This is a genomic window from Falsibacillus pallidus (assembly GCF_003350505.1).
GTDB lineage: Bacteria > Bacillota > Bacilli > Bacillales > DSM-25281 > Falsibacillus > Falsibacillus pallidus.
The window spans coordinates 1-115,343 of record NZ_QQAY01000006.1 but is presented as its reverse complement, the minus strand read 5'-3'; the positions used below and the strand labels follow the sequence as shown (position 1 = coordinate 115,343).

The window sequence follows — 115,343 nt, the reverse complement described above, 5'->3', positions numbered from 1 at the left end:
TTGATTGAAATAGTTCTTCAATGATTTTGATGCCCATTTTATTTCCCCCATTATCTTTTTTCCTATCATACTGCACTGTTCACTGCCATTCCCAATTATATACTTTAATCGCCCGTTTGATTGTTTTCTAAGCAAAACAGGTCTATAATTGTATGTACAATTATTTAAAAAAGTGGTGATTTCATGCTCGACGGCTATTTTAAAAATTGCTTATATTTTTCCGCGAACCGCTTATCCCGGATCATGACGAAAATGGCAGAAGAATCGTTTGCGCCCATCGGTTTGTCCCCCACGTATGCTTTTTTGATCATGGCGGCACTTGAAGAACCGGGGCTCACTCAAAAGCGGCTCAGTGAAAAGCTGCATATTGCTCCATCCACCTGCACACGGTTTGTCGATAAACTGGAAGTGAAGCTGCTTGTGGAACGGAAACAGGAGGGCAAGATGGTTTATATCCACCCCACCTCGAAAGCGGAAGATCTTCTTCCCGAGATTAAAAAGTGCTGGAAGCAGCTCTATGAACGCTACTGTGACCTCCTCGGCAAAGAGATGGCGGATCAATTGTCAAAAGACCTCCACAATGCTGGAGAAATATTGGAATAGTCCCCTCTGCCTCAATATAGGCAGAGGTTTTTTAAATTAGGCTCTTTTCTTAATGTTTGTAAAGAGCCTGGATACTCCATTTCAGCGCGCAAAACAGCTATTGTCACGTTAAAATCGGCATTAAGATTTTAACAACAATGTTTACGAAACAACCTAAATTTTCTAACTTTTTGAAGGATTCCTTTTCTCTTTGTAGAAATATTCCAATTGGGGATAGAATGGCTTTCTGCGTTGTTCTGATTCAAATGACAGAGGCCAAAAAACCATTTATACAAAGGGGGAAACGGATTGAAATCACTAATCAAATTTTCAAACAGCATCATGCAGAAATATCTGCCTGATCCATTTTTGTTTGTCATCATCCTGACCTTCGTCGTCTTTGGATTGGGTCTCATTTTCACTGACAGCGGCCCGATGGATATGGTCCAATACTGGGGCGGGGGATTCTGGGCGCTGCTGGCTTTTTCCATGCAGATGGTCCTTGTCTTGGTCACAGGCCATGTCCTCGCATCAAGTCCGATCTTTAAAAAGCTGCTGGGAGGATTGGCCGGGACCGCGAAATCACCAGGGGCAGCCATCGTCCTTGTCTCTGTCGTATCGATCATCGCTTCCTGGATCAACTGGGGATTCGGCTTGGTCATCGGTGCTCTTTTTGCGAAAGAATTGGCACGCCGGGTTAAAAATGTCGATTACCGGCTGTTAATTGCAAGCGCTTACGGCGGATTCGTCGTCTGGCATGGGGGCTTTTCCGGATCCATTCCACTCTCCATCGCGACGAAGGGGCATCCATTCGCCGATAAAATCGGAATCATCCCTACGAGCGAAACCATTTTTGCACCATATAACCTGATCATTGTTTTAGCACTTTTCATTATCCTACCCATTTTAAATCGGGCCATGATGCCTTCCAAGGATCAAACCGTAACCGTCGATCCGGAAATCCTTGTAGAGGATGAAGCATTTTCTGCGGCTTCACTGGAAGCTGGTGCTGCCACTCCGGCAGAGCGCATGGAAAACAGTGTGGTCCTGTCCATGCTTGCGGGAATTTTAGGCCTCCTATTCTTAGGCTGGTATCTTTCTAAAAACGGATTTAACTTAAATTTAGATATCGTTAACTTTACATTCTTTTTCTTGGGGATCATTTTCCACGGGACACCGAAGCGCTTCCTGCACGCTGTTTCCACAGCTGTCAAAGGAGCGAGCGGAATCATCATCCAATTCCCGTTCTACGCAGGAATCATGGGCATGATGACTGCATCCGGACTTGCCGTAGTCATGTCCAATGCTTTCGTATCGATCTCGAATGACTTCACCTTCCATTTCTTCGCCTTCCTTAGCGCAGGACTCGTCAACTTCTTTGTCCCATCAGGAGGAGGACAGTGGGCTGTTCAAGGACCGATCATGCTGGATGCTGCAAAAGCAATGGGAGTGTCCATTCCTAAAACGGCAATGGCCGTCGCTTGGGGCGATGCCTGGACGAATATGATCCAGCCATTCTGGGCCCTTCCAGCATTGGCCATAGCCGGTCTGAAAGCAAAGGACATCATGGGATTCTGCTGCATCATTCTTGTCGTCAGCGGCATCGTCATTTCATTGGGACTGCTCTTCCTATAATCATGTATATGGCAGGTTATCTGCCTATACAGCAAAAAAGCTGCCGCAAGGGGCATCCAGCCTCCTGCAGCAGCTTTTTTATATAGCAGGGAAGCCTATTCCAACAGGCTCCTCTTTTTCAATTCCACTTCTAAAAGCTTGATAAAATCCTTCGAAAGATTTTCTTTTTTAGCTTTTAAATACGCATCCATCAACTGTTCGTCGTTCAATAAGCGATAACCATTCATTGCCAAACCTCCTAGTTGCCGGTAACCATTAATCTTATATTTCGATTACTTTCCCTTGATTAAAGATGGGTAAACGCAAATCTTTTTCAACTAAAAAACCTCCCGCAATGGGAGGCCGTAATCATGAAGATTTGCGGTAAAGCTGAAGCTCTTCCGGTTTTGCGATTTCTTTTGCAGCCAAGGCAGCTTCAGGCTTCTTCTTCTTTCTCTTCCCTTTCTTGAAGTAATGCGAATGCCCCGTTGTCGACTGTACATACCCTTCAATCATGAAGGAAACGGCAATCATGGTAAGAGCGAAGCAGACAATCGGCGTGAGGGGCACCCATGGAATCCATTCAAGCAGCTTATACGTGTCCCCGATCAAACCGGACCATTCGTTTGAAATCGTTTGGGGAGGATCTCCAAAATACGGATCATAGCTGACCTTCGTCCCTCCGAGGAACAGCTGCAGCAAGCCTAAATGCGCGAAGACAATCAATGTCTGCATCATTTGCTGGCCGAAAAGGACAAATACTTTTTCCCTTAATGCCGGAAAAACGTGTTTGAAGATCAAACGCATCTTGCCTGCTCCAAGCGTCCTCGATGCCAGAACGAATTCCTGCTCGATGACCCTGCCTGCTTCATTGCTGATCAGCACAGATATGACCGGAACGGTAAGCAGTGCCAGAATGATGACTTCCAAGGCAATCCGTTCAAACATGCTCGTCTGAAAGCCCCCTTGAGGCATCCAAAGGATCGGGTGGAGCAAATAGTATGCAAGGATGGTAAAAGGGATGAAGTGGAACGAATCGATGAAACCATTGACATACCGCTTCCCCTTTTTAAAATACACCCCCATCACCATGCCGATTGGAACTGCAACGAGAATTCTCAATGCCGCAACGGATATAGCCGCCAAGATGGTATACTTCGCACCCATGATGGCTTTGGCAAACATATCATACCCAAGCTTATCCGTGCCCAATGGCGTTTTCCAGCTCGGCGGCTGCGGGGACCCCCCAATGATCTTGCCATCCGCATCATAGATCCAGCGATATTTAGGAACCTGGTTGTCCGTTACCCCCGAGTAGACAAAACTGGCAATCAGGATTCCTGTTATAAATATAAACCCAATGAGAAACCAAGGATTTTTCCATACGCTCTTCATGAAATCGTCCCCCCTCCTGTCACTTTCCGCTGTAAGATCCATTCCACCACCGTGTAAAAAATGAAAATAGGGAAGAAGAATGCAAGGAGCGTAATCGTGAAAATCTTCGGATTAAGTTCTTCCATCAAGAACAGGGTCACCCCGCCCATATTGAATAGGAATTCCAAGATCAATAGATTGGACAGCATGAACCATACTGTCTTTTTGGATTGAAAAAAGACACTGATGACCGCATTAGGAAAAATGTGAAAGACTACGATAAACAATTTTTTCAACCCGATGGAGCGGGCAAGGAGCACGTAGTCTTTATTCAATTCGTCTTCAAAGATGATCATGCTGAGGCGGAAAAGCTGCACCATCGGCAGGATCGACAAGCATATGATCGGCAATAAATAAATCTTCTGTTTATCCAGTGCTGCGATATCCATCAACAGCAGCCCCGTTTTCTCAAAAATAAAGATGACGAGAAGCTGCGTTCCATAGATGATCAACAGATCCGGGATCGATTCAAATATGTAAAAAACCAGTTTAACCGCCCTGCGAAGTTTATGCGGCAGCATGGTAACCAGCATCGTCATCGCCAACGATACGGCCATTGCCAGCAGGAATGCACCAAGCAGAACCGTCAATGAATAAAAGACCGGGTCAAGCATATACGGGAACAACGGCCGTTCTGTATCAACAAACATATACGTAAGTTCATTTAAATGCACAAGTGAATACAAAATATCTTTAAGCGACTGCCAATATAACGATCCATCTATGTGCTTCTGCTGCAGTCCTGCAATGAATGGAGGAAGTGCACCAACTAATATGATTCCCGCGCAAGAAAGCAGGAATTGGATGGCTATATCTAGTACTTTTTTCATCTCTAACCCTCCCAATCTGACAATCTGTTTCCAATTTTACCACCAAACGTAATGAATATGAAATATATTTGAAATATTCTGTTATGAAAAAAATTCTACAAATCCTGCGAAGGTCCCAGTGACTGCTGTGCATCAGGCTCGGTTGGCTGCGGGCGCGGGTGGCCTTTGCTCCCCACTTTTGGCGCTGACCGGCCCACTTTGGCGTTTTATCTCGCAGCTTTTCGGGCTAACCGCCGCACTTCGGGGATTTATCTCAGCACTTTCACCATCAACCGCCCCACTTTCCATTTTTCAGGGCAATAAAATGCTAAATGGGGTTGCCAAACCGAAATAGCGGCGCATCCGGACAAATTAATCTCTCCAACCTTGAAAATTGGCAGCCCCTGCCGTGCAGCACTACTCTCCACAACAAAAAAGCCGCTCGAGTCATTTCGACCCGAGCAGCCTAAGCAAAACTATTGCGAGAGTGGAAGCTGGATGATGACTTCAGTTCCGATTCCCAACTCGCTTTTTATATCGATGCAGCCTTTGTGTTCTTGAATGATCTTATTGCTGATGGTCAATCCGAGGCCCATTCCCTTTTCTTTCAGTGTGAAGAATGGTTCACCGAGATGCTTCAGCCGCTCAGGAGGAATTCCTTCTCCCTGATCTTTGATGGAGATTTTCAATTTCTGCTCGACATGTTCTACTTTCACTGTCACTTCGCCGCCTTTTTGACCCATAGCGTCGAGAGCATTCTTGATGATATTGATCAGCACCTGCACCACTTGGTTTTTATCCCCAAAGATTACAGCATCCTTTTCGTCCGCTTTTATCGTAATGGCAATACCCAAGAGGAGGGCTTCATGCTTCATGATATTGACGACATAATCCAGTGCTTCGTTAAATTTGAACTCCGAGTGAATCCTGCTCTGGGGTTTCGCAAGCACAAGAAGTTCACTGACGATTTGATTGATCCGGTCAATTTCCCTGGACATGATTGTTAAATATTCTTTAGTGACGTTTTCCGTTTCATTGAGTAGTTGAATGAATCCTTTTAAACTAGTAAGCGGATTGCGGATTTCGTGGGCAATGCCTGCGGAAAGCTCCCCGACCACCGAAAGCTTCTCCTTCTTCAGCAGCATGGCTTCCGTCCTCTTCTGCTGGGAGATGTCCCTTCCGAGTGTAATCAGGATTCTTCTTGTCCCATCCTCATGATAGAGAGGTACTTTAATGACATCGAATGTTTTAAACTCGCCGGAGCGGAGATAGAACGATTCTTCTGTCCGTGTCAGGCACTGATTTTCCCAAGCGGCCTCATCCGAATCGATGCAGTAGAGAAGGGCATCTTTGAAAAATGGCGTGTATTCTCCCAACTGTGAATCAGTCTTTCCGTAGTAATCGACGCGCGTCAATTCATATAGCTCAAGTCCGAACTGGTTTACTTTGAGCCATCTTCCTTCGCCATCCTTCACACACATAAAATCAGGCATGGAATCGATCAATGCAGAAAGTCTCTTCTCTTCCCCCTGCACCCCTTGATATTTTACCAGGAGCCTGTACCCATTCACCGCCAAATAAAGGAGGCCCCCGATTAAAATGATGGATAATACAATATAAATAAATGACTCTATTTCATTCCGTTCATGGATGAATCCAAGAAACATCTGGCATACCAAAACAATCATCATGCCAGCGGCAGCTGCTGCCCATCCCTTTTTCGTCAGCAAAGCGGCACCCCTCTTTTCCCCTGCGACTATTGTTTATCTATTTTCTATTATCATATCATTAACAGTAAATCTTCCCCAACCGCAGAATAATAGGTTTAAATGACTTAATTATACATCATTAAGTCTTTTTACCCAAAATAAATATTCAGAATAATCTTTGTACTTACCTTTGGAAAATAGTTGAATACTATGTTATACTCAATTGTAACAAAACGTTCACAAACTTTTCTCTGTTTCGCCATAATTGAAAACCTTTACTAAAAGGAGTGTTAACACATGGATGTATTTATGGTTTATTTATTTGTCGCTACTGCAACTCCATTGTTCCTTTGGGCTGAGCATAAGAAGTGGGCAATCATCCATTCGCCATTTGTCATCGCACTTTGGGCGTCTTTCATTTACTACGTCGCTGTTCCTGACATGGGAACGCTTGGACATATCGTTTTATGGACATTATTTATTGCCAACTTCCTTTATGCACACGTGGCAGCCATCTACTTATACGCTGCGCCGTTCCTTCGCGAACAAAAACTTAAGAGACGCTTCACCCTCATTAAATAAGCATGCTAAGAACATAGAAGCCGGATCCTTCTAACATGAAGGGGCCGGCTTCTTTTTTATTAAAGGCGTTATAAAGTTTTGTTAGTGAGAGTGGGTTCTTTAAACCAAAATTGATGAAGACACGGCTGGACTCCACTTCACTTAATTAATATTAATTGATGGCAACTCTATTTTTTGAGGTTTCATTTTTGTCTTAAGCTTTTGATGGTATAGCTGATACTCTGGATTGCCTTCCCCGAAATGATTATCAACTACATAATATAATTCATTTCGCGCATTCAATATTGGATTACTTACTGCATGATTGGAGTTTGTAAGCTTAACTGAAGTATTCGTCAGAGTGTTAACCTTATATAACTCATATTTATAAACTCCCTGACCAGCTTTTCCTGGCAGTGTGTAAATAATTTCTGGGGTATTGGGGATGGCCGCTAAATCAAAAATTACATTGTCGCCTTTAAATACTTCATTTAATTTTTCTATATTATTAAATGGAATTTCCAAAATACTATGGTCTACTGATATGAGCGCACCTGTCTCACCTGAATTATAGGATAGACCTGTAATCTCTTTATCTTTAAAATGTGTTATCTGCTGTTCGGCATGAGTGGATAGATTGAGTAAATACGCCTCGAAGCTACTTCTTACTTCTCCCGTTATCCCTTTAAGGTCAATATAATGGTTTGCCCTCATATAAAGGATTTGTTTTTCGGCTGCATCCACTTGAATTTTCATGACGATTGCTGGAACTTCTGTAATTTTAGTTGTATCCCCGGAAGACAGGTTTGTTTTATACAATGAGCTTGAAAGTTTATCATTTGAAATGACATCATTGGCTGCAAAATATAAGGTATTCCCGTCCTTGCTGAAAACCATGTCGGCAATATCCCCTTTATATGGGATTTCACTTCGTTTTGTATTGTCCTTAATATCATAAACTAGGATCTTTTTTTTGGTTTGGCCCATAGGTATGTATGCAACATCATTTGAATTACTTACAGCAAAGGATTTTTCAATTAGGGTATATGATTTTTCTGTAGATTCTCCTTTGCTATAGATTTTCGTAATTACTCCCGCTCCCCCTAATATTAGGATGCATATAGAAACTAATATGAACCATGGACTTTTATACATCCAATACCTCCTTTTTCTTTTAGAAAATATTCTTCAAATAAAAATGATCCACTCTAACTTATTAGACTCATAGAGTTTAACTCTGTGACGTTATTTAACTTTGAAAAGTTTCCTGTCATAAACAATTATTAATTTCAGAATTAATTATTTATTCACTTTATAAAATAACATATAATGGAATTTAAGAGTAACTAACAAAGAAGGTAAATTAAGTCGAGAGGAATGGTAAAATGCCATTTATTATAGGTTATGGGATTGCGATACTAGGAGCAATAACGGCTTACCAGCTAACCAAAGGAAAAACGAATAAAAGAAAATTCATTGGTTGGGGAATTACGCTAATGTTTGCTATTTCTCCATTTTTATCTTTTGCAATCGGCTTAACCACTGCAGTTATTGTGATGAATGGTTGGGCAGCAATGATTATGTGGGTTATCTTCCCACCAATCTTCCTACTGGGATTTGTACTTTTATTGGTTGGTATTTTTAAAAAAGAAGAAAAAGTGAAATTTTAAACTGAACGAATGTGGGAGAATAACAATGCAAATGTCCATGAAATCTTTTAAATATTTTTCATTTAAACCGAAAGATCATCTTTATAATTATAAAACCTTGATCCTCTACCACGGATGGGGCGGCAGGGCAGAGGGCTACACGGAATTAGCAGAGGAATTACTCGAAAAAGGCTATAAAGTCATCGTCCCTGAAATCCTCTATCACGATACAAGAGAGCCTTTAGAAAATCATTACGACCAGAAAACCCTCCAAGAATATTTTTGGAAAATCATCTTCCACACCATTGATGAATTTAATGATCTTATTACTGAATTAAATATAAAGAAAGAAGAAATCGTGCTGGTAGGAAGTTCGATGGGTGGGTTCATCGCAAATGGGATTTTTGCGCGTGAATTGGGCCTGTTGGGACTCGCCAATATTAACGGCTCCGGCTCATATTTATTGACAGAACGCATTTTTAGAAGCATGGATGGGAGAGGAAGCATTCCAGCAGAACTAGAGATGACACTAAGGGATTATGATCCTGTGGAAAAAGAGAACTGCCCTTCGCATGTGCTGCTCATTCATGGGGACAGTGATAAGATCATCCCAATAGAAGGACAAAAAGATTATTATGGCTATTTAAAAGAAGACCAAAAAAGAGAGAATGTAGAATTACATATCCATAAAGATATTAATCATCAATTCACAACTGAAATGGTGAGTGAGTTGATCGATTGGCTGAGTAAGATCTGAAACCATAAGAAAAGCACTGCCGAAATTGCCGGCAGTGCTTTTACTTGTTCATTTCAATTAGTTCCCTTCATCCTTCTCATGCTTCATCTGCATTTTATGATCCATATTCTTCATATCTTTATCGTGGCCCATGTAGTCCGCTCCGAAGGACATGACCCAAATGGTGCCGGCGACTACTGCTACTGCAATGAATGCTGCATAGAGCATCGTCCCGGTTTGGAATCTTCCGTTTTCGCTTTCGGTCACGTGCATGAACATGAACAATTGAATGACGGCTTGGAGGATTGCCAGGATGACAATGAACGTTATAATCATCTTCGTTGAAAAGCCGCTGTACAATCCAACCCAAAGGGCTATGAGCGTCAAGACAATCGAGAATACGAAGCCGATCAAGTGCTTCCAAGGGAATCTGCCTTCTGTATGGCTAGCCATGATGCATCACCATCCCTGTCAAGTAAACTCCTGTAAAGATAAAGATCCACACGACATCTAAGAAATGCCAATAAAGGCTTGTAATGAAGATCTTTTTAGCCGTTGCGGGGTTCAACCCGCGTCTGGATGTTTGTATTAACACGAGCGTGACCCAGCCAATACCGAGTGATACGTGGGCCCCATGCGTCCCGACCAGTACGAACAGTGCTGACCAGAATGCACTGGATGAAAGAGTTGCTCCTTCATGGACGTAAGAAATGAACTCTGATATTTCAAATCCGATGAATCCAATGCCTAAAAGAATGGTGATGATCATCCAAATCATCAAGCCCTTCTTATTATTCCTTCTCATTTCATGGACGGCAATCCCGCATGTAAAGCTGGACGTCAGCAATAAGAATGTCTCAATCAAGACGCCTTTCAGTTCGAAAAGCTCCCCGGGTAAAGGGCCGTTTGCTGTTCTGTTCATCAATGCGAAATAAGTCGCAAACAATGTAGAGAACAGGGCAATTTCAGCTCCAAGGAAGACCCAAAAACCCAGGATATTCAACCGGCCAGTCTCTGACTGGTATTCCAGCGGCGTGTTTTGATCATGATTTTGAACCATATCCATTTTGTTCGAGCCTCCTTTACCCTAGTTTTCTTTCTGTTTCTTCTATTTCACTGACTGGAATGTAGTATCCATCGTCATATTCAAATGAACGTAGAACGAGGCAGGCAAGGATTCCGATTAAACCGGCAATGCCCATCCAGTACCATTGGAAGACTAAACCGAATCCTGCTGTAAAGAACAGCACCGACATCACAAATGGACGTCCGGAATTATTCGGCATATGGATCGGTTTGTATTCCTGAATTTTATACTGGTCTTTCTTCGCTTCTTTTTTCATTTCCCAGAAGGCATCTAATGCTGTGACTTCCGGGATGACGGCAAAGTTGTAATGCGGCACCGGTGTGTGTGTAGCCCACTCGAGGCTGCGTCCATCCCAGGCATCTCCTGTTTTTTCCCGTTCTGCATAGCGGAAGCTGTAGTAGATGCTGTAGACCATGACAAGGAATCCGAGACCCATGAGGACTCCTCCGATGGTTGCTACAAGATTTAAGCTGAACCAGCCGTCCCCTGCTCCATACGTAAATACGCGTCTAGGCATGCCATCGAGGCCAAGGAAGAACATCGGGAAGAAGCAGACATTGAAACCGACCACGAACAGCCAGAATGAAATTTTTCCAAGACGCTCGTTAAGCTTGTGTCCGAACATTTTCGGATACCAGAAATAGAATCCTGCGAAACAGGCAAATACAGTTCCGGAAATTAATACATAGTGGAAATGCGCTACAAGGAAATACGTATTGTGATATTGGTAATCAGCTGCTGCCATGGCTAGCATGACCCCGGTCACCCCGCCTATGACGAAGTTCGGGATGAATGCCAGCGACCATAGCATCGGTGTCGTGAGCTTGATCTTTCCCCGATAGAGGGTAAACAGCCAGTTGAATATCTTGACCCCGGTCGGTATGGCGATGGCCATGGTGGTGACCGAGAAGACTGAATTGACTGCAGATCCAGCACCCATCGTGAAGAAATGGTGGACCCAGACGACAAAGCTCAATCCGGCAATGGCGATCATGGAATAAACCATCGCTCTATAGCCGAACAGCGTCTTCCTTGCAAACGTACTGATAATTTCCGAGAAAATACCGAATGCAGGAAGGATGACAATGTATACTTCCGGATGGCCCCAAACCCAGAAAAGGTTTGCCCACAGCATCGGCATACCGCCATCCGCAAGGGTGAAGAAATGTGTACCGAATAAGCGGTCAAATGTCATCAATGCAAGTGCGACGGTCAACACAGGGAATGCGAAGATGATGATGACACATGTGATCAGCGTAGACCAAGTGAACATCGGCATTTTCATTAGCCCCATGCCTTTAGCCCTCATTTTCAAGATGGTAACGGCAAAGTTGATTCCTGTCATCAATGTACCGATACCGGCAATTTGAAGTCCAAGCAGATAGTAGTTCTGTCCCGGACCCGGACTCATTTCGTTCCCGGCAAGCGGCATATAGCTTGTCCATCCAGCTGCCGGGGAACCTCCGATGACGAAGGAAATGTTAAACAGCATCGCTCCAAAGAAAAATGTCCAGAAGCTTAGTGCATTCAAATAAGGATAGGCGACGTCGCGCGCTCCGATCTGCAATGGAACGACAACGTTCATCAGCCCGATTAAAAACGGCATCGCCATGAAGATGATCATGATCGTACCGTGTGTGGTAAAGATTTCATTATAGTGCTGAGATGCAAGGAATTTTGATCCCGGCACTGTCAGCTGTGCCCTCATGAGCAAGGCATCGACACCGCCGCGGAAAAGCATCAGGATTGCGGCGATGATATACATGACGCCAAGGCGTTTATGATCGACGGTTGTGAGCCAGTTTGTCCAAAGCCACTTCCATTTCTTGAAGTAGGTCAATCCTGCCACAATGGCAATCATGGTCATCACAATGGAAACATCGGCTCCATAGATCAATGGGTCGCCTGTGACAAAAAATTCATCCCATTTCATGCTGTCTCCTCCTCCCTAGTGCGCTTTATCTTGTTGTTTTTCCGACTGTTTTCTTATCTTCTCTGCATAGCCTGCATTATGCATCTTGGAATGGTCTACATATTGAAGATGGGTAGATGAAAATGTCATTTCTTTTGCGTGGCCTTGCAGAAGCAAGTGATCATATTCTTTTTTCGTTAATTTAGGTGCTGACTTCTGCTTGTCTTTCACCCATTTATCGTACTCTTCTTGCGTAACGGCTTTTACTTTAAACTTCTGATCAGCAAACCCTTCTCCGTTGAAGTTGGCGTTGCGGCCCTCATAGATGCCGGGCTTGTCTGCCTGCAGATAAAGCTCTGTCTGCATTCCTGCCATGTTATATTCCTGTCCGCCCAATGAAGGAATCCATAAAGCTGACATGGAATCTGCCGAAGTCAATTTAAATAGGATTGGCCGGTCTTCAGGAATGACCAGATAGTTGACGGTCTCAAGGTTCTGCTCAGGATAGCTGAACATCCATTTCCATTCAGCTGAAGTTGCATGGATCACCAATGGCTTCTTATGGGAAGTGGCTTCCGGTGCTTTATCCAATGCATAAATGGTTTTGACTGTTGGAATAGCAAGGGCGATAACAATCAGAATTGGGATGACTGTCCAAATAATTTCCAAAAACGTGTTGCCGTGATGATCTGGCGGTTCATATCCTTCCGGAAGCTTCTTCTCGCGATATCTAACAATGATAATTGAGAAAAGGACGAATACGACGGCCACGATGAACAGCATGAAGCCGATGGACCAATAAATGAGATCTTTCTGCTGCTCAGCAACTGGACCCTTTGGATCCAAAACAGTCAGCTGACACCCGCCAAGGAATGTAGATAATGCAACGATGGCCAATAAACCCATTGGCTTAAGTAGTTTTCTCAATCTTGTCACCTGCCTTTTTGATCTATGATTAAGTATGATGGTTCTTCAATCGTTAACACCCTTTTTACTCGACTATACCCACCATAGGGAAGACCAAACACTATGTGACACACTTCACAAATCAAAGCAGGAATTCTCAATATTTCGCCACATTCTCTTCAATAAACCATCAAATTATTGGAATATACAACCTATACGGGAATTAATTACGCATAAAAAACCGCCGGCATTTTGCACCGGCGGTTCCATTATCTTATCCTAATTTCGTTTTCAATTTGTCCAGCATATCAGCTGTCATTTTCGCTAAATCATATTCAGCCTTGAATCCCCACTCTTCTTTTGCTGCAGAAGGGTCGATGGAGTTCGGCCAGCTGTTGGCGATTGTTTGTCTGATTGGATCCACTTGGTAGTCCATCTCGAACGTTGGGATGTGCTTGCGGATCTCAGCAGCGATTTGTTCCGGCTCAAAGCTCATCGCAGTCACGTTGAATGAGTTGCGGTGCTTCAAATTCGCAGGATCAGCTTCCATCAAGTCGACGATGGCATTAAGGGCATCCGGCATGTACATCATGTCCATGTATGTGCCTTTGTCGATGTAGGAAGTGTATCGGCCATTTTTGATGGCTTCATAATAGATTTCTACTGCATAGTCAGTCGTACCGCCGCCTGGAGGCGCAACATAGGAAATCAATCCAGGGAAGCGCAGACCGCGTGCATCCACACCGAACTTCTGGTAGTAGTAGTCGCAAAGCAATTCGCCTGATACTTTATTGACTCCATACATCGTTGTCGGACGCTGGATCGTATCCTGAGGCGTGTTGTCCTTCGGAGTGGAAGGACCGAAAGCACCGATGGAACTTGGCGTGAAGAACTGGCAGTCCAGTTCCCTTGCTGTTTCAAGCGCATTGACAAGTCCACCCATGTTCAAGTTCCAGGCAAGAAGGGGCTTCGCTTCTGCAGTGGCAGAAAGAAGTGCCGCCAGGTGGATGATGGAATCCACCTCATATTTCTTTGCAAGGTCATGCATTCTTTGAGCATCGGTAACGTCCAAGGTTTCAAACGGACCGCCGGTTACGACTTCGCTGTCCGTTTCACGGATATCCGTTGCTAAAATGTTGTCCGCTCCGTACACGCTGCGCAGCTTCGTGACAAGCTCAGAACCGATTTGACCGAGTGCACCGGTCACAAGTACTTTTTTCATAATCTATTTCCTCCTAGTCGCTAAAACCGTTCAAATAAAATTTAGATGATACCCATTTCTTTTCCGACTTTTTCATAAATGGAAATGGCGTTATCGAGCATTTCCTTTGTATGTGCAGCTGTCGGCATATTTCTCACACGGCCTGTCCCTCTTGGAACGGTAGGGAATACGATGGATTTCGCGTAGACTCCTTCTTCATAAAGGCGTTTACTGAATGTTTGAGTCGCTTTTTCTTCCCCGATGATGACCGGTGTGATTGGCGTCTCGCTGTTACCGATATCAAAGCCGATTGATTTAAGCCCTTGCTTCAGATAGTTTCCGTTTTCCCAAAGCTTATCATGCAATTCAGTGCTTTCCATCAAGATGGTGATTGCTTCAGTGCAGGCTGTCACATCTGCAGGTGTAAGAGCTGTTGAGAACAAGAATGGGCGAGCGGCCACTTTTAGCCAATCGATTAAGTTTTGCTTCCCGGCAACATAGCCTCCGACAACTCCGATCGCTTTTGAAAGAGTTCCCATTTGCATGTCAACACGGTCGGATAAACCGAAATGTTTAACGGTTCCTGCCCCTTTTCCAAGGACGCCGGATCCATGTGCATCATCGACATATGTGATCAAGTCGAACTCTTCTGCAATTTCCACGATTTCAGGAAGCTTTGCAACATCTCCATCCATGGAGAATACGCCGTCCGTGATGACCATGATTTTTTGGTATTGGCCGGACTCTTTTGCTTCTTTCGCTTTTTGGCGAAGGTCATCCATATCAGAGTGGTTGAAACGGATGATTTTCGCTTTTGAAAGACGGCAGCCGTCAATGATCGATGCGTGATTCAATTCATCGGAAAGAATGGCATCATTTTTGTTCATGACTGCAGAAATGGCACCCATGTTGCAGTTGAATCCGGATTGGAATGCAACGGCAGCTTCAGTAGCCTTGAATTCTGCGATTTTTTCTTCCAAGCGGGTGTGAAGTTCGAGTGTTCCGTTGATGGTACGTACCGCACCTGCACCGACGCCCCACTCTTTAACAGCTTCCACCGCTTTTTCTTTCATACGCGGGTTCGTTGCGAGACCCAAGTAATTATTTGAAGATAAGTTTATTAGTTCTTTACCATTGATTTTAATGACAGGACCATTCGGTGTGCCTACAGGATCGATTTCATTGTAAAGGCCTCTTTCTTTCAAATCATTCAGGTTTTCATTTAAAAACTGATCTAATGCTTTACTTGACATAGTGATCCCTCCATGAATTTTTTATATTTTATGAAAACGCTTAAAATACACTTGTCCACCTGCAGCGGACACTATATAGTTTTCAAAGCTTTAACTACAATTAATTTAACATATTTCTCGCGAATTGTTTATACTAAAAAGACAGTTAATGCAGATGATTTAAATATAATACCTCCATTAAAAGCAAGAGGACAATGATGCCGACAAATATAATGGAAAAGTTTCGTGAGTTATTGGCAATTTTTATGTCTTCGTACTTCACCGGCCTTATTCCCGCGAGCGAAAATACAATAACCGCTGAGAATAAAATCGAACAGATATTAACGGAAAGCAGCACCGTTGAACGCAATGTTTCCGGCCACAAAAATACGCTTGCTGACATTCCCATCACGGCTGCAGGAGGCATGAGGGCCACTGCTACCATGACGCCGACAAGCGCACTCGGGAATTTCTTCATGGTCGATAATGCTCCAGCAGCCCCCGCAGCCAGTGCCAATAGGATATCTGAAATCGCTACAGAGGTCCTCGATAGAAACTCACCGCTTTTTAATGGAACCCCAAATAAACGCCCCATTATGATTGAAATGACAGCAGACAACACGATTCCCGCTATCACTGTGAGGACAGAACGCCTAAGCAGTTTAAAGTCCCCTAGGATGGAAGCAAACGCAACACCCACAACGGGTCCAAGCAATGGAGCGATCACCATCCCGCCGATGACGATGGAAGGACTGTTCTTGATCAAACCGATTGTGACGACAATGGCTGCAATCAGTACAAATAGGAAATAGCCTGCATTTAATGTGGCGCTGTCTTCGATGCTGGAATACAATTCCTGCCTGCTTGCCCTTTCTAGATGGGCCTCATGCTTTTCTTCTTTTTCCGCAGTGTATTTTTTGGAGATGTACGCTTCCACCTGGAAGAGCAGGATATCCATGTCTTCCACTTGGGCAGAAGTTCGTTCAAAGTAGTCCAAGATGTCTTCAATGGCTGTAGAATCAACGAGAAGACGAATGAGTATACAATCGGAATCAACCTTCCTTGTCCAAATCTCCAAAGGATTGAATTTCTGTATATTTTCATTTATAGAAGAAAACCGCTCTTCCGGTATATAAGCTTCAATCAATTGAAAACCCACACGCTTCCCCTCACCTCTTCATCTTTTCCCCTACTATTATCTGCTCAATCCACTTTTGATATGAAAATTCTTTAGCAACTATATGAAAAAAGCCCCGGCAGTATATGCTCCAGGGCTGGCTCACCATCTTTAATTTTGCGTCTGCTTCACAGGCTCGAGACTTAAAATCGCATCATGGATCTGGGATTTGATCGTGTCTATCTTGGAGAAATCCATAGCGCTGACGTAGATGCCCTCAAGCTGGTCATGAAGGTTTTTGGCTTTGGCCAGATAAGCTGTCGCTTCCTTCATTTTATTGGCGTAGCGTCCGGCGATATCTTTGAGCGCATCCTCGTAGATCTCATCCGTTCCTGATGTAATGACCCTTGAATACATATCGATGATTTCATCGCCTTCCCTGGCAGGAAAGTATTCGTGGGGAGCCGTACTGTCGAATATCGCAAAATCCAGTTCGCGGACGATGACCATATCCAGGCTATTCGGATCGAATCCGCAGTGGTAGACTTCCACATCGAATCCTCTGTCTTCCGCTACAGCCGCCAATTTTTTCAAAAGCGTGGATTTCCCTGAACCCGGCCTTCCTTTAATGAAGTACCGATAAGAAATGTCCTCCGTCAGATTTTGAATGAAGTCCACTGGTCCTTTTGGCGTCGCAGCCCCTAAGAAGCGATGGCGCACCTCTGCGGCTTTGTTGACGTACATTTTGCCAAAAAGCTCATCAATCAAATCGACGGTGAGTTGATTGGCTTTTTGAAAATCCATGTTTTCGATGTAGATTTTTTCCCATTCATCGTGAATCAATAAGGCGTCATGAAACACACTATAGGCCTTTTGGAAAGATTCTGTTATGCGGGAACTCAATTCAATTATTTCCGTTTTATGAGCAGCGAGTTTAGCGGAATCCCATGCTTCGCCTAAATTCACATATTCCTCAATGGCACCCGGGGCTTTCGGCTCGATGACGTGCGGTGCCGTCCCATCCACAATGCCTACTTTCAAGGATGGAATGATGACACCGTCTATGGATTCGTTGTCGGAAGAACAATGGAGAAATTCAATGTTATACCCATTTCTCAGCCAATCCTGGCCGATTTGCTTCATAAGCGATGACTTGCCTGTTCCTGGTCCACCCTTTAAAATAAATAATTTATCCAATCCTTGAAGATTGGATTCAAATAAGCTGTGAAATCCTCTGGCTGTATTGCCGCCTGCATAATAATTGATGATTTTCGCTGTCATTTCATACCCTCCAGTTAAGTAATCGTTCAGGAGCCTTCATCGACTAGTGTATGAAAGACAGCTTTTCTAGGTGAACGCCTATTTGCATGTTTTTTTCAAAAGGCTCTTTTCTCAAAGTTTGTTGCTAAACAGATTTCAAAAAATTGTAATATATTACCGAAATATTACCGGTGTAAAACTTCTGTAAAATAACTTACAATATAATCAGAGACATATAAGGGAGACATAACATTGAACATACAAAAATTCTCTTACAAAAGTATTTTAGTCGGTGCAGTGGTGATTGTTGGCCTTATTTATCTATTCATCCGAAGCACTCAGGTTCAATCACAGAACTCGAACCTTGAACCCGAAGATAAAATTCCTACTGTGTTTGTACACGGCTATAAAGGTACATTCAATTCATTTAAAACAATGATGAACCGCTTCGACCAGCGATATAATTTGGGAAAGCGAACCCTTCTCTGCTTTGTGGATAAGGAAGGACACTTGACGTTCAAAGGATCGCTGCCAATTGGGCAAAAGCATCCGTTGATACAGGTTGTATTTGAAAACAACCGTGCAACCATCAATGATACTTCCTTCTGGCTGCAAAAGATCATGAAGGAATTAAAAGGAAAATATAACGTGGACCAAGTCTATCTCGTGGCACATTCCATGGGCGGTCTGGTCACTACTCAATATTTAGAAAACACTTATGGCAGCAGCGACTATCCTCTGCCGTTGAAATTCATCACCATCAGCACCCCATTCCAGGGAGTGACGAGAGCGTCATATGATAAAGTCAATACTGGCCCTGCCGTTGTGGACTTAAAGCCTGGATCGGAAGCTCAAAAAAGGCTGTTGGAAAATCGCGATAAATTCGATCCAACGATCCAAGTGCTTTCGATCGGCGCAATGGGAGACCAGGTCGTATCTGTCGAGAGCGCTACAGGGATGCGTGACATAGCAAGACCTGAACAGTATAAAGAGTCCATCATAAAAGACCAAAGCATCTCGCACAGCGGTCTTCATGAAACCGAACTCGTGGACCGTCTGATTTCTCAATTCCTATGGACGCCTAAAAAGATTCACGGAGAAAATTAATACAGTAAACGCCAGCCTTCATGACAGGCTGGCGTTTTTCTATTTCCAATCAAGAATTCCGTTCAAATCTTCATAGATGCGATCCGGCGTCAGATTGAGCTCCTCCACCGGAAGTTTATTTCGATTGATCCACGCTGTATGAAATCCGAAGTTTTTCGCTCCTGAAATATCCCATCCATTCGACGACATGAAGAGCACTTCTTCTCTCTTGACGTCTAAGGTTTTTAAAACATGCATGTAGGACGCAGGAGTTGGTTTATATTGTTTCACTTCATCAATGCTGATGACCTTGTCCAATAGACTGGTGAATCCCGCCTGCTCCACTAATGGATCGAGCATATCATGTGATCCATTAGAGAAGATCGCCAATGTCTTGCCTGCTTGCTTTAGCTGCGAAAGAACGGACTCTACCTCTTGGTAATGCTGAAGCTTCAAATACTGCTTCATCAGCATTCCTTCCTTTTCCGGATGAAGTTCTTCTTTATTTTCCAACACAGCATATTTTAAGGCATCCCTTGTAATATCCATGAACGTTTCATAATTCCCCATCAGCTGACGAAGGAAGGAGTACTCCAATTGCTTCCTTCTCCATGTCTGGCTTATTGCCTCCCCTTTGCCAGGATAGAATTCATTGCATTTTTCCATCACGGAATGAACATCGAATAGTGTTCCATAAGCATCAAAAATAAAAGCTTTAATTGTGTTAGTCATCGTATTCCTCCTATTCTTTTTTATCACGTTCTTCTCGTGCTTTAACCTCTTCAGGAGGAGCGAGACTGACGATAAGATCGCCCTCATCCCCTTTCAGTTCACTTTCATCCGTGAAGAATTCAATTTTCCGGGAGGATTTATGAATGAAAAGCAGGACGGTCCCTTCCTTTCTCTCTTCCAAGTATTGATCGAAATCATACTGGTCAGACAATGTTGTCTTTCGGAAAACATATCCTTTCTCCATCTTGTCATTCAGCATTTCCCATGTTGCCTCTTCCTTGAACAGGATCCTTCCTCCGATGGTATGCTCCAGCCTGTCGACATCGCCCGCTTTATTTTTTCGAAGGCTGAGCTGGAAAAGGTTGTTCCGGCCCAGTTCTGGAATAAATGTCGTACAGACAAGGGCATTGTATGAGTCCAAGTCCGTTGCGGCAATCAAATATTCGTATGGAGTGAGATCCAGGTGGAACTCTGTTTGTTCTGATAAGATCTCCCCTCGATAGGTCTTCACTCCTTCATTTCTGGCTTTGACCAGGTGGCTCCATGAAGAATCAGCGATGACTGTCGGCAATTCGAGTTCCTGAAAAATTTTCGCCAGTCCCACTGTGAAGGGATTCCCTCCTACAATAAGAACGCCAGGTTCGTCCCCAATGGAAAGGTCCAGCTTCTTCGCCAGCCATTTAATGGAGAAGCCGTGGGCACACACCGTTGAGAAAACAAGCGCAAGTGTCAGTGGGGTCAAAAGTCCCGCACCTTTAAAGCCCGCATCAGAAAGCACACTGGAAAAATAACCGGATACCGTCAACGCCACAATCCCTCTCGGTGCAATCCATCCTACAAGTGTCTTTTCCTTTGTGGACATATCCGTCTTGATTGTGGAAATGCCGATGGAAAGCGGACGGACTATAAAGAGCATCAGAAGGACATAACCGATTAATTTCCAGCTGAAGATCTGCAATAGAACGTCCATACTCAGAGCAGAAGTCAGCATGATATAAATGGTCGAGATGAGTAAAACAGAAATATTTTCTTTGAAATACCTCATCTCAGATATTGAAGAGATATGCATATTAGCCAAAGTGATTCCCATTGCCGTGACAGCCAGCAGCCCTGTTTCATGGTAGATCTCATCCGAAAGCGTAAAACAAGCCAGCACTGACGCAAAGACAATCGGCGACTTCAGGAACTCTGGGATATGCCCCTTTTCGAGCATCAATCCAAGGCCTTTTCCGACGAGCCAACCGAAGAACGCGGCAAGAAGCGACGCCAAGAAAAACATTCCCAGAGAACCAATCGTTTCTTTCTGGGAAATCATGAACTTGATAATTTCAAATGCAAAAACCGATAGAAGGGCGCCGAATGGGTCGACGATGATTCCTTCCCATTTCAATATGGCTGCCGGACGCGGCTTCAGCCTTGCCTGCCTCAATAACGGAAGAATGACAGTCGGTCCGGTCACGATGAACAATCCGCCAATAACAAAAGCGACAGCCCAGGAAAGGCCTGCTACATAATGCGCAGCAAGGGATCCAAGAATCCATGCGATGAATGCACCAATGGTGACGATTCGCAGTACCGGACGTTCCAATCCCCTGACTTCACGAAAATCAAGATTGAGACTTCCTTCAAATAAAATCACGGCAACGGCCAGCGAAATAATCGGATTGAATAGGTCGCCAAATACTTCTTTCGGGTGCAGGAACCCTGTAATCGGCCCTGCAAGCAGACCCGCAATTGACATGACGACAATAGCTGGAAGACGAAATCTCCATGAAACCCATTGTGACGCAATGCCGAGCACCGCGATGATCATTAAACTGAGTAAAACAGATTCCATGTGCATTCCCCCATAAAAACCAAGATGTTTTTTTATCTTATATACCCTAATAGCGGAAAGAAAAATTCAAGCTGAAAAAATAATTATTGAAAAGGCTATCTTCCTGCGAATTTGTACCTAGTTAAGGAAACATCAGGGAAAACAAGTAAATAAGTACTAGTTTTATCATTTCCTTTTTTAGCCATAAAAATTAGTAGGATTTTCGGACTATGCAGAGAGGGAGAAGAACATTGTTGAAGTTGAATTGTTTGTAAGAAGGGACGGATAGGTGAATAATAAAATCAAGCTTACTATGAATAAGAAAGGGGAAAATAATATGATTGGATTTATCGGATTGGGAATCATGGGGAGCCGAATGGCAGGCAACCTATTGAATGCAGGAAACGAATTGGTCGTTCATAATCGAACGAAGGAAAAAGCGGAAGACCTTTTAGACAAAGGAGCCGTCTGGGCTGAGTCGCCAAGGAAAACAGCCGAACAATCAGATGTCCTTTATACGATGCTTGCCAACCCTGGCGCAGTGGAAGAAGCAGCTCTCGGCGAAGACGGCTTTCTTGAAGGATTAAAAGAGGGCAGCCTATGGGTGGATTGCAGTACCGTCAATCCGTCATTTTCCCGCAAAATGGCTGATGAAGCCAAAAAGCGCGGCATTCGTTTTCTTGACGCACCTGTTGCAGGCTCTAAAATCCCTGCAGAAAAAGGTGAGCTGGTCTTTGTCGCAGGCGGCAGCCAAGAAGATTTGGCAGAAGTCGAGTCACACATGAAGGCAATGGGAAAAGCCATTCAATATCAAGGAGAAAACGGGAAAGGTACATCAATGAAGCTTGTGATCAACCTGATGCTGGCGCAAACGATGGCTGCCTTCTCGGAAGCCGTTTCCTTCGGGGAATCTATTGGATTGGAAAAGGAAACGGTGCTCGAAACCCTTCTTGGCGGGCCGACAACCGCTCCATTCCTGAATGGAAAAAAAGAAAAACTGCTGGCTGGCGACTACTCGCCGGAATTCCCGCTTGAACATATGCAAAAAGACATGCAGCTTGTCGCCCAAACAGCTTTTGAGCATGGAACCGCCCTGCCAATAGCCAATACGACGAAAGAAATCTATGCCTTGGCTAAGCAGCAAGGCTACAATGATCAGGATTTCTCTGCCATATATCAATTCCTGACGAACAAAAAGTAATTAAAATTGACCAAAAAACCGGAGATATTATTCTCCGGTTTTTGTATGGTCGCTATAAACGATTTTTCCTCCGTAATGCCCCGTCAATGCCAGTGTTGTCGTTCCCGCAAGGCAAAGAATGATAACGAGAGCCATCGCCATTTTAAATGGTTTGAACTTTTCCAAAACGCGGATCGCAAGGGCAATTCCGAATAAAATCAACGTAATCAGTGCATATGTTTCATGTGTATGAATCAGAGGTGATACCCCTCTTCCCCAATGCTGATGGGCAAAATGTTCTGCACCGTCTCCTGTCCAGTAGCTGAACAGCCCTGTTAAAAATCCTGCACCCAGCAAATAAAATGCTGCTTTATGAAAGAAATCCTTTTTCCAGACTGCGATAATCTGAGCAATCGTTCCGAAGATCAGAAGGGCAATCGGAAAATGGACCAATAATGGATGTAGGGGAGTAGAAAGCATATGAAACATCTCCTTTTAATTTGGATAAGCTTACTTTACCAATTCAACCTGAAAATAAACTGAAAATCTAAAAAGATTCATTTTTTTATTGGAAGCACTATAAAAATGGTTGTACCAATCCCGAATTGGCTCTCCACTTCTATTTCCCCGCCATGGGCATCCACGATAGCTTTCGCAATGGACAAACCGAGACCTGTCCCTCCGTACTTTGGAGACCTGGCCTCATCCCCTTGAAAAAACCGCTCGAAGATCTTCGGCAAATCCTTCTCTTCTATCCCCATGCCATTATCGCTGATTTTAACAATGGCAGATTCACGCTTCTTTTCTAGTTGTATTTTTATTTCCCCTTCGTCTTCCGTGAACTTCAAGGCATTATCAAGCAAAATATAGAAAAGCTGCTTGCACTTTAATTTATCCCCTAACAATATTATGTCCTTGTCCCATTCCTCTAAAAGAATCGTCTGCTGCTTTTTAACGACCGTCTTGTACTCTTGTTGAACCGTATGGGCTAGCTCAGATAGAGAAAACCATTCTTTGGACAGCTCCATTTTTTGATGATCATACTTCGCAAGCACCAGGAGATCCTCTACCATCTTTTTCATCAGCTCGGACTCTTCCTTTAAATCCTTTAATATTTCTTGCCCTGAAGAAGAAAGACGAGTTTTCTCTTCCTCCTCCAAAACTTCTATGGATGCAGAGAAGATGCTTAAAGGCGTCCTTAATTCATGCGAGGCATCTGCAGAAAACCTGCGCTGCCTCTCCACATTCTGTATCACCGGGTTCATAGCCCTTTTGGCCAGTCTATCCCCTATGAGAATGGAAAGGAGAAATGCAGCGATTCCGATGATTATGAGCATCACCAGCCAATTTTCCATTTGCTCATGGACGGCGCTTAAATTCTTCGCTGCCAATAGGGTTTCAGTCCCTCCCCGATCATTTTTCATCCGCACACTGACAAGCATGTATCGCTCGTCTTCCGATTGATGCTTCAGCTTGATGATTGAGGGATCAGCCTGGCAGCACGGCGCTGTCTGAAAATAATCTGTGACTTCTTCTACAGCGGGAGAACTGTCAGTTTCCTTTAAAATAAGACGGCCATCTGCCTCTTTAACGCCGATGATATAAAGTCCGTAGCGTGGCTTTTCTTGTAAACCGGCATGTTCTACTAGAGACTGTCGTTCCATTTTGACTGCGTCCGCCAGATTTTCCTTCTCCACTTCATAAATGCGGGCCTGAAAGGAAAAAAATAAGACGACGAAAACGACAAATAGGGTGAGGATCAGCCAAATGCTGTACGACAACGTCAAATGTCTTCTTAATTTATCAAACATTTTCATCACTCAGCATATAGCCGACTCCCCTCATCGTCTGGATATACTGTTTTCCATTTAATTTTTTCCTGAGCAGCTTGACCATCGCTTCCACCGTATTGGCAGTGGCATCTGAATCCAAGCCCCATAATCTTTCAATAATGGCGTCTTTGGAAATCACCTGATTCCGATTACGGATAAACAATTCGAGCATCTGAAACTCTTTTGGAGTCAACGCGATCATCTGTCCATTTCGATGAACGGTCCGCTGGTTTAATTGAATCTCTAAATCTTTAAACCGAACGGCTTCCTGTTCGAAGTTTTGCGTTCCTCTTCGTGAAAGAGCGCGGATACGGGCAAATAATTCTTTGAACTCAAACGGCTTCACCAAATAATCGTCAGCCCCGGCATCAAGACCCTCGACACGATCGTCTACATCCCCTCTTGCCGTCAGCATCAAAACAGCCCCATCAAAACCGGCTGACCGGAGCTTTCTGCTCACCTCAATGCCGCTCATCTTTGGGAGCATCCAATCTAGAATCACGATATCGTAGTGCATCCCGGCTGCATATTCAAAGGCATCTTCGCCATTTTCAACCCACTCGACTACCTGCCATTCCTTTTGAAGCATCCTTACAATCAGCTTCGCCAACCGCTGATCATCTTCAGCCAGCAGTATTTTCATCATCATCACCTACATATGCCTGTCATTTCTTGATTTGAGTGTAACAGAAAAAACGCCTTATGCAGGCGTTTTTCAGGTGCTACCGGAAAATAAATGATGCAACGGCGAACAGCACGGTACTGATCCCGGCCGCAATACAAGCTGGCAGAAGTTTTTTCTTCGAATACTTAATGACATCCAGGTCGAGGATTGTACACAGCGTCACTGAGTTATCACTGAGAGGCGAAGCAAAAGCCCCAAATGTACCACTCGCGAATACCGCTCCGATAACGACTAAGATATTGACACCCGCGTCGTGCGCCATCGTAATCCCGAGAGGCATCAAGAGACCCCAAGTTCCCCAAGAAGACCCGATGAAATAAGAGATCAAACCGCCAAGCAAAAATAGGACTGGTGCAACAAACATATGCGGGATCCAATCCACATGAGCGGTAATGTAATCCGAAAAATGCAGATCCTCTGATACGGCCGAAACACCCCAAATAAGGGCAAGCAGAATGATGACGGAAATCAGCTCATTGCCGCCTTTGACAAAGTGGGTGACCAGCTTCGCCAATTTAATCCGCTGAAATAAGAAAAACACCAGTGTGAAAAGGAAGGCAATCATCAATGATTCAAGCATGACGCCAAGCGCGTCGCTTCTGATGAAAGCATCCAAGAAGCTCTTCGCTTTAAAATGCCCATCCCACCAGCTTAAGAATATCGTAAAACCTAAAAATACAGCGAGCGGCAAAATTAAGTTCCACGGCTTGATAGGAGTATCCTTCTCATACGCACGGTGGCAAGACTCAAGATCCTCTTCCCCTTGCTCATCATTAGGCGTCTGCCCTGTGTTCTCGCCTACTTCATCCTTTGCTTTTCGGAAGAAGCTGTAATAAATCCCAATCAGGATGATGACGAATGAAAAAAAATTGAACGGAATGCTTTTGACATACACCATATATGGCTCCTGATCCGATCCCACTTCCTTCAAGGCGTTGCCGATGGTCGTTACCATATAGCCGACAAAAGCGGTCGCAATCGGCACCAGCCCAACAACGGGATTGGACGTGGCTTCGATGGCAAATCCGATATTTTCCTTCGACATTTTCAGGCGCTTCCTCAACGCTTTCATGATCGGTGAAATAGTGACAATGCGGAAATCGGGGTCACTGAATGTGCCGATAGTCGAAATCCACGTTAAAAACATCGCACTCTTTTTTGATTTCACTTTCTTGCTGACGAGATGAACGAAACCCTTGATCCCGCCTCCTAGTTTGATCATGCCAATCAAGCCGGCAAACCCATACAGGAAGATGATGATCCTGATGTTGCTGGAGACGACGATATTATCCACAATATAAGAGATCATTTTTTTGATTCCGCCCAACAGCGACGGCTCCACTAAATAGCTTCCGAGCAGCAGCCCCACAAAAAGACCCGGCTGTACCTGCTTCGTGAGAATTGAAATGGGGATAACCACCAAGAACGGCAGCAGCGCTATCCAAGAAGCTTCCATAATTCACACACCACCCTAATATGTACAAGATATCTATATTATGGGTTTGAAGATGATGCTTTATGTATAGAAATGCAGGAGGGGTTGTTTAGACTGGGGAGCAAATCCTCACGTGGCAGCGGCCGACCAATGAAGAAGAGACAATTTGCCAGGCTGCGCCGATATTTGGCAAGCCCCTCAGCCCTATTTTATCCTAATATATGGAAAGCAGGGCGGTTAATAACGAAAGTGTTGAGATAAATCCCGAAAGTGAATCGGTCAGGCCGAAAGTTGTGAGATAACACGCTAAAGTGGGCTGGTCAGCCCCAAAAGTGGGGAGCAAACGCCGCGCGTCCCATCGCCAGAACTCAAAAATTTTCAAATTCGCTGTGTTTAACAACAATAAAAAAGGAAATGACCCGGCAGACAACCGGATCATTCCTCCAACTCCATCAAACTTGGGCTTTTCCTGCCTTTTTCCAACAGACGATTTCATCAAAGTACCGAACTGATTTCATTTCTTTATCCAGCAGCTCTTTTTGCCACGTGTCTTCGAGGAAAATTTCTGCTTTCATTCGATCCCTTTCCGAACCGGCTGAAGCTTCTATTAAAACTGTCACGCTTTCAAACACATCGCTGATCAATTTTGCCATACGCTTTGAATGATAGGTTTGGACATCAGCGGCTGAAGCCATGAGGAACTCGCCTAATTCTTTTACCTTCTGCAGCCCTCTTGCAGCAGGCTCCGCCAGTGTCTTCAAATTAAGCGGAAGTCCATCCAATTCGGCTTCCATTTTTTCAACGAAAAGCTCATGCGACTTAAATTTTGTCATGAGCCTAAGAACTTCAAGCCCTAAGATATTGGCGGTTCCTTCCCAGACAGTCAACACTTGGGCATCCCTTAACAGCCTCGGGGTGACGAAGTCCTCGATGAATCCATTGCCTCCATGCATTTCAATGGCTTCGTGGGCAAAATGGATCGACTCCTCAGCCGTTTCTTTCTTTAATACTGCGATCAGAAGGCGATTAAGCACCATTTCTTCCTGCGACGCACTGCTATCAACGTTCATGACCTTATCGAATAAATCTACAAGGCTGAATACCGCACTTGTCTCGACTTCCTGCTTCACGGCAAGCCTTGTCAGTGTATCTTTTATCATCGGGTAATCAGCCAGTCTGTTCCCAAAAGCTTCTCGGCGGAAAGCATATTCCTTTGCTTCCACAAAGGCGCGCCTCATGATTCCGATGGAGGCAATGGCATTGCAGACCCGGGATAGATTCAACGCCTCCATCATATAGTAGATTCCTTTAGAAGGCGTCCCCACAAGATAGGCTCTGGCACCGTCGAACACCACTTCAGCGGACGGGACAGCTTTCACTCCGAGTTTATCCTTCAGCCGCCTGATGGAAATGCCATTTAAGCTGCCGTCTTCTTTTCGCCACGGAACAGCGAATAGACTTAACCCTTTGGTTCCATCAGGAGCGCCTTCCATTCTGGCGAGAACCATGGCCACCCCGCACATTCCAGCGTTGGATGCAAAATATTTTTCGCCGAACAATTCATAGTGATCGCCATTTGGGACCGCCTTCGTTTCATTGGCGCCGACATCGGAACCACCCTGCCTCTCCGTCAGAAAAGTGGCCCCTTCGTAAAGTTCTTTTTCACCCGTGGAAATGACATGAGGAAGAAATTTTTCCTTGATATCGTCATCAGCATAGTGCTCCAGTAAATAAGCCGTTGCCATCGTCAAAGTGACAGGGCAGTAAAAGCCCGGCTCAGTTTGGGACAAAAGGTAGCCTTGGGCATAGGAATACATGTAGTTGCCTTTCGTCCCCAGGTCCGGAATTTCCTTATGGACATATCCGACAATCCCTCTGTTGTAGGTTTCCTCTACAGTCTGTTTATAGCCTTCATTCACCCAAACCTCCGAAACGTCTTCACCGAAACGGTCGTATTTGATCAGCTTCGGCTGCCCTTCCCGGTCGGTATGGCGAGCACGTTCATCGATGGTGGTCCCGCACTCCCTGCCAAAATCTTCGAGCTCGCTCTCTGCCCAAGCAAGGAATTCCGGCTTTAAATATTTCTTCATCAAATTTTGAAAATGCTTGTCTTCTTGGTAAAAGTTCATGGTGGTCACCTCACAATTCAATTTTTTCTTCGGCTTCTTTTTTCAGTACATGCTTAAGTATTTTCCCGGTAGCATTTCTAGGCAGCGCATCTATTTGTTCATACAATTTTGGTATTTTAAATGGAGCCAGCTTTTCTTTTAAAAACAACTTGCATTCATTTGGAAGATCTTGAATCTGCTTTTCAGCAATGATAAATGCTTTGACTGTTTCTCCCCACTCCGGATGGGGAACTCCGACGACAGCCGCTTCAGAAATAAGGGGATGCTGCAATAGCGCTTCTTCTACTTCTTTCGGGTAAATGTTAACCCCTCCAGAAATGATCAAATCTTTCTTTCGGTCAACGACCCAGAAATACCCATCATTATCCCGCTTTCCAAGGTCTCCTGTTTTAAGCCATTTTCCCAAAAAAGCTTCAGATGTCTTCACCGGATTTTGATAATAACCATTCATAAGGCCTTCCCCATATAGTACAATTTCTCCTACTTCACCCGGGGCTGCATCTTCTCCGTTTTCATTTACAATCCTTATTTCCGTACCAAGAGCCGCTCTTTTACCTATACTGCCTGCTTTCTCTTGATGCTCCCATGGCATGAGCAGCGTTCCACTTGGTCCAGCTTCGGTTAATCCGTAGACACAATACAGATCCTTAATACCAAGCTCTCCCTGTATGAAGTGGACTTCTTTTGCAGTAAGAGGAGCCCCTCCATACACCCAATACTTCATTGATGAAAGGTCATATTTGAAGCGATCCGGCACTTTAGCAGCAAATAGATATGCCACAGGTGCCCCGAAAAAATGAGTGGCTCGTTCCTTATCCACCAATTCCAGCAGTTTTTCGGGAGTGAATACCGGACTTAAAATATGCATAGCTCCTACATATACGCCTGCTATCAAAAAGAGATGCAGGGGAGCAGAGTGGCTGAGCGGCATTAAATGAAGAATGCGGCTCTCCGGTTTCATTTCCATTTCCACACACATCATCACAGCTGCAGACAGGAGGTTTCGATGGGTAAGAAGGACTCCTTTTGGTTTACCTGTCGTTCCAGATGTATAAAGAATTGCAGCAGGATCATCATCCTTACTTAAAAGTTCAGCTAAGTCATTCGAATCTTTGCTTCCCATAAATTCTTCAAATGAACCCCAATCTGTATTTGAATCTCCCGTTTTAATTTTCACAAGGTCATTGGCATGGATTGACCCCAGCTCACTAAATAGTAAATGGTCGATTATGAATACTTTCGCTCCACAATCCTTAAGGATGTAATCCACCTCGCTTTTTGTCAGCTTTGCATTGATCGGCACAATGATCGCGCCTAACCTCATGGCGGCAAAGTAGCTGATTACAAACTCCTTCGTGTTTGGCATGCAAAGGACCACTCTGTCTCCTTCCTTCACACCCTTGTGAGCTAAACCGGCAGCCATGGCATAAGCAGACATACGTAAATCAGAATAAGTAAGCCGATCTTTCCCCGAAACAACCGCTTCTTTATCCGAATACTTTCGTCCATTCCGCTCCAACAGTTCCCAAATGTTCAATCTAATTTCCCCCTACCCCAATTTGTTTTTAAAGGCTTCAACGAGTTCTTCCATTTCTTCTTTCATTTCCTGGAGTTCTTCCATTCGGCTGTGAATCTCTTGAATCTTCTCCTCACCGTAGGCAATCGTTCTTTCTAGTTGAGTTCTGCCAGACCTGTCCTTATCAAAGAGCTGGATCATTTCCTTGATTTCTTCTAGATTAAAACCGTATCTCTTCCCTCTAAGAATCAGTTTGGTCCGAATGTAGTCCTTCCTTGTATATATTCGGGTGCCTGTTTCGGATCGCATAGGGTTTAGCAGATGCAGTTCCTCATAATACCTCAAGGTCCGAGTCGTCACATCAAATTCACGGGCAAGCTCCGATATTGAATGTTCCACCTCATCCATCCTTTTTAGAATATTTAGTTATTTCAATCTTACCATTTACGTTAACGTAAACTGCAATAGAAGATAGAACAAAAAATGGGACAAATTTCGCTGGATGAGAGTGGCTGCTCAATTTCAAAATTAGGATAGTTGAGCGGTTGGGTCGGAAAGTTGCGGGGTTGCTTCCGAAAGTTCGGGGGTCAAGCCGAAAAGTTGAGGGGTGCCTCAATAAAGTGCGCAGGTCAGCCCCAAAAGTGGGGAGCAAACGCCGCGCGTCCACAGCGGCCAAGCACGGAAGAAGGGACAATTTGCCCGGCTGCGCCGCTATTCGACAAAAACCGGGGCGTGACAGGCAATTTGATGTCGGTACATTCATCTCCTAAAACACCAAAAAGGCTGCAAATCACCTTTGGATTTGCAGCCTTTTTATGATGAAGTTATTAAGATTTGGATTGTTCAGTAGAGCGTTTATTCCCTTGGTATATGAAATAAAGAGCGATGATCATAAACAGTATTGCCACGAGGCGCTTCCAATCCAGCGGGATGACTAAACTATCGAACCAGCCAAATTTATCAATGACTATGCCAATGACCAGCTGGCCGATGATCCCCGCAATATTCGTTGCAATGACACCGATTCTTGGAACCGCAATAACGGTGAGCAGCAGATAAATAGTACCTAAAAATGCTGCGCTTAACTGCCATTTAGGTGCCGAGAGTATCCCAAGTACATTACCTTGTCCGAAAAAGAGAATCATGACTGTAAGGAATAGTAAGCCAGTAAAGAACGTTAAAAATGTCGTTTCTATCGTTCCTGCTTTGCGGCTGAATGTCCCATTAATAGAGGATTGTGCGCTTAATGCGATTCCCCCTATTAATGTAAATAGAATCATTAATATATTCATTTTCGAACCTCCTAGTTAATGAAAATAAGTGCAATGATCATTGAAATAACTGCAAATACTTTTTCTTTATTAATTTTCGTCTGCTTGCTTCCAAGCCAGCCGAAATGTTCGATCACCATACTCATGACCAATTGTCCGATGATGACTGCCACCATGGTTATCCCGACTCCGACATACGGAACACTGATAACGATTGCTGTTAAATAGGCGACACCTAATAGTCCTCCAAGCAGCGTCCATTTAGGTGCTTCCACCGTATAAGAAAGTTTGCCTTTTCCAAAGAAAATCCATAATAATCCCAGTATGATTGACCCCATAAAGAAGTTATAAAAACTAGTTTCCAGCTGGCCTATTTCTTTTCCAAGCTGACCGTATATTGCGCCTTCAAAGCTAAGTGCAGACCCTGCTAATACGGCTAAAATATATGAGACGTAACGCATAATAACAACCTCCTAAATTTATATAATTAAATATCCAGAAAAATCGATATATGTGGGCAAAAAAATAGAAATCTAGAAGATCTTCTTAGATTTCTGTTTTAAAAAACTCGGCCACCTGTAAAATCACTTCTTCATTCCGCCTGTAATAAGTCCATTGTCCATAACGGACCGATTCCAGCAGACCTGCTTTTTGCATCATGTTCAAGTAATGTGAAACCGTGGATTGAGAAGCTTTAGCTTTATCCTGAATATCCCCTACACATACTCCTCCTTTGATACTTACCTCCTTTGGAAGATGAGCGCCTTGTTTAGGGAAATGCTTCTCGGGTTCCTTCAACCACTTTAAAATGTTAAGTCGAGTTTCATTTGATAACGCCTTAAATACTTCGATAGGTTCCATAGACACTATTATATCGAGATTTATCGATATGTCAATTTTACCGTTTCCACCGAATCCGCATCTATCGACAAAAATCGGGGTGTGACAGGGACTTTGATGTCGGCACTTTGCTCTCACTCATAAAAAAAGAACCGACTCTTTTTAGAAAGAATCGGTTCTCGAAATATACTCAATCAGTCATGCGTTACTTTCCAGTTGTGGTCTACTTTGGCTTCGATGACTTTTCGCTCGAGGATGTAGTTGGCGATCAGTTCGGATACATCCATCGGGAGGTCGACGATGACCGGCTTGTCCTTAAACATCATGTAATTGCCGCCTCCGCCTGCGCGGTAGTTGTTCATGACGACATCATATTCTTTCGAAGGATCGATTGGTTCACCGTGGTAATCAAGCTTTGTGATGCGCTCACCAAATGGTCTGGAAATATTGATTTCGTACTCGATTCCTTCCCACATGTCATAATTATAGTGTTCAGGCTTAGGGTAAAGGAATTTTGGATTGACCTCGATTTCCCCTCCGGTATACGGTGCGAAGTAGGAAGCGGTCTGCTCCAGCGCATCTTTGAGGTCAGCTCCGGTGATCCGGATGACCTTCAATGTATTTGGATAGATATAGTTCGCGACGACATCCCTCATTGTCACATCTTCGGTCAAACCAGGTGCCAGGTTATCAAATAAAGAAGTGCTCGAGATATCAACGCCCACTGCTTCCATCTGCACGCGGTTGAAGAACTCAATCAAGGCATGGTCGCCAGTCCTGATTTTCATCGGATCTTGAACTTTCATATCTCCGAGGATCTTCCCGATCGGCTGGTCTAGCCATTCCTGTGTTGCCTCTTCATAGTCCTTTACCATGGCGAGGACTTCTTCATCCGCCACTACTTCTTCTGTATATAAAAGCTCGGATGTTTTCGATTGGACCTTCCACTCCCCATCCGTGAAGGCCATTTCCACATCTACTTTCCCGAGGGCGCGCCCTTGGCTTCCAGGCTGGACGACCAATACGCCATTGACTGATTCTCCGGAAATGAAGCGGTGCTGATGGCCTGTCAACAATACATCGATGCCTTCTACTTCCTGGCACATTTGATAGCCTTGATTTTCGCTCGTCAAGACTTCTGTCGCCTCTCCTGTTTCCAGGTCTCGTTCAAAGCCTCCATGATAGGACACAACCAAAAGGTCTACTTTTTCTTCATTTTTTAAATAAGGGACCCATTTTTTTGCTGCTTCCAAACAGGCTTGGAATTCAATTCCTTCTATATGTTCTTCTTTTTCCCAATTCGGAATATAGTGGGTAGTGAGGCCAAGCACCCCGACCCGCGGTCCTTTAGGAAATTCCTTGATCAAATAAGGCTTGCCAAAGAAGGGTTCACCCGTCTCCTTATTTAATAGATTGGCCGAGAGCCATGGAAAGGAGGATTCCTTAATGGATTGATGCAGAAGCTCAAGTCCATAGTTGAATTCATGGTTCCCGAAAACGGCTGCCTCATAGCCCAAATGATTGAGGATTTGAATCATCGGATTGGGTTTCCCTGCTTCAAATCTCGCATAGTGGTAGGTAAGAGGCGTTCCTTGAATGACGTCCCCATTGTCAATGATGAAAGTATGTTCTGCTTCTTTTTTCACTTCATTTATTAGCGTCGAGATCTTCCCGAGTCCAACTGGGCTCTCTGCATTCAGCCCATAATTAATCGGATAAACATTGCCGTGCACATCGCTGGTTTCCAGGATGGACAGCTTGAAACGCGCATCAGTCTTCATTTAAAATCATCCTTTTTCGTGTTCTATAATCCCATTCTACTATAAATTGAATCTATTCTTAAAAATAAAAAAATCTTTAAAAATAATTTACAATTGTTTTCAAATTTTATGGTATATTATAGTAGCATTACAAAAATATTTTCTATGGGGGAAAATCATGTTTAAAAAGCTTACTTTATTTGGTATGTCTTTAGGTCTAGCATTCGGTGTTCTTGCCGGCTGTGGTTCAGACGACAAAGAAAATGGAAAAGGCGACAGCAAGGGGTACGAGCCTAAGGAATTGAACGTACAGTTCGTTCCATCACAAAGTGCTGAGACACTTGAAGCAAAAGCAAAGCCATTAGAAAAATTATTGTCTGACAAATTAGGGATTCCTGTACATGTAAGTGTATCAACTGATTACAACACTGTAGTAGAAGCAATGGGTTCTAAAAAGGTAGACGTTGGTTTCTTGCCTCCTACTACATACGTACTTGCTCATGAACAAGGTGTAGCTGATGTATTGCTTCAAGCACAGCGCTTTGGCGTTAATGATGAAGACGGAACTCCTACAAAAGATCTTGTAGATTTCTATAAATCTATGGTTATCGTGAAAAAGGATTCCGACATCAAATCTATCGAAGATCTTAAAGGCAAGAAAATGGGTTGGCAAAACGTAACTTCTTCTGCTGGTTATGTATGGCCTGCAGTTGAAATGAAAAAAGCTGGTCTTGATCCTCAGAAAGACGTTCAAGGCGTAACTCTTAAAGGACATGATACTGCTGTTCTTGCAGTTCTTAATGGCGATGTTGATGCAGCTGCTACATTCCAAGATGCCCGTAACATCGTTAAGAAAGATGCTCCAGATGTATTTGACAAAACTCGTGTACTATTCTTTACAAAGCCAATCCCGAACGATACAATCTCCGTTCGCCCTGACTTGACTAAAGAATGGAAAGACAAGATTGCTGATGCGTTCATTTCTCTTGGAAAAGACGAAAAAGGACACCAAATCATCAGTGAAATCTACTCTCACGAAGGCTACACTAAATCTAAAGACTCTAACTTCGATATCGTACGCGAATACGAAAAAGAAGTTGAAGGTCAATAATATAGTTTGATAAACGTTCAGGGGATCATCTTAGGATGGTCCTCTTTTTTGTGCTGACTAATAATACGGTACCGGGTCCAATAGGCAAAAAAAGAGATATTCTAGCAAAAAACAAGCTTGTTCCAGCAAAATCCCATGAACTTCTAGCGATTTCAAGATGACTTCTAGCAACTTTCGGAAAACTTCTAGTAATCCACCAACCATCCGGCCCTCCAACCAGTCAAAATAAGCCGCATCCCAACAGCAGGATGCGGCTCTATAAATTCAATTCTATTAAACGATCTTTTTGCGGATGGAACCGGAAATCAAGTCGATTATAGTTACCATCACGATGATTCCGAGAAGGATGATCCCTACACGGTCCCAGGAACGGCCGGCAAGTGCGAAGATCAATGGTGTACCGATACCACCGGCACCGATGATTCCAAGGATGGTTGCAGAACGGACGTTAATTTCGAATCGATAAAGGGTATAGGATAAGAATTCAGGCATGACTTGCGGGATGACCGCAAACCAGATGGTCTGAATTTTGTTGGCGCCTGATGCCTTCAAGGCTTCTGTCGGGCCAAGGTCCATACTTTCCACGGATTCTGAGAAAAGTTTCCCAAGCATCCCGATGGAGTGGATTCCGAGGGCCAAAACCCCAGCGAAGGATCCAGGTCCAACAGCTTTGATGAAAAGAAGGGCCATGACAAGTTCAGGGAAGGTACGGACGAAGCTCAAAATGAATTTTCCCAATCCTGAAACAGGTCTGAATCTGTTCATGTTGTTTGCTGCCCAGAATGCGAAAGGTACACACAAGAAAGCTGAAATAAATGTACCTAAAATGGCGATAGCCAATGTATCCAGAAGACCGCGGAGCAAGTCTTCCCCTTCAGGATCATATACATAGTCCCAATCAGGATGGAAGATTCCATGGAAAATCGATTTAGTGATTTGTGCAGCGGTTTCTTTGAATCCTTCCAATGGCATTCCGGCAAACGCCCAGATGTAGACGGCGGCCAGAAGAATGATATAGATCCACTTTTTTACTCTATTCTTTTTTGGCGGCTTTACAATCATATCGGTGCTCATATTAATTTCTCCCGGATTTTAGTACTGATATAGTCAATTAGCAATACGACAACCAGTGTGAAAATGATGATGCTGGCAACGCGGTCATATTGGAAGAATCCAAGCGTTCTTTCGTAGAAAATCCCAATACCACCGGCTCCGACCAACCCAAGGACGGCTGCTGCACGAACATTGATTTCAAATGTATAAATAGAGTAAGAAAGGAACTGCGGCAATACTTGCGGGATGACCCCGAAGAAAATCCATTGAATTTTATTGGCGCCGACTGCTGTCATCGCTTCAAGCGGCCCGCGGTCAATGGCTTCGATGGACTCATATGTAAGCTTTGCGATAATCCCTAAAGAGAAAATCGTCAATGCCCAGATACCAGGCAATGGCCCAAGTCCAAAGATCGCAACGAAAATCGCTGCAAGCAATAAGTCCGGAATTGTACGAATCAAGTTCAAGATGAATCGGAAAGGCTGTACGATCCAATTGGATTCAAACACGTTGGAAGCGGACAAAAGCGCTAATGGGATCGCAATGATTGCCCCAAAAGTTGCCCCTAAAAGAGCCATGCGGATGGTCTCAAGCATAGGATCCACTACATAAGAAAAGTAAGACCAGTCAGGCGGGAACATCTTGGCCAAAAGGACGCCGATTTGCGGAAGCCCTTCGAATAGTTCACTGAATGTTGCATCCGTGCTCTTCGCACTGACCCAGAAAAGAACAACCATTAAAACGACCGTCATCCAAAACTTTGTGCGAGCTGGTTTTTTCAATTGATCCTGGGTCATGAGTTTTTCTCCCCTAGCAATTCATCCTCTTTAATCTCACGTCCGTAGATTTCAGAGAATACGTTGTCAGTCGCTTGTTCAGTAGGACCGTCAAATACGACTTCTCCTGCACGGACCCCAATGATGCGCGTAGCATATTCCCTTGCTAGATCGATAAAGTGCAAGTTTACGATAGTCGTGATGCCCAGTTCTTGATTGATGCGTCTTAAATCATCCATTACTTGGCGTGTTGTAAGTGGATCAAGGGATGCAACAGGCTCGTCTGCCAAAATAATCTTCGCTTCCTGAGCAAGTGCCCGGGCAATGGACACACGCTGCTGCTGTCCGCCGGAAAGCTGGTCTGCACGTGTATAGGCTTTATCCATGATATTAACGCGTTTAAGGGCGTTTAAAGACAGCTCTACGTCCTTTTTAGGAAACAAGCCTAAGATGGTGCGAATCGTGGAGTGGTAGCCGACACGGCCGCTAAGGACATTTCGCAGCACTGTGGAGCGTTTAACGAGATTGAAGTTTTGGAAAATCATCCCGATGTCGCGGCGGATCTTTAGAAGATCTTTCCCTTTCGCTTTCGTGATCGACTTTCCATTGATGATGATCTCACCTTCTGTAATATCGTGCAGCCGGTTAATCGAACGAAGCATCGTTGATTTCCCTGCTCCTGAAAGACCTACAATGACAACAAATTCTCCTGGTTCAATGGTCAGATTAATATCTTTAAGCCCCACTGTCCCATTTGGATACACTTTCGAGACATTCTTAAATTCGATCATACCTTACCCAACTTTCCCCATATTTTTATTCTATTAATTCGCTAAAGTAATCATTTAGAAAGAATAGCAATATTTTTAATTTATCAATATTTTTCAAAATATGTCAAGATAGGACATTTCGCAAAAAAGCCCCAAACCTCAATAGCGTCAAGTGTTCAGGGCTGATTTATTATTTCTGTTTTTTACAATAACTTTACAAAAATTTGTCGAATCGCTTCTTTTTATAGATTCTATGAAATGATATTTTTGACTCTTCCTACCTGGCCATCCTGCAGACGGACTTTAATTCCATGTGGATGGTGCTGAGAATTCGTCAGCAAATCTTTTACGATGCCGCGGGTCAATTTCCCTGTCCGCTGGTCTTGTTTCAATACGATATCCACTTCCAGACCGGGATGGATATCCTTTCGATTTTGTCCGTTCATTGCCGCCACTCCTTATCTTGGTCTTTTTGAAGGCTTTCTCGGCCTTGCACTTTTGGCGTTTCCTGCTCTGCTTCTTTCCGAAGGACGCTTTTCACCTGTACGGGCTTTTTGAGAGCTGCGCCCACCCCTTGGACGTCCACCTTCTCCCCTTCGCTCATTCGGCTTCGGATCATCCGGCCCAACATCGGACTGCTCTTTCCTTAATTTCATATTGATTCCCTTTTCAATCATATCCAAATGAATTTGATCCTTTGGTGCAGCGAAAGTGACCGCAAGACCATCCTCCCCTGCACGGCCTGTCCTGCCGATGCGGTGGATGTAGCTTTCCACATCGTGGGGGATGTCGTAGTTGAACACATGGGTGACCCCTTCTACATCAAGGCCGCGTGCTGCGACATCCGTCGCTACCAGATACTGCAGCTTTGCTTCACGGAAGTTCTTCATGACGCGTTCCCTTTTGGCTTGAGACAGATCTCCGTGGAGCTCCTCTGATAAAAAGCCTGCCGATTGGAGTGCTTCATTCAATGTGCTCGCACGGCGCTTCGTGCGGCAGAAGATGATCGCCAAGTATGGCTGGGACTCCTTGAGTACTGCTTTCAATGCCGCTTGCTTCCTGCGGTCTGTCGTCAGGATGACAAGCTGATTAATTTTTTCTACTGTAATAGACTTCGCCTTAATCTTTATATTTTCCGGCTTGTCCGTATATTTTTTCGCCAATTTTCGAACGTCGCTGTTCATGGTGGCAGAGAATAATAATGTCTGCCTCTCTTCATTCACATGGCTCAGGATGGTTTCCACTTCGGGAAGGAACCCCATATGCAGCATTTGATCGGCTTCATCCAATACGAGTGTTTTCAGCTGGCTCAAGTCGATGGTCTGCCTTCTTAAGTGGTCAAGGAGACGTCCGGGCGTTGCCACGACGATGTGAATGCTTTTCTTCAGCTTCTTCAGCTGGGCTTCTACATCTTGTCCTCCGTAAACAGCAAGGATCTTAGCTTCCGGAACGGCTTCAATCAGTTTGGTCAATTCAGCTGTAATCTGAAGGGCAAGTTCCCGGGTTGGTGTCAGAATCAATCCTTGTATCGCTTCTTCTGCCACAACCAATTTTTGCAGCATTGGCAAAATGAATGCAAGCGTCTTTCCTGTCCCTGTCTGGGCTTCAGCAATGACGTCCTTTTCTTCTAATATAAGAGGAATCGATTTTTCCTGAATCTCTGTTGCCGTATCGATTCCGTCCTTTTTCAATTGGTTTTCCAGCGCATCGCTGATCCCAAGGTTTGAAAATCGGGTCATTTCGTTCACTACTTTCTATTTCAATAATGGAATTTGTTGAATTAATATGAGCGACGGCCTCAGCCGGTGCTTCTCCCTATTATAGAGAAGTGTGAGGGGAAAAGCGATGTGAAGATAGTGGGAGGTGCCTTTATGGTCCCTGTCATCCCCCGGTTTTTGTCGAATCCCGCCGCCCTTGGGTCCTATTTTCTTGGGGATTATGGGGCTGGTTTTCCACTGGCGCATAAGAATATGGTTTTGTCGCATAAACCGCCTTGGCCGGCGCATAGCTGGATTTTCTCGCGCATAGAGATTGGGGAACGGCGCATAAGCATGATTTTTTGGCGCATAGCACACCCGGATAGGGGGAAAACACCTCGATTTTCCTGCTATTTCTAAATCCGCCGGGCTTCATATCAATTCTTTTCACATAAAATAGCCAGCCTCATAAGAAAAGCTGGCTTTTTCACTCATTAAATATGGCTTTTTTCGTAAACGTTGTTGTTCAAATCTTAATGCCGATTTGAACGTGCAAATACCTGTTTTGCGCTTTGAAAGGGAGTATCCAGGCTCTTTTCTAGCTATATTTCTTGCATAGATTGCATAAGCTATCCCATTTTAATGTCTAAAGCAAGATACTCTTAGAAAAGAGCCTTTAATATAGAAAAGTCCTTCAAAATCCTAAAATTACGCCACTCTTCCGGCAGGAGCCCCTGGTATTTTGGCTGGAGGTAGCGGTCATCGAGGAGGATGATGGTGCCGGTGTCGGTTTCGGAACGGATCAGTCTTCCGCCTGCCTGCAGCACTTTATTCATGCCTGGGTAGACGTAGGCATAATCGTAGCCATTTTTTCCGTGCGCTGCAAAATGGCTTTTGATCAAATCCCGCTCAAAGCCGAGTTGCGGCAGTCCTACTCCGACAACGACCACCCCATTCAGCCGGTCGCCTCTTAAATCGATCCCTTCCGAAAAGATTCCACCTAATACAGCAAATCCGACCAATGGTTCCTTGCTGTCTGCTTGGAATTTCTCTAAAAATTTCTCCCGTTCCTCTTCTTTCATGCCCGTGTCTTGTTTAATCGTTTGTATGTCCGGATAGTCCAGGGTAAATGATTCATAAACAGAATCAAGATATTGATAGGAAGGAAAGAAAACGAGATGGTTCCCGGATTTCGCTTCTACCAGACTTCCAATGGTCCGGACAATCGGGGCGATAGAATCCTCCCGTTCCCGGTACCTAGTCGATACAGGCTGGACCCACACTTGAAATTGTTCAGGGTGAAAAGGTGATGGGACACGCGTCTTATAGTCGTCCTCATCTACTCCCAGCATATCCTGAAAGTAGCGGCCAGGAGACATGGTCGCCGAAAAGTAGATTTTTGCCCGATAGCCTTTTCCCATCCTGCGAAGATTTTCAGAAGGATCTATGCAGAATAGATTCATGGTCAATTCATTTCCGTTTTTTTCTCCATAGGCAATGGAATGGTCGTCGTATAATTTGGCTATCCGGATAAAATTTTGCGCGGCAAAATACGTTTCTAACAGCAGCTCTGTCTTAACAGCGTCCTTTGCTGTATGCAAAAGCTCCTTTTCTGCCGCTTCTGTGAAAGCTTCCAATAATAGAGGCAGTTCATTCGGAATTAGATCGAGCACTAATTGTTTCCTGCCGTCCATCTCTTTTTTGAAGGAAATGAAAAAATCATTAAGAGCCTTGGATGGCAAAAACAAAGCGGGGTTTTGTTTATACTCCCTTTTCAGCTTTAAGAAAGGGGACTTATCAATAGAAGCGGAAAACATCGTCCTTGCCCGGTCAACGAGATTGTGTGCTTCATCAATGAGCAGGACCGTTTTGTTTTTTTGCTCCTCAAGGAATCTCTTCAAATTGACCCGGGGATCAAACACGTAGTTATAGTCCCCTATCACGGCATCTGCCTGGTAGGCAAGGTCAATGGAGAATTCGAACGGGCAGACCTTATGCTTCATCGCATACTCCTCGATGACCGTGCGGGTGATCCTTGTTTCATTGGAAAGGATGTCGAGCATCGCCCCATTGATCCGGTCATAGTAGCCATCCGCAAATTCGCAGTATTCCGGCTGGCAGATCGTTTCTTCCTTGAAACAAATTTTATCTTTCGCCGTCATGGTAACGGAGTTCATATAAAGTCCCTTCGCCTCCAGATGGTTCAATGCTTCCTCAGCGGTTGTCCTTGTTATCGTTTTGGCTGTGAGGTAAAAGAGTTTTCGAGTCAGTCCTTCCCCCAGCGATTTGATGGCAGGAAAAAGAGTGGACATGGTTTTTCCGATTCCAGTCGGTGCTTCCGCCATCAAGTTTTTCCTGTCCATAATCGTCTTATAAACAGTACCTGCGAACGCCCGCTGTCCACTCCGGTATTCAGGATAGGGGAAACTCAATTCTTGGATGCTTGCCTGCCTCTGCTTTTCATGCTTTAATTTCATCTCTGCAAATGCACGGTAGGATGCGGCTGTTTCTTCCAAGAAATCCTTTAATTCTAATTGGCTGAACACTTTTATAAACTGCTTTTTTTCTTCAGAGGGCAGTTGGACATAGGTGAGCTGGACCTTTATTTCTTCAAGGTCATTCTGTTCAGCCACAATGCAGGCGTAGCATTTTGCCTGTGCCCAGTGGACAGGATGCGTTTGTTCCTCTATTAAATCAAGCGGCTTTGTGGATGACTTTATTTCATCTATTGTAAGAAGGCCGTCAGATCCGGCAGCCAGCAAGCCGTCGCATCTCCCTTCCAGTTGAAGGGTAAAGAAGTCGAACGGGATGTCCATCTGTAAAAAGACTTCTTTTTGGTCCGCCTCCCCGTATTCCTTTTGCAGCTTTTGATGGATCCTGGTCCCTTCTGTCATGGAAGCAGCAGACCTGAAACGGTTGTCAATGCTCCCTCCAGAATAGACGTATTCCACCATTGTCCTGACAGAAACCCGATAATTCTCCAATTCTTCCCCTCCTTTTTCCGGACGAATTCTTATTTTAAAATTAAAGGAAAACGTGTGTTTGGTCAAATAAGTATATAAAAGTTATACAAAACTTAAACAAATAGAAGGTTTTTTGTTGACAGACAGCTTGTACATGTCTTATATTCAACTTATCAAGTGATAAATACCTTTGTGAAAGGATCTGTAGGATGGATTCCAAAGATAAGCGGAATTTTGAGAAAGGGGAGCACGTGGAAACGAGGAACGCCATCATCAAGACAGCCCATGACTTGTTCATGGAGTATGGATACCGTTCTGTGTCCACAAGGCAGATCGCGGATTTATGCGGTTTGACGCAGCCTGCCCTTTACCATCATTTCACGAACAAAAAAGAACTGTATATCGAAGTCATCAGGGAAACAATCTTTAAAACCCAGACAGCTGTCCAACGGATTTTAAAGCGTCCGCAAAGTTTGAGGGAGCGACTCCAGCAATATGCCTATTACATGATGCTGAATCATCACGAAGACTTGAATCAGATGTTTCATGATATCGAACATCAGCTGGATGCAGCTTCACAGGCGCAAATCTATCAATGGTGGATGAACGGCTATCTCATGCCGGTCGTCGCAGTTTTTGAAGAGGCGGCAAAGGAAGGCAAGCTTCAGAATCAATATCGATTTGGGGCAACCCCCATCGACGCCGCACACTTTTTGCTGAGCCTGATTAAATCATCCATGGAACCTTCCAAGTTCCTGAAAGACAGCAGCAAGAGCCGGCAGGAAGCAGCTGAAGAAAAATCCCATATGATTGTGGATGTCCTGCTTTATGGGCTGAGCTGATTCGATTTTTTTAAAGATTAAATACACATGCACTATTTTATTCCCACCTTATCAACTGATAAGGAAATTCACGATTTAGGAGATGAAGTAAATGAAAACGTCCTGGTTTGAAAAATACGGGAACTGGGTCTCCAGCAAAAAAGGGAAATGGATTACCCTTGTCGTCTGGATTCTGATTCTAGCAGCAGTCAATCTGACCCTGCCTCAGGCAAGCTCGCAAAAAAATGACCTTGCAGCAAATTTAAGCAGCAGCAAACCTTCCGTTGAAGCCCAAAAGCTCGCTGAGAAAGAATTCCCTTCCGGCGACGGGAAGCCCGCACTCTTAACCTGGTACCGTTCATCAGGTTTGACGGATGATGACATTGCCGGAATTCAAAAGCTTTCCAAAGATCTAGCAGATAATCCCCTTCCTGAACAGTTGAATTCCGTTCCGATTCATGAGATGCCGCTGCCTGCCGTAAAGCAGCTGATTTCAAAAGATGGTACGACACTCGTCTATCCGATTTTATTTGATAAAAAAGCAAGTACAGAGAAAGTGAAAGCCAGCTTGAAAGAATTGAATGACCGCACCAGTGATATGTTCGACACTAACCCGTTCGATGCGAAAATGAAGGATAAAGACACTCTTCTTGTCCGTGCTACAGGTCCTGCAGGGATTGAAGTCGATGCAGTGGATTTATTCAGCCAGGGAGATCTCTCCTTGCTGCTGGCGACTGTGACTCTTGTTCTAGTATTCTTGCTTGTCATTTACCGTTCGCCTATATTAGCGCTTGTCCCGCTTGTTGCGGTCGGATTCGCTTATGGAGTGATCAACCCCGTATTGGGATGGTTTGGAAAAGAAGGATGGGCGACTTTTGACTCGCAGGGCTTGTCGATCATGACCGTTCTCCTTTTCGGGGCAGGTACTGACTACTGCCTATTCCTGATTGCCCGCTTCCGGACTTTATTAAAAGAAGAGAGGGATAAAAAACAGGCATTGAAGCGTGCGTTAACCGGATCATCAGGCGCCATCGCGATGAGCGGATTGACTGTCGTCTTCTCCCTGCTCGCTCTATTATTGGCGCAGTACGGATCCATCCAGCGGTTCGCCATTCCATTCAGTCTATCCATCTTGATCATGATGGTAGCAAGTTTGACGCTCGTACCGGCATTTCTGGCCATTCTAGGCCGCGCGTCCTTCTTCCCGTTCATCCCGCGTACAAGGGAAATGGAAGTTGAACGTGCTGAGAAGAAAGGCAAAAAGCTCAAGCCGGAAAAAACAAAACCGAGCTTCGGAGAGAAACTTGGGGGAGGCATTGTCAGAAACCCATGGAAAATCGCCATCGGTACCGTAGTGGTGCTTGGGGTCTTCGCCTTTTTCTCCATGAAGATCCAATATACGTTTGATACACTCTCTTCCTTCCCGAAGGATATGCCTTCAAGAGAAGGCTTCCAGCTGATTTCAGACCACTTTAACTCAGGGGAGCTGGCACCTGCCCAAGTGATGGTTCAATCGGAGGGCAATGACCTGGACTTGAAGGAAAAACTTGAGGCACTTCCATATGTCGCAAAAGTTTCAGACCCGAGAAAAGGTGAAAAGAACAAGGATATGCTCTCCTACGATGTTGAATTCAGTGTGAATCCATATTCCAATGAAGCAATGAACCATATCCCTGACTTGCGCGACGAAGCTGAAAAATCCTTGAAATCAGCCGGCGTTTCTAATGCTGGCGATAAAGTCTGGATCGGCGGCCAAACATCTGAACAATTTGATACGAGAGCAACGACAGATAAAGACGCTTCCGTCGTAATCCCGATCATCATTGCGATGATTGCCGTCCTGCTGCTTGTCTATCTTCGTTCCGTTGTCGCGATGCTTTATTTAATGGCAACCGTACTGCTTTCTTATTTCAGTGCTCTAGGACTTGGATGGATCGTTCTTCATTACGGATTTGATGTTACTGCCATCCAAGGATTCATCCCGCTTTATTCCTTTGTCTTTATCGTCGCACTCGGCGAAGACTACAACATTTTCATGATTTCGAGCATCTGGAAAAAGAGCAAACGCATGCCGCTCGGCCAGGCAGTTACAGAAGGTGTTTCCCAATCAGGGGCTGTCATCACTTCTGCAGGTCTGATCCTTGCCGGAACATTTGCGGTCCTTGCTACGCTCCCTATCCAAGTGCTGGTCCAATTCGGAACGGTAACGGCTATAGGCGTCCTTCTCGACACATTCGTCGTACGCCCATTCCTCGTACCGGCATTGACTGTCATCTTTGGCAGATGGGCATTCTGGCCGTCCAAACGCAACCAGGAAGCCATCCGCCAAAACAACTAAAGCGACACAAAAGAAAAGCGGAGCCGGCTGTTTGAGTACTTTTTCGCCTGCGAAAAAGTATAAGAGGCGCGGAGGTTGGACTGAAGTGCTGCGAGATAAAGGAAACACGAAGAGCGAAGCGATTCGATGTTGACTTATCGTAAGCGCACTGAAGGAAACCTCCCAGCCTCTAGCCGGTGGAGCTGGACACGCCCCGAATATTGTCAAACGAAGAAAGCCCCCATGGCATCTGCCTGGGGGCTCTCTTCATTTTACGTTTATTTTTTTTGAATGAAGACGACTTTGAGATAGTTGCCTTCCTTAAATTCGCTGATAGTCTTGAAGTCTTCCGGCAGCGAATGTTCTTCGAGGATTTTATATTTTCCCTCAGATTCGCGGAATGCGGCATCGATGAATTGCTTGAATTTTTTCATGCCGAATGTGCTGCAGTTAGTGGAGGCGACGATCACGCCTCCTTTTTCCGTAATGGAGATTGCTTCCTTCAACAGATTCGTATAATCCTTTGCTGCACTAAATGTGAATTTTTTGGACCTCGCAAAGCTTGGCGGATCGAGGATCACCATATCGAACTTCAACTCTTTCCGCACGGCATACTTGAAGTACTTAAACACATCTTCCACAATGATGTCCTGTCCCTCATAATCGATCCCGTTCACGCTGAACTGCTCGATGGTTTTCGGAAGGCTGCGGTTGGCCAGGTCGACGCTGGTCGTTTTCACCGCACCGCCCATAGCCGCAAAAACAGAAAAGGCCCCGGTGTAAGAGAAGGTATTCAATACCGTCTTTCCGTCTGCATAGTGGTCCCTGATCCGCTTTCTTACTTCCCTTTGATCGAGGAAAACGCCGACCATTGCGCCATCATTAAGGTAAATGGCAAAGTTCACTCCATTTTCTTTTACAATCAAGGGGAAATCCGGCCTTGTCCCGGAAACGAAATCATCATCCTCCACATACTGTCCTTTGGAATCGAAGCGTTTCTTCTGATAGATTCCTTTTAGGTTCGGAAGTGTTTTAATGGCTTCGAACACAAAATTCCGGAACTGGTACATCCCTAAGCTGTACCAAGTGACAAGGTAATAGCCGTCAAAATAGTCGATGGTCAATCCGCCGATGCCGTCCCCTTCCCCATTGAAGACGCGAAAGGCAGTGGTTTCTTCAGACTGAAGCAAATGAGACCGCTGACCGACGGCATTGCTGATTTTTTTTACAAAAAAAGCGCCATCGATTTCTTCCTTTTCTTTTCTCGTCAGAATCCAGCCGTATCCTTTATTCTGCCTTCCATAATAGCCCCGTCCGATAAACCCGTTCCTATCATCCTTTAAATCGATGATTTCGCCTTCTTGATCGAGGCTGCTGCTGTTGGCCAGCGCTTCTTTTGCAATAAGTGGATAACCGCTTTGATATTGTTTTATATATTGAGGTTTTATTTTTACCGTTGTTTTTTTCATTACAGAATCAACTACTCTCTCAAAAAATTTCCAGAAACCGAACCCTTAAAAGTCTGTACAATTATAACACTTTCCCATACATTTCGTGAAAGACCCCATGAGGCAGATTGGGAAAAAGGGTTTTTCTCCCTTTTGCCGAATGTAATAGCTGATTGAAATTATAATCATTAATAGGAGCCATACTCATGAACCTAACAACCGACAGATTGCAGATCCGTAAATTTACGGAACACGATTGGGAAGACGTCTACAAATATACTTCAAATAAAGAGGTCATGCATTTTATTCCGGAAGGCGTCTTCAGCGAGGAGGATGCCCGGGAGTTTACCCGTAAAAACGCGGGTGAAAAAGTGGAAAAGTTCCCTGTCATCCTGAAAAAAAATGGTGCTTTAATCGGACATATGGTGTTCCATAAATACTTTGGGGATCATACGTACGAAATTGGCTGGGTCTTCAACCCTGACTACCAAAATAAAGGCTACGCTTCAGAAGCAGCGAAAGCCCTCTTAAAATATGGTTTTGAAGAGCTTGGCCTACATCGGATCATCGCCACCTGCCAGCCGGATAATCCACCTTCATGGAAGGTAATGGAGAAAATCGGCATGAGGCGCGAAGGCTATTTTAAAAAATGCATCCCTCATGGCGAAGGCTGGTGGGATGAATATTACTATGCCATTTTGAAAGAAGAATGGGTTTAAGCCTACGAATAACAAAACAAAGCTTGAGGAATGCCGTGCGAATGGTCCTCAGGCTTTTTTGTGGTGCATGGACACGCCTCGGTTTTTGTCGATTTATGCTGGTGATTTTGCCGCTCGCGCATAAGAGGGAGAGTTTGGCGCATAGGACGTTCTAATCGGTGCATAGCGGGGTGAGTTTCGCGCATAGGCACTAGTAAACGGTGCATAGACGCCGATTTCCCGCGCAAAGCCCAAATGGAGAGAGTTAATATACGCCAAATCCTTCTCTATTTGCACCTTTTCTCATTCCAAAAACTGTTCATATCCGCAATCTTTTAATAAATTGCTCCGTATGGTAGTACTGGGCGATGTGAAATCGGTCTTTTTCCTTCGCAATGGGATAGATCGCAGCAAAATCAGGGAATTGAACATCACTTGAGGTAGACTTCAAGCTTTGGAAATACCTGCTGACAGCTTCGAGCTGCATCGCCCATATTCGTCTATCCATCGATTCCATCCACCCCGACGCTGACCAATCCAGCAGGATCCCCATTGTTTCAAGCAAGTATTGATATCCTTGATCCTGATGCTCCAAGCTTGATTTGCACCTTTTCCAGTCCTCTTTCTTCCTTTTCATAATAGGAGAAATTTTGAAACCGCCCAACGACTTCCTCAGCCTCTTTTTATCATGAAGGAATTCAGTATATAGTTCGTCTGCTTGCTTCTTCAGAACGGTTCCTTGGGAAAGAGGCGAACCATTTTCAAGCCACTTGGCACAGACTTCAAAAGATGCCGCGAGCTCCTTCGAATGGCGGTCTACTCTTTTTACATAGCTGTACGAACTGCCCCATAGGCTTAACAGCACTTGGATGACCACGGCAGTCGCTGCCCCGATGGCAGTATCGCGAATTCGATCGACTGCATAATGGCCGCTCGCTTTTTCAAAAACGAATACAAGTAAAATGGTAATGACAGCTTGATGAATGACGACAATATCGAATTTGAGAAAGTTGACGATCAACCCTCCGACTAATATGAGAAACCCCAGCGTCCACCCATTGAGGGAAAACTGTTCTGCTGCAAGGATCACCACGATGACCCCGATAACGGTGCCAAGAATCCTGCGAAGGGAGAACCTGATAGAAGCGACAACTGAACTCTGCAGACAAAGCATGACAGATAATGGCGCTAAGTATGGATGAACGGATCCTGCCAGCTTGGCCAGCTCCCATGAAAGACCTGAGGCAAGGGCGATTTTAAATACCGTAAACGCATTAGATAGCAATTCTCTTTTGTTTTTTTCAAAATATCCCATAAATACCCCTCGATACCGACATGATGCTTCAATATCAATAGGTTCTGACAACCAACCATATTTATGCACCTGGTGTTATTACAAATGATGCAGAATCAACGAGATGAAGACGCCGACTGCTGTGATAAATCCGACGCTCGGACCTCCTTCTTCGTATGCTTCCGGCATCATGGTGGAAGCAACCATGGCAATGATCCCGCCGCCGGCAAATGAACTCATGATGGCTTTCACACTGTCAGAAGCATCCTGGAGCAGAAGCGCCCCGCCCAATGAACTCAAGGCAGAGAAGGCAAGAACGATTACCCACATCCACATGATCTTCCCATTCGTGTAGCCGCTTTTTTTCAAACCGACTGTACTGGACAAACCTTCTGGAAAGTTACTGATAAAAATCGCGACTACCAGCGCGGCACTGACCCCTCCGCCTTCAATCAGGCTTAAACCAATCATCGCGGATTCAGGAATGGCATCCATGATTGTCCCGATAAAAATGGCCATGCCTGTGTTGGAGGAATTCGAATCGCCTGATTCCTTCGACTTTGTCCCATCCGAACTCTTTCGTTTGTGTCCACCACTTCTGGATACAAGATAATCAAAGATGGTAAAAACGAGCGCCCCGCCTAAAAATCCAATGGCAGCCTCCGTAAAACCGCTTTTCTCGACTGCCTCCCCTAATAATTCATAGGCAGTCGCACCAATAAGGGCCCCTGTTCCAAGCGCCATAATCATGCCGATCATTCTTTTATTAAATGAAACTTTCAGGACTGCAAAAGCCCCGAGCAGCGTCGCCGAACCGGCTATGGCACCCCATAAGACCGCCATCCACATACCCATCTCTCCTTTATGTATAAGATTTTTTTACTTTCTCAAGCTTTTGTTTCAAAATGCCGCAAGACCTGAGGAAGCAGCTCCGAGAGTTCATGTGCAAGGAGCGTATGGGCAGAATTCTCCTTCACCCACTTGTCTGCACATGCCCCGTGCAGGTAGACACCGTTTAAAATGCCGTGTCGATAATTTTCATGGCAGCAAAGCATCCCAAGGAGCATCCCCGTCAATGCGTCGCCTGTCCCCCCTTTGGCCAAGGCTGCATTTCCTGTCGGGTTGAGGAATGCTTCCCCATCAGGGAATGCAGTGACCGTATTATTTCCTTTAAGGACAATCACTGCATTCAGCTTCTCAGCCCATTCTTTTGCAAGCTCAACCCGCGCATTTTGCACTTTTTCCACTGAAACCCCTGTGATTCGGGAAAATTCACCTGGATGTGGAGTCAGGATAACAGGTGATTTCCGGTCCGAAAATGTTGAAGGGATCTTTTCCAACGCACCTGCATCTACAATCAATGGAATATCTTTCTCAAGGAGCTTATGAAGGGCCTTTTCCACTTTTTCCTCAGGGGGAAGCCCCGGACCGATGGCGGCTGCACGAAATTCTTGTTGAATCCCATCACTTGCGAGGTGATCCAGTCCGTTTCTCCAGTAAGTGGCTTCAGGGAGCACAGGGACAATGGATGGAATGACATCCTCACTTGTGCCAACCACCAGCTTCCCAATCCCGGATCTCATGGCCGCCTGCGAAGAAATGATCGCTGCCCCCGGCATATCGGTGCTTCCTGCAATCAACAGCCCTGTCCCATAGGTACCTTTATGGCTATCCTCTCCTCTTACCGGCAGAGTTTTTCTTACTTTTTCTTCCGTCCACGCCGTGGTTTTTTCATTCATCCCCTGCATTCCTCCGATCTTTTTGATGCATAACATACCTATTCCACATTTGTGCGTATTTCAATCAAAACATTTCCTAAGACTATATTCTTAGAAGCTTAAAATGATAAAATAAGGTTACTGAACACCAAAAATTTCAAATAATCCTATAATTCGGAGGAAAGCGCATGAGCCAACGAAATCGAAATCGTCCCAGAAGATTCAGCTGGGCCAAAACAACGATTATAACGTTGTTTATATTCTTACTGGTTGCCTTCATTCCAACGCCTTACTATCTCTATCAACCCGGAACCATTGAGGCATTGGACAAAAAAGTTACAGTGGTCGGCGGCCATAAAAAAGAAAAAGGCAGCTTCTCACTAACGACCGTTTTATCCATTAAGGCCTACAATCCTTATGTCCTGATCTATGGGTTGGTTGCACCTGATACCCAAATCGAAAATGCAAAGAATGTGAAAGGCGATCTGTCTGATGAAGAGTACGGCGAACTTCTGAAACATATGATGGACGGATCTCAGACCAATGCAATAGCAGCTGGTCTGAAGACAGCAGGCGAACCGGTTGAAACCTTACATAACGGGGTGTTTGTCCAAGCCATCCTGCCTAAATCCGAGGCAAAAAAGAAGCTTAAAGTCGGCGATGTTATTCACACATTGGATGGAAAGACACTCAATCAAACAGAGGATTTCATCCACTATATCAACAAGAATAAAAAGGCCGGAGATCAAGTTGAAATTGGATTCACCCGAAACGGAAAGCAAAAGACAGCAGTTGTAAAAGTCATGAAGCTCGATCCTAAAACCTCCAAAGTCGGTGTCGGGATCGTGCCGGATGATATGCTGAAGCTTAAAACCGACCGGAAAGTAAAGGTGAATGCAGGAGACATCGGCGGCCCATCCGCAGGACTCATGTTTTCATTGGAAATCTTCAATCAGCTCTCTGATCAAGATATGACCAAGGGATACAAAATTGCTGGAACAGGTACCATTGATCCTGAAGGACATGTCGGACAGATCGGCGGCATCCGGGACAAAATCGTGGCCGCCCATAAAGCAGGCGTGGATATCTTCTTCTGCCCGAAAGACCTGAACCCTGAAGATGCCAACGAGAAAGACATTAAAGATGAAGCGAAGAAACGAGGATACAAGATTAAAATCATCCCTGTTGCTACAACGCAAGACGCAGTAGATTACTTGGAAAAGCTAGAACCGAAAACTAAATAGAGATGTTTTAAAGGGAGAGAATTGTAATGAACCATATTACCGCTATCGGACAAGTGTCCATTCCTGTCCACCAGATGGAGAAATCCATCCATTTTTATCATGAAGTGCTGGGTCTTCCACTGCTTTTTCAAGCTAAAAACATGGCTTTTTTGGAATGCAATGGCCTTCGTCTTCTTTTAAGCATCCCGGAAAATGCAGAATTTGATCACAAGAGTTCCATTGTCTACTTTCAGGTTAACGACATTCAAAAAGCGTTTGAAGACTACCGCCAAAAAGGCGTGGAATTTCATGGAGATCCCCATCTCATCGCCAAAATCGATAATACAGAAACATGGATGGCCTTCTTCCAGGATCCCGATGGAAATATCCATGCTCTGATGAGTGAAGTAGAAGTGTAAGGATACGATTCACTAAAAAGCGCAGCCAATTATCCGGCTGCGTTTATTTAGGGCAGGAGGAGTTCTTATGAAGATTGAGCAGGCCTTAAAAATCAGCTCTCTGATGGATCAATGGATGGAATTGCAGGTTTCAAGCCAGTTTGAGGCGATCAAATTAGACACTGCAGCGGGGAAACTTCCTCTATTTCATCAATGGGTTAATGGGAAATCGGTCAGTGCTGGGTACACAATCCGAAAACACGGAGAAGAAGCTTATCACTTTTTGTTTATTGATTGGCACCGCAAAGGCAATTACTATCTCGTGCTTTATTTAGAAAATAAATCTACGACGGCCGCTGAAATTCAACATGTAGAAGAGGATGGCGGTTCGCTTTGGTGGACGTACAATCCATTGAAGAGGGACGGAAAAAACGCTGAGCGGAAAACCTACTTTATCAGCCGATTCGGCTCACCTAGAGTGACAATTCCCCTGCCAAAGTCACCAAACCAAGTAGATTCATTTCTCCAAGCACTTTTTACGCTTTGCCGAAACCGGATAATGGCAGATCGTGCAGCCAATGTATTTACAGAAATATAGATGCCAATAAATATTTTGATTTCCTATGGAATGTCGAAATATTAAAAGATGTTTTCATGTGATATATAAAGGATTTCCTCTCCTCCTATCGAAAGAATACTTGAATCGAACAAAGGGGGAGTTATCATGGAAATCCAAGATGCAGTAAAGGAAATCGAAGAACTTCAAAAGGAAATAATAGAAAAGAAAAAACAGCTGTCTGAACTGCGGCAAAGGGTACCTCGAAAAAAAGTCGAAAACTACCATTTTAAAACCTCAACCGGGGACCAGACCACACTGCTTGATCTTTTTAAAGATAAAGATGAATTGATTGTCGTCCATAATATGGGCAGGAGCTGTCCGTATTGCACGATGTGGGCGGACGGAATCAATGGCGTATATCATTTTATCGAAGACCATACATCCTTTGTGCTTTCTTCACCAGACTCCCCAGAGGTTCAAGAGGATTTTTCAGCAGAACGAAAATGGACTTTCCCCATGATTTCAACTAAAGATACTACTTTTAAAGAGGATTTAGGTTTTGAAAAGGATGGTTACTACTATCCAGGCGTATCCACTTTCAGCAAACATGAGGATGGTGCCATCTATTTGGTCGCAAGCGCTCCGTTTGGTCCAGGGGACGATTTTTGTGCGGTCTGGCCGCTTTTCGATTTATTGCCAGCTGAAGCAGGTTCGTATACGCCAAAGAAAAAAATCAATGAGGCTTCCCTATACCAATTAACCAATAACGTCGCCATCGGGGTGAAGGACTACCAAAAAGCTGTTGAGTTTTATCGTGGCACAATTGGCATGAGACTTGTTAAGAATGGCGAAAAAGAAGCGCAGTTTTTCTTTAACGGAACAAACTTCTATATTGAAAATAATCCGTCAGAAAAAGTATTTTTTGAGCTTGCGGTGAATGACTTCGAAACGGCTAAAGCTGAGCTCGATGCAGCAGGTTGTATCGTCACAAAAGAATATTCCCCAAAAAGTATCATGGTCCAAGATCCATACGGGATGAACTTTCATCTCTATGAAAGCAAATAAAAAAGAAAGGGCACCCGCCATGTTATTCGAGCCGGGTGCCCTTTTTCGTCACTATTCCACTTCCACTTTAATCGGCGTGCAATTATACCCATTGCACTCGCTTTCGCTGCAAGGACAGGCAGATACTCCGACAATCAGATCCATCTCTGCTCTTAAGAGGATGGAATCGCCCGGCTTAGACAACGGCCTTTTCACTTTCATCGCGCCGTTATCCTCAACGACAGTATTCATAAAGATATTAAATGGATAATATTGATCAGGCTGTGAAAGTCCATAAGGCTCTAAAGCCTGGCTTAAATTATCGTAGCAGCTTGGATGGTTTTTCTTATTATATAAAAGTTCATACATCTCTGGTCTGCAGGCTGGATTAAAGAAGTCATGAACGCCTACATCATCTTCTACCACTGTCATGATTGGATGATATTTATTCGAGTACAAAATATCGCCTGGTGCCACTTTATAGGAATGGAGGGCATCCATTGTCACACCTGGATCGATTCTTTCAGTGAGATCCCCGTCCTTATACACAACGAAATCCACCACCTGTTCTCCCTCTACATCAATGACCCTCACCGTTTGACCTTTTTTCATCTTGAATGCCTGGCCGGCCTCTGCTTCGATAAAATATTCTTGTTTCACGTGAAACTTCCCCCTATTCATTGGCTATTCAAAGTATGCGAAATCGGAAAATTTTCATACATAATCTATTCGATAATACTGAAGATAAAAGGATGAGAGGAGGATGATTTTGATGAAACAACGAATACATTCGAACAGCAATACCGGGGGGCATCTTGTGTGGTGGCAGCTATCCTTGCTTGGGGTAGGGTGTACAACGGGTACTGGTTTCTTTCTTGGGACGAGCATCGGGATCCGGGAGAGCGGCTATTCCATTATCATCACCCTTTTCCTTGCCGCTATCGCAACGTATCTAGTGTTTGAATCACTCGCGCGCCTCATTGCACAGGAATCATTGGACGGATCCTACCGTGCTTATGCGAAGAAGGGATTCGGACATTGGGCGGGTTTCATGATTGGCTGGATCTACTGGTCTTCTGAAATGATGATTCTCGGCAGCACTTTGACGGCCCTCGGTTTGTTTACTCAATTTTGGTTTCCGCATGCCCCTCTTTGGATGCTTGCCTCGATTTTTGCTGTACTGGGCATCCTCATCGTCCTTGCCGGTGGAAAAAGCTTTGAGAAAGCAGAGAATGTTTTTGCGGTCATCAAGATTGCGGCTATTTTTATGTTCATCGTCCTTTCCATCCTCACCTGGACCGGGGTGGTTGATATTCAAAAGCCTGTCCTTCACTATCCAACAGAAAACATCCGTTTTTTTACCCATGGAGCTTCAGGGGTATGGGCTGGATTCATTTTTTCCTTTTACGCATTCGCGGGAATTGAAGTCGTCGGACTCATGGCGACCAATCTTAAAGACCCGAAAGAAGCGCCGAAATCAGGAAAAACGATGATATTCATCCTATCAGGGCTATACTTCCTTTCCATCATCCTTGCTTTGCTGCTTGTCCCGCTCAATGAATTTTCAACCGATGAAAGCCCGTTTCTTACAGCATTGAAGCATTATGATTTCCCCATTCTCGTTCATTTGTTCAACGGGGCTCTAATCATTGCTGGCTTCTCCACTGTCGCTGCTTCCCTTTACTGTGTCACGATGATGATTGTGAATCTTGCTGCAGAGGGAGACGCACCGAGATTCTTCAGGCGCAAGAAAGACGCTCCATCTGAAAAACTTCCGCTTGCCGCTATGGGGTTGACCCTCGTTGGAGTTTCCTGTTCCATCTGCGCCGCAGTATTTTTGCCAAAGAATATGTATGAGTACATTACGACCGCCGGAAGCCTCATGCTTATGTATACCTGGCTGTTTATTTTAGCAACGGCTTGGAAGCTCTTGAAGCCAAAAATCGGCCATAAATTTAAAATGATTTTGGCCGGATTGTTTATTTTAATTGCTGCAGCCGGGAGTCTTCTCGAAAAAACGAGCAGGACCGGGCTTTACTTCAGTCTGCTCGTTTTGATTTTGGTCAGCCTCTCTGCCTTCGTTCTTCACAAATGGAAATGGCAAAAGGCGGAATCATGACTTCTTATTGGCGTTCATCATATTGTGAAAAGGACACTTGGATGGACTGGATTCATCTTCACGCAGAAAATACTGCATCCATTCATGATTGTCCTCCTGCCCATACCATTTCAAAGCTGGATGGGTAGGTGCTTCATCATATGAGGCCAGCCTTTTTCGAATCATTTTTTTCATATTCCGCCCCAATTGGGTGGAGTCATTCATTTGTTCAAATACCCATCTGGGCTGGAAAGCCATTAAAAAAGAGGAAAAATGCCGGCTTCTTCTTAAGTGGTGTGCAGGTGTTGCACAAAATGAGAAGTATGGCTCTCCATGGAAACAAAATTCCCATGTGTGATGGGTCGGATCCTTGGATATCCCTTCCGGCCAAGGCATTTGGTCCTTCATGCTGAGACTTGTAAGGGTGGACCAAAATAGGTCTTCAAACTCTTCAATCGAATATCTCTGCAATTCCGCAGGCGATTTATAAAACAGAAGAAGAGAAGCGTATTTCCCCGTCTCCCGTGACATCTGACTATACCTCTTCAGTACATCCGCTGCGTCCAACAAGGTCTTTTCCTCTCTTGGGTCGCCTAAAAAGGCATAGCGGAGATGATTGGATAAGAAACCTATTCTACCAGGGACGCAAGGATACGTATTTTCATCATCAGCGATCATATTTTGAAAAGATTGGAACGCCTCCCGTGCCCAATCTTCCAGCACCATTTGATTGTTTTCAATCATCTCTTTGGAATAAATCTCAGCCACTGTTCTAAACACCCCTATCTTTAACACTTTATAAGGTATTAAAGATAGGAAATATAGGTGAATGTCCGATTCAATACTTTTACATGAACAATTCCTTATATGCCTGCCAGCCAAAATAAAGACCGAATCCGATCAGTACTGCACCAGCAATTTGGGAAATAATCTTCAGCAATTTTGGGGCCATCGTCTGTTTGAACATCCCCGCAATCAGTGCCATGAGAAGGTCCCATAGGAAAATTCCCACAAAGATTCCTGCACTATTTAAAAATACATCCTTTTTATCCAGGCTTGCTTCAGCCGTTTTCGCTAAAACTGATCCGTAGATCCCAAACCAGAACAGGATATTAAGGGGGTTGGACAAAGCCATCATGAAGCCTGCCATGAACGATTTGCCTTTACTCTCTGTTTTCATGTCCTCTTTTTTTGCCGCTTTCCCTGCACTTAAGATGCTTTCCGCTCCAGTATAAATCAGGACGAAGCACCCGAAACTCCATAAAAGCGTCTTCAAGAAGGGCATGTCCAGAAATTGGGCTCCCCCGAAAAAGATGAGCATCATGAAAACAAGGTCCGCTGCCATGGCTCCGAATCCTACAAGCCACGCATGCATAAATCCGTACTTGATCCCTTTATCCATCTGAGCCGCATTAATAGGACCAATCGGTGCGGACAAGGATAAACCAAGGAAAATATAACTAAGGAACAGCATTCCATTTCCCCTTTCTATTATTGGGTATTCCATATATATTCCGTGGGAAAATCAGATTAGAACAAGCTTTTCACTTCTAAATAGGTTATGGTGGTCAATCATGGTAAAATAGAATAGCTAACAATTTAAAGGAGGAATAGAAATGACGAACGAAATGAATCAAGAAAAATTGCCTGAAAAATCATGTAGTGTCGACCGCCTGGTGACAATGCCGGCTGATATCGAAAAAGTATTGGCAGGAACCAAGACGGCAACTCGCCGCAACGGCCGCTATGCAGATGTAGGAGAAATCATGGAGCTTGAAGGGAAATCATTTGTTGTTGAGAAAGTGTATTCCCAGTCTCTTGGTGAATTGACTGATGAACATGCAAAACAAGAAGGATTTCAATCCGTGGAAGATTATAAAGAATCCATTCTTTCTTACCATCCCGGTATGCCATGGCTTCCTCAAATGAGAGTGTGGGTCCATGAATTCCGTCCTGTAAACGGCTGAGTAGATGCTTCATAAACTATTGCTTTATGTACATATTTTGAGCGTCATCATGTCTATCGGACCTTTTTTCATCCTGCTTCCAATGATTAAGAAGCTAAGGACCAATAAGGCCGACGTACAGCAAGCGCATCTGCAGACGTTCAGGTCCGCTGTAAGGCTGGCTAAGCATGCCGGGCATGTTTTAGTCATGTCAGGGGTGCTCCTCGTCATCCTCAGCTCATGGAAATTCTCTTCTTCATGGATTTCAGCGACGATCATCGTCCTCGTGGGCTCCCTATTTTTTCTGGCAAGGGCATTTTCACCATTGCTGAAGAAATACGGTCAAGGAGAGGATGAGGAACAGCTCGGCCGAAAATTGATGAAAGCGACCTGGATCTACATCGTCCTATTGCTTCTCATGCTTTGGTTCATGGTGACCAAGCCTGTATTATGGTGATAGAAAAGCGGAGCCGGCTGTTTGAGTACTTTTTCGAAGAGCGAAAAAGTATAAGAGGCGCAGAGGTTGGACTGAAGCACCACGAGATAAAGGAAACACGGTGAACTAAGTGAACCGATGTTGACTTATCGTAAGTGTGCTGAAGGAAACCTCCCAGCCTCTAGCCGGAGGAGCTAGACATAAAAAAGGCTGCAGCTGCAGCCTTTTTTCTATAAAGTCTTCATCAAGATGCTCGCAACGACAATGGAGGCAGTGGTAACGGTGGTAAACCCGCCAACAAGCATCGGGGTCATCAATTCGTTGAAAATGAGTTCTTTTTCTTTCTCTGTGCCCTCGATGCTCCTGCTTACTTCATCGCAAAGGAAATAATCGCCGGGGAATCCGAAGAGCGCCGTTAATGCAACAGCAATCCCTTTATTGATATCCCATTTCAACAGTTTCGCAGCCACATAGCCGCCAGCGATGATTCCCACAATACCGATCAGCATGATGATGACGACTTTTAATACCGAATGAGCGAACATGGATGGAGTCACATCATTCATAGAGCTTGCCACAAAGAACACCAACCCCACCATGGCAATTCCGAATGAATTCGCCTTCTCCATCATTTTAGGCTGATAAAACTTGAAGTATGCCCCGACAATCCCGATCACCAATGCCCATACACTGTAGCTGACCCCGGTGATTTTTCCGATAAAGATGGCCAGTCCTCCACCAATGAACAATTGAAGAAGAAGGATGGAATGCGTCTGAAACTTTTCAGGAATCCAAGTCTTGGAGGCTGACGGTGCGGCACTTGCCACTTCAGCCGATGCAGCCACTTGTTCCAGCGCCACAGGGTCAATGGAGCTTTTCAGCTTATTGGCATACTTCCTGAGAAAGTGTGCTGCAAGCGGCATTCCCACTAATCCTTGGACCGCTAGAATCAGGGCTGGGATGGAAATGATATTGACCATCCCCATTTCCTTAAGCTTAGTAGAAGTTATGATGAAGGCAATGATTCCGCCGGTAATCGGCCCCGCAGATGCTACTGCAGCAGGGTATCCAAACATTGGTGGTACCAAAACAAGTAATAGAACAGTTGCTAACACCATACCAGATAAGGCGATAACGATGGCTTTCACCTGTCCCTTCAGAACTTTGAAGGGAATGATGGTCCCCATATGGATGATCAATGGGGCCACCATGACAGCGCCGAATGTTCCAAGCGTTGCTGTATCGAGGATGGTCTTAGGGAAGACGCCTGTCCATATGAGGACCAGATACCCCAACATGACCACTAAAAGCATGGGAACCCGCGCACGGGATAAAATCGATGCAGCTTCTCCTGCTGCTACTAACATAAGAACCAACATAACGGCTACCACCGGTTCACTCATAATATTCAGCCTCCTTCTAAGTATGTGTTTTGACGGCATGATTTTAGATAAAGCGAAGGCTGGCCTATGGTACAGTTCGTACGTGCCTGCCAGCCATCATCTGAAAAATTATACGAGCAGCGCCGCTTCTTTTTTCAGCGTGTTTTTCACATATTCTCCATCCTTCAATACGACCGCGATGTTGCGTGTATCCTCCAACGATGTAATATCCGCTAATGGGTTGGTTTTTGTAATGACCACATCTGCCAGTTTGCCAGCTTCAAGCGTACCGACTTTATCTTCCCAGCCAAGGCATTCCGCAGCCGTTTTGGTTGTGGCGACCAACGCTTCCATCGGAGTCATGCCGATGCCGCACATCAGCCCCAGTTCCCGGAGGTTCGTTCCGTGCGCCATGACGCCGGCATCCGTGCCCATTGCAATTTTCACGCCGGCTTTATAAGCCCTGGCGATGCTTTCTTTATGGAAGTGGATGACCTCTCTGCATTTTTGAACACCGTACTCCGGCATGGATCCATCCCTTTCAGCCGCTTCTAATACCGATACCGGCGCCAATAATGTCGGTACGAGGTATGTTCCTTTTTCCACCATCAATTCAATGGCTTCATCATCAAGGAAGATGCCGTGTTCAATGGAATGGATGCCTGCCCTTACAGCATTCTTGATTCCTTCTGCACCCTGGGCATGAGCCATGACCTTCAATCCTCTGCGATATTTAGCTTCCTGCACAATGACCTCAAGCTCTTCCTGGCTGTATTGAGTGAATTCTGGGTGATCCGTCGGACTCAGCACGCCTCCTGTTGCATGGACTTTAATAATATCCGCACCTGCTCTCAATACTTCCCGCGCCTTTTGACGGACTTGCTCCACCCCGTCGCAGACGCCGGCGGGACTTCCAGGATAGCCATGAAGCGTGATGTCCACTCCTGACCTCATCCATTGATCGCCATGGCCGCCTGTTGTGGTCAAAGGAGTAATGCTGATCTGCATCCGCGGACCTGCGACCACTTTGTTTTCAACTGCCTGTTTGACGCCGGCATCTGCACCGCCTGCGTCCCTTACCGTCGTAACGCCGGCATCCAGCGTCTTTTTCATATGATCGATCGCTTTATAGAACTGATAGGAAAAAGGCGTGGTCAGCTTCTCTTCCACTTTACCAACTTCAAACATGAGATGGACATGCGTGTCAATCAACCCCGGAAGAATATAGCCCCCTTGTGCATCCACCACTTCTACATCAAGTCCTGATACATCAAGCTCATTTTCCTTGCCAACCGCCTCAATGACCTGCCCTTTCAGCAGAACGGCCCCACCTTTGACTGGTTCTCCCCCATTGCCATCAATCAATGTTCCATTTTTAATCAACTTGTAGCTCATACATTTCACTCCTTCGATTAGTTTGATTATGTATTGCCTTAAGATGGAGAAAAACTGATTTGGTCACCTCTCTTTTCATGGCGGAAAATGCTATTGCCTTGTTGTTAAAGGATTCTAACATAGGAAAAACAAGATTTAAACAAGTTTTCTGATTTTTTAAAATAGTCAATAAATGGTGAAAGCGTGTTCATTTGCATGAGGACAAGGTTTATTAAGCCATTCGACATAGCGAAAAATTTTTTCGACAACCGAAATAATTCTCGATTTTTTTCAAAAAATTACTTGAGGTCAGGAAGGGTTTTGCAGTCAATACTAATCAGGATGTAGTGAACATCACTTTTCTTTGGGAGGTCATTTTTCATGCAAAACCGATTTAATCCAGGAACGCAGCCACAGGGCATGCCCTATCAGATGCCGCCACAGCAACCGCAAAATACCCAGTCTCAGAATATCCCGCCGCAGATGAATCATGGGGGCCATGAGATTTTTGACCTGCACGAAATCATCGCCGGGATGATTAATGTCCTGGACCAATATATGATGTTCAGGCTCTTCATCAAAGATCCGGAGCTTTTGGACATCTTGGACCGCCAATATCGGTTCATCCTTGATCAATACAACATCACGTGCGAATGCTTCACAACCGGGAAGGATCCATCACACCCTACACAGAGCTATAAAATGACTCAGACGCATGATGTGGTGTATGGAATCAAACCAACTCAACCAAAGAAGCCGAACCAATCCATCATGGAAATCCAGGATAAAGGAATTTCCGCACATATGCTGGGGCTGATCAAATCCACAGCCTCCCTGCTCACGATGACATCGGTCGAAGTTACAAACCCGGTAGTCAGACGTGTATTGGCAGACAGTGTACCAAACTTTATTGAAATGGCTTATGAAATTTTTCTTTATCAAAACAAGCATCAGTACTATCAAGTGCCGCAGCTTGCCCCTAATGATATGAACCAGATGACGAACAGCTATGTACCATTCACTGGCCAGCCGCAGATGCCAAACCCCGGCCAAATGAATGGCTACCAGCGATAGTTTTTACAGAACAGCCTGAAACGGGCTGTTCTTTTTTTATGCTGGAAAATGAAACCCCTTCCAATTCCCTATCCGCACCTCTCCTTTATCCCTATATTTTGAATTTGAGTACTAGTTAAAATTGTTCATTTTTGGAATTTTCAAACAAAATAAAAGGATTCTGCTTCTTTTTAAAGAAATTTCCATGAGGATAACCATTAGGAAAGGGAGGATTTCTTTGAAAAGAAAATGGAATAAAGCGGCCAAAGCAACGGCAGCAATCGCCATCAGTACTTCGATGCTGTTTCCGCTGGCCAGCAGCCATCAAGCAGCATTCTCGAATGTACATAACGTATTGGCGGCAGAAACCCAATCAGTCGATTCAGCTTATTTGCAGGAAGCATTCAAAAAAGCAGCAAAAGAATTCGGGGTCCCCGAAAATATCCTGTTGTCGGTTTCTTATAACATGACAAGATGGGAACAGCATAACGGGAAGCCGAGTACGTCCGGTGGATACGGCGTCATGCATCTGACGCAGATGGACGGGGCATCCGCCGATGAAAAAGGATTGGAGGAAGCCCATTCCTTCACCCCTTCCCCAAACTTGGATCAGCACATGCTTGATGAAGCAGCGAAGCTCATCAATCAAGATCCTGAAGCATTGAAGAAAGATGCTTTGCAAAATATCCGTGGTGCTGCAGCATTGCTGGCAAAGTATGCAAAGGAATCAATGGGAAGCGTGCCTAAGAAGGAAGCCGATTGGTACGGTGCGGTGGCGAAATACAGCGGCTCCAATGAGGAAGCAGCTGCGACCGATTTTGCAGACCAGGTATATGCCACGATTCAAAAAGGAATGGACCGTCATACACCTGAAGGGCAAGATGTTCAGCTCAAACCGGAAAATATAGCAGGCAACCGTGCCTCTGCAGAAAAATTCCACTTCCACAAAAGTACAAAGGATCCGCGTGCCGAGGTGCCAAACGGGGTAGACAGCCAGTTCATCCCTGCTTTCTACCAGCAATTGAGCGACAATCCGGGCAATTATACAAATTATGATGTAGGCGACCGTCCGAAGCTGGGCGGCGATATCCGCTATATCGTCATCCATGACACGGAAACGGAATACCAGCCGACCATTAATTTGTTCTCCCGTCCATACGGAGCTTCTGCACACTATGTCCTTCGTTCATCCGACGGACAGATTACGCAGATGATCCAGAACAAAGATGTTGCATGGCATGCCGGGAATTGGTACTTTAACATGCACTCCATCGGTGTTGAGCACGAAGGATATGCCGCGCAAGGAGCCGACTGGTACAGCGAGCAGATGTACCATGCTTCCGCGAAGCTTGTCCGCTATCTTGCTGAAAAATACGATATCCCAATGGATCGTGCACACATTTTCGGCCACAATGAAGTCCCTGGCCTTACTCCGTCGTCTCAGCACGGAATGCACTGGGATCCAGGCCCATTCTGGGATTGGGATCACTACTTTGAACTCATGGGTGCACCGGTCACACCAGCTCATGGTTCGAAAAGAGCCGTGACATTCAAACCGCATTTCGAAACGAATAAACAAGTGGTGGACGTAAACGATGGCAACATCCGAGAACATTCCACAAACTTCGTTTACTTATATCAAGAGCCAAGCTTTGACGCACCGACAATCGTAGATCCGGCTATGAGTGCAGCTCGACCGGATGAAGCGGCGAACTGGGGCAATAAAGCGGAAGCTGCCCAGACGTTTGCACTGGCAGACAGCAAAGGCGATTGGGATGCCATCTGGTATGGAGGCCAAAAAGCATGGTTCTACAATCCACATAACAAAAATACCGTTCCAGGAAATGTACAGACTCTGATTACACCGAAGGAAGGCAAAGATGCAATTCCGGTCTATGGCAGTGCATGGCCAGAAGCCTCTGCCTATCCATCCGATGTCGTGCCGAAATCAATCTTCCCACTGCAATATACCATTGAAGCAGGCCAGGTCTACGCGGCAGAGGAAAAAGTGAACGGCGACTATTACAATGCGAAAGTATTTACGTTAGACCCTTATGGCGTCCATAAGATGGTCTACGGCAAGGAAGAATATTACCGGATCCACTTCAACCACCGCTTTGCTTTTGTCAAAGCAGAAGATGTGGATGTCGTGAAAAGATAATTTGTTATAGTCAAAAAGACGTTCCTTTGTGGGGAACGTCTTTTTTTGGTATGGAGATGCATGCAAGTGCCTAGTGTCACCCCCCGACTTTTGTCGAAGTATGTCGGTGCAGATTGATTGAGGGGTATTTGGCGGGTGGCAAATGGCCAGTGGCGCATAAGAATAGGGGTTTGGCGCATTGGCCACCTGTGCCGGCGCATAGCTGAAAGGTTTTCGCGCATAGAGGACGGATTCCTGCGCATAGCCTTTCATTTTTCGCGCATAAAGCCTGTCAGGAGAGGGATTTCCACTTAAATGCCTCCTAATTTTCCTGGCTTGTTGGCTTCGGCTCACTTTTTTTGCCTCGTCCAGCACAAAATATCAAACAAAAAGGTGTTTACTCACAAACAAGATGCCGAATTGCTAGAAAACAGCCAACAAAAAAGACGTTCTCAGTCCGGAACGCCTATTTTGCCAATTTTCCAAATAAAAAGGATCTCTATGCAAGCCTCTTAAAGTTCTGTCCAAGGATCTCGTTCATATTGTGGACGGTAATGAACGCTTTGTGGTCGACACTGATGATGTAATGTTTAAGTTTAGAAAATTCTTTTCTGCCAAGGATCGTTGTGATGACTTCTTTTTCTTCAAAATTGTAGGCGCCTTTGGCTGTATGGATGGTTGCTCCTTTGCCAAGTTCCTGAACAATGTATGATCGGATCTCATTGCTGTACCTGCTGATGATGACGACCTCTTTGTTGGTATTGAATTTTTGCAGCATGTAGTCAATGACCAACCCATTCAAAATGACTCCGAAGAACGCATACATGCCGACTTTCGGGCCAAAGATGAATGTGGAAGACAATGCAATCAACAAATCAGAGAATAAGACGGCCTTGCCGATTTCAATGGAAAAATACTTATTTAAAATCATTGCGAGAATATCGGTTCCGCCTGTCGATGCCCTTTGGTTGAAGACGATGGCCATTCCTGACGCTGCGATGCATTGCCCGATAATCAGCTGGATCAAGATGTCATCGCTCAACGGATGGGAAAGCGGTGCGACTTGTTCGAGCCCCCAAACCATGCCGGACAAGGCAAAACTCGCGTAGATTGTTTTAGTCCCGAAGCTGAATCCAAGAAAGATGATGCCGATGATGAACAGAGCCACGTTGGCGATGATCATGAACACACCGATGGAAATCGAAGGCATGAGGTGATTCAGCACAATCGATAGACCACTGACTCCCCCAGTCGCTAAATGATTTGGCGATAAAAAGAAGTGGACGTTGATGGCGACCAGCAGTACTCCAAGATTAATATTGATAAATGTTAACAGCTTCTTTTTCATCCCTCATGACCTCCTTATCTATTTTATAAAATCCTTTGTTTTTCATAGCACAGACGCGATTATAGTAAGGATAAGAGCATATGTAAAGGGATAGAGCAGAAAAGAATTATTAAGAATTATAAAGGGCCTTCAATAATTGGAAAATTGAAATATGTCAAACAATAACCCGCGTCTTTTGACGGAATTGACGAACTTTTGAAAATCTTCATCTGTGTCCGGACGGCCCGCACGTGATATGATGGAAGTATCGATACGAAGGGAGATTGAGACATGAAAGAGGAATTGATTAAACGACTTACTACATACGTAAAAGTAGAAACGCAATCGGATGAAGAAAGCAGCACGTGCCCGTCCACGGAAGGGCAGCTCGTCCTTGCCAGAATGCTGGTCGATGAACTGAAAGAAATCGGCATGCAGGAAGTCACAATGGATGAAAACGGCTATGTCATGGCCACTCTTCCAGCGACATCTGACAAAGAAGGCGTTCCGACAATCGGTTTCCTTGCCCATGTGGATACGGCGACTGACTTCACTGGGAAAAACGTCAATCCGCAGATCGTGGAAGACTATAATGGCGAAGATATTGTATTAAATGAGGAACAAAATATCGTGATGTCCACGCATGACTTCCCTGAGCTTTCCGGCTACAAAGGCCATACTTTGATTACGACGGATGGGACAACGCTGCTTGGTGCGGATAATAAAGCTGGAATCACGGAAATCATGACAGCGATGAACTATTTGATTCAGCACCCTGAAATCAAGCATGGAAAAATCCGCGTGGCATTCACTCCGGATGAAGAGATCGGACGCGGACCTCATAAATTTGATGTAGAAGCATTCAATGCGGATTTTGCCTATACGATGGATGGCGGACCGCTTGGCGAGCTTGAATACGAAAGCTTCAACGCTGCGGCAGCTAAAGTGACGGTTAAAGGGAAGAACGTCCACCCTGGTACAGCGAAAAACAAAATGGTGAACTCAGCGAAGATTGCCATGGAATTCAATGGCATGCTGCCTGTTGAGGAAGCGCCGGAATCTACTGACGGCTATGATGGGTTCTATCACCTCAGCTCCATCAATGGAGATGTGGAAGAAACCAAATTGAGCTACATCATCCGTGATTTCGACCGGGAAAACTTTGAGGCGAGAAAAGCGGAAATGAAGCGAATTGCAGGTGAGCTGCAGGCGAAGTATGGAAAAGAGCGCATTCAGCTTGAAATGAACGACCAGTACTATAACATGAGAGAAAAAATTGAACCGGTCATGGAAATCGTCGATACGGCTTATGCAGCAATGAAGAAGCTCGATATCGAGCCGATCATTAAACCGATTCGCGGCGGCACAGACGGCTCCCAGCTCTCTTATATGGGACTGCCAACGCCGAATATATTCACTGGCGGAGAAAACTACCACGGCCGCTACGAATACATCTCCGTGGACAATATGATCAAAGCAACCAACGTCATCATCGAAATCGTCCAGCTCTTTGAGCAAAAATAAAATAACACGTACCAACAACAAGTGCCAGTCACGCCCCGATTTTTTTCGGGGCGTGACTGGCACTTTCGTGTCGTTTACAGGATGCCCATCCATACTTTGATGGCTGTGACTGTGATGAGAATGGCCAGAATGATTTGCAGTGTCCTGCTATTCATTTTTTTGCCTGCTTTCACTCCTAGTGGCGAAGCGATCAGACTGGCGACGACCATGATGATGGATGGAAGCAATTCTACCTGTCCCGTCGAGATCTTTGCTGTAATCGCTCCAATGGATGAAATGAATGTGATGGCAAGCGATGAAGCGATAGTCATGCGGGTAGGGATCTTCAAAACGACCAGCATGATTGGTACAAGCAGGAATGCTCCGCCTGCTCCGACAATCCCTGCACTGATTCCCACGGCAAAGGCAAGCACTGCAGCGAGCCATTTATTGAACGTCACTTCTTCATTCGGAACATCTTCTGCTCCCTTTTTAGGAATGAACATCATGACCACGGCAATCAATGCCAGTATTCCATACACTAAATTGATTCCATCTTCAGTGAATCCCCTTGACATGAAGCCCCCTATGAAACTCCCGCTCAAGATGCTGATCCCCATGTAAGCAATCAGTTTTTTATTTAAGAAACCGCCTTTGCGGTACGCCCAAACTCCCCCGACTGTAGCGAAAAACACCTGTATCGCGGTAACTCCGGATACTTCATGGGCAGTAAAATGCGCGACGCCGAGCATGGCCGGGATGAATAACAGCATCGGGTAGTTGATGATCGATCCACCGATTCCAAGCATCCCTGAAATGAACGACCCGACAAACCCGATTAAAAAAATAGTAATTATGAATGTCAAATCCATGATGCACTCCCTCCCTGAGGCTGCAGCAGTTCAATAAAATAGCCTGTAATGAAGGGAAGCCCTAAGCTTCCCTTTTCTTCACTGCTATCAGCGAACTGCACAGCGGTTTGGTCCGATTTCCATTTCACGCTGCTGTTCTTCATCCGGGCTGATTTTACCCATGTTCGTTTCGCGGATTTCCTGGTAAGCATTCGGCTGTGGAGGAAGGTTCTCTGTTACGAGCTTTCTGAACTCTTTTTCACTTTCAATGTTCAAGCCATGGTTTTTCGCGAAAAGCGTACCAAGTTTTTCTGATACTGTACCATCGTCATTCAATTCATCGATAATCATGAAGTGAGCCGGAAGTACAAGAAGCTCATCTGAAAGCTCTTTATAGCGCTTATAAAGCGTTTCGCGAAGATCAGCAACCCAATCCTCTGCCATACCCGCAAGATCGGGGCGGCCAATGGAATCGATGAAGAGAATATCGCCGGATAGCAAGTATGCTTCATCTACCACAAAGGAAGTGGAGCCGATTGTGTGTCCTGGAGAATACAGTGCTTGAATGGCAATAGTCGTATTGCCCACTGTCACTTCTACTCCATCTTCCAACGGTTCATAAGAGAATTTCACTTCTGTTGCATCCTTTGGCGGCAGCCAGTAAGCTGCACCTGTTTGCTCAGCAATTTTTCTGCCTCCGGAGATGTGGTCTGCGTGAAGGTGTGTATCGAACACTTGAGTGATTTTTGCACCGACGCTCTCAGCGAATTCTGTATACACATCTGTCATTCTTACTGCATCAAACAATGCCGCTTCTCCTTCAGAAACCACCATGTAAGACAGGCAGCCTTTTCCGATGCGTACAAATTGATACATTTCGCCGCCGTTTTTCAAATCTCCTACTTTTACAGGCTCTAAGTGTTCACTCCATGCTTTCATTCCGCCTTGAAGGTAAGCAACATCCTTGCCTGCCTCAGATAGCATTTCCGCTATCATGACAGAAGATCCTTCCTTCGCACATACGACGAGGATTTCTTTATCTGTTGGAAGCTGGTCTAAAATTTCTTCAACTCCGTCGAGCAAATCGAAATATGGGATATTTAGATAATCAAAGTTTTCCCCTTCGATTTTCCAATCCTTAAAATCCCCTTCATTACGAACATCCAAGATGAAAAAAGCTTCTTTGTTGAATACCTTTTTCGTTACTTCTTTTGAAGTCATTGCACGAATAGTCACGCCTTATTACCCCCTTAGGTATTATTCTACTTAAAATTTTTTGTTTTTTTTTCGATTATCCATTAATAGAAGTTGTTTCGCCAGTCCATTGGCTCATGCCAGGGACTACATTGATGACGTCTTTGAAGCCTTTTTCCGTCAATTTCTGTGCAGCCAAGTCACTGCGGTTGCCTGTGCGGCAAATGACGTATACTTTTTTGCTGCTGTCCAACTCCCCTGCTCTTTCTTCCAATTCCCCTAAAGGAATGGATACAGCACCGGGGATATGATTGAATGCATACTCAGCTGATTCGCGTACATCAAGGACAATGATATCGTCATTTCCTGCAGCTGCAGCGACTTCTTCATTTGTTGCTGTATGAGGATGCTTTTTCTCTTCTGCTTCTTCACCGCTTGATTTACGGATGTAATGCTTTAACACATCATCTTCTTCAATTGTGCCTAAATATTGGTGGCCAGTGCTTTCTGCCCATGCTTTGATATCCGCTTTAGAACCTTTATCCGTTGCAAGGACTTCAAGTACTTGACCTGGCTCCATGCCATTCATGGATTTTTTCGTTTTAACGATCGGCATCGGACAAGCAAGCCCTTTGGCATCAAGTACAAGATCTGTTTTAATCGTATTGGTCATTTCATTAACCTCCTGTAGTTTACCTCTTGGGGTATTTGTGTCGGTAAAATAATTAGGCTGTTCTCGTGAACTTCGTTGTTAAAATCTTAATGCCGATTTTAACGTGAAGATACCTATTTTGCGTGTTGAAATGGAGTATCCAGGCTCTTTTCGAGTTGAAAAGAGCCCAAAATTATTCGGTCTTTCCTTCCCAATCGAGCATGCCGCCAGCCATGTTAATTACGTTATAACCTTGTGATTCCAAGAACTGTGATGCACGGCCGCTTCTGCCGCCAGAACGGCAAACCATTACATACTCTTTGGATTTATCCAATTCATTCATGCGGAATTCAACTAACCCCAATGGGATATTGACTGCTCCAGGAATTTTCCCTGCTGCTACTTCGTCTGTTTCACGCACGTCAATGATGTTTAACGTCTTGCCTTCGTTCAACTGAGTTTCTACTTCTTTCGCTGTCATTGTTTTCATGATTACACATCCTCCTTAAAGTTTATAATTTATCTCCAGGCGCTTACTCCGCCTTTTACGTTTGTTACGTTTGTAAAACCTAGTTTCTTAAGCAATTTGCTCGCTTTTTGGCTTCTCATTCCGCTTTGGCAAATGACGACAACCTCTTTATCCTTGGAAAGGCTGCCTGCTTTTTGAGATAGCTGATGCAATGGGATGTTTTTAAATCCCGGGATATGATAGCCCTTGAACTCTCCTTGAGTCCTTACATCAATAAATTGTTTGTTTTTATCATTTAATTCATTTTTCAATTGGGCTGCTGTAATATGATGAATTCCTTTTGCCGGAATGATTCTTTGCAATAAAAAGAAGATGATGATTGCTAGGATGATATAGTTTAAATACGTCATTTTGACCCCTGCCTTAGATAAATAAGTTTACGTTCCCATCTTCTGCATCAGCCAGATATGCTGCTACACCGGCATATTCAATGCCTTCTAAAAGTTCTTCCTGCTGAAGCCCCAATAAATCCATCGTCATAGTGCAGGCAACAAGTTTCACTTCTTGCTCCTGAGCCATTTCAATTAGCTGCGGCAATGTCATAGCATTATGCTTTTTCATAACATCCTTGATCATTTTCGGACCAAATCCTGCAAAATTCATTTTAGAAAGGCCCATTTTATCTGCACCGCGGGGCATCATTTTACCAAACATCTTTTCCATGAAGCCTTTTTTCAACGCAAGTTTTTCGTCTTTTCTTAAAGCATTCAATCCCCAGAATGTATGGAAGATCGTCACTTCGTGGTCATAGGCCGCTGCACCATTGGCAATGATATAGGCTGCCATCGCTTTATCGTAATCTCCGCTGAACAATACAATCGTTGTTTTTTTCGTCTCTGTCATGTAAATCCTCCTGGATGTCTGTCTTGATTAGCCTTTTTTGATGTAAAACGTCAATACGCCGTCTTCTTCTTTGTAATCAAGCATTTCGTGGCCTGTAGAAGCTGCCCATGCTGTCAAATCGTTTTTCGCGCCTTTGTCAGTTGTAAGAACTTCTAAAATTTGACCTGATTCAATTTCATTCATTGCTTTCTTTGTTTTAACGATCGGCATTGGACAAGCCAAACCTTTTGCGTCTAGTACTTTATCTGAAATCATGTTGTATTCCTCCTAAGTTTTATTACCCTATGGGGTATAATAGTAACGAAAATAAAAATGGGTGTCAACCCGTTTATCATTATCTGCTTTTTACAAGCAGGTTAATAGCTTCATTCATTAGTTCTTCCTGTGTCTTATCCTCTGCATTTTCAGGATTCTGAATGCATTCAATCAAATTGGAGCCGACAACCAAACCGATGGTGCGATCCAAGGCAGTCCGGGATGCGGATAACTGAGTAATGACCGATTTACAGTCATCTTCTTCTTCCATCATTCTTAAAATGCCCCTGATTTGTCCTTCAATTCTCTTGAGCCGGTTCTTCATCTGGTCATTATACATCATGCACGTATCCCCCCTTGTTCTTTAAAATGATTTTGCGCTTCAACAATCCCTATTGTATACCCCGCTAGGTATATTGTCAACAGATAATTTAATTTTATGTGTTGTTCTATTTTCTTAACTTCCCTATTCTTAAGATAAGCTGTTTTCGTAAACTTTGTTGTTAAAATCTTAATGCCGATTTTAACGTAAAATAACTATTTTCGCGTTGAAATAGAGTATCCAGGCTCTTTTCCAGTTAAATTTTCTGCATTGATGGCATAGATTATCCAGTTTTAATACTTAAAGCAACAAGCTTTGAGAAAAGAGCCTTAAGATAAGAAGGGAAGTGTTTATTTATATGATAAAAAAGGAAAATTGTCCGCTTTGCTCCGTGCATGACGACCCGGATCAGAATATCATTTTCGAAAATCAATCTTGCTATTTTATTCAGCATAACATACACCAGGGGGTACTGGAAGGGAGCGGGCTCATCATTCCAAAAGCACACCATGAAGACGCCTTTGCTTTGACAGAAGAAGAATGGGCGGATACATACGATCTACTGCAAAAGGCTAAAACCTATCTTGACCAAACATACTCTCCAGACGGCTATACCCTTGGGTGGAATGTCGGAAAAGTATCCAATCAGGAAATACCCCATGCCCACCTGCACGTCATCCCCCGCTATCATGATGAGCCATTAGCAGGAAAAGGCATCCGCTACTGGCTGAAGCAGCCTGAAAACAAACGCGGCCTATTAGGTTAATGAATCAGAAAAAGGCTCACCCGCCTACTTGCGGATGGGCCCTATTAATAAAATATACCTATACCGCTATCCCTTCCACTTTTGAGAGCGGATTCGGACTCGGCTTGCCGAATAGATATCCTTGGAAAAGCTGATAGCCATTTTGCTTCAGCCAATGGAAATCCTCTTCTGTTTCAACGCCTTCCGCCAATGGGACAGCCTCTACATCTAAAGCAGCCTTCAGAAACTTCATGGCCATTGCTTGCTTCGCTTCGTCTTTTGCGACGCCTTGCACATATTTCATATCAAGCTTCATGTAGTTTGGGGACAATTCCTCCAATGCTTCCAATGTACTGAAGCCTTCTCCCACATCGTCGAGGGCGTACTTAAATCCTTTTTCCTTATAATAGGACAGGATGCGCTTCAGGTGGTTCAAATCCTCAACTTGTTCGGATTCCACTACTTCAAACACAAACATTGATGGATCGATTCCTAGTTCATTCGCGAGGCTCACAGTGGATCTCAAGCAAAATTCAGGCGAATAAATGGCAGTCGGAATAAAGTTGATAAAGGCCTTCTTATTTAAACGGGCCGCATATCGAACTGCTGTCATCCTACACACCCGGTCCAGCGCATACAATCGGCCCCTTGTCTTGGCAGCTGAAAATATTTCGTTCGGGTAAATCATTGAACCATCTTCCCGTTGAAACCTTGCCAAGAGTTCATAAGCTTCGATATTCAAATCCCCATCAATGATTGGCTGATAAAAGCATGTCACCATACCTTTCCGGATGACTTCATCAATCCACTCTGCCGATAGGATAGGCTCGACCATCTTAATCGGCTTCCACTCCTCCTGGTTCATTCGGAAGAAGATGCTTTCCGAATCCATGTGGTCACGGCAGAAATCATAAAAGTCTTTGATTCCATCCTCATCCATGATCCATCCCTCAGCTGTTGTCTGAACCAAAATGCCCCTGCGATTAAAATATTCCAAAACCATCTTCTCCATCGATTGGTTCTGATCTTCATTTATCTTTATTTCGAAAATTAATTCATCTGTACTGCAGCCCTTGCAACCCAAACTCGGCCACCTCCGTATTTTTCTATACCTACACAATATTTCCAACAGAAACGTTTGTCCAATAAAAGCACTTAAAACAGATTGACTATTGACAATTTTCTATAAAAAATTCATAATATTTTCTTTCTGATACGGAAGTCAGGATTTTAGCCAAATTTAATGCCGGCCCCGCTCAACTTTACCAGTGAGCAGGGCCGGCTATTTCTTAAGAAAAAAATGCAGCCTCCCTTTCCTTGGGAGACTGCATTTTGTACGAAAATCAATTAAACCAATATCAGCCACAGCAGCATCGTAAAGATTATGGTCGTAATCCCTTGAAGCAATGTTGCCATTGTCTGAGCCTTATATGCATCCGTCACTTTCATTCCGCTGAATTGAGTAATGACCCAGAAGAAGCTGTCATTAACATGGCTGACTGTCATAGCACCAGCACCTACTGCCATTACCACCAAAGCCAATGGTACAGCTCCTTCAATTCCCATTGCTGGAAGCATCGGAGCAATTAAAGATGATGTAATGACCAGTGCAGCAGTTGAAGATCCCTGAGCAGTTTTTAATGCTGCAGCAATAAGGAAGGGAACAAGAAGGAACATTGCTCCTGTAAAAATATCTGCGGATGCCCATCCCTGTATGGTATCGGCAATCGGAGTAGCTTTAATGACTCCTCCAAAAGCTCCGCCTGCCCCCGTAATTAATAGGATTGGAGCAGAATCGGTAATCCCTTTTCCTATCCATCCTGTCATTGTCTCTTCATTGAAAGCTGGAAGCAGGGCAAAAGAAGAGAAAACGCCGATAATCAATGCGACAAGTGGAGATCCGATGAATACCAGCACTTCCGCCAGCTTTCCATCCCATTCAAGGAATTGAACAATTGAGCCTAATGCAATCAAGACAATTGGAAGGACAATGGGTAGAAAAGATTTGAAGGTGGAAGGAAGTTTTCCAAACGATTTGACGATATCTTCATAATCCATTTGTTCACTATCTTCCTCTACCTCTATCTTTCCGCCTACCTTTACTGCCCAGATATACCCGACAACCACAGCTGGAATGGCTGTAATAAGACCAATAAGAATGATAGTACCTAAAAAATTCGATGCCCCGATATTGCCTGCAGCCGCTATTGGTCCAGGTGTCGGGGGCACAAGTGTATGAGTCGCATACAAACCCGTAGCCAAAGCTACAGACATTGAGGCAACCGCTACATTTGCCCGTTTAGCCAATGCTTTTTTCAAACTGGTAAGAATGACAAATCCAGAATCACAAAAAACAGGAATGGAGACAATATATCCTATGATAGACATGGCTAGTTGAGGTCTTTTAGGTCCAACCACTCTTAGTACAACCTCTGCCATCCGAAGTGCTGCCCCTGATTTTTCAAGGATCGTCCCTATGATGGTTCCTGCCACTATGACGATACCAATATAGCTCATCAGACCGCCGAATCCATTATTAACATTCTCAACTACTTTCGATAATGGCATTCCTGAGGCAATTCCAATAAAAAACGCCCCAAGCAAAAGAGATAAAAACGGATGAAGCTTGAACTTCGCTGTGGCGATGACAACCAGTAATACACCAATGACTAAAATCGCAATTAACATCGTATTCCCCCTATAAAATATGATCCAAAAATTTCTCCCCTGACTCGCCTTATACTATTTTGTTTTAGACGCTAGGTAGGTCCTAAACACTTGTTCTGCTGAAAATTCCAGCAGCTCAGAACCTTTTTCCATCGCTTCATTCAGATTCATGGGCCCGTCCACAATACTATGGATGCTTGTAATCCCATGCGAATACAACTCTTCAATACCGCGGCCAACCGACCCTGCCAAAGCAATTACTGGGATCCCTTGTTTCTGAGCCTCCTGCGCAACCCCCATTGGCGTCTTGCCAAAAATCGTTTGAGAATCGATTTTCCCTTCCCCCGTCAAAACAAGGTCCGCCCCTGAGAGTTTTTCCTTCAATCCAGTCTGCTCAATGACAATATCAATTCCTCTCCTCATTACAGCAGGGAAAAACGCCTGAAAAGCCCCTCCTAATCCGCCTGCAGCACCCGCACCCGGTCGATCGTGGAGTTTGATGCCTGTTTTCTCCTGCACAAGATCGGCCCATTGTGTCAGGTATTGATCAAGAAGCTCTGTCATTTGGGGATCTGCGCCTTTTTGAGGACCGAACACTCTCGAAGCACCATGCGGCCCAATTAACGGGTTTTGTACATCAGAAGCAATGATAAACTCTGCATCAGCAATTCTTCGATCAAATTTACTATCATCGATGGAATGTATGTCTTTCAAGGCTTGACCGCCTCTTCCGACTTCTTCCCCATTTGAATCCAGCAATTTCATCCCCAATGCCTGCAGCATTCCGATGCCGCCATCATTAGTGGCGCTCCCGCCTATAGCCAAAATCATCCTTCTGCACCCATCATCCAATGCTTTTTTTATTAGTTCCCCTGTGCCGAATGTTGAGGTAATCATAGGATTCCTCTCATCTCGGAGTACCAAATCCAGCCCCGAGGCACTGGCCATTTCAATAACACCCGTTTTTCCATCGTCTAATAGACCATATGCAGCTTTGACCATTGTATGCAATGGACCATGGACATCCACTTCAATCGCTTTTCCGTTGACTGCCGAAATAAGACTGTCCATTGTCCCTTCGCCGCCATCCCCTACAGGGATAAGCATTACATCGGCATCAGGCATGACTTTCTTAATTCCTTTTTCCATCGCAGCGGAGGCTTGCAATGCTGACAAACTCCCCTTAAAAGAATCCGATGCAATGACGATTTTCACTTACACCCACCACCTTTAAAGCGCTTTCATGCTTTTATTATAAAAATAGACCAAAAGAAAGGCATCGTTCAAATCATACAAAAAACACCTATAATTTTACTGAATTTTTAGTTAATATAAACATATAGAATATGTTTGGAGTGGATTAAATGCTCACACATGAATTAGCGAATGAAATCGTAAAACAAACAATGATCAGATTGAATAGAAATATTAATATCATGAACCATACTGGAACTATCATCGCTTCAGGAACAACCGAACGAATCGGACAGCTCCATGAGGGTGCACTGGAAGTAATAAAAACAGGCAAAACCCTCGTTGTTGATAAAAGTAATCTTTCTAAATGGAAAGGATCTCTTTTTGGGGTTAATCTGCCAATCGAATTCCAAGGAAAAATCATCGGGGTTATCGGAATCACAGGGGAGCCTGAAAAAACCATGGAGTTTGGTGAATTGGCCAAAATGATAACTGAAATGATGCTGAATCAATCCTTATGGGCTTCACGTCTTGAATCCAAACAAAGAATGAAGGAATTGATATTTGAAGATTTACTTCTGGGGAAGACACATGAGGAATCTGCTGAGCGAAGGCAAAACGCCATCCATATTCAACTAACTCCTCCTTTTCTTGTGATTGTCTTAGAAATTGGCGAAACAGTGTTTAATAAATTGAAAATCATCGAGTTCCTGGAAAATATTTTAGGCGAGAAGAAATGTCTGATTGGATTTTTAAATGTTAACAAACTGTTTATTCTTTTTTCCGGCTTGAAAGAAGAACTGCTAAGGAAGAAAATAGAGGAAATATCAGGACTTCTTCGTATGAGAGAGATTCCCTCCAGAATTGGAGTAGGAACGATAGAAGAAGAAAAAATAAAAATTAAGGACTCCCTCAAAAATGCTGAATCTGCTTTAAAGTTTGGAGACAACGAGAAGGATTTGACCTATTTCAATGAGGTAGAGGTCATGTCTTTATTAAGCAGGATACCGGAGCATCATAAGCATTTATTTTCTAAAAGAATTATGGGACATATACCCGAGAAATGGATCAAATCATTAGAAACGTATTTTGAGTGTGATATGAATTTAGCTGAAACGGCAGAAAGGCTTGGGATACATAGAAATACACTGATTTATCGATTGAAGAAAGTGAAGGACGATACTGGCTATAACCCTCAGACGTTTCATGATGCCACAGCATTACAGCTTGCATTTTGGATAAACCAGATAAATAAATAAAGTGGGCGGAACGATCCGCCCACTTTATTTATTCGTAAAATTCGCCGGCATAACTACGGCGATGACTTCTCCTTTTGCACAGCACTCATCTGCTGCCCACACTTCTACATCTACTTTAAATTTCTTAGGATGGATTTCCTCGACGGAACCGATTGCCTTCAGCGGTGTACCTTGGGGAGTCGGACGTAAAAAATCCACTTTCAAGGAACCGGTGACAAATCTCGGAGGCTCTGTCCCATCCCCGATTTCATGTCCATTTTTCCGATGAAGGGCTATTGCCGCTGAGCCAGTTCCATGGCAATCAATCAAAGAAGCAATGACGCCTCCATACACAAATCCCGGGATTGCAGTATGTTCAGGTTCCGGCGTGTAGATTGTAATGGTTTGATCTCCATCAAGCGCCGTCCGGAAATGATGGCCATCTTCATTCATCCTTCCACATCCAAAGCACCACGCAAACTCCTCAGGGTAATCATCCTGTATGGCTTTAACAATTTTCTCTTCCATTTCACCCACCCCTTTTTCAGAATAGTATAACATATTTTTCACGATTGTTCTGATCACGTCATTCTAACCACTCGCCTACTATTTTTCTTAGAGCAGGTTTAAATTTCACCACTACGGGAAAACGTATGAAAGTCCAACTGAAATTTCAGGAGATACTTGAAGATTCTTTACAAAAAAGCATAACTTTTTTACTATTCTAAAAAAACAAAATTTAGGGTATTTTGAATCAATTGGTTAATAAAGACTGTTATATATCAATTACCAACAAATGTTTTTGACATTACACACAAATTAAAATATTATATTACTAGATTAAGGAGGTAGGGGTATGATTGAACTAAATAAACAGAAAATTGCGGATAGTGTACCTCAAAGAGGTTTCTTCGGACATCCTAAAGGTCTATTCACTCTTTTCTTCACTGAATTTTGGGAGCGCTTTTCTTACTATGGGATGAGGGCCATCCTCATCTACTATATGTATTACGAAACAACAAAAGGCGGCTTGGGACTTCCTGAGCAAACCGCTTTAGCCATCATGTCCATCTATGGATCCCTCGTATATATGTCTGGGATCATCGGCGGATGGGTCGCTGATAGACTAGTCGGAACAGCACGGTCAGTCTTCATCGGAGGAATATTGATTATGCTTGGACACATCGCACTTGCGATTCCTGGCAGCATTCCAATGTTCTTTGCTTCGATGGTATTAATCGTATTAGGTACAGGTATGTTGAAGCCGAACGTTTCAACAGTAGTAGGAGATCTTTATGCACCGGGCGATGACCGCCGCGATTCTGGTTTCAGCATCTTCTATATCGGAATTAACTTAGGTGCATTCATTGCGCCGCTAATTGTCGGAACAATCGGAATGAAATACAATTTCCACTTAGGTTTTGGACTTGCAGCTATCGGTATGTTCCTAGGATTAGTTGTATTCATGATCACGAAAAAGAAAAACATCGGACTTGCAGGATCTTATGTGTCCAATCCATTGGCGCCTAAGGAAAAGAAAATTGTATGGTCCAGCATTATCGGCGGTGCCATCTTGCTTGGCATCATCCTGGCTGTAACAATCCCAGCTGGTATTCTAACTCTTGACGGGTTCATTAACATTGTCGGAATTCTCGGTATCATCATTCCAACGATTTACTTCATCGTAATGTATACAAGCAAGAAAACAACGGCTGATGAACGTTCACGCGTTATTGCCTACATCCCGCTCTTCATTGCGGCAGTTATGTTCTGGGCAATCCAGGAACAAGGGTCTACAATCCTTGCAGCATATGCGGACAAGCGCACACAGCTTGACTTTGCTGGAATTCATATTTCTCCAGCTTGGTTCCAATCACTGAACCCGCTGTTCATCATCGCATTTGCACCAGTTTTCGCTTGGCTATGGGTCAAGCTCGGCAAACGCCAGCCATCCATTCCAGCTAAATTTGCATTCGGTATCTTGTTTGCAGGTATCTCTTTCCTAGTTATCCTGCTTCCTGCTTACTTTGGCGGAGATGATTCCCTTGTAAATCCATTATGGCTTGTATTGAGCTACTTCATCGTCGTTCTTGGAGAACTATGCTTGTCTCCAGTGGGACTTTCAGCAACAACAAAGCTTGCGCCTGCAGCTTTCTCAGCACAAACAATGAGCTTATGGTTCTTGGCAAGTGCGGGAGCTCAAGCATTGAATGCACAGCTTGTTAAGTTCTATACACCAGAAAATGAAATGACTTACTTTGGAACAATTGGTGTTGCTTCCATCGTACTAAGCTTGATTCTTTTCGCATTAACTCCAAAAATCAGTAAAATGATGAGAGGCGTCCGCTAATCGGATGCTTCATTAAAAGAATTCCCCCGGCTTCCTGAAGCTGGGGGATTTTTTTCATAAGAAAACAGCCTATAGACAAAATAAGGGAAATCAACGCAGCTATTATGATACTATCAAATATATATGAACAGGATTTTAACGGATTTAGGAGGAATCAGCTTCATGGTTCAAATCATTACGGACAGCTCTTCAGACTTGCCAAAGGAATTATTGGATCGATATAACATCACAGTTGTCCCTCTTTCGGTGCGAATTGATGAAAAGGAGTACCTGGAAGGGGTCAACCTGAATCCTGAGCAGTTTTTTGAAAAAATGTTTGCATCGGATCAGCTGCCGAAAACGTCGCAGCCGTCCCCTTCTGTATTTGCAGATGTGTTTGAAGAATTAAAATCCAAAGGAGAACTTTTATGCCTTACGATTTCTTCCGGATTAAGCGGGACCTATCAATCAGCTTGCATGGCAAAAGACCTTACAGAAGCCAATGTTGAAGTGTTTGACACCCTTGGAGGGTCACTTGCCCACGGCATCTTGATTCTAAAAGCCGCTGCTCTTGCTGAACAAGGTCTGGAACGGGCAGCAATCCTGAAAAAACTTCACGAATGGCGGGAAGATATGAAAATCCTCATTCTCCTGGATACGCTTGAGAATGTCGTGAAAGGCGGGCGCCTCAGCAAGTTTCAAGGCTCAATTGCAAAAGTGCTTAATATCAAAGTGATATTAGAAGGAATTAAAGGGGAAATTGAAGTAATCGAAAAAATCAGGGGACAGAAAAAGTTCCTCAAACGATCTCTTGAGATGATCGGGGAGCGCCGCACAGACTTTTCGGATACTATCTTCGGCATTACCCATACAGGGAATGTAGAGGATGCAGAATACATGAAAAAAGAAATCCAATCCCTCTACAACCCGAAAGAGGTCATCATTCATTATATGGGTGCCACTATGGGGACCTACGCAGGGAAGAATGGGATGATTGTTTCTTTTATATAAAAAAATGGCGACCCCAGCGGCCGCCATTTTTGTTATTGTTTTTTTGTCTGCGGCGGCTCTTCCAGCCATCCATTCTTGATCATGAGTTTTGCACCTCTATGGGCATATTCAAAAATGTCCTTCATGAAGATGGCCATTTTGGCCGGCAGATCATTCCGCAGGCTAAAGGAAGTCCCCAAGGAGTTGCCGCCTAAGGAGAAGCTGCAGAAGAGGCTGACACAATACATCATGATCTTATCAGAGAAAGGCGCCGCCGTTGATGATGTAACATTTCCGCCAGGTGGAGAGGGAACTGGAACATCATTTTCGAGCATGATTTCACTCATTTCTTTCACGATGGATTTAGCAAGCTCTGCCCCATTTTTAAAATATTTGCTGACTGCAGGCTCCTGGGCGCATTGAGCAAACCCCATGATCATATGCATCCCCACCACATTGGATTCGATACCGTGGTAAATATGTGCGAGTTCTACCGTATTGAGCGTTCGTTTCTCCTTAAATGGAGAAAGTCCCGATAAATAGTTTTCATGCTTGACGAATTCCACCGAATTATCTACAGATACGTATGGTGACCTTGTGAGAAGCCCTTTTTTCAATAAATAACGGGTGCATTGCTCGTAGCACTGCTGTGTCACTTGAGTCAGCTGCCTCATCATAAGGATGATATCCTCACGGTAGGACATCGTGATATTCACCGTATGCATCGCCATGCTTATTTCCTTGACCATCCGGAGGAACATGATATCAAATCCGTTGTCATAGAGCTTTGGAACGCCGATATTGACATCCTCGCTCGTAAATCCAACGGGGATCGGTATTCCTTCCGATTGGAATATGTTTTTGATTTTATCTACGTATGGGCTGACATCTCTTGCAAGGTCCGCCATAATCTTTTGTGCTTCAGCATCATCTGCTTTTTCAATAAAGTAGTCGAGCATCCTCAGGACCATTGTTTTTTGCTGATAGGTGATCCAAAGCACCCCGATTTCGGACGATGTAATCGAAGGTCTTTCCGGCATGATGATTCCTCCAAATCCTTTTCAAACTTAGACGTATACTTTAGTTTGAGCAGGAAAGAGAAAAACGATTCATTTTTTCCAAAAATGGGTTCTACTTGCCGATCAGATTGTAGGCTGCATCGTACAGCCTTTTCGTCTCGGTATACCGCGCCGCCTTAGACGGTGCTCCAAGTATAACGGAAATCAGCCGTGTCCCATCTTTTTTCACGGTTCCTGCAAAGCAGTATCCTGCTTCATCCGTAAAGCCGGTTTTCAGTCCGTCCACGCCAGCATAACCAAGGTCGTGTTTGTTTATCTTTGGCAGCATCCAATTCGTATTTGTATACCTATGGTCCCCGAAGGTTACGGATGATTGTTTCATCACATCTAGTATTTCAGGGAATTCCTTCAGTAGTTCCATTGCCAGCAATCCGATATCATTCGCTGACATCACGTTGGTATCGTTTGGCCCGCCGGTTGTGTAATAGTCGCCTAGGTCCAGATTGCTCAGGCCTGTACTGTCAACAAAATGAGTTTCCGTGAGACCCAGCTGCTGCGCTGTCTTGTTCATTTCGGCGACGAAATTCTTTTCGCTGCCAGAAACAGTCTCAGCCAGTGCAATGGCCGCTTCATTTGCGGATCTGATGGCCATTCCCTCATACAATTCACGCACCGTGTAAGGCTTTCCTTTTTCCAAGTGAATCGATGCAAAACCGGGATGACTGGAGATCGCATATGCGTAATCACTGATCTTGATGGATTGATCCCATTGGATTTCCCCTTTTTTGATTGCCCTCAAAACCAGCAGTTCTGTCATCATTTTCGAAATGCTCGCCGGCGGCAGCGACTCGTGGATATTCTTTTCATAAAGGATGCTGCCATCCTTTGCGTTCAGGAGGAGGACAGACTTCCCTTGAATCCCCATATTGGGCAAGGTAATTTTCTTCTTCGCTTCTTCCTTTGGCTTCTTATGGCTGGATACAGCAGCCGTGTGGCTTTTTGACTTACCCTTATCCTCCGTCCCACTCTTAATGGCATAAAAGGAACCCGCTAATACAACAGCGAGCACCCCTACAATCATCCATTTGTAAAGCTTCATTGTTGTCCCCTGCCGATCTTAATAGAATATCTTTCATTAAATAGCAAAGGGGCGTAAATGACAAGCAGTCTTACTTTTAACTACAAAAAAACACCTCGTTAAAGGTGTTTTTCTGCTTTACTACCGTTTATCTTTCCACTTGTTCGCCATTGAAGACTTTTACATCAAGAGGGGCAGCAAGGAATTCCTTGGCTTTCCCGGTGAAGGCAGTGAAGTGTTCACTTGCGTTGTGTGCTGCTACAGCTTGTCCGTCTTTCCATAGTTCTACCATTGTAAAGACATTTTCGTTTTCTGTATCTTGATAAAGTTTATAGGAAACATTTCCGCTTTCTTCCCTTGATGCTTGGATCAAAGGCTTTATTTCATTCAGAAATGTTTCTTTCTTATCAGGATTGATTGTAAGACCGGCATGGATGATGATCATAATGTTTCTTCCTCTCTGTAATGAATAGATTTATTTCCACTGTGCGACTTTATTGATTGGCAAGCGGACAGATGGATGGCCGCTGTCAGCTGCTTTCCCCATGGAAATGAGCATGACTGGAACATAGCGGTCTTTATCTAGTCCGAACGCTTCCGCAATTTGATCTTTTTCATAGCCGCCGATTGGGTTTGTATCATAGCCATGTGCACGTGCTGCAAGCATGATTTGCATGGATACAAGTCCTCCGTCTACCAAAACGACGTCCCTCATATCTTCTCTTGAGATGGTATTGAAGTAGCCTGAGAAAGAAGTCAGGATGTTTTCTTTCACATCTTGCGGCATGAAGCCTTTTTCTACTGCACTGCTGTAAATTTCTTCTGCATTTTCAAAGTTATTGAGATCTCCGAAGACAGCGATGACCGCTGCAGAAGTCTCTACTTGGTTTTGATTGAATTTCGCCAATGGAGCCAATGTTGCTTTTGCTTCATCACTTTCAATGACGAGGAAACGCCACGGCTGCATATTGACAGAAGATGGCGCCGTTGTTGCTGTTGTCAGGATTTCTTCCATTTCCTCACGGCTGATTTTCACGGTTGGATCGTAGTTCTTGATGGATCTGCGCTTTTTTAAGATTTCATTGAAGTCATTTGCTTTTTGGTATGTCATGTTGTATTTCTCCCTTGCATTAATATTATTTCAAATTATTGATAAACGGCCCGTAGTTGCGGGGCGTATGCTGTACGGACAGCCATTTCAGGGTCGTGAATTCTTCCAATACCCACTCCCCGTTGAATCGTCCGAGACCGGAGTCTTTCTCTCCGCCAAATGGCATGTGCGGTTCATCGTTGACGGATTGATCGTTGACATGGATCATGCCGGTATGGATCTGATGCGCCACATTCGTACCGTGTTCAATGTTGGAAGAATGGACAGCTCCGCTTAATCCATATGGGTAGGCATTGGCCATCTCGATCGCTTCTTCATCGCTTTCAAATGGAATCAATGCAGCGACAGGACCGAAGATTTCGTTTTCGGCAATCGCCATATCATTTTTAACATGCGTCAATACAGTTGGTTCAAGGACATTGCTGTTGGCTTTGCCGCCAAGCATCAATTTCGCTCCCTGATCAACACTTGCCTCGATATCTTTCAGGATTCTGTCTACTTGTCCGCGATTGATCAGCGGACCCACATTGGCATCTTTTTCAGTCGGATTGCCAAATTTAAGCTTCTTCGCTTTTTCAATGAATTTCTCTGCAAATTCATCGTAGATCGCTTTATGAATGAAGATGCGATTCACTGACATGCAAATTTGTCCTTGATGATAGAATTTCCCGAATAAAGCGGAATCGACGGCTTGGTCGATATCTGCGTCATCCAAAACGATGAACGCATTATTTCCGCCAAGTTCCAACGCGGTTTTCTTAAGATGCTTCCCGGCAAGTTCCCCGATGTGCCTACCGACTTCTGTTGAACCTGTAAATGAGATAAGGCGCGGCGTTGGATGTGTGACGATATCGTCTCCAATTTCCGATCCTTTCCCAACGACGACATTCAATAAGCCTTTAGGAAGACCTGCCGCTTCAAAAATGCTCGCAAAGATCAATCCGCCGGTTACCGGTGTATCCGTCGCTGGTTTCAAAACAACTGCATTCCCTGTCGCAATGGCAGGAGCAATGGAACGGATCGCCAGATGGAATGGGAAATTCCATGGGCTGATGATTCCTATGACACCAAGCGGACCGCGGTATACACGGTTTTCTTTTCCGGCCGTCTGTGAAGGTAGGATCTTCCCTTCCATGCGGTACGGATAGGTTGTTGATTCCTTAAGGATATTCATGGAAGCCTGGAATTCACTGCTGGCTTTCATAAACGTGCTTCCTGATTCTTTCATCAGCCACTCGAGGATGACTTCTTTATTTTCTTCCATTACATGTGCTGCTTTTTCAAGTACCGCCCTTTTGTTTTGCGGAAGTTCTTTAGCCCATTCTTTTTGGGCGCTTTCTGCTGCTTTATATGCTTCATCCAAATCTTCCTTGGATGCTGCCTGTATGGAAACGAGCTCCTCTCCGTTATAAGGATTGGAATTGGTCATGGAAGTTGAACTGCTCCCTTTTCTCCACTCGCCGTTTATAAAAACTCTTGAAAAATCTGTATTCATCTCTTTCCTCTCCTTTTCATTTAGGATATAAAAGCTGATACAAGCCTTTCAATATTCACTTTTTACATTTTGCCCAATGCATTGTGCAGTTATTTGACCTTAACGCTTAAACACTTTATACATTTTTGATATAATCAGTATAAAGTGTTCATGGGTAATACCATACTCCTCTTTTATCCGTTTGTAAACTATTAAAACTTGGAACCGTCAAAACGAGCACATCGGGATTATGATATAATCCTTTTTGGAAAGGATGTGGGAAATATGCGAAAGCTCGAACCAGAGGATAAACAGAAAATGAGAAGGATCTATGCAGGGAAAATCTTGAATGTAGTCCGGACAAAAGGATTCACTTCCATGACCATTCAAGAGCTGGCAGACTTGATGAACATCAGCAGGGCTTCCTTATACAATTATTTTTCATCAAAAGAAGATGTCATCATGGAGCTGACCAACTACTGCCTTACCTATATCGAGGACGCAGGAGAGACCATCCTGAATGAGGATCTTCCCTATCCGATCCGTCTGCAAAAAGTGTTTGAACAAGCTGTATTCTCAGCTTTCTATACATCAACGATTTATTTAAATGATTTGAAAAAAAGCTGTACGTCCCTTTATGAACAGAAGATCATTTCAAGAAAAAAACAGATGGATGCAGCCCGCCTGTTTTATCACAAAGGAATGGAGGCTGGCGTTTTTCATAAGCTCAATCCATCCATTCTGATCATGCAGGATGAAGTTGTATTGGAAAAAATGCTGAACACCTCCTACTTGGCGCAAGAAGGGTTGTCCTTGAAGCAAGCATTATTTGACTACTATGAGGCGAAAAAGATCCAAATCGTCAGGCCGGAGTTCATTCATGAGGAGGAAGACGCTGCCATTGAGGGTGTAGTGGACTATATCCTTCAAAAACTGGCGGAATCCTGAGAATTACAACAAGAGGGAGAGACGAACATGAAGAAATATACCACCTTATTCTTTGACATAGATGATACATTGCTGGACTTCGGGGCAGCGGAGAAATCCGCTCTTGAGAAACTTTTCAATGGGCAGGGCATCCCGTATACTCCGGAGAACATCGCAGCCTATAAACAGATCAACCAAGGTCTTTGGAGAGCATATGAGGATGGCACGATTGAGCAGCAGGAAGTCGTGAATACGCGATTTTCCCGGTTCTTTGAAACGCACGGAAAATCCGTGGACGGAACCCTTTTAGAGAATCAATACCGGAGCTACTTAGAAGACGGCGAACAGGTGATGAACACCTCGCTGGAATTTATCGAAGCCTTGAGAAAGGATTTCGATTTGTATATCGTGACCAACGGGTTGACGAATACACAGGATAAACGATTGCGGGCTGCCGGCCTTCATCCTCTTTTTAAAGAGGTATTTGTTTCAGAAGCAATCGGCCACCAAAAGCCGAAGAAGGAATTCTTTGATTTCGTATTCAATCGGATTCCAGGCTTTATTCCTGAGCGCGGATTAATCATCGGCGACTCCCTGACCTCGGACATGAAAGGCGGGTATATGGCAGGCATGGACACATGCTGGTTCAACCCGGGCCAGAAGCCAAATCCAACTGACATCGTGCCAACCTACGAAATTAAAAGCCTGGATGAGCTAGTCGACATCTTGCAGCTCAAGGCCGAGACTGCTGATTGCAGAAAATAATAAAGAGAACAAAGCCGTATTCACAGCTGTGAGTGCGGCTTTGTTGTATATAGATAAGAACGTGTGAAAAATCAGAGGGGAGTTTTGTACGGCCACTCTTTTCCTTCTCCAGCTCCAACGCCCAGAAGCATGGCCTATGCTGAATTTGCTCCCCACTTTTCGGGTTAACCGCCGCACTTTTGAGAGAAACCTCTGGACTTTCTGTTCTAACCTCCCTACTTTCCGTGTTGACCGCCCCACTTTTTGCTCCAACCTCCCCACTATCCTTTTTTGGGAAAAATTAAACACCTCTGAACAGCCGACTCCGCTTTTCTTATAAAAAATGACAATTGTCATCTCCTTTTCATGACACTCCTTACTAAAATCCCCCTTTCCAAAATCATACAATAGGACTATGAAAACTGGAGGTGCTTATGATGAACGAAATCATAGCTGTTCAAAATGTCACAAAACAATTTCAACAGAAAAAAGCCGTCAACCAAATAAATTTCTCCATCAGCCAAGGGGAGATAGTAGCCATCCTTGGTCCGAACGGTGCAGGAAAAACAACGACCCTCTCCATGATCCTTGGTTTATTAAAGCCGACTGAGGGTGAAATCAAACTATTCGGCTCCGATCCCCAAGAGAAAAAAGTCCGGGAGAGAATCGGCGCCATGCTGCAGGAAGTCAGTGTCATTCCCGGATTGAAAGTGATTGAGATCCTTGAGTTGATCAGGAGCTACTACCCATCACCCCTTCCGCTCAAGGAACTGGTGGAACTGACCGGTTTGACGGATGGAGATCTAAAAACGATGGCAGAAAAATTGTCCGGCGGCCAGAAACGCCGCCTCAGCTTCGCATTGGCCATCGCAGGAAATCCAGAATTGATACTATTGGATGAACCGACTGTCGGAATGGATATCACTTCAAGGAACCGGTTTTGGCAAACGATCCATGCAATGGCGGAGAAAGGGAAGACGATCATTTTCTCCACTCACTACCTTCAAGAGGCAGATGAGGCTGCACAAAGGATCTTATTGTTTAAAGATGGAGCAATCGCTGCGGATGGGACGCCGAGCCAAATCAAATCGAACCGCTTCACTCCATCCATCTCTTTCATGGTCGACGCGGAGAAATCACTTGAAAGGCTATACGAGCACCCTGAGATTGACCAGGTCCACAGGAAAAATAACCGGGTCTACCTTCACTCAGCGAATACAGACCGCTTATTGGAGATTATTTTTGAAGAAAAATTAGGAGCAAGGGATATCCAGATCGAACGAGGAAAATTGGAAGATGCCTTTGAACAATTAATCGGCGAACATAAGGAGGCTATGTAACATGAATGCATTTAAAATGCAGTGCACAGCAGAAATTAAACGGGTTTTGAGGAATCGGTATTTTGTCTTTTGGTCCCTGTTGATGCCGATTGTTTTTTATTATATTTTCACTAATGTCGTTAACACCAAGGCTCCGGACCAGGATGCATGGAATGCACATTACCTCATGTCCATGACGGTATTCAGTGTGATGGGCTCCTCCATCATGACTCTCGGGATCAGACTGGTGCAGGAAAAGGCGCAAGGCTGGTCTACCTATATGAGGATCACACCATTATCCGATACCGTCTATTTTGCCGCACAGATGGTCGGCCAAAGTGTCATTCATATCCTGTCAGTTGTCGTAATCTTTACCGCAGGAGCGCTCATCAACGGCGTTTCTCTCTCCGCCTTTGAATGGGTTATGAGCGGACTATGGATTCTCCTTGGCTCCATTCCTTTCCTCGCATTCGGAACGCTTATCGGATTAATGAAAAAAGTCGAAACAGCAGCAGGCATCAGCAACATCATTTATATGGTGCTCGCTGTGGCAGGCGGATTGTGGATGCCGATCGATGTGATGCCAAAGCTTATGAAAAATATCGCTCAATGGCTTCCCTCTTATCATTTCGGCAACGGCGTTTGGGAAATTTCCAATGGCAGCCTCCCTGGTTGGAAAGATATTGTAATTTTGGTCGCATATCTGGCTGTATTCATGCTACTATCAAAATATATTAGAAGAAAACAAGAAGCGGCGTGATGTAATGTGAAAAAAAACTTCAGTTTATTTCCGAAGCAATATGGCTTCTTTCCGTATATTTTCCTGGTCTATCTATTCTTCCCTTTCTACTATTTGACCCAGGAAACAGGGATTAAACAGGTGCTGGGGCTGGTGATGATCGTACTTTTCCTCGTATCTTACCGCCAGCTGTACAGCACTCCATCAAGATCAAAAGTATTTACGGCCTGGCTGCTTGTCGAGCTCGGGGTCATATTCGTGGTCGGCTGTTTTTATGACGTGAACTACCTGTTTTTAGGCTTTTTCCCTGCCAATTTTACAGGGTACTATCAGGATAAACGCAGATTTCAAAGAGGCTTGGCGGGATTGATTTTTGTCCTTATCTTCCCGCTTATTTACCAATGGATGCAGGATGATTCCGCTTTCTCTCTCGAAGGATTTTATTATTTTGTTCCCTTCCTTCTCATCATGATCGCTTCGCCATTTGGCGTCCGTTCCATGAATCGCCGGATGGCGCTTGAGAAAGAACTCGATCAGGCAAATCAGCAAATAGCAGAATTGGTGAAGCGCGAGGAGCGCCTCAGGATTTCGCGCGACCTTCATGATACGCTTGGACACACCTTATCTCTATTAACATTGAAGAGTCAGCTCATCCAGCGCCTTGCACCGAAGGATCCGGATCGGACGGTGCTAGAGGCAAAGGAAATGGAAATGGCTTCCCGCTCCGCCCTTAAGCAGGTAAGGGAACTTGTATCGGATATGAGGACCATCACGATTGCTGAAGAGCTCATTCACATCCAGCAGAGCCTAAAGGCTGCTTCCATCACCTATCAGTTTGATGGAAAGATGGAGTTTTCCTCCATCCCCCCTCTCACTCAAAATATCGTCAGCATGTGCATACGGGAAGCTGCCACCAATGTCATCAAGCACAGCAAGGCGACGCATTGCACCATATCTATCAGCCAGACTCCGGATAGATTATTTGTCAAAGTGAAGGATGATGGAATGGGCATCGACTCCGCCAACGCCGTGGGAAATGGACTGCGCGGAATGGAAGAGAGATTGGCGCTCATCGACGGGGGATTAAAGCTCAGCAATCATCATGGGGCACTACTGGAATTGAGCGTCCCCATCATTAATAAAGCAGAGAGAAAAGAGGTCGTCGGATGATTACGCTATTTATCGCGGAGGATCAGCGAATGCTTCTAGGTGCACTCGGGTCCCTATTGGATATGGAAGAGGATATGAAGGTCATCGGACATGCCATGACTGGTGATGAGGCACTCTCTTCCATCCTGAAGCTTGAACCGGATGTATGCCTGATGGATATTGAGATGCCCGGGAAGACAGGTCTCGAGGTAGCGGAAGAGTTAGCCATGAGAGGCTCGAACAGCAAAATCATCATTTTGACGACGTTCGCCCGCCCTGGCTATTTTGAACGGGCAGTGAAAACCGGGGTCCATGGATATTTGCTGAAGGACAGCGAAATCGATGAACTGGCTGAAGCCATCCGGAAGTGCGTTAAAGGTAAGAGGATTTTCAGTCCGGAATTGACCTTCAATGTGATCAGGGAAGAAAACCCTCTCACTGCGAAAGAACAGGAAATCCTCCGCTATGCTGCGTTAGGAAAAACAACAAAGGAAATCACATCAGAGCTTTATCTTTCCTCCGGCACCGTAAGGAATTACATATCCGAAATCCTCCAAAAGCTCGATGCCAAAAACCGGACAGAAGCAGCAAGCATCGCCAAACAAAAAGGATGGATTTGAACAGCCATGGTAAAGGGCTCCCTTTCACCATGGCTCTCTTGTGAATTAGCGACACGTAGGTGACAGGCACGCCCCGGTTTTTGTCGAAAAATTGAACTGCTCATTCCTCGGGTGTAATTTCTTGAAGCCTGGACCGGCTTATTGGACAATATAGAAGGAATAAGAAATTACAGCATTGAAAGGAAGGATCGACATGAACCCATCTAAAACAGCACTCTTAGTCATGGATATTCAAAACGGCATTGTCGGCAATTTTGCGGAGAATCCGGAAGTGCTCATCCCTATTCAGGATTCAGTGAAAGCCGCCCGCGAAGCAGAGATTCCCGTCATTTTTGTTCGCGTCGCTTTTAAAGAAGGCTATCCTGAAGTCAACTTAAACAATAAAATGTTTTCTGCCATCAAGGAGAGCGGCAGCATGACAGAAACGGATTGGTCTACACAGATCCATGAATCCGTTGCACCACTCTCAGGGGAGCCGCTTGTGACAAAGCGCCGCGTCAGTGCATTTGCAGGCAGCGACCTTGAAGTTTTGTTAAGTGGACTCGGTACTGAGGAGCTTGTATTGACTGGAATCGCCACAAGCGGCGTCGTCCTATCAACATTAAGGGAAGCAGCTGATAAAGACTTCCGATTGAAAGTCCTTTCCGACGCTTGCATTGACCGCGATCCAGAAGTGCACCGCGTCCTTGTGGAAAAAGTCTTCCCTCGCCAGGCAGACGTCTTGACCGCATCGGAATGGGCCGATTCATTAAAATAAACTTTTTTACTAAAAACCGCTCATGGAAATATCTCCATAAGCGGTTTTTTTCTACGTCCACATGTTAAGGTGTCTGAAATATTCGAGGACAAATTCATAAAAGAGATTCTCAGAAGGCGATAACTTCCGATTTTTAGGAATGATCAATCCAACCGACCTTTTGACATCTGGGTAAGTGATTTTTATTTTTTTCAACCCTTCCGGCAGATTCCCGAAGAGTGTCGTCTCCGGAAGAAGAGTGACGCCAATTCCCGAAGACACCAGCCCCTTGATCGCATCCAGATCTTCCCCCTCATATGGAATGGAGGGCTGGAAACCTGCTTGTACGCAGGCATCGACTACGATCTGACGGAGCATGAATCCCTCTGGAAATAAAACAAATGGCTCTGGTTCCAATTGATTTAAGGACAGGCTCTCAAATTCAGCAAGACTGTGCGTATCGGATAGCATAGCCAAAAAATTTTCCGAGAACAGGATATGAGCATGAAGCTCTGGATCATTTGCCGGCACCGGACCTATAAAAGCCAAATCAATCTCCCTTTTCTTGATCCCTTCTGTCAGCGTATCATAGGATGCCTGCTTTAAGTGAAAGCGAACATCCGGGTGTTCTTTTTTGAAGGCAGAAATAATAGAGGGAAGCATGCTGCTCGCGATGCTGGATGGGAAGCCTATGCGGATGATGCCGCGCTCGGGCTCTAAATATTCTTCTACCAGCCTTGACGCATTGTCGACTGCTTTAAGAGCGAGTATTGCCTGCTCCAAAAACATTTTCCCAATAAAGGTTAATTTTACATTCCGTCCTTCCCTCTCAAAAAGCTCCACACCTAACTCTTTCTCCAGAAGCCCCACTTGACGGCTCAAGGCAGATTGAGCAATGTGCAAGGACTCTGCCGCCTTCGAAAAATGTTCAATTCGCGCTACTTCTACGAAATATCTTAATTGTCTTAATTCCATTAATATTCCACCCATATCATATCGAGATTAATTATATCACTATAATATATTGTTAATATGAATAATGAAACCTAAAATGAAAAATAGAGAGAAAAAAAGGAGTGAAAGAAGAGATGAAAAGAATTGGTCTAGCATGGCAGATCTTCATTGGTTTAGTTCTCGGTATTGCTGTCGGAGGAATTTTTTACGGAAACCCTCATGTAACCGATTACTTGAAGCCAGTTGGAGATATATTCATACATTTAATTAAAATGATTGTCATCCCGATTGTCATTTCCAGCCTGATCGTAGGTGTTGCGGGTGCAGGGGATATGAAATCGCTTGGAAGACTTGGGGGCAAGACCCTCCTTTATTTTGAAGTCATCACCACCATCGCTATCATTGTTGGGCTGCTGGCAGCAAATCTGTTCCACCCAGGCACAGGCGTCGACCGCTCGCATCTGGCAAAAACCGATATAAATTCTTATGTAAGCACGGCAAAAACCACTGAAACGCATTCAATGGCAGATACATTGGTGAATATTGTCCCTACAAATATCATTCAATCCATTGCAAATGGGGATATGCTCGCTGTCATTTTCTTTTCAGTCATGTTTGGTTTGGGAATAGCAGCCATCGGCGAAAAAGGAAAGCCGGTCATTCAATTTTTCAAAGGAACGGCAGAAGCCATGTTCTATGTTACAAACTTAATTATGAAAACGGCTCCAATCGGAGTATTTGCACTCATTGGTGTAACCGTTTCTACATTCGGATTATCGTCATTGATCCCATTAGGGAAACTAGTGATTGTCGTATATGGAGCTATGATATTCTTCATCCTTGCCGTGCTTGGTTTGGTAGCCAAAATAGCAGGATTTAATATTTTCAAACTCATAAAATACTTGAAGGATGAATTGCTGCTGGGATATTCAACAGCCAGTTCAGAAACAGTCCTTCCAAGAATCATGGAAAAAATGGAGAGGCTGGGCTGCCCAAAGGCCATTACATCCTTCGTCATCCCTACCGGCTATTCGTTCAACCTTGATGGGTCGACACTCTATCAAGCAATTGCCGCCTTATTCATCGCCCAAATGTATGGAATTCATTTGAGCATCGGCCATCAGATCACACTTGTACTCGTATTGATGCTTACCTCAAAAGGAATCGCAGGGGTGCCTGGTGTATCCTTCGTCGTGCTGCTTGCAACACTTGGAAGCGTCGGACTCCCTGTTGAAGGCCTTGCCTTTATTGCAGGAATTGATAGAATCCTCGATATGGCTCGGACGGCTGTCAACATTGTCGGCAACTCATTAGCGGCATTGGTTATCACGAAATGGGAGAATAAAGGAAAGCCAACTACTGAATTAGAAGAACAATCCGCATAATAGAAATGCGCAAGCGCCCTGCTAAGCCCCGACCAGCATAAGACGGAACTCGAAGGAAATCCTGATTTCCGTAGAGGTATGGCTTATGACTCGAGGGGCTGGGCGCTGGAGCTGGACAGAATATCACTCTGAATTTTTATACTTTCTTATCTCATACAAAAAGGTGCAGCCTGGAAGACTCCAGCGGCTGCACCTTTTTTATTTGCATTCTATTATATTCAATTAAAAACCTGTTCTTTTTCGTTCAAGCCGAGCGTTTCGGCCGTTGAAGCAAAAATTTCATCAAATAGAGCTGGATTTTCAACAAGCGATACGCCATAGGACGGGATCATCTCTTTGATTTTAGGCTCCCATTCTTTTATTTGCTGCGGGAAGCATTTGTTCAAAAGTTCGAGCATGACGTGGACAGCCGTTGATGCACCCGGTGAAGCACCTAGAAGAGCGGCAACGGATCCATCAGCAGAACTGACGACTTCTGTTCCGAATTGCAAAGTTCCTTTTCCTGCAGGCGTATCTTTAATGACTTGGACACGCTGGCCTGCCACGACGATATCCCAATCTTCCAATTTAGCTTCTGGAATGAATTCACGCAGTTCTTCTAGGCGCTTCTCATTAGACAGCAAGACCTGCTGGATCAAGTATTTTGTCAATGACATCTCTTTGACACCTGCTGCGAGCATCGTAAAGAGATTATTCGGTTTGACGGAATTGATCAAGTCCATGTTGGAGCCTGTTTTCAAGAATTTTGGCGAGAAGCCGGCAAACGGTCCGAAGAGCAAGGACTTCTTGTTATCGATATATCTTGTATCAAGATGCGGTACGGACATTGGCGGCGCGCCGACCTTTGCTTTTCCGTACACTTTGGCATGATGCTTCTCAGCTACCTCCGGCTTGTTGCAGACCATGAACAGTCCGCTTACAGGGAAGCCGCCGATATGCTTGGATTCAGGAATGCCGGTTTTTTGCAGAAGCGGCAAGCTTCCGCCTCCGCCTCCGATGAAGACGAATTTTGCCGTATGATATTCGATTCTTCCGCTGTCGATGTTGTGGATCTTCAATTCCCAAGAGCCGTCGCTGGTGCGTTTGATATCCTTCACAGTGTGTTTATAGTTCACTTCGACATTTTGGCTCTCGAGATGTTTGAATAACATGCGGGTTAAAGCACCGAAATTCACATCGGTTCCGGAATCGATTTTTGTTGCAGCAATCGGTTCAGTCGATGTGCGGCCTTCCATGATAAGCGGAATCCATTCCTTTAATTTTTCAGGGTCATCCGAATACTCCATTCCTTGGAACAGCGGATTAGCTGAAAGCGCTTCAAATCGTTTTTTCAAAAACTCCACATTCTCTTCCCCTTGAACCATACTCATATGAGGAATCGGCATGATGAAGTCCTGAGGATTGCTGATCAATTTGCTGTTTACGAGAAAAGACCAAAACTGTCTGGAAAGCTGAAACTGCTCGTTGATTTTGATTGCTTTGGTGATGTCTATAGATCCGTCAGGCTTCTCGGATGTATAGTTAAGTTCGCACAGCGCAGAATGGCCGGTCCCAGCATTATTCCATTCGTTGGAGCTTTCTACCCCTGCTTCTGCGAGTTTTTCGAACACTTTGATGTCCCATTCCGGTGCTAACGCTTTCAATAATGATCCCAAAGTCGCACTCATGATTCCAGCACCAATTAAGATAACGTCTGTTTTTTTCTGTACGCTGCTCATTCTATCCTTCCTTACCTCATTTATTTGAGAAAAAATGTTCCGGCGCTTCTGCTCCAAAGACAACTAAGCAAAACGCCACCCACTGACTGAATTATTATATCTCTATTATAAATATTACTAGAGTAAAATATCTACTTTATCTAAAATTATAAACTATTTAAACCATTTTAAAAAGTCTACAGTATTTTAAAAGATTAAAGTACATTCAAAAACCGCTGCTTTCTGCTCTTGATTTGTGCTAAAATTATCAGGAAATAATACATTCAGAGAGGTTTTATGCCATGGAAAAAATAAATAACAGTTCTTCCACACGCAACAAAACGTTTAATTTAATTTTGACTGCCATGCTGATTGCCCTTGTTTTTGTGGCAACCATCTTTTTAAATATCCGCTTGCCAATCGCTGCAAACGGCGGTTTGGTCCACCTTGGCACAGCCATGGCGTTTATCGCCACATTCTTATTCGGTCCGAAAAAGGGCGCTATTGCGGGAGCTGTCGGCATGGGCTTGTTCGACCTTGTATCCGGCTGGACATTGTGGGCGCCATTCACTGTGGTGGCACGCGGCCTTCAAAGCTATATTGCCGGAAAAATCGCCTGGTCAGGCGGCCGAAACGGGAATAGTGCTGCTATCAATCTACTAGCGGCTGTCGCTTCTGCTCCTGCAATGCTTGCTGTGTACTATATCTGCGAAGGGATCCTCTATAACAACTGGATCGCTCCCGTAGCTTCCATCCCGGGAAATATCGTACAAAACGTGGTCGGTATCATCATTGCCATCCCGCTTTGTGCAGCATTGAAGAAAATTTCTTTTTTTAAATAATTTTTCATAGAAAAAGGAGAGTGGCATTTAAAGCCATTCTCCTTTTTGATTTATTCTCAGTCTTTTTCCAACAATGCAGCCCCGGCAATTCCCGGATGTGTCATTTCATATGGATCTAGGATCAAGTTAAGCTCTTCTTCCGTCAAGACATCGTATTTCAAGCACAGGTCCCGGATTGGAGAGCCGTTTAAGATGGCTTCTCTTGCAATGCGGGCTGCGACTTCATATCCGATATGAGGGTTGACCGCCGTGATGACGCCAACGCTCTTTTCAACGTATTCCTTCATCCTGTCTTCGTTCGCTGTAATCCCTTTTACACAATGCTCGGTAAAAGTCGTAAAAGCGTTGTTCATGATGCTGATGGATTGAAGAAGGTTAAAGATCAGAACAGGTTCCATAACGTTCAATTCAAGCTGTCCCGCTTCGGATGCCAATGAAATTGTTTGATCGTTTCCAAGAACTTGGAATGCTACTTGGTTGATCAGCTCAGGCAGAACAGGGTTTACTTTCCCTGGCATAATAGAAGATCCAGGCTGTCTTGCAGGCAGCGTGATTTCACCGAGGCCCGCTCTTGGGCCAGATGCCATCAAGCGCAGGTCATTCGCGATCTTGGACATATTGATCATACAGATTTTCAACGAGCTGGATACTTCAGTATAAGCATCTGTATTCTGCGTCGCATCAACGAGATGTTCCGCTCCTTGGAATGGAAGTCCGCTGATTTCAGCTAAATATGGAACTACCAGCTCGATATAGCGAGGGTACGCATTTAAGCCTGTCCCAACTGCCGTTGCCCCCATGTTCAATTCGTAAAGGTGCTGCCTGGATTGCTTGATGCGCTTAATATCACGTTCGATCACGCGGCTGTATGCTTCAAACTCCTGGCCCAGTCTGATTGGAACGGCATCCTGCAGATGGGTGCGCCCCATTTTAATGACATGGCTGAATTCCTTCGCTTTCGCTTGGAAAACCTCATGCATCTGTTCCATTGTTCCGATCAATTTTTCCTGCAGATTCAAAACCGCGATATGCATAGCGGTAGGGAATGAATCATTTGTAGATTGAGACATATTTACATGGCTGTTCGGGCTGCAAAATTGATACTGCCCTTTTTCTTTGCCCATGATTTCAAGGGCGCGGTTAGCCAATATTTCGTTCACGTTCATATTGATCGATGTTCCGGCACCGCCTTGAATCGGATCGACAAGGACATGATCATGCCATTTTCCTTCGATCATTTCATCTGCCGCCTTGACGATTGCTTCTCCGATTCCCGAATACAGGCTCTTAACTTCCATATTCGCCATCGCAGCCGCTTTTTTCACCATCGCCATGGCCTTGATCAATTCAGGGTGTATACGATATCCCGTGATTGGGAAATTTTCAACTGCACGAAGAGTTTGAACCCCATAATATGCGTTCGCAGGAACTTCCTTCGAACCTAAAAAATCCTTCTCAATACGAAAATCATTTGGTGTAAGTGACATAACTCCAATCTCCTTTATATAAAAAGAACTTGATTCATGTGCTAACTTAAAAAGTCATCGTATCCACTATAAAGTGCCTAGAAGGAATTATCAATGATTATTCGCGGGACATGGGGACAGGTTCCTCGTCCCATCCCGATGCTGGAGTTAGATAGGTGCAGTGTATAAAGTAATGTGCTTTAAACCTAGTTGCGGGACGAGGAACCTGTCCCTGCGTACCTAGTTTCTATTTAACTTTTCCAGCTCCGCCAAGATGGTTTTGAATTTAGACTCGGTCTCTAGGATTTCTTCCTGCAAATTGGTTGTGATTTTATTCACTCTTTCTGCTTCCTGTCTGATATTCCCTACGTTGTCATTGACTTGATTAATGGACTTAGCCACGCTGGCAGCTAATTTACGCACTTCATCCGCAACGACATTGAAGCCTCTCCCATGTTCACCCGCACGCGCTGCTTCAATTGCGGCATTCAATGCCAGGATATTTGTTTGCGTCGATATATTATGGGTAAGTTTTGACACTTCACTAATTAAGTCCGTTTGTTTTTTTAACGCCTGGAGTGCCGCCAATTTTTCTTTGGAGTTATCCATGACGACATTGACCAATTCAACAGGCATTTCTTTTAACTGAGACATGATTTTCATAGTATTTTTTTCGCGTGCTGTAATGTCCGTCGCAATCTTAAGGACCCCATCCACCTTGCCTTCCTCATTTAAAACGGGAATATAGGTTGCTTCGAGCCATATGATATCTCCCCTTTTATTGACTCTTTCGATCTTTTCCTGAAATTTTATCCCTTTCTCCAAGTTTCCCCACATGTCTTCATATTCCCTGCTGTTTTTAAATTCATCTGTACAAAATTGGCGATGTGACATCCCTATCAATTCAGGAACAGTGTATCCCATAGCAAGTGCAAAATTTTCATTAACCCAAATCACTTCTCTATTTAAATTAAATTCTATTATCGCTAAATTCCGTTCTAATGCCGCTAATAATGATTTCTCCTCAAGCATTTGAGTACTTGCATTAGCGGACGCTGGACTGGCCGTAGTCATATTATTACTCCTCTTCTATTAAATAGGTACTATTTCCTATTCTAAACATTTGAAATTTTTATACAAATTTAAACGCTTTTCGGGACAGAGGGACAGGTTCCTCGTCCATACCCATTTTCCTCTGCTTGCATATTATGCTTTGATATACCGAAAGCAGGTGAAAATCTAATGGTTTGGAAGGGAAACCAATATGGAAAGAACTACGATTTTATAAAAAAATACCAAGAGGATTTAAGTAATAACCACCATCCACATCATCATAATGGATGTCATCTTCCGCCATCATGCTGTCCATGCTGTCATAAAAATTTTTGTATATGTCAAACGGGAGCACCGGGGCCGACTGGTCCAGCCGGTCCTATGGGGCCAACTGGACCTACCGGAGAAACGGGACCACCAGGCGGCGCTACCGGAAATACCGGCAACACTGGTCCAACGGGCGATCCTGGACCAATGGGACTCGCAGGACCCACCGGGCCAACAGGACCCACGGGCGAAACTGGAACAACCGGCAATACCGGCGATCCCGGACCCACCGGAAGCACTGGGGCTACTGGTGACACTGGCCCTACTGGCAATACCGGTAACACCGGACCGACTGGCGATTCCGGACCCACCGGAAGCACTGGGGCTACTGGTGACACTGGGCCTACTGGCAATACCGGCAACACTGGACCTACCGGCGATCCTGGACCTACCGGAAGCACTGGGGCTACTGGCGACACTGGCCCTACTGGCAATACCGGCAACACTGGACCTACCGGCGATCCTGGACCCACCGGAAGCACTGGGGCTACTGGCGACACTGGCCCTACTGGCAATACGGGGACGACCGGGCCTACTGGACCGACCGGCAGTACCGGAGCTACTGGCAACACTGGCTCCACTGGCAATACCGGTTCAACCGGGCCTACTGGACCTACCGGCAGTACTGGAGCTACTGGCAGCACCGGCTCCACTGGCAATACCGGTTCAACCGGACCGACTGGACCTACCGGAGCTACTGGCAACACCGGAAGCACTGGGGCCACTGGCGGCACTGGAGCTACCGGCAATACAGGGCCAACTGGACCGACCGGCAGTACTGGAGCTACTGGCAACACCGGCTCCACTGGCAATACGGGGACGACCGGGCCTACTGGACCTACCGGCAGTACCGGAGCTACTGGCAACACTGGCTCCACTGGCAATACGGGGGCTACCGGGCCTACTGGACCTACCGGCAGTACCGGAGCTACTGGCAGCACCGGCTCCACTGGCAATACCGGTTCAACCGGACCGACTGGACCTACCGGCAGTACCGGAGCCACTGGCAGCACCGGCTCCACTGGCAATACGGGTCCAACAGGGCCGACTGGACCTACCGGCAGTACCGGAGCCACTGGCAGCACCGGCTCCACCGGCAATACGGGGCCGACCGGACCTACTGGACCTACCGGCAGTACCGGAGCTACTGGCAGCACCGGCTCCACTGGCAATACCGGTTCAACCGGACCTACTGGACCTACCGGCAGTACTGGAGCTACTGGCAGCACCGGCTCCACTGGCAATACCGGTTCAACCGGACCTACTGGACCTACCGGCAGTACCGGAGCTACTGGCAACACTGGCTCCACTGGCAATACCGGTTCAACCGGACCGACTGGACCTACCGGCAGTACCGGAGCTACTGGCAGCACCGGCTCCACTGGCAATACCGGTTCAACCGGGCCTACTGGACCTACCGGCAGTACTGGAGCTACTGGCAGTACCGGCTCCACTGGCAATACGGGTCCAACTGGGCCTACTGGGCCTACTGGATCTACCGGCGCTACTGGTCCGACTGGAGCAACACCGACCAGCTCTACAAAGGCAATTATGTTTGGAGGAACTAACACTGGTTTTCAACGGATAGCCGGTTCTCCAGGAGCCGTTTCCAATGTCCTCCCTTATGTAGTTACGGGAACCACCGGTAGTGTAGTAGGTTTTTCCAGTTCTATCAACATCAATAACTTAGCTGCAGGAAGCTATATATTCCAAGTCTGCAGGAATGTAGCGAACAATTTATCTGCCCCATTAGGCGGAAGTATCATTTCAACTATTACACTGACTGTAACAGCATCCATTACCGGAACGATCATATTCTCTATCAGGCCGACAGACGTCGGGGCACAGCCTGTATATGTATCTAACAATGCCCCATACGTGCTGACTACAGCAACCGTGACGTGGACTTCAAATATTGGAGGGAATCCCGTCGCCCGAAACGATGCCATTTCCCTTTATTCCAGTCCAAATATTACTCAAAGCGCCCTTTATGCCGTCTATCTCAATACCAATATATAAATTAAAGAACAGGGACCTTAAATGCGTCCCTGTTCTCTTTTTACCTCATTCTGATTATCTATCTCATACATAAACCGTTCCATTTTTTCAATAACCCTATCAAAACTGAACTTTAAAGCTGTTTCCCTGCCTTTTTCCCTTAACTCGTTCCGTCTTTCGGAACTCTCTAACAAAGTAATAATTGCCTGAGAGGCAGCCAAGTGATCTCCGGGTTCTATTTGCAGGCTGTTATCGCTGCCGGCATATTCATTGACGCCCCCACACCTCGTTGTAATCACAGGGATTCCGCATGACATTGCTTCCAATGGCGGCATGCCAAAACCTTCATAAATCGAAGTGAACAAAAAAATATGGGCCATTTGATAGTGATTCCTCAGCTCCTCTTGGCTTGGATGAATCACATATTCAATAGGGAATGGCACATACCCAATGTCGGGGTGATGCTGGCAGACCCATTTTACTTTAAACTGATATCCCAAATCCCTTACATGTCGGAGTGCCTTAAGAGCCACATCAAACCCTTTAAACCTTAAAAACGGGTTTCCTACAAGAAGAATAGTCAATACATCCTCCTTCGGCTCCTCTGTTAAAGGAAAATAAAATTTCGTATCCACCCCATTCGGAATGATCTCTGTTTCTTTTTGATAGCGGGCTTTTAAAATAGTTGAAACAGTAGAAGACACGCTTGCCATCCTGATTGCAGTTTGATAGAGATTTTTCATTTCCTGTCTGATCCACTGTGCTTCATATAAATTTGGATAATCACCAAATAGCCAGTTATGCCCCTGCTCCCAATAGAACGTTTTCTCATTCAAATCCAACAATTCAGGAATCTGCTGATACCAGCCTGTTACAATGATATCGCAATGTTCTATATGTCTGACATACGATTCATTGGGCGGAACAATGATCTCCCCATCAACTTCTATTGGATACCAATTGGGGACCGCCCTTGTACCAGGATCCCCCTTATAAACGGCATAGATCTGATGTCCCCGCTTCCTTAATTGTTCCATTTGGTGAAGCAGCATTTTCAGTCCGCCTGTCAAATTCAAATGTGGAAGGACGTAGGCAATCTTTAGTTTTTTCTTAGTAGGGGGGTCAGCAGGAATTTTAGTCTTTTCAGGAGGAAGAATCTTAAATAACAACGCTCCATTTTCACCGATATTTAATTGTTTATACGTAAAATCGAAAGATAAAAAATCAATCAGGTTCCACCTGCTTTTGTGTGTTTCAAGCGTATTCCCCAAATAATCCCCCTGAGGTTCCGGATACAAAGGGGTAGAAATGATCAATGATTTGTTGGCATGTGCAAGGAGTTTTTGAATGATTTCCAATCCCTCCGGCTTTTCAAAGTGCTCCAGTACATCAATCAGTAAGATAGTGTCATAGTCCCCCATTTGATCAATGACAGATTCAAGATTCCCATAAATAACCTGATTATAGACATACTCATGCAAAGGATTCCTGTATCCTGCAAACCCTTCTATTCCATCAATCTGCAGCTGCCAGCTTTTCTTTTCATACCGCTCAAAAGGAATATCAAAAACTTCCCTGAGCAGCACGCCATATTTTCCAAACCCTACACCAACATCCAAAATGGAGGAGGGTTCATCAATGCGGATATGTTCGATGATCTCCGGTATAGCTTGGTAAAAGCTCGTTGGCATTTTACTCCTCCTGTTCTGTCAGTGACTGAAAATATTCCTCATTATATAAAACCATCCGGTTCGTGGGTTCGTAAGCCTTTGCCATTTGATTATGGTGTTTTGATTTCTCAATTTGACCAAGCCGGAAGTAGCAAACGCATAGTTGCAAATGAGGAAGCCACGTATAGCAGTTATGATTAAGGAAGCCCCCTTTTGCCTTTGCGGCTTCATAGTCCAAGCTCGCAGCCAGTTCATACCAAAAGACAGCCTTATCTAACTGATCCTTGGATAAGTAGATGAAACCCATCCTGCAGCATTGATCAGCCCTTGGGATATCGTATTTGAAGGAGTTTAAAATCTGATCGATGGCATTCTCCGGGTCTTCCAGCGCCAAGTAACAATCTGCCATCTTAGCACAGCTGCTGATGCAGTCCTCCACCCAGCCTTCGCGGGTATCAAGAAACTTTTGATAATATTCAATTGCGCGTTCATACAGCTTGTGATCGAGGCATTCATTCGCATAGTAGTACAAATCCCGAGGAGTAAATGAGCGCCCTTCTCCCAGCATTTTCTCGTATATGTCCAAATTACGGGTGCTCACGCCTGTTTTTTGGCTATTGTGAACGATGTGAATATCACTGGAGATGACATTGCCCCCTACCTCCATATATTCATGAACAGACCCGAACCACCGGAAGCCATTGCTTTTCTTCACAATTCTGTTCCTTCTTACACTCTGCGTCACCATTCCCTCTTCATTCCGTGCCAAAATGTAAGGCATCGAAACCGCATCTATATCTTCACGCAAAAAAATCTTTAATGCTGAAAATTTCTCTTGTTCGCCTTCCGGCAGCACATCGTCAGCATCCAGCCACAAAATAAAGTCCTTCGTGGCTTTACTGAAAGAAAAGTTCCTCGCTGCAGAAAAATCATCTATCCATTTAAAATCATAAATTCGATCCGTATAGCGCGAAGCTAATTCCTTCGTTCCATCGGTCGACCCTGTATCAATAATGTTGATTTCATCCACCAAATTCCCAATAGAATCGAGGCACCTCCCCAGCACCTTCTCCTCATCGCGCACAATCATGCATAAACTAAGCGTCATCATCCTCAATGATCACTCCCTCTAACCTATAAGGCATCACTAAAAACCTATGAAGAAATGAGCAAAATATGCACAGGTACATGGGGACAGGTTCCTCGTCCCATCCCGATGCAGGCGAAAGATAGATGCATTGAATAGATTGATGTGCCCAAAAATGGAATAGCGCGACAAGGAACCTGTCCCTTCGTCCCACTATTTGTCTAAAAGTCCCGAATTCTCATCAATATCTCATCTATTTTTCACGAGATTCTTATCATAAACAAGCATAAAGCCTGATATCTGTTTTTTACAAAATTCAGTAAAGTTTTAGTTGTAAGTACATGAATATTATTCCAAATGAAGATTGAAGAACCATTGGAAACACGCAGATGAATTGTGTCATTTGGTTGGTTCGTTTTATTTGGGGAAATGGAGAGGTGAAAGATGAAAAGAAGAAAATTGTTAGTGTCAACGGTTGCCTCCTTGTTGAGTTTGACGTTGTTTGCGTCTGGCGGCTCAACCTATGCGGCAGGACCGAAGAAGGTGCACTTAGAAAATGGAGCACCCGCAGCAGCGAAGCACGGAAAGTATAAGAAACACTCTGATCGGAACAAAATGACTTCTGTCACGGTTGCGTTGAATTTACGAAACAGCGATCAATTGGATCAATTCATTGCAAGTCTTAACGACCCATCATCCCCGAATTACAAACATTATTTATCAACTGAAGAATTTAAGAATCAATTTGGACCGACGGATGACACAGTCGCCAAGGTGAAAAACTTCTTAAAAGACCAAGGTTTTAAAGTCAAAAATGTCTCCAGCAATAATACATTTATTACAGTCAGCGGTAAGATTGGACAATTGGAGGATGCCTTTGGCGTCACCATCAATGATTATGAAAATGACAAGGGACAGACGTATTTTTCGAATGCGGACGCTCCTGAAATCCCTGCTGAATTTGCAGGTATCATCACGGATGTAGAGGGATTGGATAACGAACCGCACTTTACACATCCACAAATACGAAAGCCGTCGCCAAAAGTGACGAACAAAGCTGCAACTGTTGAACCTAGAGTCGGCAGCGGCCCGTCCGGCGGCTATACGCCAACTGAGTTAAAAGGGGCTTACAACGTCAGCCTGCTTGCTAATGCAGGCTACACTGGAGCTGGCCAAACTGTTGCCGTCATGGAGCTTGATGGCTATAAAGCTTCTAATATCACAAACTATAGCAATTACTACGGTCTCGGAAGCCCTGCACCCACCAATGTTTATGTTGATGGCTACAATGGAGCAGCCGGCCAAGGTGAAGTCGAGGTGGAATTGGACATCGAAGTGATCAATGCCATCGCTCCGAAAGCACAGGTCATGGTCTATGAAGGCCCCAATACTGGCCAGGGATTGGTTGATACGTATCAAAAAATCGCTTCAGATAATAAAGCGAAATCCATCTCTGTCAGCTGGGGAATCAGCGAGCTGCAAGCGGGAAGCGGCTTGATGAACAGCTTACATTCGGTCTTCCAGCAGTTTGCAGCTCAAGGGCAAAGCATCTTTGCGGCTTCCGGCGACAACGGGGCTTACGATGCTGGAGATTCTACAAAAGCAGTCGACAGTCCAGCCAATGACCCTTATGTGACTGGCGTCGGCGGAACACATCTGAATTTGAGTGGATCATCCTACGGTTCAGAATCCGTTTGGGCCAACAGCTCTAATAAAACAGGTGGCGGCGGTGGTTTATCGACGGTTTACGCCATGCCTTCCTTCCAATCCGGTCCTGGCGTGCAGAACAGCTACTCCAATGGAAAACGCCAAGTTCCAGATGTCTCAGCGGATGCCGATCCAAGCACAGGTTACTCTATCTACAGCTCTGGCTCTTGGACAGTAGTAGGAGGCACATCAGCAGCTGCGCCATTATGGGCGGCCATTGCAGCACTGAATAACCAATATGCAGCAGCAAACGGAAAGGGCAGCCTTGGACAAGCAAACCCTACTCTTTATCAAATGTTTAATACAACACAGACATACCCCGCATTCCATGACGTTACAAGTGGAAATAACTTATATTATCCTGCGACAGCTGGCTATGATATGGCATCGGGCATCGGGACACCTGACGCATATAACTTGATCCGTGATATTAATGGATCCAGCGGTTCCGGCGGTGGTACAGGCGGAGGAACTGTTACTGAGCTCATCACAAATGGCGGCTTTGAAAGCGGACAATCACCGTGGACAGAATCCAGTTCCGGCGGGTACCAGCTCGTTGATTCTTCCCTCCCGCATGCAGGTAGCAACTCTGCTTATCTGAATGGCTACAACAATAGTACAGACTCAATCTATCAAACTGTCAGCATTCCTGCGAATGCAACAAGTGCAACACTGACGTTCTGGACATATGTCTCAACGCAAGAAACGAGCCACGCGTATGATTTCCTATACGCACAAGTCCGGAATACAAGCGGATCCCCGCTCGCCACACTCTTAACATTGAATGATGGCACAGCGTCCGGATGGGTTAAGCGCACCTATGACCTTTCGAATTACAAAGGGCAGACGGTTCAAATTGCCTTCAAAGGTACAAATGACAGCAGCAACCCGACTGACTTCTTCGTGGACGATGTAAGTCTGCAGGTTCAATAATAGGAATGGGACAATTGGGGACAGGTTCCTCGTCCCATGCCGTATTTCGAGATAGCATAGCGGCAATGAATTCATATGAAGCTTAGTAAAAGAAAGTGCGGGACGAGGAACCTGTCCCTCCATCCCGCATCTTTTAATACTCCCGAATTACTCGGCTGTCATAAACAGACTCAATAGTCCAATCTGGATCGCCTTCTGTAGAGACCTCTACTATTTTAGACAACATGTTTTCTTCCATCATAGAGTCTATATATAAATACCGAATCTTGCCTGAAGATGTTTCCTCTACTTCCTCATATGACTTTAATTGATAAACCTCTAAAGCCATTCCAATGATCTCTTGAATGCCTTCCTTATGATCCTTATCAAAACCATTCATCTCACTGATTGTCTTCCTAACAAATTCCGTAATACTCAAGAATCATTTCCCCTTTCATTAAGAGACAGGGGGACAGGTTCCTTGTCCCACCACCCTGCAAGCACCATGGATATATGCTACCACATCGATAGCTCCCTCTACTCTGATCAAGTCACCAAATTGGCGTGGGACAAGGAACCCTCAGCACCTCACTCTGCTTTTCTAATCGGTTTTGGGACAAGGAACCTGTCCCTCCGTCCCATGGAGATGCTGCCCAGCAGGATGAAGCTGATGGCAGAGATGATGAAGACGCTGGCTAATCCGAACCAGTGGCCGAGGGATGCTCCTATGATTGGGGCGAGCAGGCTCGCTGCACTTTGGACGGCGGTTGAGAAAGCGGTGATTCTTCCCAATAGGTGTTGCGGCGTCTCCGTTGTCAGGATATATCCGTATGGCACAAAGAGGGCAGTTCCTACACATCCGATTACAGCGAAAATCACTATCCAGAATAGAAGATTCCCATGGGCGAGGCCATAGCAGCCCATTCCTACCACAATCATGAATGTACCGGATATCACCCTTCCAATTGACATGAACAGAAGTGGATTCTGCTTCCATTTTTTAAAGAAGCCGCATAAGAATGCCCCTGCGACAGAACCAGCGCCAAGTGCACTGCTGAGCACCCCATATCCCGTTTTATCCAACCCCAGTGACAATGATAATGGAGCAAAGAAGCTGTCATAGAGAAAAATAATAAACATGGAGATAGAGGTAATCCAGATCGCAGTGGATAGGATGCGATTTGAGCGAATCAGTGAAAACCCTTCTTTCAGCTCCTCCCAATAGGAAACGCTAGTAGGTTGATCCTTTTCCTTCATCACCTCTAATGCAGGCAGACAAAACATCAGCAGAAAAGCTGCGGCATACAATACCCCCTCTGCCATAAAAACCATTTGCGGACGTGCAGCGGCGAGCAGCCCTCCTCCAACCAATGGTGCTGTGATCTTGGTTACATTCAACACCATCTGGCTGATGGAAGATGCCTCCGCAAGATAAGCATCAGGCACCACTGAACGCGCAGCCGCTTGTCTTGCTGGCTCAAAGATGGAGGCTAATGAAGTTTTTAGGAAAATCAACAGCAGCAGCACCCAGAGACCTGGAGCGAAAAAATAACCAACTGCCACACCTGCACGAACAAATGTCGTCATGATCAGGATTTTCTTTTTATCCCGCCGGTCGATCCAAACAGATGACAACGGACCAATGACGATATACGGCAGGAACATCATAACGACCGCTGCAGCATTCGCCCACAGATCCAGCCCCCATTCAAACGAAATGAGTGCGTTGACTGCCAGCAGATCAAGCCAATTCCCAAAGCTCGATAACACTTGAACGAAAAATAACGTGCGGAAATTTTTCATATTAAATATAGAAAATGTTTGTAAATCCTTCATAAAAAATATCCCCTTCTTACAGTAAATTAATCAGTAAGAAAAGGATATCAATGAACTGTCAGAAGAATATCAGAGGGACTGGCGAAATAATCGTTCTAATTCTGTCGCCAAGCCCTTAAAATCATGTTGTTTGGAGAGTGTGTCCCATTTCGCCTGGTATTCCTTTGGAACCTCAATGCTCAAATGACGACCGAGATCCATCATATCCTTTACGCCATTTACCATATTCGGCACAAATTTAGAGGTCCCTAATGTCGCGAATCCTTCATCCATCAACTGGAGACCTTCTTTTCGACTCGCGTTCATCCAATTCGCAAACCCTTTTAACATAAGGTACCTTCCCTTTTCCCTTAAATACGGATAGTTATGGAATAATTGATCACCTGCTGCAAAATGGGATTCGAGTGACTCAGATTGCCGCGAAGCAAGGGCCAATTTTATTTCCTGGACTTTGATAAATGTAGAGATATCTTTGTTCATTTCACCCGCATCCATTTTCGAATGCACGAAATTGATTTTCCGGGCAGCCTGTTCAAAATCCCCATTATTAAGGTATATCCCAATCATGCCAAAAACATCAAATTCCTGATGCTGCACCCATGGTAGAACGTTTGATTGCAATGCCTTCTCTGCGTACATACACGTTTGATCAAACCGAAATTGAATAATCCCGTATATGTGCAGGAGATAAAAAAGCTTTTGTGAGAACGGAACATCCGGTGAATCCAGAACAAACCAGCGAAAATCACCATTTACAAAATGGAGGTAGACTTTTTTATGGATTTCAATCGGAATGGCCAAAGCATCATGCTGGCTCGCAATGGATTTCAGTCCAGTTCCCTGCCCAAACAAGATGTATTTGCGAAACAGAACATCCATGCTCTCCTTGAATTCCTGATCGTGTGAAAGAGGATTGTCCTCGTGGGTCTGCTTTATTTTCAGCCGGTATCCAGTCCCCCGGACCGTTTCAATAGCGACTCTATCAAAAGCAGCGAGCTTCTTCCGCAAACGATAAACGTGGTCGTCAACCGTACGATCTGTCGGGGCCTCCATAGGCCAGACCCCGTCCAGCAATGCTTCCCTCGAAAGTGTTTGATTCAGATGTTCAAATAAATAGTGCAGAAGATGATACTCTTTCGGCAATAACACAACCCTTTCACCATTGAAAGAAACCGCATAATCAGACCGATCAAACTGAAAATTTTTCATGTTAGACCTCCGGGACATGGGGACAGGTTCCTTATCCCACCCCACTCTTCTTCTCTATTTAGCATTCAATGAGCCAGCTGTTTAAAAATCAATGAAAAATTCTTTTGGGACAAGGAACCTGTCCCTGCGTTCTCTTCAAAGTGGGTGCTGGGACGCGGAACCTGTCCCTGCGTCCCAGTTCTGCAGGAACGGGCTCGGTTCGCCTACACTGTATAGGTGCAATTCATGCATCGCTCTGGTGCAGGCTGTGTAGAAGGTCCTGCGCAGGCTCTCGTCACCGTATACATACTCCGATGCATCGTAAATGATGACAGCATCAAATTCGATACCCTTCGCTAAATAGGAAGGGACGATTACGACACCTTGTTCGTATTCAAGCGAGCTTCTTTTCAATAGTTTAAGTTCATTGATCCTTTCTGATAAAGCCTCATATGCCTGCAGACTTTCCTCCGCAGATTTGCAGATGATTGCAATGCTTTCATAGCCATGACTTTGCAAATCTGCCACTTTGGATGTAATTTGATTGTGCAGTTCTTTATGATCTGCGAATTTTTTCAACTCAGGCCGCGCGCCGTCCCGTTCAAATGGAATGATTCTTTCCCCATTCGGAACCAGACTTCTCGTCAATTCGATAATGGGCTTCGTAGATCGGTAGCTACGGGAAATATTGATGACTTCTGTTTCATCCGGGCCATATAAGCTAGTCAGGATATTGAAATCAACCATTTCGCTCGCATGGGCGAAGATCGCCTGATTAAAATCGCCAAGCACCGTCATTTTTGCCGCTGGAAATAATCGCTTCAAAAACTCGAATTGAAATGGTGAATAATCCTGGGCTTCGTCCACGACGATATGCTTAATGGAACTATTAATCTGGAATCCCTGGATCAGCTCTTTTAACAGTAAAAATGGCGTAGCGTCCTCATACAATAGTTTATTTTCATCGACCATCTCCACGGTCTCTTTACAAATATCCGCCCATTCCTTTGGAGTCTCTCCTTCAATCCACTGGTCGATCTGTTCGGCAGCGGCAAAAATTTGCTTGTAAAGCCCCTTATAATCAATGAAATGAAACCCTTTGATCCATTTACGCAGCGGCTTCAATTTCCGGCGGACAATCAATCGGGCCAGCGCCGTTGGTTCAACCTCATAGTCCGCGATTTCTTCTCTTTTATATCCTTGTTTTTTCGCAAGGATGGTACGAGCCTTGTGATATTGCTCGTTGCTTAGGAGCTCCATTTCCTCCTGGACCCAAGGCTTCGACCGTTCCGCTTTTTCGGCATTATTCAGTTCTTTAAGGAGCCATTCTTTTAACTTTTCCAATCGGTTATGAAAACGGAGGTTTGTGTCAAAATGATAAAACCTGTCAGCTATTTGTTTTGCGGAAACGATTGAGTTCCCTCTAAATTTAATGTCTTTAAATATCATTCCACACGACTCGAGTGATTTCCTGTATGCATTGACTGCATTAAAAAATTGGACACCTGCTTTAAACTTGATGCCCGCAACCCTTGCCTGATACGAAGGCGAGTGCGGTGCAGTCAACACATACTCCAATTGCTCATATGGATGTTCCACGTGAAACTTTTTGCTCAAACGATGGTCCAAGTATTCCTGAAATGTGACCTGCTGCATGTTCTCTTCCCCGAGCTCCGGAAGCACATTTGCCACGTAGCTGTTAAACATCGTGTTGGGAGAAAAAAGAATAATTTGATCAGCATTCAAATTATCCCTATATTTATATAACAAATAAGCAATCCGCTGCAGGGCGGCGGATGTCTTGCCGCTCCCAGCCGCACCGTGGACAACGAGAAGCCTTCCCCGATCATGGCGGATGATCCGGTTTTGCTCCTGCTGGATGGTAGCAACGATATTATGCATCTGTTTGTCAGTGCCTTTGCCCAGCACTTGCTGCAGAATTTCATCGCCTATGGTGAGACTTGTATCGAACATGGATTGAAGTTCACCATCACGGATTAGATATTGCCACTTTTTCTCCAGCACCCCGTCGATTTCACCCTCAGGGGTTGAGTATTTTGCCGGACCGGGCTGATAATCATAATAAACACTTGAAATTGGAGCCCTCCAGTCATAAATGAGGAAGTTTTCTCCGCTCTCGTCGCTGAGAGAGGAAATTCCAATGTAGATTTGTTCCTGATCCGTGGTCCCTTCTTCCATAAAATCGATTCGGCCAAAGTAAGGGATCTTCTGCATCCGGCGGAGTGTGGATAAGCGCTTGGAAGCATGCCGATGACTCGTTTGACTTACCGACAGAGCTTGAGCTTCTTGGCGCAGGCCAATAATTGTCTCAAGGTAATCGTCGAAAGTATCCGTATTCACTTTGATCTCATCCCAAAAGTGCTTGCGAATATGAACTACTTCATTCTTGCGGCGTGCAGTTTCCTCTTCCAACCTGCTGATATCCTTCGCAATGATCTCCATTACATGATCGACACGTTTTTGCTCCTGCTTGTTTTCCAATTTCAAAGCAAACACTCCCTAAATAAATATTTTCATCAGAGGGTTGACGAACGAACTAATTTTGTTGTATAATTAAAATAGGGAAAATATATTAAAAATTAATTAAACAACACATATCTATATAAATTTACCATATAACCTTCACGTTTTCAATATCAAAAGAGCAGCATTTACAGGGAAGTTTGATCCTTTCTGTAAAAGCTGCTCTTTTTTGTGTGCTGGTACATAGGGACAGGTTCCTTGTCCCATAAAGTTTATTAGGAATATGAAGATCGCAGTTGAAACGATCCACCGTCTATCTATGGGGCACGAGTGGGACAAGGAACCTGTCCCCTGGTGTCCCATTTCCCTCTTATTTTGAATTATTATTGCGTTTCAATTGACAACGATAATCATATCTATATAATAATTATTATAAATTAAAAATTATTATTGAAAGAGTGCTCCCTGCTTTTTTCAAAGCACAAGTTTCTTTCTATTAATCTTTTAAAATATACATCACTGGAGGAATTTCATTATGTCTTTAATCGGTAAAGAGGTACAACCATTCACAGCACAAGCATATAGAAACGGAGATTTCCTTGAAGTTTCCGACCAGGATTTCAAAGGCCACTGGAGCGTCGTTTGCTTCTATCCAGCAGACTTCACATTCGTATGCCCAACTGAATTGGAAGACCTTCAGGATCAATATCCTGCGCTGCAAGAGCTTGGTGTAGAAGTATTCTCAGTATCCAGAGATTCACATTTCACTCACAAAGCATGGCATGATACATCAGAAGCTATCGGTAAAATCACATATACAATGATCGGCGATCCTGCACACGTCCTTTCCCGCCAATTTGACGTACTCGTCGAGGAACTTGGACAAGCAGACCGCGGTACTTTCATCATCGACCCAGACGGTATCATCCAAGCCGTTGAAATCAATGCAGATGGAATCGGCCGTGATGCTAGCACACTAGTAAACAAAATTAAAGCAGCTCAATATGTGCGCAACAACCCAGGTGAAGTTTGCCCTGCAAAATGGAAAGAAGGCGGAGAAACACTTAAACCAAGCCTTGACCTTGTAGGAAAAATTTAAGGAGCGCGATGACAAATGGCACTTGATGCAGAAATTAAGTCTCAATTAAATCAATATCTACAACTATTAGAAAACGACATTCTGCTAAAAGTCAGTGCGGGTAAAGATGACGTAGCAAAGGAAATGCTGGCTCTTGTCGAAGAGCTGGCTTCCCTGTCATCTAAAATCACTGTCGAAGAAGCAGAATTAAATAGAACACCAAGCTTCAGCATCAACCGTATCGGAGAAGATACCGGAATCACTTTTGCCGGCGTCCCGCTCGGACATGAGTTTACTTCTTTGGTTTTGGCTTTGCTTCAAGTAAGTGGACGAGCACCGAAAGTGGAGCAAAATGTGATGGATCAAATCAAGAATATAGAGGGTCCCTATCATTTTGAAACCTATGTAAGCCTCACTTGCCACAACTGCCCTGATGTTGTGCAGGCCCTGAATATCATGAGTGTGCTGAACCCTAACATTACGCACACAATGATTGATGGAGCAGCATTTAAAGACGAAGTTGAAAGTAAGAATGTGATGGCCGTACCTGGCGTTTTCCTAAACGGCGAATTCTGGAATGGCGGCCGAATTTCCATTCAGGAAATCCTGGCTAAATTGGGCGAAGGCTCTAGTGCTGAAAATTTTGCTGAAAAAGATCCATACGATGTCCTTGTTGTCGGCGGCGGACCAGCTGGTGCAAGCGCTGCTATTTATGCTGCGCGTAAAGGCATCCGCACGGGGATTTTGGCAGAACGCTTCGGCGGCCAGGTCCTGGATACGCTGAGCATCGAAAACTTTATCAGTGTAAAAGCTACGGAAGGTCCGAAGCTCGCATCTGCCCTTGAGGAGCACGTAAAAGAGTATGATATTGATATCATGGACTTGCAGCGTGCGAAGCATTTAGAAAAGAAGGACCTTTTCGAAGTGACTCTTGAAAATGGTGCTGTTCTGAAAAGTAAATCCGTGATTCTTTCAACAGGTGCACGCTGGCGTAATATCAACGTTCCGGGTGAACAAGAACTCAAAAACAAGGGCGTCGCATACTGCCCGCACTGTGATGGTCCATTATTCGCAGGGAAAGACGTTGCGGTCATCGGCGGCGGCAACTCCGGTGTCGAAGCAGCAATCGACCTTGCAGGGATCGTCAAACATGTGACCGTTCTTGAATTTGGATCAGAGCTAAAAGCAGACAAAGTCCTGCAAGAGCGTCTGAACAGCCTGCCAAACGTGACTGTCGTAACCAATGCGGCGACCCAGGAAATTACCGGGACTGATAATGTCACAGGCATTACTTACACCAACCGCGAAACTGGCGAAGACCATCACATTGAATTACAAGGCGTGTTTATCCAAATCGGCCTTGTACCAAATACAGAATGGCTGGAAGGAACACTCGAGCGCAGCCGCATCGGTGAAATCATCGTCGATAACCGTGGAGCCACTTCCATTCCGGGAGTATTTGCAGCAGGAGACTGTACAAACAGCACCTACAACCAAATCATCATCTCCATGGGATCCGGAGCAACAGCAGCCCTTGGTGCATTCGACTACCTCATCCGCAACTAACGGGACATGGGGACAGGTTCCATAGCCGTCAAATTAACAAGAAAAAATAGGTACGTAAACCAGTGATAGTAAGAAAACCCTATGACTATTCAAAATTTTTCCATATATAGACGACTTGAATGAAAGCT

General features: G+C 44.7%; 109 protein-coding genes and 1 pseudogene (1 of these 110 running past the window's edge). 39 read left to right on the top strand and 71 right to left on the bottom strand.

Annotated elements, in window-relative coordinates; all coding sequences use genetic code 11:
* A protein-coding gene (locus tag DFR59_RS11750; protein ID WP_114745835.1) for a DNA alkylation repair protein crosses the window boundary here: on the bottom strand, nucleotides 1-37 show its 5' portion. It extends 623 nt beyond the left edge of the window; the window shows 37 of its 660 coding nt (coding positions 1-37); it begins with the start codon at nucleotides 35-37; its stop codon lies off the left edge, out of view.
* A gap of 146 nt (nucleotides 38-183) precedes the next feature.
* Here DFR59_RS11750 and DFR59_RS11745 point away from each other — a divergent pair, with 146 nt between their 5' ends.
* Both DFR59_RS11745 and DFR59_RS11740 read left to right on the top strand, forming a co-directional pair.
* A complete protein-coding gene (locus DFR59_RS11745; protein WP_114745834.1) occupies nucleotides 184-603 on the top strand; it encodes a MarR family winged helix-turn-helix transcriptional regulator in 420 nt (139 codons plus the stop codon).
* Nucleotides 604-891: 288 nt separating this feature from the next.
* Entirely contained in the window at nucleotides 892-2,217 is a 1,326-nt protein-coding gene (locus tag DFR59_RS11740; RefSeq protein ID WP_114745833.1) for a short-chain fatty acid transporter, read from the top strand.
* Between the two features lie 95 nt (nucleotides 2,218-2,312).
* Here DFR59_RS11740 and sda read toward each other — a convergent pair whose 3' ends face one another.
* From sda to DFR59_RS11720, 4 genes are all read right to left on the bottom strand, one after another.
* Nucleotides 2,313-2,444, bottom strand: a complete 132-nt coding sequence (gene sda / locus DFR59_RS11735) for a sporulation histidine kinase inhibitor Sda (protein WP_114745832.1) — start codon at nucleotides 2,442-2,444, stop codon at nucleotides 2,313-2,315.
* A gap of 121 nt (nucleotides 2,445-2,565) precedes the next feature.
* The gene (locus tag DFR59_RS11730) at nucleotides 2,566-3,591 is read right to left on the bottom strand and encodes an ABC transporter permease (RefSeq protein ID WP_158538373.1); all 1,026 of its coding nucleotides are present in this window, start codon (nucleotides 3,589-3,591) and stop codon (nucleotides 2,566-2,568) included.
* Nucleotides 3,588-4,460 (bottom strand): ABC transporter permease subunit, encoded by an 873-nt coding sequence (locus DFR59_RS11725; protein WP_114745830.1) that lies wholly within the window; start codon nucleotides 4,458-4,460, stop codon nucleotides 3,588-3,590. Before DFR59_RS11725 ends, DFR59_RS11730 begins: the two co-directional genes overlap by 4 nt.
* Nucleotides 4,461-4,915: 455 nt before the next feature.
* Nucleotides 4,916-6,169 carry an ATP-binding protein gene (locus DFR59_RS11720; protein ID WP_245948469.1) on the bottom strand — a complete coding sequence of 418 codons (1,254 nt, stop codon included), beginning with the start codon at nucleotides 6,167-6,169 and terminating at the stop codon, nucleotides 4,916-4,918.
* Between the two features lie 276 nt (nucleotides 6,170-6,445).
* Here DFR59_RS11720 and DFR59_RS11715 point away from each other — a divergent pair, with 276 nt between their 5' ends.
* Nucleotides 6,446-6,730, top strand: coding sequence for a spore morphogenesis/germination protein YwcE (locus DFR59_RS11715; RefSeq protein WP_114745829.1), 285 nt, complete (start codon nucleotides 6,446-6,448; stop codon nucleotides 6,728-6,730).
* Nucleotides 6,731-6,871: 141 nt separating this feature from the next.
* On the opposite strand, the gene DFR59_RS11710 is transcribed toward DFR59_RS11715, so the two are convergent.
* Nucleotides 6,872-7,864, bottom strand: coding sequence for a TolB family protein (locus tag DFR59_RS11710; RefSeq protein ID WP_114745828.1), 993 nt, complete (start codon nucleotides 7,862-7,864; stop codon nucleotides 6,872-6,874).
* Between the two features lie 230 nt (nucleotides 7,865-8,094).
* On the opposite strand from DFR59_RS11710, the gene DFR59_RS11705 reads away from it, so the two are divergent.
* Complete coding sequence (locus DFR59_RS11705) at nucleotides 8,095-8,379, top strand: hypothetical protein (protein ID WP_114745827.1); 285 nt, start codon at nucleotides 8,095-8,097, stop codon at nucleotides 8,377-8,379.
* Between the two features lie 25 nt (nucleotides 8,380-8,404).
* On the top strand, nucleotides 8,405-9,115 hold the full coding sequence (locus DFR59_RS11700; protein WP_245948468.1) for an alpha/beta hydrolase family protein: 711 nt from the start codon (nucleotides 8,405-8,407) through the stop codon (nucleotides 9,113-9,115).
* A gap of 57 nt (nucleotides 9,116-9,172) precedes the next feature.
* Here DFR59_RS11700 and qoxD read toward each other — a convergent pair whose 3' ends face one another.
* The 8 genes from qoxD to DFR59_RS11660 all read right to left on the bottom strand — a co-directional run bounded on the left by qoxD (nucleotide 9,173) and on the right by DFR59_RS11660 (nucleotide 17,830).
* Nucleotides 9,173-9,547 carry a cytochrome aa3 quinol oxidase subunit IV gene (gene qoxD, locus DFR59_RS11695; protein WP_114745826.1) on the bottom strand — a complete coding sequence of 125 codons (375 nt, stop codon included), beginning with the start codon at nucleotides 9,545-9,547 and terminating at the stop codon, nucleotides 9,173-9,175.
* A complete protein-coding gene (qoxC, locus tag DFR59_RS11690; protein ID WP_114745825.1) occupies nucleotides 9,540-10,160 on the bottom strand; it encodes a cytochrome aa3 quinol oxidase subunit III in 621 nt (206 codons plus the stop codon). Before qoxC ends, qoxD begins: the two co-directional genes overlap by 8 nt.
* 16 nt (nucleotides 10,161-10,176) lie before the next feature.
* Nucleotides 10,177-12,114 carry a cytochrome aa3 quinol oxidase subunit I gene (gene qoxB / locus DFR59_RS11685; protein WP_114745824.1) on the bottom strand — a complete coding sequence of 646 codons (1,938 nt, stop codon included), beginning with the start codon at nucleotides 12,112-12,114 and terminating at the stop codon, nucleotides 10,177-10,179.
* 15 nt (nucleotides 12,115-12,129) lie between these two features.
* The gene (gene qoxA / locus DFR59_RS11680) at nucleotides 12,130-13,020 is read right to left on the bottom strand and encodes a cytochrome aa3 quinol oxidase subunit II (protein WP_281269356.1); all 891 of its coding nucleotides are present in this window, start codon (nucleotides 13,018-13,020) and stop codon (nucleotides 12,130-12,132) included.
* A gap of 253 nt (nucleotides 13,021-13,273) precedes the next feature.
* Nucleotides 13,274-14,221, bottom strand: coding sequence for an L-threonine 3-dehydrogenase (locus DFR59_RS11675; protein ID WP_114745822.1), 948 nt, complete (start codon nucleotides 14,219-14,221; stop codon nucleotides 13,274-13,276).
* A gap of 41 nt (nucleotides 14,222-14,262) precedes the next feature.
* Nucleotides 14,263-15,453: a glycine C-acetyltransferase gene (locus DFR59_RS11670; protein WP_114745821.1), complete on the bottom strand. Its 1,191-nt coding sequence runs from the start codon at nucleotides 15,451-15,453 to the stop codon at nucleotides 14,263-14,265.
* A gap of 145 nt (nucleotides 15,454-15,598) precedes the next feature.
* Nucleotides 15,599-16,591 (bottom strand): TIGR00341 family protein, encoded by a 993-nt coding sequence (locus DFR59_RS11665; protein ID WP_114745820.1) that lies wholly within the window; start codon nucleotides 16,589-16,591, stop codon nucleotides 15,599-15,601.
* Between the two features lie 129 nt (nucleotides 16,592-16,720).
* Entirely contained in the window at nucleotides 16,721-17,830 is a 1,110-nt protein-coding gene (locus DFR59_RS11660) for a PRK06851 family protein (protein ID WP_114745819.1), read from the bottom strand.
* Between the two features lie 231 nt (nucleotides 17,831-18,061).
* Between DFR59_RS11660 and DFR59_RS11655 the strand changes: the two genes are divergently transcribed.
* Nucleotides 18,062-18,916, top strand: a complete 855-nt coding sequence (locus DFR59_RS11655) for an alpha/beta hydrolase (RefSeq protein WP_158538372.1) — start codon at nucleotides 18,062-18,064, stop codon at nucleotides 18,914-18,916.
* 39 nt (nucleotides 18,917-18,955) lie between these two features.
* Here the strand turns inward: DFR59_RS11655 and DFR59_RS11650 are convergent, their stop codons facing one another.
* Both DFR59_RS11650 and DFR59_RS11645 read right to left on the bottom strand, forming a co-directional pair.
* The gene (locus DFR59_RS11650; protein WP_114745817.1) at nucleotides 18,956-19,627 is read right to left on the bottom strand and encodes a haloacid dehalogenase type II; all 672 of its coding nucleotides are present in this window, start codon (nucleotides 19,625-19,627) and stop codon (nucleotides 18,956-18,958) included.
* 10 nt (nucleotides 19,628-19,637) lie between these two features.
* A complete protein-coding gene (locus DFR59_RS11645; RefSeq protein WP_114745816.1) occupies nucleotides 19,638-21,464 on the bottom strand; it encodes a cation:proton antiporter in 1,827 nt (608 codons plus the stop codon).
* Between the two features lie 268 nt (nucleotides 21,465-21,732).
* Between DFR59_RS11645 and DFR59_RS11640 the strand changes: the two genes are divergently transcribed.
* Complete coding sequence (locus DFR59_RS11640; protein ID WP_245948467.1) at nucleotides 21,733-22,644, top strand: NAD(P)-dependent oxidoreductase; 912 nt, start codon at nucleotides 21,733-21,735, stop codon at nucleotides 22,642-22,644.
* Nucleotides 22,645-22,671: 27 nt separating this feature from the next.
* Here the strand turns inward: DFR59_RS11640 and DFR59_RS11635 are convergent, their stop codons facing one another.
* The 7 genes from DFR59_RS11635 to DFR59_RS11605 all read right to left on the bottom strand — a co-directional run bounded on the left by DFR59_RS11635 (nucleotide 22,672) and on the right by DFR59_RS11605 (nucleotide 30,628).
* Complete coding sequence (locus tag DFR59_RS11635; RefSeq protein ID WP_114745815.1) at nucleotides 22,672-23,103, bottom strand: DUF2231 domain-containing protein; 432 nt, start codon at nucleotides 23,101-23,103, stop codon at nucleotides 22,672-22,674.
* A 77-nt stretch (nucleotides 23,104-23,180) separates the two neighbouring features.
* On the bottom strand, nucleotides 23,181-24,434 hold the full coding sequence (locus tag DFR59_RS11630) for a sensor histidine kinase (RefSeq protein ID WP_158538371.1): 1,254 nt from the start codon (nucleotides 24,432-24,434) through the stop codon (nucleotides 23,181-23,183).
* Nucleotides 24,427-25,098: a response regulator transcription factor gene (locus tag DFR59_RS11625; RefSeq protein WP_114745813.1), complete on the bottom strand. Its 672-nt coding sequence runs from the start codon at nucleotides 25,096-25,098 to the stop codon at nucleotides 24,427-24,429. Before DFR59_RS11625 ends, DFR59_RS11630 begins: the two co-directional genes overlap by 8 nt.
* Nucleotides 25,099-25,177: 79 nt before the next feature.
* Nucleotides 25,178-26,596 (bottom strand): Na+/H+ antiporter NhaC family protein, encoded by a 1,419-nt coding sequence (locus DFR59_RS11620; protein ID WP_114745812.1) that lies wholly within the window; start codon nucleotides 26,594-26,596, stop codon nucleotides 25,178-25,180.
* A gap of 431 nt (nucleotides 26,597-27,027) precedes the next feature.
* A complete protein-coding gene (locus tag DFR59_RS11615; RefSeq protein ID WP_114745811.1) occupies nucleotides 27,028-28,704 on the bottom strand; it encodes an acyl-CoA dehydrogenase family protein in 1,677 nt (558 codons plus the stop codon).
* A 10-nt stretch (nucleotides 28,705-28,714) separates the two neighbouring features.
* The gene (locus DFR59_RS11610) at nucleotides 28,715-30,241 is read right to left on the bottom strand and encodes a class I adenylate-forming enzyme family protein (protein WP_114745810.1); all 1,527 of its coding nucleotides are present in this window, start codon (nucleotides 30,239-30,241) and stop codon (nucleotides 28,715-28,717) included.
* A gap of 12 nt (nucleotides 30,242-30,253) precedes the next feature.
* Nucleotides 30,254-30,628: a MerR family transcriptional regulator gene (locus DFR59_RS11605; RefSeq protein WP_114745809.1), complete on the bottom strand. Its 375-nt coding sequence runs from the start codon at nucleotides 30,626-30,628 to the stop codon at nucleotides 30,254-30,256.
* A 212-nt stretch (nucleotides 30,629-30,840) separates the two neighbouring features.
* On the opposite strand from DFR59_RS11605, the gene DFR59_RS20080 reads away from it, so the two are divergent.
* Nucleotides 30,841-30,990, top strand: coding sequence for a hypothetical protein (locus DFR59_RS20080; protein ID WP_158538370.1), 150 nt, complete (start codon nucleotides 30,841-30,843; stop codon nucleotides 30,988-30,990).
* A 57-nt stretch (nucleotides 30,991-31,047) separates the two neighbouring features.
* On the opposite strand, the gene DFR59_RS11600 is transcribed toward DFR59_RS20080, so the two are convergent.
* The 4 genes from DFR59_RS11600 to DFR59_RS11585 form a co-directional block, all read right to left on the bottom strand.
* Nucleotides 31,048-31,512, bottom strand: a complete 465-nt coding sequence (locus tag DFR59_RS11600; protein ID WP_114745808.1) for a DMT family transporter — start codon at nucleotides 31,510-31,512, stop codon at nucleotides 31,048-31,050.
* 11 nt (nucleotides 31,513-31,523) lie between these two features.
* Nucleotides 31,524-31,952, bottom strand: coding sequence for a DMT family transporter (locus tag DFR59_RS11595; RefSeq protein WP_114745807.1), 429 nt, complete (start codon nucleotides 31,950-31,952; stop codon nucleotides 31,524-31,526).
* A gap of 85 nt (nucleotides 31,953-32,037) precedes the next feature.
* On the bottom strand, nucleotides 32,038-32,352 hold the full coding sequence (locus DFR59_RS11590; RefSeq protein WP_114745886.1) for an ArsR/SmtB family transcription factor: 315 nt from the start codon (nucleotides 32,350-32,352) through the stop codon (nucleotides 32,038-32,040).
* Nucleotides 32,353-32,525: 173 nt separating this feature from the next.
* Nucleotides 32,526-34,112 carry a bifunctional metallophosphatase/5'-nucleotidase gene (locus DFR59_RS11585; protein ID WP_114745806.1) on the bottom strand — a complete coding sequence of 529 codons (1,587 nt, stop codon included), beginning with the start codon at nucleotides 34,110-34,112 and terminating at the stop codon, nucleotides 32,526-32,528.
* A 157-nt stretch (nucleotides 34,113-34,269) separates the two neighbouring features.
* Here DFR59_RS11585 and DFR59_RS11580 point away from each other — a divergent pair, with 157 nt between their 5' ends.
* Nucleotides 34,270-35,202, top strand: a complete 933-nt coding sequence (locus tag DFR59_RS11580; RefSeq protein WP_114745805.1) for a phosphate/phosphite/phosphonate ABC transporter substrate-binding protein — start codon at nucleotides 34,270-34,272, stop codon at nucleotides 35,200-35,202.
* Between the two features lie 273 nt (nucleotides 35,203-35,475).
* Here DFR59_RS11580 and phnE (DFR59_RS11575) read toward each other — a convergent pair whose 3' ends face one another.
* The 6 genes from phnE (DFR59_RS11575) to DFR59_RS11545 form a co-directional block, all read right to left on the bottom strand.
* A complete protein-coding gene (gene phnE / locus DFR59_RS11575; RefSeq protein ID WP_114745804.1) occupies nucleotides 35,476-36,276 on the bottom strand; it encodes a phosphonate ABC transporter, permease protein PhnE in 801 nt (266 codons plus the stop codon).
* Nucleotides 36,273-37,052, bottom strand: a complete 780-nt coding sequence (gene phnE, locus DFR59_RS11570) for a phosphonate ABC transporter, permease protein PhnE (RefSeq protein ID WP_114745803.1) — start codon at nucleotides 37,050-37,052, stop codon at nucleotides 36,273-36,275. Before phnE (DFR59_RS11570) ends, phnE (DFR59_RS11575) begins: the two co-directional genes overlap by 4 nt.
* Nucleotides 37,049-37,822, bottom strand: a complete 774-nt coding sequence (gene phnC, locus DFR59_RS11565; RefSeq protein WP_114745802.1) for a phosphonate ABC transporter ATP-binding protein — start codon at nucleotides 37,820-37,822, stop codon at nucleotides 37,049-37,051. Before phnC ends, phnE (DFR59_RS11570) begins: the two co-directional genes overlap by 4 nt.
* A gap of 230 nt (nucleotides 37,823-38,052) precedes the next feature.
* Entirely contained in the window at nucleotides 38,053-38,247 is a 195-nt protein-coding gene (locus DFR59_RS11560) for a YwbE family protein (RefSeq protein ID WP_114745801.1), read from the bottom strand.
* Nucleotides 38,248-38,259: 12 nt separating this feature from the next.
* On the bottom strand, nucleotides 38,260-39,540 hold the full coding sequence (locus DFR59_RS11555) for a DEAD/DEAH box helicase (RefSeq protein WP_114745800.1): 1,281 nt from the start codon (nucleotides 39,538-39,540) through the stop codon (nucleotides 38,260-38,262).
* A gap of 620 nt (nucleotides 39,541-40,160) precedes the next feature.
* Nucleotides 40,161-42,452 carry an ATP-dependent DNA helicase gene (locus tag DFR59_RS11545; protein WP_211318554.1) on the bottom strand — a complete coding sequence of 764 codons (2,292 nt, stop codon included), beginning with the start codon at nucleotides 42,450-42,452 and terminating at the stop codon, nucleotides 40,161-40,163.
* 218 nt (nucleotides 42,453-42,670) lie between these two features.
* On the opposite strand from DFR59_RS11545, the gene DFR59_RS11540 reads away from it, so the two are divergent.
* On the top strand, nucleotides 42,671-43,303 hold the full coding sequence (locus DFR59_RS11540) for a TetR/AcrR family transcriptional regulator (RefSeq protein WP_114745797.1): 633 nt from the start codon (nucleotides 42,671-42,673) through the stop codon (nucleotides 43,301-43,303).
* 91 nt (nucleotides 43,304-43,394) lie between these two features.
* On the top strand, nucleotides 43,395-45,620 hold the full coding sequence (locus DFR59_RS11535) for an MMPL family transporter (RefSeq protein ID WP_114745796.1): 2,226 nt from the start codon (nucleotides 43,395-43,397) through the stop codon (nucleotides 45,618-45,620).
* 257 nt (nucleotides 45,621-45,877) lie between these two features.
* Here DFR59_RS11535 and DFR59_RS11530 read toward each other — a convergent pair whose 3' ends face one another.
* Nucleotides 45,878-47,068 (bottom strand): class I SAM-dependent rRNA methyltransferase, encoded by a 1,191-nt coding sequence (locus DFR59_RS11530; RefSeq protein ID WP_114745795.1) that lies wholly within the window; start codon nucleotides 47,066-47,068, stop codon nucleotides 45,878-45,880.
* Nucleotides 47,069-47,253: 185 nt separating this feature from the next.
* Here DFR59_RS11530 and DFR59_RS11525 point away from each other — a divergent pair, with 185 nt between their 5' ends.
* Nucleotides 47,254-47,766, top strand: a complete 513-nt coding sequence (locus DFR59_RS11525) for a GNAT family N-acetyltransferase (protein ID WP_114745794.1) — start codon at nucleotides 47,254-47,256, stop codon at nucleotides 47,764-47,766.
* A 298-nt stretch (nucleotides 47,767-48,064) separates the two neighbouring features.
* On the opposite strand, the gene DFR59_RS11520 is transcribed toward DFR59_RS11525, so the two are convergent.
* From DFR59_RS11520 to DFR59_RS11510, 3 genes are all read right to left on the bottom strand, one after another.
* Entirely contained in the window at nucleotides 48,065-49,060 is a 996-nt protein-coding gene (locus DFR59_RS11520) for an FUSC family protein (RefSeq protein ID WP_114745793.1), read from the bottom strand.
* A 78-nt stretch (nucleotides 49,061-49,138) separates the two neighbouring features.
* The gene (locus tag DFR59_RS11515; protein ID WP_114745792.1) at nucleotides 49,139-49,888 is read right to left on the bottom strand and encodes a ZIP family metal transporter; all 750 of its coding nucleotides are present in this window, start codon (nucleotides 49,886-49,888) and stop codon (nucleotides 49,139-49,141) included.
* A 38-nt stretch (nucleotides 49,889-49,926) separates the two neighbouring features.
* Complete coding sequence (locus tag DFR59_RS11510) at nucleotides 49,927-50,814, bottom strand: NAD(P)H-hydrate dehydratase (RefSeq protein WP_425454707.1); 888 nt, start codon at nucleotides 50,812-50,814, stop codon at nucleotides 49,927-49,929.
* Nucleotides 50,815-50,945: 131 nt separating this feature from the next.
* Between DFR59_RS11510 and DFR59_RS11505 the strand changes: the two genes are divergently transcribed.
* The 4 genes from DFR59_RS11505 (at nucleotide 50,946) to DFR59_RS11490 (ending at nucleotide 54,002) form a co-directional block, all read left to right on the top strand.
* Complete coding sequence (locus DFR59_RS11505; protein ID WP_114745791.1) at nucleotides 50,946-52,001, top strand: SepM family pheromone-processing serine protease; 1,056 nt, start codon at nucleotides 50,946-50,948, stop codon at nucleotides 51,999-52,001.
* 26 nt (nucleotides 52,002-52,027) lie between these two features.
* Nucleotides 52,028-52,399 (top strand): VOC family protein, encoded by a 372-nt coding sequence (locus DFR59_RS11500; protein ID WP_114745790.1) that lies wholly within the window; start codon nucleotides 52,028-52,030, stop codon nucleotides 52,397-52,399.
* 67 nt (nucleotides 52,400-52,466) lie between these two features.
* On the top strand, nucleotides 52,467-52,976 hold the full coding sequence (locus DFR59_RS11495; RefSeq protein ID WP_114745789.1) for a hypothetical protein: 510 nt from the start codon (nucleotides 52,467-52,469) through the stop codon (nucleotides 52,974-52,976).
* A gap of 126 nt (nucleotides 52,977-53,102) precedes the next feature.
* On the top strand, nucleotides 53,103-54,002 hold the full coding sequence (locus DFR59_RS11490) for a DUF899 family protein (protein ID WP_114745788.1): 900 nt from the start codon (nucleotides 53,103-53,105) through the stop codon (nucleotides 54,000-54,002).
* 51 nt (nucleotides 54,003-54,053) lie between these two features.
* Here the strand turns inward: DFR59_RS11490 and DFR59_RS11485 are convergent, their stop codons facing one another.
* On the bottom strand, nucleotides 54,054-54,662 hold the full coding sequence (locus DFR59_RS11485) for a DUF1989 domain-containing protein (RefSeq protein ID WP_114745787.1): 609 nt from the start codon (nucleotides 54,660-54,662) through the stop codon (nucleotides 54,054-54,056).
* 91 nt (nucleotides 54,663-54,753) lie between these two features.
* Between DFR59_RS11485 and DFR59_RS11480 the strand changes: the two genes are divergently transcribed.
* Nucleotides 54,754-56,100: an amino acid permease gene (locus DFR59_RS11480; protein WP_114745786.1), complete on the top strand. Its 1,347-nt coding sequence runs from the start codon at nucleotides 54,754-54,756 to the stop codon at nucleotides 56,098-56,100.
* On the opposite strand, the gene DFR59_RS11475 is transcribed toward DFR59_RS11480, so the two are convergent.
* Nucleotides 56,095-56,847, bottom strand: coding sequence for a YqcI/YcgG family protein (locus DFR59_RS11475; protein ID WP_114745785.1), 753 nt, complete (start codon nucleotides 56,845-56,847; stop codon nucleotides 56,095-56,097). The two genes, DFR59_RS11480 and DFR59_RS11475, sit on opposite strands and share 6 nt — an antisense overlap.
* Nucleotides 56,848-56,926: 79 nt before the next feature.
* The gene (locus DFR59_RS11470; protein WP_114745784.1) at nucleotides 56,927-57,553 is read right to left on the bottom strand and encodes a LysE family transporter; all 627 of its coding nucleotides are present in this window, start codon (nucleotides 57,551-57,553) and stop codon (nucleotides 56,927-56,929) included.
* A 142-nt stretch (nucleotides 57,554-57,695) separates the two neighbouring features.
* On the opposite strand from DFR59_RS11470, the gene DFR59_RS11465 reads away from it, so the two are divergent.
* Together DFR59_RS11465 and DFR59_RS11460 are read left to right on the top strand one after the other, a co-directional pair.
* The gene (locus DFR59_RS11465; protein ID WP_114745783.1) at nucleotides 57,696-58,046 is read left to right on the top strand and encodes an ASCH domain-containing protein; all 351 of its coding nucleotides are present in this window, start codon (nucleotides 57,696-57,698) and stop codon (nucleotides 58,044-58,046) included.
* 4 nt (nucleotides 58,047-58,050) lie between these two features.
* Complete coding sequence (locus tag DFR59_RS11460) at nucleotides 58,051-58,482, top strand: hypothetical protein (protein ID WP_114745782.1); 432 nt, start codon at nucleotides 58,051-58,053, stop codon at nucleotides 58,480-58,482.
* 209 nt (nucleotides 58,483-58,691) lie between these two features.
* Here DFR59_RS11460 and DFR59_RS11455 read toward each other — a convergent pair whose 3' ends face one another.
* The gene (locus DFR59_RS11455; protein WP_114745781.1) at nucleotides 58,692-59,864 is read right to left on the bottom strand and encodes a hypothetical protein; all 1,173 of its coding nucleotides are present in this window, start codon (nucleotides 59,862-59,864) and stop codon (nucleotides 58,692-58,694) included.
* 108 nt (nucleotides 59,865-59,972) lie between these two features.
* On the bottom strand, nucleotides 59,973-61,238 hold the full coding sequence (locus DFR59_RS11450; RefSeq protein ID WP_114745780.1) for a metal-dependent hydrolase family protein: 1,266 nt from the start codon (nucleotides 61,236-61,238) through the stop codon (nucleotides 59,973-59,975).
* A gap of 411 nt (nucleotides 61,239-61,649) precedes the next feature.
* On the opposite strand from DFR59_RS11450, the gene DFR59_RS11445 reads away from it, so the two are divergent.
* Together DFR59_RS11445 and DFR59_RS11440 are read left to right on the top strand one after the other, a co-directional pair.
* A complete protein-coding gene (locus DFR59_RS11445; RefSeq protein ID WP_245948474.1) occupies nucleotides 61,650-62,291 on the top strand; it encodes a spore coat protein in 642 nt (213 codons plus the stop codon).
* A gap of 217 nt (nucleotides 62,292-62,508) precedes the next feature.
* The gene (locus DFR59_RS11440) at nucleotides 62,509-64,431 is read left to right on the top strand and encodes an N-acetylmuramoyl-L-alanine amidase (protein ID WP_245948466.1); all 1,923 of its coding nucleotides are present in this window, start codon (nucleotides 62,509-62,511) and stop codon (nucleotides 64,429-64,431) included.
* 478 nt (nucleotides 64,432-64,909) lie between these two features.
* Here the strand turns inward: DFR59_RS11440 and DFR59_RS11435 are convergent, their stop codons facing one another.
* Nucleotides 64,910-65,758, bottom strand: a complete 849-nt coding sequence (locus DFR59_RS11435; RefSeq protein ID WP_114745778.1) for a YitT family protein — start codon at nucleotides 65,756-65,758, stop codon at nucleotides 64,910-64,912.
* Between the two features lie 270 nt (nucleotides 65,759-66,028).
* Here DFR59_RS11435 and pepT point away from each other — a divergent pair, with 270 nt between their 5' ends.
* The gene (gene pepT, locus DFR59_RS11430) at nucleotides 66,029-67,261 is read left to right on the top strand and encodes a peptidase T (protein WP_114745777.1); all 1,233 of its coding nucleotides are present in this window, start codon (nucleotides 66,029-66,031) and stop codon (nucleotides 67,259-67,261) included.
* A gap of 74 nt (nucleotides 67,262-67,335) precedes the next feature.
* Here the strand turns inward: pepT and DFR59_RS11425 are convergent, their stop codons facing one another.
* The 8 genes from DFR59_RS11425 to DFR59_RS11390 all read right to left on the bottom strand — a co-directional run bounded on the left by DFR59_RS11425 (nucleotide 67,336) and on the right by DFR59_RS11390 (nucleotide 71,907).
* Complete coding sequence (locus DFR59_RS11425) at nucleotides 67,336-68,112, bottom strand: sulfite exporter TauE/SafE family protein (protein ID WP_114745776.1); 777 nt, start codon at nucleotides 68,110-68,112, stop codon at nucleotides 67,336-67,338.
* 87 nt (nucleotides 68,113-68,199) lie between these two features.
* A complete protein-coding gene (locus DFR59_RS11420; RefSeq protein ID WP_114745775.1) occupies nucleotides 68,200-69,327 on the bottom strand; it encodes an MBL fold metallo-hydrolase in 1,128 nt (375 codons plus the stop codon).
* Nucleotides 69,328-69,382: 55 nt separating this feature from the next.
* The gene (locus DFR59_RS11415; protein WP_114745774.1) at nucleotides 69,383-69,958 is read right to left on the bottom strand and encodes a sulfurtransferase TusA family protein; all 576 of its coding nucleotides are present in this window, start codon (nucleotides 69,956-69,958) and stop codon (nucleotides 69,383-69,385) included.
* Nucleotides 69,959-70,130: 172 nt separating this feature from the next.
* Entirely contained in the window at nucleotides 70,131-70,427 is a 297-nt protein-coding gene (locus DFR59_RS11410; RefSeq protein WP_114745773.1) for a rhodanese-like domain-containing protein, read from the bottom strand.
* A 29-nt stretch (nucleotides 70,428-70,456) separates the two neighbouring features.
* Nucleotides 70,457-70,816: a rhodanese-like domain-containing protein gene (locus DFR59_RS11405; RefSeq protein WP_114745772.1), complete on the bottom strand. Its 360-nt coding sequence runs from the start codon at nucleotides 70,814-70,816 to the stop codon at nucleotides 70,457-70,459.
* 13 nt (nucleotides 70,817-70,829) lie between these two features.
* The gene (locus tag DFR59_RS11400) at nucleotides 70,830-71,309 is read right to left on the bottom strand and encodes a DsrE/DsrF/DrsH-like family protein (protein WP_114745771.1); all 480 of its coding nucleotides are present in this window, start codon (nucleotides 71,307-71,309) and stop codon (nucleotides 70,830-70,832) included.
* Between the two features lie 27 nt (nucleotides 71,310-71,336).
* On the bottom strand, nucleotides 71,337-71,564 hold the full coding sequence (locus DFR59_RS11395; protein WP_114745770.1) for a sulfurtransferase TusA family protein: 228 nt from the start codon (nucleotides 71,562-71,564) through the stop codon (nucleotides 71,337-71,339).
* 79 nt (nucleotides 71,565-71,643) lie between these two features.
* The gene (locus tag DFR59_RS11390) at nucleotides 71,644-71,907 is read right to left on the bottom strand and encodes a metal-sensitive transcriptional regulator (protein WP_114745769.1); all 264 of its coding nucleotides are present in this window, start codon (nucleotides 71,905-71,907) and stop codon (nucleotides 71,644-71,646) included.
* Nucleotides 71,908-72,244: 337 nt separating this feature from the next.
* Here DFR59_RS11390 and DFR59_RS11385 point away from each other — a divergent pair, with 337 nt between their 5' ends.
* On the top strand, nucleotides 72,245-72,652 hold the full coding sequence (locus DFR59_RS11385) for an HIT family protein (RefSeq protein WP_114745768.1): 408 nt from the start codon (nucleotides 72,245-72,247) through the stop codon (nucleotides 72,650-72,652).
* Between the two features lie 58 nt (nucleotides 72,653-72,710).
* Here DFR59_RS11385 and DFR59_RS11380 read toward each other — a convergent pair whose 3' ends face one another.
* The 3 genes from DFR59_RS11380 to DFR59_RS11370 all read right to left on the bottom strand — a co-directional run bounded on the left by DFR59_RS11380 (nucleotide 72,711) and on the right by DFR59_RS11370 (nucleotide 76,513).
* The gene (locus tag DFR59_RS11380; RefSeq protein WP_245948465.1) at nucleotides 72,711-73,715 is read right to left on the bottom strand and encodes an EAL domain-containing protein; all 1,005 of its coding nucleotides are present in this window, start codon (nucleotides 73,713-73,715) and stop codon (nucleotides 72,711-72,713) included.
* Between the two features lie 263 nt (nucleotides 73,716-73,978).
* Complete coding sequence (locus DFR59_RS11375; protein ID WP_114745767.1) at nucleotides 73,979-75,319, bottom strand: GntP family permease; 1,341 nt, start codon at nucleotides 75,317-75,319, stop codon at nucleotides 73,979-73,981.
* 54 nt (nucleotides 75,320-75,373) lie between these two features.
* A complete protein-coding gene (locus DFR59_RS11370; protein ID WP_114745766.1) occupies nucleotides 75,374-76,513 on the bottom strand; it encodes a glycerate kinase in 1,140 nt (379 codons plus the stop codon).
* Nucleotides 76,514-76,662: 149 nt separating this feature from the next.
* On the opposite strand from DFR59_RS11370, the gene DFR59_RS11365 reads away from it, so the two are divergent.
* A complete protein-coding gene (locus DFR59_RS11365) occupies nucleotides 76,663-77,751 on the top strand; it encodes a CdaR family transcriptional regulator (RefSeq protein ID WP_114745765.1) in 1,089 nt (362 codons plus the stop codon).
* A gap of 24 nt (nucleotides 77,752-77,775) precedes the next feature.
* Here the strand turns inward: DFR59_RS11365 and DFR59_RS11360 are convergent, their stop codons facing one another.
* Nucleotides 77,776-78,258, bottom strand: coding sequence for a PaaI family thioesterase (locus tag DFR59_RS11360; RefSeq protein WP_114745882.1), 483 nt, complete (start codon nucleotides 78,256-78,258; stop codon nucleotides 77,776-77,778).
* Between the two features lie 328 nt (nucleotides 78,259-78,586).
* Between DFR59_RS11360 and DFR59_RS11355 the strand changes: the two genes are divergently transcribed.
* Nucleotides 78,587-80,080, top strand: coding sequence for a peptide MFS transporter (locus tag DFR59_RS11355; RefSeq protein WP_114745764.1), 1,494 nt, complete (start codon nucleotides 78,587-78,589; stop codon nucleotides 80,078-80,080).
* Between the two features lie 162 nt (nucleotides 80,081-80,242).
* Nucleotides 80,243-81,070 carry a DegV family protein gene (locus tag DFR59_RS11350; RefSeq protein WP_114745763.1) on the top strand — a complete coding sequence of 276 codons (828 nt, stop codon included), beginning with the start codon at nucleotides 80,243-80,245 and terminating at the stop codon, nucleotides 81,068-81,070.
* A gap of 32 nt (nucleotides 81,071-81,102) precedes the next feature.
* Here DFR59_RS11350 and DFR59_RS11345 read toward each other — a convergent pair whose 3' ends face one another.
* From DFR59_RS11345 to DFR59_RS11325, 5 genes are all read right to left on the bottom strand, one after another.
* Entirely contained in the window at nucleotides 81,103-82,089 is a 987-nt protein-coding gene (locus tag DFR59_RS11345; RefSeq protein WP_114745762.1) for a DUF3231 family protein, read from the bottom strand.
* A 91-nt stretch (nucleotides 82,090-82,180) separates the two neighbouring features.
* A complete protein-coding gene (locus DFR59_RS11340) occupies nucleotides 82,181-83,167 on the bottom strand; it encodes a D-alanyl-D-alanine carboxypeptidase family protein (RefSeq protein WP_114745761.1) in 987 nt (328 codons plus the stop codon).
* A 127-nt stretch (nucleotides 83,168-83,294) separates the two neighbouring features.
* On the bottom strand, nucleotides 83,295-83,591 hold the full coding sequence (locus tag DFR59_RS11335) for a putative quinol monooxygenase (protein ID WP_114745760.1): 297 nt from the start codon (nucleotides 83,589-83,591) through the stop codon (nucleotides 83,295-83,297).
* Between the two features lie 30 nt (nucleotides 83,592-83,621).
* Complete coding sequence (locus tag DFR59_RS11330) at nucleotides 83,622-84,257, bottom strand: nitroreductase family protein (RefSeq protein WP_114745759.1); 636 nt, start codon at nucleotides 84,255-84,257, stop codon at nucleotides 83,622-83,624.
* Between the two features lie 25 nt (nucleotides 84,258-84,282).
* Nucleotides 84,283-85,752 (bottom strand): aldehyde dehydrogenase family protein, encoded by a 1,470-nt coding sequence (locus DFR59_RS11325; protein ID WP_114745758.1) that lies wholly within the window; start codon nucleotides 85,750-85,752, stop codon nucleotides 84,283-84,285.
* A 264-nt stretch (nucleotides 85,753-86,016) separates the two neighbouring features.
* Here DFR59_RS11325 and DFR59_RS11320 point away from each other — a divergent pair, with 264 nt between their 5' ends.
* The 7 genes from DFR59_RS11320 (at nucleotide 86,017) to DFR59_RS11290 (ending at nucleotide 91,986) form a co-directional block, all read left to right on the top strand.
* A complete protein-coding gene (locus DFR59_RS11320) occupies nucleotides 86,017-86,679 on the top strand; it encodes a TetR/AcrR family transcriptional regulator (protein WP_114745757.1) in 663 nt (220 codons plus the stop codon).
* A gap of 27 nt (nucleotides 86,680-86,706) precedes the next feature.
* Nucleotides 86,707-87,423, top strand: a complete 717-nt coding sequence (locus DFR59_RS11315) for a YjjG family noncanonical pyrimidine nucleotidase (RefSeq protein ID WP_114745756.1) — start codon at nucleotides 86,707-86,709, stop codon at nucleotides 87,421-87,423.
* 413 nt (nucleotides 87,424-87,836) lie between these two features.
* Nucleotides 87,837-88,742: an ABC transporter ATP-binding protein gene (locus DFR59_RS11310; RefSeq protein ID WP_245948464.1), complete on the top strand. Its 906-nt coding sequence runs from the start codon at nucleotides 87,837-87,839 to the stop codon at nucleotides 88,740-88,742.
* Nucleotide 88,743: 1 nt separating this feature from the next.
* Nucleotides 88,744-89,481, top strand: coding sequence for an ABC transporter permease (locus tag DFR59_RS11305; RefSeq protein ID WP_114745754.1), 738 nt, complete (start codon nucleotides 88,744-88,746; stop codon nucleotides 89,479-89,481).
* Between the two features lie 6 nt (nucleotides 89,482-89,487).
* On the top strand, nucleotides 89,488-90,630 hold the full coding sequence (locus tag DFR59_RS11300) for a sensor histidine kinase (RefSeq protein WP_114745753.1): 1,143 nt from the start codon (nucleotides 89,488-89,490) through the stop codon (nucleotides 90,628-90,630).
* Nucleotides 90,627-91,229 (top strand): response regulator transcription factor, encoded by a 603-nt coding sequence (locus DFR59_RS11295; RefSeq protein ID WP_114745752.1) that lies wholly within the window; start codon nucleotides 90,627-90,629, stop codon nucleotides 91,227-91,229. Before DFR59_RS11300 ends, DFR59_RS11295 begins: the two co-directional genes overlap by 4 nt.
* A 193-nt stretch (nucleotides 91,230-91,422) precedes the next feature.
* Nucleotides 91,423-91,986: a cysteine hydrolase family protein gene (locus tag DFR59_RS11290; protein ID WP_170137277.1), complete on the top strand. Its 564-nt coding sequence runs from the start codon at nucleotides 91,423-91,425 to the stop codon at nucleotides 91,984-91,986.
* A gap of 51 nt (nucleotides 91,987-92,037) precedes the next feature.
* Here DFR59_RS11290 and gltC read toward each other — a convergent pair whose 3' ends face one another.
* Nucleotides 92,038-92,940, bottom strand: a complete 903-nt coding sequence (gene gltC, locus DFR59_RS11285) for a glutamate biosynthesis transcriptional regulator GltC (RefSeq protein WP_114745751.1) — start codon at nucleotides 92,938-92,940, stop codon at nucleotides 92,038-92,040.
* A gap of 113 nt (nucleotides 92,941-93,053) precedes the next feature.
* On the opposite strand from gltC, the gene DFR59_RS11280 reads away from it, so the two are divergent.
* Nucleotides 93,054-94,304 carry a cation:dicarboxylate symporter family transporter gene (locus DFR59_RS11280; RefSeq protein ID WP_114745750.1) on the top strand — a complete coding sequence of 417 codons (1,251 nt, stop codon included), beginning with the start codon at nucleotides 93,054-93,056 and terminating at the stop codon, nucleotides 94,302-94,304.
* Between the two features lie 218 nt (nucleotides 94,305-94,522).
* Here the strand turns inward: DFR59_RS11280 and DFR59_RS11275 are convergent, their stop codons facing one another.
* The gene (locus DFR59_RS11275) at nucleotides 94,523-96,046 is read right to left on the bottom strand and encodes a malate:quinone oxidoreductase (protein ID WP_281269358.1); all 1,524 of its coding nucleotides are present in this window, start codon (nucleotides 96,044-96,046) and stop codon (nucleotides 94,523-94,525) included.
* Nucleotides 96,047-96,303: 257 nt separating this feature from the next.
* Here DFR59_RS11275 and DFR59_RS11270 point away from each other — a divergent pair, with 257 nt between their 5' ends.
* Nucleotides 96,304-96,843 carry an ECF transporter S component gene (locus DFR59_RS11270; protein ID WP_114745748.1) on the top strand — a complete coding sequence of 180 codons (540 nt, stop codon included), beginning with the start codon at nucleotides 96,304-96,306 and terminating at the stop codon, nucleotides 96,841-96,843.
* Between the two features lie 56 nt (nucleotides 96,844-96,899).
* On the opposite strand, the gene aspA is transcribed toward DFR59_RS11270, so the two are convergent.
* The 3 genes and pseudogenes from aspA to DFR59_RS20410 form a co-directional block, all read right to left on the bottom strand.
* Nucleotides 96,900-98,330 (bottom strand): aspartate ammonia-lyase, encoded by a 1,431-nt coding sequence (gene aspA / locus DFR59_RS11265; RefSeq protein WP_114745747.1) that lies wholly within the window; start codon nucleotides 98,328-98,330, stop codon nucleotides 96,900-96,902.
* A gap of 219 nt (nucleotides 98,331-98,549) precedes the next feature.
* Nucleotides 98,550-98,918: a methyl-accepting chemotaxis protein gene (locus DFR59_RS20415; RefSeq protein WP_281269357.1), complete on the bottom strand. Its 369-nt coding sequence runs from the start codon at nucleotides 98,916-98,918 to the stop codon at nucleotides 98,550-98,552.
* Nucleotides 98,919-98,987: 69 nt separating this feature from the next.
* Nucleotides 98,988-99,341, bottom strand: a pseudogene (locus DFR59_RS20410) (PAS domain-containing protein); the annotation flags it as partial.
* Between the two features lie 210 nt (nucleotides 99,342-99,551).
* On the opposite strand from DFR59_RS20410, the gene DFR59_RS11255 reads away from it, so the two are divergent.
* Nucleotides 99,552-101,708, top strand: a complete 2,157-nt coding sequence (locus DFR59_RS11255) for a collagen-like domain-containing protein (RefSeq protein ID WP_245948463.1) — start codon at nucleotides 99,552-99,554, stop codon at nucleotides 101,706-101,708.
* A gap of 17 nt (nucleotides 101,709-101,725) precedes the next feature.
* On the opposite strand, the gene DFR59_RS11250 is transcribed toward DFR59_RS11255, so the two are convergent.
* Nucleotides 101,726-103,378: a glycosyltransferase gene (locus tag DFR59_RS11250; RefSeq protein ID WP_114745745.1), complete on the bottom strand. Its 1,653-nt coding sequence runs from the start codon at nucleotides 103,376-103,378 to the stop codon at nucleotides 101,726-101,728.
* A 1-nt stretch (nucleotide 103,379) separates the two neighbouring features.
* Nucleotides 103,380-104,468, bottom strand: a complete 1,089-nt coding sequence (locus tag DFR59_RS11245; RefSeq protein ID WP_114745744.1) for a tetratricopeptide repeat-containing glycosyltransferase family 2 protein — start codon at nucleotides 104,466-104,468, stop codon at nucleotides 103,380-103,382.
* Between the two features lie 420 nt (nucleotides 104,469-104,888).
* On the opposite strand from DFR59_RS11245, the gene DFR59_RS11240 reads away from it, so the two are divergent.
* Nucleotides 104,889-107,084 (top strand): protease pro-enzyme activation domain-containing protein, encoded by a 2,196-nt coding sequence (locus tag DFR59_RS11240; RefSeq protein WP_114745743.1) that lies wholly within the window; start codon nucleotides 104,889-104,891, stop codon nucleotides 107,082-107,084.
* 133 nt (nucleotides 107,085-107,217) lie between these two features.
* Here DFR59_RS11240 and DFR59_RS11235 read toward each other — a convergent pair whose 3' ends face one another.
* From DFR59_RS11235 to helD, 4 genes are all read right to left on the bottom strand, one after another.
* Complete coding sequence (locus DFR59_RS11235; RefSeq protein ID WP_281269355.1) at nucleotides 107,218-107,502, bottom strand: DUF6407 family protein; 285 nt, start codon at nucleotides 107,500-107,502, stop codon at nucleotides 107,218-107,220.
* A 149-nt stretch (nucleotides 107,503-107,651) separates the two neighbouring features.
* The gene (locus DFR59_RS11230) at nucleotides 107,652-108,899 is read right to left on the bottom strand and encodes an MFS transporter (RefSeq protein WP_114745742.1); all 1,248 of its coding nucleotides are present in this window, start codon (nucleotides 108,897-108,899) and stop codon (nucleotides 107,652-107,654) included.
* A 69-nt stretch (nucleotides 108,900-108,968) separates the two neighbouring features.
* Complete coding sequence (locus DFR59_RS11225; protein WP_158538369.1) at nucleotides 108,969-110,108, bottom strand: winged helix-turn-helix domain-containing protein; 1,140 nt, start codon at nucleotides 110,106-110,108, stop codon at nucleotides 108,969-108,971.
* Between the two features lie 135 nt (nucleotides 110,109-110,243).
* A complete protein-coding gene (gene helD, locus DFR59_RS11220) occupies nucleotides 110,244-112,595 on the bottom strand; it encodes an RNA polymerase recycling motor HelD (protein ID WP_114745740.1) in 2,352 nt (783 codons plus the stop codon).
* A gap of 511 nt (nucleotides 112,596-113,106) precedes the next feature.
* Here helD and ahpC point away from each other — a divergent pair.
* Both ahpC and ahpF read left to right on the top strand, forming a co-directional pair.
* The gene (ahpC, locus tag DFR59_RS11215) at nucleotides 113,107-113,670 is read left to right on the top strand and encodes an alkyl hydroperoxide reductase subunit C (RefSeq protein WP_114745739.1); all 564 of its coding nucleotides are present in this window, start codon (nucleotides 113,107-113,109) and stop codon (nucleotides 113,668-113,670) included.
* A 15-nt stretch (nucleotides 113,671-113,685) separates the two neighbouring features.
* Entirely contained in the window at nucleotides 113,686-115,215 is a 1,530-nt protein-coding gene (gene ahpF / locus DFR59_RS11210) for an alkyl hydroperoxide reductase subunit F (protein ID WP_114745738.1), read from the top strand.
* Nucleotides 115,216-115,343 lie beyond the last annotated feature (128 nt).

Excerpts from the sequence above, each read along its gene's own strand:
- DFR59_RS11745 (WP_114745834.1), top strand. The coding sequence starts at position 184 with ATGCTCGACGGCTATTTTAAAAATTGCTTATATTTTTCCGCGAACCGC.
- sda (WP_114745832.1), bottom strand. The coding sequence starts at position 2,444 with ATGAATGGTTATCGCTTATTGAACGACGAACAGTTGATGGATGCGTAT.
- DFR59_RS11730 (WP_158538373.1), bottom strand. The coding sequence starts at position 3,591 with ATGAAGAGCGTATGGAAAAATCCTTGGTTTCTCATTGGGTTTATATTT.
- DFR59_RS11725 (WP_114745830.1), bottom strand. The coding sequence starts at position 4,460 with ATGAAAAAAGTACTAGATATAGCCATCCAATTCCTGCTTTCTTGCGCG.
- DFR59_RS11715 (WP_114745829.1), top strand. The coding sequence starts at position 6,446 with ATGGATGTATTTATGGTTTATTTATTTGTCGCTACTGCAACTCCATTG.
- DFR59_RS11710 (WP_114745828.1), bottom strand. The coding sequence starts at position 7,864 with ATGTATAAAAGTCCATGGTTCATATTAGTTTCTATATGCATCCTAATA.
- DFR59_RS11705 (WP_114745827.1), top strand. The coding sequence starts at position 8,095 with ATGCCATTTATTATAGGTTATGGGATTGCGATACTAGGAGCAATAACG.
- DFR59_RS11700 (WP_245948468.1), top strand. The coding sequence starts at position 8,405 with ATGCAAATGTCCATGAAATCTTTTAAATATTTTTCATTTAAACCGAAA.
- qoxD (WP_114745826.1), bottom strand. The coding sequence starts at position 9,547 with ATGGCTAGCCATACAGAAGGCAGATTCCCTTGGAAGCACTTGATCGGC.
- qoxC (WP_114745825.1), bottom strand. The coding sequence starts at position 10,160 with ATGGATATGGTTCAAAATCATGATCAAAACACGCCGCTGGAATACCAG.
- qoxB (WP_114745824.1), bottom strand. The coding sequence starts at position 12,114 with ATGAAATGGGATGAATTTTTTGTCACAGGCGACCCATTGATCTATGGA.
- DFR59_RS11675 (WP_114745822.1), bottom strand. The coding sequence starts at position 14,221 with ATGAAAAAAGTACTTGTGACCGGTGCACTCGGTCAAATCGGTTCTGAG.
- DFR59_RS11670 (WP_114745821.1), bottom strand. The coding sequence starts at position 15,453 with ATGTCAAGTAAAGCATTAGATCAGTTTTTAAATGAAAACCTGAATGAT.
- DFR59_RS11660 (WP_114745819.1), bottom strand. The coding sequence starts at position 17,830 with ATGACAGCGAAAATCATCAATTATTATGCAGGCGGCAATACAGCCAGA.
- DFR59_RS11650 (WP_114745817.1), bottom strand. The coding sequence starts at position 19,627 with ATGACTAACACAATTAAAGCTTTTATTTTTGATGCTTATGGAACACTA.
- DFR59_RS11645 (WP_114745816.1), bottom strand. The coding sequence starts at position 21,464 with ATGGAATCTGTTTTACTCAGTTTAATGATCATCGCGGTGCTCGGCATT.
- DFR59_RS11635 (WP_114745815.1), bottom strand. The coding sequence starts at position 23,103 with ATGCTTTCTACTCCCCTACATCCATTATTGGTCCATTTTCCGATTGCC.
- DFR59_RS11630 (WP_158538371.1), bottom strand. The coding sequence starts at position 24,434 with ATGTTTGATAAATTAAGAAGACATTTGACGTTGTCGTACAGCATTTGG.
- DFR59_RS11625 (WP_114745813.1), bottom strand. The coding sequence starts at position 25,098 with ATGAAAATACTGCTGGCTGAAGATGATCAGCGGTTGGCGAAGCTGATT.
- DFR59_RS11620 (WP_114745812.1), bottom strand. The coding sequence starts at position 26,596 with ATGGAAGCTTCTTGGATAGCGCTGCTGCCGTTCTTGGTGGTTATCCCC.
- DFR59_RS11615 (WP_114745811.1), bottom strand. The coding sequence starts at position 28,704 with ATGAACTTTTACCAAGAAGACAAGCATTTTCAAAATTTGATGAAGAAA.
- DFR59_RS11605 (WP_114745809.1), bottom strand. The coding sequence starts at position 30,628 with ATGGATGAGGTGGAACATTCAATATCGGAGCTTGCCCGTGAATTTGAT.
- DFR59_RS11600 (WP_114745808.1), bottom strand. The coding sequence starts at position 31,512 with ATGAATATATTAATGATTCTATTTACATTAATAGGGGGAATCGCATTA.
- DFR59_RS11595 (WP_114745807.1), bottom strand. The coding sequence starts at position 31,952 with ATGCGTTACGTCTCATATATTTTAGCCGTATTAGCAGGGTCTGCACTT.
- DFR59_RS11590 (WP_114745886.1), bottom strand. The coding sequence starts at position 32,352 with ATGGAACCTATCGAAGTATTTAAGGCGTTATCAAATGAAACTCGACTT.
- DFR59_RS11585 (WP_114745806.1), bottom strand. The coding sequence starts at position 34,112 with ATGAAGACTGATGCGCGTTTCAAGCTGTCCATCCTGGAAACCAGCGAT.
- DFR59_RS11580 (WP_114745805.1), top strand. The coding sequence starts at position 34,270 with ATGTTTAAAAAGCTTACTTTATTTGGTATGTCTTTAGGTCTAGCATTC.
- phnE (WP_114745804.1), bottom strand. The coding sequence starts at position 36,276 with ATGAGCACCGATATGATTGTAAAGCCGCCAAAAAAGAATAGAGTAAAA.
- phnE (WP_114745803.1), bottom strand. The coding sequence starts at position 37,052 with ATGACCCAGGATCAATTGAAAAAACCAGCTCGCACAAAGTTTTGGATG.
- phnC (WP_114745802.1), bottom strand. The coding sequence starts at position 37,822 with ATGATCGAATTTAAGAATGTCTCGAAAGTGTATCCAAATGGGACAGTG.
- DFR59_RS11560 (WP_114745801.1), bottom strand. The coding sequence starts at position 38,247 with ATGAACGGACAAAATCGAAAGGATATCCATCCCGGTCTGGAAGTGGAT.
- DFR59_RS11555 (WP_114745800.1), bottom strand. The coding sequence starts at position 39,540 with ATGACCCGATTTTCAAACCTTGGGATCAGCGATGCGCTGGAAAACCAA.
- DFR59_RS11545 (WP_211318554.1), bottom strand. The coding sequence starts at position 42,452 with ATGGTGGAATACGTCTATTCTGGAGGGAGCATTGACAACCGTTTCAGG.
- DFR59_RS11540 (WP_114745797.1), top strand. The coding sequence starts at position 42,671 with ATGGATTCCAAAGATAAGCGGAATTTTGAGAAAGGGGAGCACGTGGAA.
- DFR59_RS11535 (WP_114745796.1), top strand. The coding sequence starts at position 43,395 with ATGAAAACGTCCTGGTTTGAAAAATACGGGAACTGGGTCTCCAGCAAA.
- DFR59_RS11530 (WP_114745795.1), bottom strand. The coding sequence starts at position 47,068 with ATGAAAAAAACAACGGTAAAAATAAAACCTCAATATATAAAACAATAT.
- DFR59_RS11525 (WP_114745794.1), top strand. The coding sequence starts at position 47,254 with ATGAACCTAACAACCGACAGATTGCAGATCCGTAAATTTACGGAACAC.
- DFR59_RS11520 (WP_114745793.1), bottom strand. The coding sequence starts at position 49,060 with ATGGGATATTTTGAAAAAAACAAAAGAGAATTGCTATCTAATGCGTTT.
- DFR59_RS11515 (WP_114745792.1), bottom strand. The coding sequence starts at position 49,888 with ATGTGGATGGCGGTCTTATGGGGTGCCATAGCCGGTTCGGCGACGCTG.
- DFR59_RS11510 (WP_425454707.1), bottom strand. The coding sequence starts at position 50,814 with ATGTTATGCATCAAAAAGATCGGAGGAATGCAGGGGATGAATGAAAAA.
- DFR59_RS11505 (WP_114745791.1), top strand. The coding sequence starts at position 50,946 with ATGAGCCAACGAAATCGAAATCGTCCCAGAAGATTCAGCTGGGCCAAA.
- DFR59_RS11500 (WP_114745790.1), top strand. The coding sequence starts at position 52,028 with ATGAACCATATTACCGCTATCGGACAAGTGTCCATTCCTGTCCACCAG.
- DFR59_RS11495 (WP_114745789.1), top strand. The coding sequence starts at position 52,467 with ATGAAGATTGAGCAGGCCTTAAAAATCAGCTCTCTGATGGATCAATGG.
- DFR59_RS11490 (WP_114745788.1), top strand. The coding sequence starts at position 53,103 with ATGGAAATCCAAGATGCAGTAAAGGAAATCGAAGAACTTCAAAAGGAA.
- DFR59_RS11485 (WP_114745787.1), bottom strand. The coding sequence starts at position 54,662 with ATGAATAGGGGGAAGTTTCACGTGAAACAAGAATATTTTATCGAAGCA.
- DFR59_RS11480 (WP_114745786.1), top strand. The coding sequence starts at position 54,754 with ATGAAACAACGAATACATTCGAACAGCAATACCGGGGGGCATCTTGTG.
- DFR59_RS11470 (WP_114745784.1), bottom strand. The coding sequence starts at position 57,553 with ATGCTGTTCCTTAGTTATATTTTCCTTGGTTTATCCTTGTCCGCACCG.
- DFR59_RS11465 (WP_114745783.1), top strand. The coding sequence starts at position 57,696 with ATGACGAACGAAATGAATCAAGAAAAATTGCCTGAAAAATCATGTAGT.
- DFR59_RS11460 (WP_114745782.1), top strand. The coding sequence starts at position 58,051 with ATGCTTCATAAACTATTGCTTTATGTACATATTTTGAGCGTCATCATG.
- DFR59_RS11455 (WP_114745781.1), bottom strand. The coding sequence starts at position 59,864 with ATGAGTGAACCGGTGGTAGCCGTTATGTTGGTTCTTATGTTAGTAGCA.
- DFR59_RS11450 (WP_114745780.1), bottom strand. The coding sequence starts at position 61,238 with ATGAGCTACAAGTTGATTAAAAATGGAACATTGATTGATGGCAATGGG.
- DFR59_RS11445 (WP_245948474.1), top strand. The coding sequence starts at position 61,650 with ATGCCGCCACAGCAACCGCAAAATACCCAGTCTCAGAATATCCCGCCG.
- DFR59_RS11435 (WP_114745778.1), bottom strand. The coding sequence starts at position 65,758 with ATGAAAAAGAAGCTGTTAACATTTATCAATATTAATCTTGGAGTACTG.
- pepT (WP_114745777.1), top strand. The coding sequence starts at position 66,029 with ATGAAAGAGGAATTGATTAAACGACTTACTACATACGTAAAAGTAGAA.
- DFR59_RS11425 (WP_114745776.1), bottom strand. The coding sequence starts at position 68,112 with ATGGATTTGACATTCATAATTACTATTTTTTTAATCGGGTTTGTCGGG.
- DFR59_RS11415 (WP_114745774.1), bottom strand. The coding sequence starts at position 69,958 with ATGACCAATACGATTAAAACAGATCTTGTACTTGATGCCAAAGGGCTT.
- DFR59_RS11410 (WP_114745773.1), bottom strand. The coding sequence starts at position 70,427 with ATGAAAACAATGACAGCGAAAGAAGTAGAAACTCAGTTGAACGAAGGC.
- DFR59_RS11405 (WP_114745772.1), bottom strand. The coding sequence starts at position 70,816 with ATGACGTATTTAAACTATATCATCCTAGCAATCATCATCTTCTTTTTA.
- DFR59_RS11400 (WP_114745771.1), bottom strand. The coding sequence starts at position 71,309 with ATGACAGAGACGAAAAAAACAACGATTGTATTGTTCAGCGGAGATTAC.
- DFR59_RS11395 (WP_114745770.1), bottom strand. The coding sequence starts at position 71,564 with ATGATTTCAGATAAAGTACTAGACGCAAAAGGTTTGGCTTGTCCAATG.
- DFR59_RS11390 (WP_114745769.1), bottom strand. The coding sequence starts at position 71,907 with ATGATGTATAATGACCAGATGAAGAACCGGCTCAAGAGAATTGAAGGA.
- DFR59_RS11385 (WP_114745768.1), top strand. The coding sequence starts at position 72,245 with ATGATAAAAAAGGAAAATTGTCCGCTTTGCTCCGTGCATGACGACCCG.
- DFR59_RS11375 (WP_114745767.1), bottom strand. The coding sequence starts at position 75,319 with ATGTTAATTGCGATTTTAGTCATTGGTGTATTACTGGTTGTCATCGCC.
- DFR59_RS11365 (WP_114745765.1), top strand. The coding sequence starts at position 76,663 with ATGCTCACACATGAATTAGCGAATGAAATCGTAAAACAAACAATGATC.
- DFR59_RS11360 (WP_114745882.1), bottom strand. The coding sequence starts at position 78,258 with ATGGAAGAGAAAATTGTTAAAGCCATACAGGATGATTACCCTGAGGAG.
- DFR59_RS11355 (WP_114745764.1), top strand. The coding sequence starts at position 78,587 with ATGATTGAACTAAATAAACAGAAAATTGCGGATAGTGTACCTCAAAGA.
- DFR59_RS11350 (WP_114745763.1), top strand. The coding sequence starts at position 80,243 with ATGGTTCAAATCATTACGGACAGCTCTTCAGACTTGCCAAAGGAATTA.
- DFR59_RS11345 (WP_114745762.1), bottom strand. The coding sequence starts at position 82,089 with ATGCCGGAAAGACCTTCGATTACATCGTCCGAAATCGGGGTGCTTTGG.
- DFR59_RS11340 (WP_114745761.1), bottom strand. The coding sequence starts at position 83,167 with ATGAAGCTTTACAAATGGATGATTGTAGGGGTGCTCGCTGTTGTATTA.
- DFR59_RS11335 (WP_114745760.1), bottom strand. The coding sequence starts at position 83,591 with ATGATCATCATCCATGCCGGTCTTACAATCAATCCTGATAAGAAAGAA.
- DFR59_RS11330 (WP_114745759.1), bottom strand. The coding sequence starts at position 84,257 with ATGACATACCAAAAAGCAAATGACTTCAATGAAATCTTAAAAAAGCGC.
- DFR59_RS11325 (WP_114745758.1), bottom strand. The coding sequence starts at position 85,752 with ATGAATACAGATTTTTCAAGAGTTTTTATAAACGGCGAGTGGAGAAAA.
- DFR59_RS11320 (WP_114745757.1), top strand. The coding sequence starts at position 86,017 with ATGCGAAAGCTCGAACCAGAGGATAAACAGAAAATGAGAAGGATCTAT.
- DFR59_RS11315 (WP_114745756.1), top strand. The coding sequence starts at position 86,707 with ATGAAGAAATATACCACCTTATTCTTTGACATAGATGATACATTGCTG.
- DFR59_RS11310 (WP_245948464.1), top strand. The coding sequence starts at position 87,837 with ATGATGAACGAAATCATAGCTGTTCAAAATGTCACAAAACAATTTCAA.
- DFR59_RS11305 (WP_114745754.1), top strand. The coding sequence starts at position 88,744 with ATGAATGCATTTAAAATGCAGTGCACAGCAGAAATTAAACGGGTTTTG.
- DFR59_RS11295 (WP_114745752.1), top strand. The coding sequence starts at position 90,627 with ATGATTACGCTATTTATCGCGGAGGATCAGCGAATGCTTCTAGGTGCA.
- DFR59_RS11290 (WP_170137277.1), top strand. The coding sequence starts at position 91,423 with ATGAACCCATCTAAAACAGCACTCTTAGTCATGGATATTCAAAACGGC.
- gltC (WP_114745751.1), bottom strand. The coding sequence starts at position 92,940 with ATGGAATTAAGACAATTAAGATATTTCGTAGAAGTAGCGCGAATTGAA.
- DFR59_RS11280 (WP_114745750.1), top strand. The coding sequence starts at position 93,054 with ATGAAAAGAATTGGTCTAGCATGGCAGATCTTCATTGGTTTAGTTCTC.
- DFR59_RS11270 (WP_114745748.1), top strand. The coding sequence starts at position 96,304 with ATGGAAAAAATAAATAACAGTTCTTCCACACGCAACAAAACGTTTAAT.
- aspA (WP_114745747.1), bottom strand. The coding sequence starts at position 98,330 with ATGTCACTTACACCAAATGATTTTCGTATTGAGAAGGATTTTTTAGGT.
- DFR59_RS20415 (WP_281269357.1), bottom strand. The coding sequence starts at position 98,918 with ATGGATAACTCCAAAGAAAAATTGGCGGCACTCCAGGCGTTAAAAAAA.
- DFR59_RS11255 (WP_245948463.1), top strand. The coding sequence starts at position 99,552 with ATGGTTTGGAAGGGAAACCAATATGGAAAGAACTACGATTTTATAAAA.
- DFR59_RS11250 (WP_114745745.1), bottom strand. The coding sequence starts at position 103,378 with ATGCCAACGAGCTTTTACCAAGCTATACCGGAGATCATCGAACATATC.
- DFR59_RS11245 (WP_114745744.1), bottom strand. The coding sequence starts at position 104,468 with ATGATGACGCTTAGTTTATGCATGATTGTGCGCGATGAGGAGAAGGTG.
- DFR59_RS11240 (WP_114745743.1), top strand. The coding sequence starts at position 104,889 with ATGAAAAGAAGAAAATTGTTAGTGTCAACGGTTGCCTCCTTGTTGAGT.
- DFR59_RS11230 (WP_114745742.1), bottom strand. The coding sequence starts at position 108,899 with ATGAAGGATTTACAAACATTTTCTATATTTAATATGAAAAATTTCCGC.
- DFR59_RS11225 (WP_158538369.1), bottom strand. The coding sequence starts at position 110,108 with ATGAAAAATTTTCAGTTTGATCGGTCTGATTATGCGGTTTCTTTCAAT.
- ahpC (WP_114745739.1), top strand. The coding sequence starts at position 113,107 with ATGTCTTTAATCGGTAAAGAGGTACAACCATTCACAGCACAAGCATAT.
- ahpF (WP_114745738.1), top strand. The coding sequence starts at position 113,686 with ATGGCACTTGATGCAGAAATTAAGTCTCAATTAAATCAATATCTACAA.